The following is a 114021-nucleotide window of genomic DNA, read 5'->3' on the forward strand; positions in this document are numbered from 1 at the left end:
GGGTCCTGGAAGGCTCCACGCGCACCGCGATGGAATGCATCGGCAATAGTGACGCGCTCTATCACAACATCGAACATACGATGCTGGTGACGCTGGCCGCCCAGGCAATCCTCATGGGGCGCAATCTCCACGCGCATCTTGCGGCGGAGGACTACCTCCATGTCCTGATCGCCTGTCTCGCCCACGACATCGGCTATGTCCGGGGTCTGTTTCCGGAGGATGACGAAGACGGTTTCGTGATTGACGAGGCCGGCACCAAGGTGTCGCTGCCGCGGGGCGCTTCGGATGCCAGCCTGATGATGTATCACGTCGACCGCTCGAAGCTCTTCGTCCGCCGGCGGCTGCCGCCGATCCGCGGTCTTGACAGCGAGCGCATTGCGCGCGCCATCGAAGGCACCCGTTTCCCGGCCCAGGAAGGGCAGGAATATGACGACGAAGCCTCGATCCTGCGCGCGGCCGACTTCATCGGCCAGCTCGGCGATCCCAACTATCTGCGCAAGGCCAACGCGCTCTATTACGAGTTCGAGGAGGTCGGCATCAACCGCCAGCTCGGCTACGATTCGCCGGCCGACATCGTGAACCGCTACCCGCAATTCTATTGGAACAGCGTCGCACCGCACATCCAGACCGAGATCGGTTATCTCAACAAGACCGAGATCGGCCGGCAATGGATCGCCAACCTCTACAGCAACGTGTTTCGCGCCGAACGCGACATCTCGCTGTCCGGTCCGCAGAAATAGGCCGCGCACTGGTAGCCCGGATGAGCGCAGCGACATCCGGGGCCGGTGGCGCAAAGTCCCGGATGTCGCTGCGCTCATCCGGGCTACGATTGCGCAAAACTCCGTGAGCAAATCATGCAACAAAGAACCATCAGCACGGACGTCCTCGACATCGCTTATCGCGAATACGGCGCGCCGGACGGCTGGCCCTGCATCCTCGGCCACGGCTTTCCCTATGACGTGAACGCCTATGCCGAGACTGCGCCCTTGATCGCACAAGCCGGCGCCCGCGTGCTGGTGCCCTGGCTGCGCGGCTATGGACCGACGCGGTTTCGCTTCCCCGAGACGCTGCGCTCCGGCGAGCAGGCGGCGCTCGGCGCCGATCTGCTGGCCTTCATGGATGCGCTCGGGATCGCGCGCGCAATCGTCGGCGGCTATGATTGGGGCGGGCGTGCGGCTTGCGTGGTCTCGGCGCTGTATCCGGAGCGCGTGATCGCCCTCGTCTCCGGCAATTCCTACAACATCCAGAACATCGCCCGCGCCATGGAGCCGGCTTCGCCGCCGGAGGAGGCGGCGCTCTGGTATCAATATCTCTTCCACAACGAGCGCGGCCGCCGTGCGCTGGAGCGTAACCGCCGCGGCTTTGCCCGCCAGCTCTGGGCGATGTGGTCGCCGAAATGGACATTCGACGACGCGACGTTCGAGGCGAGCGCCGTGTCCTTCGACAATCCTGATTTCGTCGATGTCGTGATCCACTCCTACCGCCACCGCTATGCGCTGGTGGCGGGCGATCCCGCCTATGCCGCGATCGAGGCAAAGCTCGCCGCGCAGCCGCCGATCAACGTCCCGACCATCGCAATCGACGGCGACAGCGACGGCGTCAATCCCGGCACCGCCCACCACGCGCGCAAGTTCGAGGGATTTTTCGAGCGGCGCGTCTTCACCGATGCCGGTCACAATCTGCCGCAGGAGCGGCCGGCCGAATGGGCGCAGGCCGTGATCGATGTCCGCACGGCGGCGCAGCGATAGGTCTTTCGCGTGCCGGATCTCACGTATAGATTGCATGAGATGCAGAAAAGAGAGAAAAATTGCGAACCTTGATTCGCATCGTTGTTTTCTCTGAAACGATGTTTCCCGCGGGGCGATATGGGTTCGGCGACAAGGATCGTGAATTCGTCGTTCAGCGTCGTTGGCGTGCTGATCGCCTTTGGCGCCGGGAGCGCGGCGCTTCTTGCGGCCGGTCGCCAGGATTATCCGGAGCTCCACACCATTCTGGACACCAGCATAGCTCTCGTCACGGGCCTGCTGGCGTTGCTGTTCTGGGAAATGGGCGCGGGCATCCAGCAGCCCTTGTCCAAGCGGCTCGCGATCGCCTTCGGCGCCACCTTCGTTCTGGAGTTCCTTCATGTCCTGGTGATCGTCGAATGGTCCGGGTCGCTCGCGTTCGTCATGCAGTTGCGGGAATTCCTCCGGCCGGCGACGTGGCCGCCGGCGGCCCACATCCTTGCGATCGGCATCCTTGCCGCGATCTGGTCGTCGCGGCGGCAAGGGGGCGGGACGGCGCCGTTTGCGCTGTTCATGGCGGTCGTGGCCGTGCTGCTGGTGGTGATCTTCCAGCACCTTCCACCATATCGTCCTCCGGGTCTGTTCGAGATCACCCGTCCGGTGCTGATCCTGGCGCCGCCGTTGTGGGCGATCACCTGCGTCCTGTGCTGGCGGCTGCGAACGGAGGACCGGATTTTCGGGCCGCTCGCCCTGATGGGGGCCGTCGTTCTGCTCGGCCATGTCTCGATGTTGTATTCGCAGGCACCGCACGACACCGAGGCGATGGTCGCTCACCTCGGCAAGATCGGCGGCCGCCTCGTCCTGCTGCTCTCGGTGATGCAGATGGCCTCATCCGACATGCTGGAGCGGCTGCGCGCGGAAGCACAGCTCGCACACCTGAACGAGGAACTGGAAGTGCGTGTGGAGGAACGAACCGCACAGCTTGCGGCGTCCAACCATGCCCTGGAATCCGAGATTCTCGTGCGCCTGCATGCGGAGCAGAAGGCCCAGGCCCAGCTCGCACGGTTGAGCCTGTTGCACCAGATCACGCGTGCGATCGGCGAACGGCAGGATCTCAACAGCATATTCCAGGTGGTGGTCCGCAGTCTCGAAGACCAGTTGCCGGTGGATTTCGCCGCCCTGTGCTTTCACGACACGGTCGATCATGTGTTGACGGTGGAATGCGTCGGGCTCAAGAGCGGCGCTCTTGCGCTCGAACTCGCGATGCCGGAACGCTCGCGGATCGCCATCGACGAGAACGGTCTCTCCCGCTGCGTGCTGGGCCAGCTCGTCTACGAGCCGGAGATCGCGCAGTCGCCGTTTCCGTTCCCGATGCGGCTCGCCCGCGGCGGCTTGCATGCGATGGTGCTGGCCCCGCTCCAGGTCGAGAGCCGGGTGTTCGGCGTGCTCGTCGCCGTACGTAAGGAGAAGGAGAGCTTCAGCAGCGGCGAGTGCGAGTTTCTGCGGCAGCTCAGCGAGCATGTCGCGCTCGCCGCCCATCAAGCGCAACTCCATGGCGCCCTTCAGCAGGCCTACGAGGATCTGCGGCAGACGCAGCAGGCCGTGATGCAGCAGGAGCGGCTGCGCGCCCTCGGTCAGATGGCCAGCGGCATCGCGCACGACATCAACAACGCGCTGTCGCCGGTGTCGCTCTATACGCAATCGCTGCTGGAGGTGGAGCCGAATCTCAGCCCGCGCACCAGGGAGTATCTGGAGACGATCCAGCGGGCGGTCGAAGATGTCGCACACACGGTCACGCGCATGCGCGAATTCTACCGTCAGCGCGAGCCTCAGCTGACGCTGATGCCGGTCCGGCTCAACGAGCTGGTGCAGCAGGTCATCGACCTGACACGGGCGCGCTGGAGCGACATGCCGCAGCTGCGCGGCACCGTGATCTCGTTGCGCAGCGAGCTTGCGGAACGATTGCCGCCGGTCTCGGGCGTCGAGAGCGAGATCCGCGAAGCATTGATCAATCTCATCTTCAATGCGGTCGATGCGCTGCCCGCCGGCGGGACGCTGACGCTGCGCACGAGGCTCCTGCGCGGTGCCGGGGGCAATGGGCGCGACCAGGATCAGGTGCGGGTCGAGGTCGGCGACGACGGCGTCGGCATGAGCGAGGAAACCCGCCGGCGCTGCCTCGAACCGTTCTTCACGACGAAGGGAGAGCGCGGCACCGGATTGGGTCTCGCCATGGTCTACGGCGTCGCCAGGCGCCACAACGCCGACATCGACATCGACAGTGCGGTCGGCCGCGGCACGGTCGTCGTGCTGAGCTTTCCGGTGCCGGAAGCGCCGTCCGGCGCGCCGTTGCGCGAGGCGCCCGAACCCGCGAGGCCGGCGCGCCTGCGCCTCCTGCTAGTCGACGACGACCCGATGCTGCTCAGGTCATTGTGCAACACGCTGGAGGCGGAGGGGCACGTCATCGTGACGGCAAATGACGGCGCGGCCGGAATCGCGGCGTTCTGCGCCGCCGCCGAGCGTGGCGAGACCTTCGCTGCCGTCATCACCGATCTCGGCATGCCGAACGTCGACGGACGCAAGGTGGCGAGCGCGATCAAGGGCGTTTCGTCCACGACACCCGTGATCATGTTGACCGGCTGGGGCAAGCGCCTCACGTCCGAAGACGACATCCCGCCGCATGTCGACTACGTCCTCAGCAAGCCGCCGAAGCTTCGCGAATTGCGCGAGACGCTGGTACGATGCTGCGGGCCCGCCAGCGCGTGAGGTCCATGAGGGCAGGGTGGAGCAACATGCTGACGAAAGGCGCGAGGGCCCGCATTCTCGTGGTCGACGACGAAGTGGCGCAGATGAGGGCGCTGTGCGACACGCTGCCGGGTGCGGACTACGAGACGGTCGGCTACTCGGACGGGCCATCCGCTCTGGCGGAGTTGCGGCGCGCCAGGTGTGACCTGCTGCTCGCCGACCTGATGATGCCGGGGATGGGCGGCATCGAGCTGCTGCGGGCCGCGCAGGAGATCGATCCCGATCTCGTCGGCATCATCATGACCGGCGACGGAACCATCGCCACCGCGGTCGAGGCCATGAAGGCGGGCGCGCTCGACTACATTCTCAAGCCGTTCAAGCTCAGCGTCGTCATTCCCGTGCTCGAGCGTGCGCTGGCGGTCCGGCGCCTTCGCCTCGAGAACGCCGAATTGGGGCAGCGGGTGCGCGAGCGCACCCTGGAGCTCGAGGCCGCGAACCGGGAGCTCGAGGCATTCTCCTATTCCGTCGCGCACGATCTACGCGGACCGCTCTCGGTCGTGGTCGGATATGCGGAGACGCTGGTCGAGGATCATTCCGCGGAATGGCCGGACCAGCCGCGGGAGTTGGTCGGCGCCATCATGGCCAGCGGCGAGCACATGCAGCGCCTGATCGAGGGGCTGCTGCGGCTGTCGAAGCTCGGCCGCCAACCGCTGTCCAAGGGCCCGGTCGAGGTCGGGGCCCTGGTCCGCGAGGTCGTCGACGAAGTGCGCCGGCAGCACGCGGGTCGCGAGGTCGTCGTCCATGTCGGCGACATTCCCGATTGCGTCGGCGACCAGGCGATGCTGCGGCAGGTGCTCGTCAACCTGGTGTCCAACGCCTTCAAGTTCACGCGCGCGCGCGAGAAGCCGCTGGTCACCGTGATCGGCTGGACCGAAGCCGGCGAAAAAATCTATTGCGTGCGCGATAATGGAGCCGGCTTCGACCTGCAGCAGGCCGACAAGCTGTTCGCTGCGTTTCAGCGATTTCACGATCCCGATCAGTACGAGGGCACGGGGATCGGCCTTTCGATCGCATCGCGCATCGTGCAGCGCCACGGCGGTCGCATCTGGGCCAATGCCGAGGTCGGCAAGGGTGCGGCGTTCTATTTCGGCATTCCCGACTGAGCTGCGCTTGAACCGCCGCATTCGATCTTGATTTGCGTCAATGTTGGTGCGGCCGAGGGCTGCTCTGCTGGCTGTCGTCCCGACATGGTCCGTGCTGTCATGACGCGTGCCCCGGGCTTCGCATGCCCGCCGGCCTCCGATTTTTTCTCATCTCGGGAACCTTTTCCGGTTGGAGCCGTCCAAGCTGAAGGACCGCTGCTACGTGCTTACACCGGAAGGCGTGGGTGTCATCATCAAGGCGACGCATCACTGCATGACGACGCGCGGCGCGCACAAGCCCGGAACTGATCTCGTCACCAGTCGCATGCTGGGGGTGTTCCGCGACAATGCGTTGATACGCCAGGAGCTGTTGGGCCTCGCCAATTCAAACACGTGAGTCACGCGGCTAGCCAAGGAGACGCTGCCATGACCGAGGACAAGAAGCCGAGCGGGCCCGACCTGACCAGGGGCGTGTCGCTGACCGAATTCAAGGACGGCAAGCTGCTCGGCCATGTCGGCGAGGAAGACGTCCTGCTGGTGCAGTCCGGCAACGAGACTTTTGCGATCGAGCCGGCCTGCAGCCACTATCACGGCCCGCTCGCCGAGGGCCTCGTGGTCGGCGACACCATCCGCTGTCCCTGGCATCACGCCTGCTTTTCGCTAAGCACCGGCGAGGCCAGCCGTCCGCCGGCGCTGAACGCGTTGGCGGTGTGGGACGTCGCGCGCGACGGCGACAGGATCGTCGTTCAGCGCAGGCGCGAGGCACCAAAGCCGTCAACGGCTCATCGCAGCGCGCCGACGCCGGAAAAATTCGTGATCGTCGGCGGCGGCGCGGCCGGCTTTGCGGCGGCCGAGACGCTCCGGCGCGAGGGCTTTGCCGGCGCCATCACCATGCTGAGCAATGACGGTGCGATGCCGGTCGATCGGCCGAACCTCTCCAAGGATTATCTCGCCGGCAACGCGCCAGAGGACTGGCTGCCGTTGCGGCCCGAGGATTACTATCGGGACGCCGGCATCGATCTCAGGCTCAACACGCATGTTTCTGCGATCGATCCCAAATCCCGCAGCGTCACGCTGGGCAATGGTGACAAGCTCCCGTTCGACCGGCTGTTGCTCGCCCCCGGCGCCGAGCCGGCAAAGCTCCAGATTCCGGGCGCCGACCAGCCGCACGTTCGCACCTTGCGCTCCGTTGCCGACAGCCGCGCCATCATCGCGGCGGCAGGCAGCGCCAAACGCGCGCTCGTGATCGGCGCCAGCTTCATCGGCCTCGAGGTCGCGGCTTCCTTGCGCGCGCGCAAGCTGGAAGTCCATGTGGTCGCGCCGGAGGAGCGGCCGATGCAGAAGGTGCTCGGCGCCGAGATGGGCGACTTCGTCCGGTCACTGCATGAAGAGAACGGCGTTGTCTTCCACCTGAAGGATACGGTGGAGAAGCTCGAGGGCACCCGCGCCACGCTGAAGAGCGGGGCTGTCATTGAGGCCGACCTCGTCGTGGTCGGCATCGGCGTCAAGCCGCGCCTCGCGCTCGCCGAGCAGGCGGGCCTTGTCGCCGATCGCGGCGTGAGCGTGAGCGAATATCTGGAAACCAGCGTCGCCGGCATCTTCGCCGCCGGCGACATCGCGCGCTGGCCCGACCCGCATTCGCGGCAAACCATCCGCGTCGAGCATTGGGTGGTGGCGGAACGGCAGGGTCAGACTGCGGCGCGCAACATGCTCGGCAGGCGTGAACGCTTCGACGCGGTGCCGTTCTTCTGGTCCCAGCACTACGACGTTCCGATCAACTATGTCGGCCACGCCGAGAGCTTCGACGATATCGCGATCGACGGCAGCATTTCCGGCAAGGATTGTCTGCTGAAGTACCGCAGGGCCGGCCGGGTGCTGGCGGTCGCTTCAATTTATCGCGATCTCGATAATCTCAAGGCCGAGCTCGAGATGGAGCGCTCGCGCGGATGACGCACCGCATTCGAACTTGATTTGCGTCAATGTCGCTGCCGGTACGGGTGCTCTGCTGACTGTCGTCCCGCTACGGCGCGTGCTATTCTGGCGCGTGCCCCCGGGCTTCGCAAGCAGGAGTGGCCGTCATGACCAGTGCTTCGGACACGTCTCATCATTCCAGCCTCGGATCCGGCATCGCGGCGCTGCATGCCAAATGGGGCTGGATCGTCGCGCTCGGCGTCGTCTATCTCATCGCCGGCTTTGTCGCGCTCGGCAGCATGGTGATGGCGACGGTGGCGAGCGTGATCGTGGTCGGCGCGATGATGATCGTCGCGGGCGTGACCGAGATCATCGGTGCATTCCAGCTCAAGAGCTGGGGCAAGTCTCTGGTCTGGGCCTTGCTTGGTGTGCTCTACGTCATAGCCGGCTTCCTCACCTTCGAGAATCCGTTATTCGCCGCGGTTCTGCTGACGCTGTTCCTCGGCGCGTCGCTGCTGGCCTCCGGCGCCGTCAGGCTGTTTCTTGCCTTCAGCATGAAACGCAAAAGCCCGTGGGTCTGGGTGGCGCTGTCGGCCGTCATCACGCTGCTGCTCGGGCTGCTGATCCTGGCGCGCTGGCCGGTGAACAGCGTCTACATCCTCGGCCTGTTCCTCGGCATCGACCTGATCATGGCCGGTGCAGGCTGGATCAGCCTCGGCTTCAGCCTGAAGCGGCGCGGCTAAAGCATGATCCGGAAAAGTGCGCAGCGGTTTTCCGGAAAGATCATGCGTAAACAACAACCTGAAGCGCGATGACGATTCATCCCAGTCTCATCGCGCTTTAGCCGCGCAGCAGGCCATCAGCAACTCGACGCAAGACCATCTTGCGGAACTCCGCTGATCTGACGTGCTGACAAAAGCAGCGCTCCGCGTGGCCGCTTCGCCGCGCGGCGATGATCATCGGGGAGACACCATGAGAGCCGCCTTGGCCCTGGCCGCAGCTTTGGCTGCCGCCTGCCTGTCCACGCCTGCACATGCGCAAAAATCCTACGGTCCCGGCGTCAGCGACACCGAGATCAAGATCGGCAACACCATGCCCTATAGCGGGCCGGCTTCGCCGCTCAGCATCACCGGCAGGGTGATCGCCGCCTATTTCGACGAGGTCAACGAGAAGGGCGGCGTCAATGGCCGCAAGCTCAATCTGATCTCGCTGGATGATGCCTTCTCGCCGCCCAAGACCATGGAAGCCGCGCGTCGGCTGGTCGAAGGCGACGGCGTCGCCTTCATTTTCGCCACCATGGGCACCGCGCCGAGCTCGGCGATCGCAAAATATCTCAACAGCAACAAGGTGCCGCAGCTCTTCCTGATCAGCTCGGCCTCGAAGTGGAACGATCCCGCCAACATGCCCTGGTCGATGGCGCTGCCCTGGGCGCCGAACTACACCAGCGAAGCGGCGATCGACGTCGCCTATGCCCGCGCCAAGAACCCGAATGCGCGCTTTGCGGTGCTCTATCAGAACGACGACGCCGGCAAGGAATATCTGCGCGGCGTCAGGGAGGCGCTCGGCACTGAGGCCGACAAGGCGATCGCGATGGCATCGAGCTTCGAGGTCGCAGATCCCACCGTCGATTCCCAGGTGCTGACGCTCGCCAACACCAAGGCCGATGTGTTCATGATCTACTCGGTGACGCCGCGCGCCTGCGCGCAGGCGATCCGGAAGGCCCATGAGGTCGGCTGGCAGCCGACGCGCTTCCTCGCCTCCGGCTGTGCCAACAAGGCCACCGTGATGGTGCCGGCCGGGCTCGATGCCGGCAAGGGCGTGCTGTCGCTCGGCGCGCTCAAGCCGTTCGTCGAGGCGCCCAAGGACGATCCGGCGATGACAGCCTATATCGATTTCATGAAGCGCCGCCTGCCCAATGCCGACGTCAACAACGTCGCCGGGCTCTATGGCTACACCGTCGCCGAGGCGCTGGTGGTGCTGCTGAAGCAGTGCAAGGACAATCTGACGCGCGAGAACATCATGGCGCAGGCTGCCAATTTGAACAAGGTGCCGCTGTCGCTGCTGATGCCCGGCATCACCCTCAACACCACGCCGCAGGATTTCCGCCCGATCAAGGACGGCTACATGCTGCAGTTCGACGGCAACGACTGGGTCGTGGCCAGCGAGCTCTTGCGCGGGACGTGAGACCTGAAGTAGTGGCCACAAAGACGGTGCACCCTCTCCCCTTGTGGGCCCCTTGTGGGAGAGGGTGGATGCGCGCAGCGCAGCCGGGTGAGGGGTATCTCTCCTCACGAGCGGATTTGTGCGTGGATAGAGACCCCTCATCCGGCGCTTCGCGCCACCTTCTCCCACAAGGGGAGAAGGGAAGAGGCACCTTCACTGCCGCGGGCGTCTCAGTACGACTGGAGGACACCATGGACTTTCAACACTCTCCCCGTTCGCTGGAGCTGCAGGAGCGCGTCCGCCAGTTCATGCGGGCGCATGTCGAGCCGGTCGAGGATCTCTATTACGAGCAGGTGAAGCCGGAGGCCACGCGTTACAGGACCCCGCCTGTGCTGCAGGATCTGAAGCGGCTGGCGCGGGAGCAGGGGCTCTGGAACCTGTTTCTCTCCGGCGAGCACGGGCCTGGGCTCACCAATCTCGACTATGCGCCCGTGAAGGAGATCATGGGCCGCATCCTCTGGGCGCCCGAGGTCTTCAACTGTTCGGCGCCTGATGTCGGCAACATGGAGGTGTTGGCCAATTACGGCACGCCGGAACAGCAGGAGCGCTGGCTGACACCGCTCTTGGAGGGGCGCATCCGCTCCGGCTTCTCGATGACGGAGCCGCAGGTCGCCTCCAGCGATGCCACCAACATCCAGTGCGAGATCAAACGCGACGGCGACGACTACGTCATCAACGGCCGCAAATGGTTCACCTCAGGCGCGATGAACGAGGATTGCGAGATCCTGATCGTGATGGGGAAGACCGCGCCCGACCATCCCGACCGCCACCGCCAGCAATCCATGATCCTGGTGCCAAAGAATACGCCCGGCGTGCGCATCGTCCGCGACATGCTCACTTACGGCTATGACGACGCCCCGGTCGGCCACCCCGAGATCGTCTACGAGAACGTTCGCGTCCCCGCCGAGAACATCCTGCTAGGCGAGGGCCGTGGCTTCGAGATCGCACAAGGCCGGTTAGGGCCCGGCCGCATCCACCACTGCATGCGGCTGATCGGCTGCGCCCAGCGCGCGCTCGAATTGATGTGCCAGCGCGCGGTCTCGCGCGTTGCCTTCGGCAAGCCGCTGGCCGAGCAGGGCTCGGTGCGCGAGGATATCGCAAACTCCTTCTGCGAGATTGCGCAGGCGCGGCTCCTGACGCTGCAGGCCGCCGACAAGATGGACCGCGAAGGCAACAAGGCCGCGCGCGACCTGATCGCCGCGGCCAAGATCGTCGTGCCCAGCATGGCCGCCCGCGTCATCGACCGCGCCATCCAGATCCACGGCGCCGCCGGCGTCTCGCAGGACACGTTCCTCGCGCGTGCTTACGTCTACGCCCGCTTCATCCGCATCGGCGACGGGCCGGACCAGGTGCATCTCGCCGCGGTGGGCAAGGAGCTGATCAGGCGCGGCGGGGTGATGGGATAGGCTCAGGCCGCGCCGCGCCACGTGATCCGGTGATATGCAGCTTCATCTACCTGCAAGGGCGGCGCCTGCCGTCCAGACCGACATAGGTGCTCGTTGCCGGATCGTAGGACCGATAGCGCTCCGCGCAAGAACGTGAAGCGGTGCCGTCCATCCGGGCCAGCGCCCTGTCCACTCCTTGCGCAGGAGCCCAAGTCCGTGCGTGTGGGCGTGAAGCAATATTACCTTGGATTGTCGTAGCGAAATAGTAACTACTCCTGATCGAGAGTGGCGTCGAGCATGGCAGGTTCACCAGGCGAAAGAGAATAGACCGCTTCCATTGGAGGAGAGGGTCACAAGAAGCGGTCGCGTCCCGATATGCCGGCAAGCAATTTGAGCATGGGTCTGCGTTGGTTGATCGTCGCGGCGCTCCTCCTGGTCGCGTTGCTCGTCCAGATACCCATCGTTCTGAACGCTGATTTGGGTTGCCTGCTGGTGGAGGGCGAGAAAGTTCTGGATGGCCGGAAGCTTGGGGTCGACCTCTTCGAACTGAATCCGCCTCTGTCGGTCTACCTGTACATGCCGGCGTTGATGCTCGCGCGGATGACCGGCATTGCGCCTGAGGTCGTCGTGATCACCCTGGTCATCACCGAGATCGTGGTCGCGCTTTTGATGATCGATTGCGCCGCTGCGGCGGCAAAGTTGGAAGCTCGAGAGAGGATCATTTCAACGTGCCTGCTCGCGTTCCTGCTCGCGATTCTTCCGACCCACGTATTCGGGCAACGTGAACACATAGCCGTCATTGCATTGACCCCTTTTGTCGCTGTCGCTGCGATCCGATGGCGCGGTCTGGCAGCAGGACCCGTTGCGTTCTTGGCGGGACTGGGGGCCGGGCTGGCCATGAGCATCAAGCCCCACCTTGCCCTCGTGGTAGGACTTCCGATTGTCCTTGCGGTCTTTCGCCGACGTTCTCTCAAGCCGTTGTTCTCCCCGGAGGTGTTGGCCGCGGCTGCTGTGGTCATCGGCTACGGGGCGATACTCGTGATCGCCTTTCCCGGCTATCTGTTGACCTATGCCCCGATGGTCACTGCGGCTTATCTGCCGCTGCGGATGAGTCTCGGCGACCTGCTGCCCTTCCCGATCATGGTGATCACTGGGTCGATCGTATTTCTGGGCCTGTTGGCCCCGCAGGACTTCAGGATGGGAGGCAACGCGACCCCGTGGCTCGCCGCGGCCCTTGGCGGAGCCGCGAGTTTCGTTCTCCAGGGCAAGCACTGGACCTACACGGCATTTGCGCTTTGCATGTTTGCGATTGCTGCGCCGCTGCTACATGCGCGTGCAAAGACGTTGCGGATGCCGGTCATGATCGCCGGCCTTGCTGCCATTGCGTTCATCGCCTACTGCCTGTCCTTGCAGGTCCAGCCATTTCCGCCGTTGAAGGAGCGTATCCAGGCGCTTGCAAAGCATCCGCGGCTGATCACGATTGGCGATCAGGTCGCGCTGGGGCATCCGCTCGTCCTCGAGGTCAACGGGACCTGGGTGGGCAGCTCCTGCGTGCAGCTGTTGGCGGGCGGCGCGATGCTGCTCCAGAAGAATACGCAGCCAACTCTGGGCGATCGCGCAAAACTGGACGGCATCATCGATTTCGAGCGGCGGCAACTGTTGGCGGACCTGCGCGCCGGTCGCCCGGATGTCATTCTCGTCGACACCTATCTGCTGGGTGCGGTCCCGTTCGACTGGCTGGCCTGGGCCAAGTCGGATCCCGAGCTCCAGGCGGAGCTGAGTCAATACCGTGAAGTCGAGGATCCCGGCGGCCGTGTCCGAATACTGGTCGCTCATTCGGGTTCGGAGCGGTAACCCCGTTTCGTTTGAACGCCGGCAGGGGCACGGGCGGCGCGCCATCGGCATGATGACATCATGCCAGTGTTTTGCCCGACGAGTCAAAATTGATTTCGTAAAAACAGCAGGACCGCGCGCTCGCAGCCAAGCCATTGAAAAATCTAGCCTCGTCTACTGTGCATGGGGTTGTTTTTCAGTTTTTGTTGGGGCGACCGCCTTTGCGGCCAGGCGAGCCGCTACGCCGCCCTGGCGATGCGGCCGTCCGCCGATCCCGCCCGCAGGTTCTGGAAGAACTTCTCCACCTCCCGCGACAGCGTCTGCGCCGTCCCGGTCAGGCTGCTCGCCGCCGTCAGCACCGAGGCTGCCGCCGTATCGGTCTCGCCGATGGCATCGCGCAGCGAGGTGATGTTCGCCACCAGCGTCTCGTTGCCCTGCGCGGCGCTTTGCGCGTTCGAGGAGATCTCGCGCGTGGCGGCGTCCTGCTGACTGACGGCGCCGGCGATCGCCGAAGTGACCTCGTTGATCTCGCGCACCGCGCCGCCGATCTCGCGGACGGCGTCGACCGCGTTGCGCGTCGAGGCCTGGATCATCGCGACGTTCTCGCTGATTTCGGCCGTGGCCTTGGCGGTCTGTCCTGCCAGCGCCTTCACCTCATGCGCGACGACGGCAAAGCCGCGGCCGGCATCGCCGGCGCGCGCGGCTTCGATGGTGGCGTTCAGCGCCAGCAGATTGGTCTGCTCGGCGATCGCCTGGATCAGGCTGAGCACGCCGTCGATGCGCTGCGTGGCCGCGGCGAGGCTCTCGATCTCGGAGATCGACCTCTCGGTGCGCTGGCCGGTTTGCTCGACCGCGCCGGCGCTCTGCCGCACCTGGCGGCCGATCTCCTCGACGGAGGCCGACAGCTCCTCGGCCGCGCCCGCGACAGCGGTGACGTTGTGCGAGGCCTGCTCGGTGGCGTTGGCGGCCGTGCCGGCGCGGCTGCTCGCATCCGCAGTGACGCGCGTGATGGTCTGCGCGGTCTCGCGCATGACCTGTGCGTTATCGCTGAGGCCGCGCATGATGGCGCCGATCGCCTCGCGAAATTGCTCGACGGATCGTTCGACGTGGCGGGCGCGCTCCTCGCGCGCGGCGGCGTCTTGCGACACCTGCGAGGCGAGGTTGCGGTTGCGGTCCATGGCTTCCTGGAAGACCTGAATCGCGCAGGCCAGTGCGCCGATCTCGTCGGCGCGGTCCGAGTGCGGCACCACGACGTTGTCGGCGCCGTCGGCGACCTGCTTGATGGTGGCGGTGATCGAGGCGAGCGGCCGGGCGATCGAGCGGGCGATGATGACGATGCCGATCACGACGAGGGCGAGCGCCACGCCGCCGAGGCAGGTCAGCACGAAGGACAATTCGCGATTGGTCTCGGTCTGCTGCGCGATCTGCCTGGCGCGCTCGGCATAGACCTTGGAGAGCGCCTCGAGGTCCTTGTTCAGGGCCGAGCGCACGCTGCGATTGGCGTCGTTGTCGCCCCATTCGCGGCCCGCGGCTGCATTGATCTCGACGCCGCGGCGCACCAGCTCCTTGCGGAACTCGACGAACTGCTCGATGCGCTTCTTGAAGGTGGCAAACTGCTCGGCATCGTCGGCCTTGACGATGGTCTCCCAGCGCTTCACGACGTCGAGGATCCGGGCGTTGAACTTGAGCAGGCCATCGCCGTATTTCTTCACCACCGCCGGCTCGGTCGACATGTAGACGCCGCGCGATTCCATCACGACCGCATAGACCAGCGAGTTGACCCGCTCGACGTTCAGCGCGGCGGCATTCGCCGTCTCGATCGCGCTGGTCAGGTCGGCGCTGCGGCGGCTGTTGTAGTCGGACAGCATCGCGATCGCCGCCGTGAGCAGCGCGAACAGCGCGAAGATCGCGTAGAGCTTGGTGGCAAGCGTGAAACGGCCTGCCAGCTTGGCGGCATTCCCAGATCGGTCGGATGTCATGGTGTTCAGGGGCCCGGAATGGCCTGAAGCGGCCGGTGAGCGGGGTTGTGTAGAATTGATGCAAAACTTTGCAGGAGGAAGGTGGATGCGGCGTTAACGCGCTCGTTGGCTCCCTCCGCCCTGGGTCCAACGAAAGGTAAGATATTTCAGCGTCTTGATCCGAAGGTATAGTTCCAGGATAGTCTTGCAGTCGGCCGTTGGCCGACGCACCCCGGAGATACCCTTGGTCTACCGCCATACCATCGATGCCACGAGCTACACGTTTCCGGACCTGCGTGACCTGCTCGCCAAGGCGACACCGCCGCGCTCCGGCGACCGGCTGGCCGGAATTGTCGCTGCCAGCTCCGAGCAGATGATCGCGGCGAGGATGGCGCTCGCGGATGTGCCGCTCGGGCAGTTCCTGCAGGAAGCCGTCATTCCCTACGAGACCGACGAGGTCACCCGCCTCGTCATCGACAGCCATGACGCCAAGGCCTTCGCGCCGGTGGCCTCGCTGACGGTCGGAGCTTTCCGCGACTGGCTGCTGTCGGACGCCGCAACGCCCGAGGTGTTGCGCAAGCTGGCAGGCGGCATCACGCCGGAAATGGCGGCCGCCGTGTCAAAGCTGATGCGCAACCAGGACCTGATCCTGGCGGCGCGCAAATGCGAGGTCACCACCGCCTTCCGCAACACCATCGGCCTGAAGGGGCGGATGAGCACGCGGCTGCAGCCCAACCATCCGTTCGACGATGCCAGGGGCATCACCGCCTCGATCTTGGACGGCATCCTGCTCGGCGCCGGCGATGCCTGCATCGGCATCAATCCCGCGAGCGACGATCCGGCCATGATCGCGCAATTGCTGCGGCTGCTCGACGAGATCATCGCACGGCTGAAGATCCCGACGCAGGGCTGCGTGCTGACCCATGTCACGACGACGCTGTCGCTGATCGGGCAGGGCGTTCCGGTAGACCTCGTCTTCCAGTCGGTCGCCGGCACGGAGGCGGCCAACCGCAGTTTCGGCATCGACCTCGCGCTTCTGACAGAGGCGCAGCAGGCCGGGCTGTCGCTGGGGCGCGGCACGGTCGGGCAGAACGTGATGTATTTCGAGACCGGCCAGGGCTCGGCGCTCTCGGCGGGCGCCCATCACGGCGTCGACCAGCAGACCTGCGAGGCGCGCGCCTATGCGGTCGCCCGCGCCTTTGCTCCACTTCTGGTCAACAGCGTGGTCGGCTTCATCGGTCCGGAATATCTCTATGACGGCAAGGAAATCATCCGGGCGGGGCTGGAGGATCATTTCTGCGGCAAGCTGCTCGGCCTGCCGCTCGGGGTCGACATCTGCTACACCAACCATGCCGAGGCGGACCAGGACGACATGGACAATCTCCTGACGCTGCTCGCCGCCGCCGGCGTCACCTTCATCATGGGGGTCCCCGGCGCGGACGACGTCATGCTGAACTACCAGTCGACGTCATTTCACGACGCGCTCTATGTCCGCGACGTCTTCGGTTTGCGCCGCGCGCCAGAATTCGACGACTGGCTGGCGGGCTCGGGCATTACGGGCGCCGATTTCCGTCTTGCCGGCGATGCAGGCCTGCTGCCGGATTTTGCCTCGCGGCTGATCGCATGAGGCGGCGGCAGGTGCCAACTCTCCCTCCTTAGGAAACCATCGGCGCCTCCCGGAATTATGCTTGTGCCACAATATTGAGAAATTCCGGCGACGGCATTACCCTATGCGTCTGGCTGGCAATTTCCGCACCATTCGGTCGAGCGTGGCGGGGGAGCTTTGATGCGAGCTGAAAGTAACGGAACGTCCCGGCGGATTCTCTGCGTGTTTCCGCGCTACACCTCGTCCTTCGGTACGTTCGAGCATTCATATCCCCTGACCGACGGCGTGCGCGCCTTCATGCCGCCGCAGGGGCTATTGCTGATCTCCGCTTATCTTCCGAAGGAGTGGCAGGTCAAATTCGTCGACGAGAACCTCCGCCGCACGACCAAGGATGAGTTCGAATGGGCGGAGGCCGTCTTCGTCAGCGGCATGCACATCCAGCGCCAGCAGATGAACGACATCTGCCGCCGCGCCCATGAATTCGATCTGCCGGTCGCGCTCGGCGGTCCTTCCGTCAGCGCCTGCCCGGATTACTATCCGTCGTTCGATTATCTGCATGTCGGCGAGCTCGGCGACGCCACCAACCGGCTGATCGAGATTCTTTCGCGCGATACCTCGCGCCCTGAGGCTCAGGTGGTGCTGACCACCAAGGATCGCGTGCCGATGACGGAGTTTCCGATCCCGGCCTACGAGCTCGCCGACGTGAAGAAATACTTCCTCGGCAGCATCCAGTATTCCAGCGGCTGCCCCTATCAGTGCGAGTTCTGCGACATCCCCGGCCTCTACGGCCGCAATCCACGCATCAAGACGCCGCAGCAGATCATCGCCGAGCTCGACCGCCTGCGCGAATGCGGCATGACCGACACCATCTATTTCGTCGACGACAATTTCATCGGCAACCGCAAGGCTGCGATGGACCTGCTGCCACATCTGATCGAATGGCAGAAGAAAACCGGCTACGTGGCGCGGCTCGCCTGCGAGGCGACGCTCAACATCGCCAAGCGGCCCGAGATCCTCGAGAAGATGCGCGAGGCCTATTTCGTCACCATCTTCTGCGGCATCGAGACGCCCGATCCGGATGCATTGCATGCGATGCACAAGGACCACAACATGATGGTCCCGATCCTGGAGGGCGTGCGCACCATCAACTCCTACGGCATGGAGGTGGTCTCGGGCATCATCATGGGGCTCGACACCGACAAGCCGAACACCTCGGAGGCGCTGCTCGCTTTCGTCGAGGAGTCCCAGATCCCGCTGCTCACCATCAACCTGCTCCAGGCGCTGCCCAAGACGCCCCTGTGGGATCGTCTGGAGCGCGAGGGGCGCCTGGTCCACGACGACGGCCGCGATTCCAACGTCGACTTCCTGCTGCCTTACGACGAGGTCGTCGCGTCATGGAAGCATGCGATGGCGGTCGCTTACGCGCCCGAGAAGGTCTACGCGCGCTATCAGTATCAATGCGACCACGTCTATGTGAACCGGCTCAAGATGCCGGTGCCGGACGAGATGAAGACCTGGCCCAATATCAGGCGCGCGCTCGTCATGCTGCGCAACCTTTTCTGGAAGGTCGGCGTGCTCGGCGACTACAAGCGCGTGTTCTGGAAGTTCGCGCTGGGACGCATCAAGCGCGGTGATCTCGAAGGCTTGATCGGCAGCGCCACGATCGCGCATCACCTCATCACCTTTGCGCGTGCGGCTTCGAGCGGCCAGCAGAACGCCTCGAACTATTCGATCCGGCTGCGCGAGGCCGCCGTGCCGGCCGAATGACGCGACATGTCTGATCCGGCCCCGCCGCGCCGTCTGACGCTCGATTTGCGGGCGTTCACGCCCGCGCGCGTTGCACTGGGCCGCAGCGGCGCGAGCATGCCGACGAAGGCGCTGCTTGATTTCACGCTGGACCATGCCCGCGCGCGCGATGCCGTGCATGCCGCTTTCGATACGCCGCGTCTGCTCGCCGATCTCGGCGCGCTCGGACTTGCCGTGACCGAAGTGAGGAGCCGGGCGGTCGATCGCAGCGATTATCTGCGGCGGCCGGATCTGGGACGACAGCTTGACCCCGGCTCGGCGCAACTTCTCGCACGAAGCGCCTCGTCGCCGTGCCAGCTCGCGGTTGTGATCGGAGACGGCCTTTCCGCGGCGGCGGTCCACGCCCATGCGGCGATCGTGGTGGGGCGCCTGCTGCCATTGCTTGCGGAGGGCGATGACGTCGCGATCGGCCATGTCGTCGTCGCCTCGGGCGCGCGCGTCGCGCTCGGCGACGAGATCGGCGCCATTCTCGCTGCGCGCATGGTCGTGATGCTGATCGGCGAACGGCCCGGCCTGTCCGCGCCCGACAGTCTCGGCGCCTACCTGACCTTCGCACCGAAGCCCGGCCGCACCGATGCCGAGCGCAATTGCGTCTCCAACATCCACCACGCCGGGTTGAGCCATGACGAGGCCGCCTTCAAGATCGCCTGGCTGGTCCGCGAGGGGCTGGCCCGGGAGACCACGGGCGTGGCGCTGAAGGACGAGAGCGCCGACCGCGCGCCGCGTCGAATTGGCACAACGTCGGCGGGATGATAGACAGCCGGCACCGAAAATCGCTGCATCTTGATGGATTCGGCCACATTTCGCCGGCTTGCGAGAAGGGTGATGGACCTGCTAAACCCCCCGCGGCGATTTTCCGCGCATTTTCAAGGGTCAAGCCTCCCATTGGTATGGCGTTTTCAAGCCGTTCGCGGGGCGCAATAAGCTCTCAAGACTGAGCCGATTTAGGAACTGGACAAGGCATGCTCGAAAAGCACCGCGAGAATGAGGTTCATGTCGACAAGGTCGAGCAGGGACCTGCGTCCTCCATCGCCTTCGGGCTGGAGCGTCTCGGGCTGATCGCCGTCCGGGCCCCGATCGTCTCCTGCATCGTCCTGATCGCGCTGATCGTCGGTGCCGTGTTCGGCATCTACCGCATCAAGATCGACGATTCGCTGTCGCAGCTGTTCCGCTCCGACACCCGCGAATTCAAGCAATATGAAGAGGTGACCAAGAAGTTCCCCGCCGAGGAGTTCGACGTCCTCGTCGTGGTCGAGGGCAAGACCTTGCTGGCGCGGAACAACCTCGAGAAGCTGCGCGATTTCGTCACCGACCTGCAGCTGGTCGAGGGCACGCGCGGCCTCGTCTCGCTGTTCTCGGCGCGCCAGGCGCCGGCCCCGGGCAAGTTGCCGGCGGCGCTGTTCCCGCCCGAGCTGCCCGAGGGCGCGGCCTATGACAAGTTCATCGAGACCGTCAAGAACAACGAGATCATCCGCGGCAAGCTGTTGTCGGAGGATGGCACGCTGGCGCTGATCGTGCTGTCGCTCGATCCCGAAGTCGTCGCCTCCAGCAAGCTGACCAAGACCGTCGGCGACATCCGCGCGCTGATGAAGGAGGATCTCGGCGACACCGGGCTGAACGTGCAGCTCTCGGGTGTGCCGGTGATGCAGCTCGAGATCCGCAATGCAGTCGAACGTGACGGGCTGACCTACAACATCCTCGGCATCCTCGCCGGCTGCGTCATCGCGATCATCTTCTTCCGCAAGATCTCGTTCATGATCGCGGCGGCGTTTCCGCCGATGATCGCGATCCTGCTGGCGCTCGGCGCGCTCGGCTGGGCCAATTTCAACCTCAACATGTTCCTGAACGTGATGACGCCGCTCATCATGGTCATCAGCTTCTCGGACTCGATGCAGCTCACCTTCGCCGCGCGCGACCGGCTGATCGCAGGCCAGGACAAGTTGACCGCATTCAAGAACGCGGTGCTGGTGGTCGGACCGGCCTGCGTTCTGACGCACGGCACTGCCGGCATTTCCTTCATCGCGCTGCAATTCTCCGACTCCGATTTGATCCGCAAGTTCGGCGAGGCCGGGCTCGCCGCCACCATCATCGCCCTGGTCGCGGTGCTGTCGCTGGTGCCGGTGTTCGGCGTGCTGTTCGTGCGCAACGAGAAGGTCTTCGCGGTCAAGTTCCAGGGCGCGGATGCCGGCGTCCAGGCGCTACGCAATTTCTGCTACTGGATCGCGGTGCGCATGGTCGGTCGTCCCGGCTTGTTCAGTCTGATTGCCGTGCTGTTCGTCGGCGGCCTCGGCATCATTTACGCCAATCTCGAGCCGCGCTACCGGCTCGCCGACCAGGTGCCGGACAAGCGCCAGGCGGTTGCCGCCAGCGACCGGTTAGATGCCAAGCTCACCGGCGCCAATCCGGTCAACGTGCTGATCGCGTTCCCCAAAGGGGAATCGCTCTATTCGCCGGAGACGCTCCAGACCATCGCCGACGTGCATGCGACCGTGGAGAAGGCGGCCGGTGTGGGCAACGTCTGGTCGCTCGAGACGCTGCGCCGCTGGCTTGCGGAGAAGGCCGGCAGCGCCGACGTCGCGACGCTGAAGGAATATGTCAGCGTCATCCCCGAGCATCTGGTGCGGCGCTTCATCGACGCCGAGCAGGACGCGGTGGTGGTGGCCGGCCGCGTGCCGGACAAGGATTCCAGCCAGCTGCTGCCGATCGTGGACAAGCTCGACACCGAGCTCGACGCCGTCCGCAAGAAGCATCCCGGCTACGAGATCGCGGTGACGGGTCTTGCCGCCATCGCCGCACGCAACTCGGCCAACATGATCGAGAAGCTGAACCGCGGCCTCACCATCGAATTCGCGCTGGTCGCGATCTTCATCGGCCTCGCCTTCCGCTCCTGGGTGGTGATGTTCGCCTGCATCCTGCCCGGCATCTTCCCGGTGGTGATGTCGGGAACGGTGCTGTGGGCGATGGGCGAGGGGCTGCAATTCGCCAGCGTCGTCGCGCTCACCGTCTCGTTCGGCCTGGGATTGAGCGCCACCATCCACTTCCTCAACCGCCTGAGATTGGAGAGCAAGCCGGGCGTCGGCTCGGCGCTCGCCGTGGAGCGGGCGACCGTGCTGGTTGGACCTGCGCTGATCCTGACCACGGTGGTCTTGGCCTGCGGCCTCGTCGTCACCGTGTTCTCCGACCTGCCGTCGCTGCGGCTGTTCGGCTGGCTCAGTGCCTTCTCGATGGTCATGGCGCTCGTCGCCGACCTCTTCATCCTCAGGCCGACGGCGATGTGGCTGATCAACCTGCACGGCAAGCTGCAGGGCCCGGACAAGCCGGCGATCTGACCGGCGGAGCGGCAAGGCCGTCTCGCATGCGGCGTCGCGCAGATCAGTTGCGGACAACGCCAATCAGCAAAAAGCCCCCGACTCGCGAGAGCCGGGGGCTTGTTCCTTCAACGCAGTAAGGCCAATCAGCCCTTCGTCATCGTGATGTTGACGCCGCGGATCTCGCCCTTGGAGGAGATCTGCACGGTCTGCTTGGTGCCGTTGGTGCGCAGCGACAGATTGGCGGCAAAGCCGTTGGCCTCGACGAACACGTCGATCTGGCCGCCGCCGGCGGTGCCCTGGAGGTTGCCGAAGATGTTGCGGCTCGCCTCGCTCCAGTTGCCGGAGATGCGGTCGCCCTGGCTCGTCACGTCGCTGGTGAGGTCGAACTTGTAGCTGTCGGACGCGCAGTGCAGGGCCTGCTTGAGGCTGAGACCGCTGCCCGCGACCTTGTAGTCTGCCTTGCAGCGGATGCGCTCGGTGGATCCGTCGGACAGCGAGACCGTGCCGGTGCCGGTCCACGCGCCGTCGAAGCCGGCAAACGGTCCGGACGACTGAGCGTGGCTCGCCGAAACTGAGAAGAGCAGTGCAGCGCCAACGCCGGCCGCGGTGATTGCCAGTCCAGATCGCCCAAAGAATTTCATCGCAAATATCCCGTTTTGGAACGACGTCCGCTGAGGATTAAGGACGTCTCGCCACATCGAAGGTTTAGTGTTCCGAGCCTGTGTCAGGTTCAACGCGCCAGGACCAGGGATCGCGGTTCACCGGGCCCCGGCGGGGGCGATTTGCCGTGTTTCGGCGTGTTTCTGGCTGGTATGGCGAGGCCGAGAGATGCAGCTCTGCAACAGCCGTGCAGTAAAATGCGAACGTTCTGAATTATGACGTAGTATCAATCTCTTACATCTGCCAATGAAGGCGCAGGGAAGACCTGATTTGGTGGGGGCGGCGCCAATTTGGCCGCATTTGCCAGTGCTTGTGCCTTCTCTGAGCCGCTACCCCGCGGCGACTTGCCATCAGAGCAATCCGTTCCGGTCGTCCGCCCTGTGCAGCCCGGGATCGGTGCGATTCTGCCGTCAGAATGAAGGAATACAATGCGTAAGCTTCTCGTCGCTCTCACCCTGCTGTCGGCATCCCTTTCGACGGCGGCGTTCGCCCAGCAGGGGCGTGGCACCGACGCCGAGCAGAAGGCCTGCACCCGCGATGTGCAGAAGTTCTGCCGTCCGGTCATCGACCAGGGCGATTTCACCATCCTGGCCTGCCTGAAGGAGAATCGGGCCAAGATCTCGCAGGCCTGCGACCAGGTCCTGAAGAACCACAACCAGTAAGCTCGGCCATTGGCCCCCAAAGGCGGATCCGGAGCCGCTTTTGGGGCCAGATCCGCCAAGGGCAGCCATCGACAGACAGGATTGGTTTTGCGGCCGTATTCCCCTATATGGGGGCCGCGGCGGCATCGCCGGCATGAGCCCGCGCGAGCGAAAAAGCCCTTCCTGTCCAAACGATTGTAAACCAGCCCTCGATGACCTCTGCGAGCGAATTGCGATCCGGCAAGGGTGACCGCGACGAGAATTTTCCCGTCGCGTCCTGGATCATTCATCCGCGTCATCGCGCCCTGATCCTGGCCTATTACAACTTCGTCCGTACCGCCGACGACATCGCCGACCATGCGACGCTGCCGGCCGACCAGAAGCTCGCCTATCTCGACCTGCTCGAGGCGGAACTGCTCGGCAAGGGCGACACTCAGGCCGAGGCCGTCACCCTGCGCCGTGCGCTGGCCGAGCGCGGCATGGCGCCGCGCCACGCGCTCGACGTGCTCATCGCCTTCCGCATGGACGTGACCAAGCTGCGCTACGAGACCTGGGACGAGGTCATCCACTATTGCCGCTATTCGGCGATGCCGGTCGGCCGCTTCATGCTCGACGTTCACGGTGAGAGCACCTCGACCTGGGCCGCGTCTGACGCGCTCTGCGCCGGCCTGCAGATCAACAATCATCTGCAGGATTGCGGCAAGGATTTCCGCGAGCTCAACCGTGTCTATCTGCCGCGCGATGCGCTGGCGGCGAGCGGCGCCTCGGTCGAGCAGCTTGGCCTCGCCCAGTCGCCGCCGGCGATGTTGGCCTGCCTGCAGTCGCTCGCCGCGCGCAACGAGGCGCTGCTCGACGAGGGCCGGTCGCTAGCTGCGGAGATCCGGGATTTCCGCCTCGGCGTCGACGTCTCCGTCATCCAGGCCTATGCCGATCGTATCGTGCGCCTCTTGAAGGTGCGCGATCCGCTGCGCGAGCGCGTGCACCTCAACAAGTTCGAGCTGCTCACTTTCAGCCTCGCCGGCATGATCGGCGAAGTCGGCCGCCGCGCGATCGGACGCAGGGCCATTTCCAGACCGGGGACTGCACATGACGCTTGAGGCGACCACGCCCGGCGCCAATTACGGCTCGACCGCATCCGGCAGCTCGTTCTATGCCGCGATGCGCATCCTGCCGCACGACCAGCGCGAGGCGATGTTCCAGATCTACAGCTTCTGCCGCCAGGTCGACGACATTGCCGATTCCGACGGCCCGCGCGAAGAGCGGCTCGCGGCGCTTCAGCAATGGCGCAACGACATCGACGCGCTCTACCAGGGTAGTCCGCCGCCGCGGCTGAAGGACTATGTCGCCTCGGTGAAGACCTTCGACCTCAAGCGCGAGGATTTCCTCGCGATCGTCGACGGCATGGAGATGGACGTGCCGCAGGACATCCGCGCGCCCGACATGGCGACGCTGGATCTGTATTGCGATCGCGTCGCCAGCGCCGTGGGACGGCTCTCGGTGCGGGTGTTCGGCATGCCCGAGGAAGACGGCATCCTGCTCGCGCACCATCTCGGCCGCGCGCTTCAGCTCACCAACATCCTGCGCGACATCGACGAGGACGCCGGCCTTGGCCGGCTCTATCTGCCGCGCGAGGCGCTGCTGCATGCCGGCATCACCTCCAATGATCCGAACCGCGTGATCGCCGAGCGCGCGCTGCCGAAGGTCTGCCTGCCGCTGGCGCAGCGCGCCAAGTCGCATTTCGAGAAGTCGGACGAGATCATGAACCGCAACAAGCGCCGCGCCGTGCGCGCGCCGCGGATCATGTCGAAATACTATCATTCCATTCTGGACCTCCTGATCGCGCGCGGCTTCACCGCGCCGCGCGAGCCGGTGCGTGTGTCGAAGATCACACGCATCCTGATCCTGCTTCGTTACGCTTTCATCTGATGCAAAACACAGCTCACATCATCGGCGCTGGAATTTCCGGCCTCTCTGCCGCCGTGCGGCTTGCCAATGCCGGCTTCAAGGTCGCCGTGCACGAGGCGACGCACCAGGCGGGCGGGCGCTGCCGGTCCTATTTCGACGGCGCCACCAATCTCACCATCGACAACGGCAATCATCTGCTGCTGTCGGGCAACAGCCATGCGCGCGCCTATGCGCGCGCGATCGGCACCGAGGCGGGCCTCGTCGGGCCGGAACGTGCACAATTTCCGTTCGTCGATATCAAGACCGGGCAGCGCTGGCAGATCGATCTCGGCGATGGGCGGTGGCCGACCTGGGTTCTCGACGAAAGCCGCCGCGTGCCCGACACCGGCCTCACCGATTATCTCAAGCTGGCGCCGCTGGTCTGGGCGTCGGAGGAGACGCTGGTCGGCAAGTCTATTCCGACCGAAGGCGTGCTCTATCAGCGCCTGGTGCAGCCGCTGTTGCTGGCCGCGCTCAACGTCGATCCACCCGAGGGCTCGGCCGGGCTTGCCGGCGCGATCGTGCGCGAGACGCTGCTCGCGGGCGGGCAGGCCTGCCGCCCCCTGATCGCGCGCGACGGCCTCAGCGCCGTGCTGATCGAGCCTGCCGTGAAATTTCTGCAGGAGCGTGGCCACACCGTTCAGCTCGGCCATGAGCTGCGTTCGTTCGTCAGCACCGACGGCAAGGTGACCGCGCTGAATTTCGGTGGCGAGGATGTGATCCAGCTCGGTGCGGGTGACGTCATCGTGATGGCGGTGCCGCCGCGCGCAGCCACCAGCTTGCTGCCGGGCCTGAAGACGCCGACCGAATTCCGCGCCATCGTCAACGCCCATTTCCGCTTTGAGCCGCCGCCGGGTTCGGCGCCGATCCTCGGCGTGATCGGCGGCGTGGTGGAATGGCTGTTCGCGTTTCCGAACCGGCTCTCGGTGACCATCAGCAACGGCGACCGCCTCGTCGACATGCCGCGCGAGGAGCTCGCGCAGGCGATCTGGAACGACGTCTGCAAGGCCGGGGGTGTCTCCGGCGAATTGCCCGCTTGGCAGATCGTGCGCGAGCGCCGCGCCACATTTGCGGCCACGCCTGCCCAGAATGCCCTGCGTCCAGGGCCGGTCACCGCGCTGAAAAACCTGTACCTCGCCGGCGACTGGACTGCTACGGGATTGCCAGCAACCATCGAAGGATCGGTACGGTCCGGTGATCGCGCCGCCGATCTGGTTCTCGCCGCCAAACATCCTGAAAAGCGGCCCTGACGGGCAAATGTCCCGGTCAACCTTCAATCGACTATCGGAGCAATCGAGCGACATGGATTCCGTGAACGCGACCAGCCGCGAGACCTTGGAATCGAGCATTGAGTCGGCCACCCAAGGCGTTCTCGGCTTCCAACAGTCCGACGGCCATTGGGTGTTCGAGCTCGAGGCCGACTGCACGATTCCGGCCGAGTACATCCTGCTGCGCCATTATCTCGCCGAGCCGGTCGACACCGTGCTCGAGGCCAAGATCGGCAATTATCTGCGACGCGTGCAGGGCGCCCATGGCGGCTGGCCCCTCGTGCATGACGGTGAGTTCGACATGAGCGCGAGCGTGAAGGCTTACTTCGCGCTGAAGATGATAGGCGATTCCACAGACAGCCCGCACATGGTGCGGGCGCGCGAGGCGATCCACGCGCGCGGCGGTGCGATTAACAGCAACGTCTTCACCCGCTTCCTGCTGGCGACGTTCGGCGTGGTGACCTGGCGCGCGGTGCCGGTGCTGCCGATCGAGATCGTGCTGCTGCCGTTCTGGTCGCCGTTCCATCTCAACAAGATCTCCTACTGGGCGCGCACCACCATGGTGCCGCTGATGGTGATCGCCGCGCTGAAGCCGCGCGCGAAGAATCCGCTGGGAATCGGCATCGACGAATTGTTCCTGCAGGATCCGCGCTCGATCGGCATGACCGCGAAGGCGCCGCACCAGAGCATGGCCTGGTTCCTGCTTTTCCGTTCGCTCGATGCGATCTTGCGGGTGATCGAGCCGCTGTTTCCGAAGAGCTTGCGCAAGCGCGCGATCGACGCCGCGCTCGCTTTCATCGAGGAGCGGCTCAACGGCGAGGACGGCATGGGCGCGATCTACCCGCCCATGGCCAACATCGTCATGATGTACGACGCCCTCGGCAAGGACGAGAGCTATCCGCCGCGCGCGACGACGCGCCGGGGCATCGACAAGCTGCTCGTGATCGGTGACGACGAGGCCTATTGCCAGCCCTGCGTCTCGCCGGTGTGGGACACGACGCTCACTGCCCACGCGCTGCTGGAAGCCGGCGGCGACAAGGCCGTGCCGGCGGCCAGGCAGGGCCTCGACTGGCTGATCCCGAAGCAGGAGCTTCAGGTGAAGGGCGACTGGGCGGCGAAGCGGCCCGACGTCCGCCCCGGCGGCTGGGCCTTCCAGTACAACAACGCGCATTACCCTGATCTCGACGACACCGCGGTCGTGGTGATGTCGATGGATCGCATGCGTCGGGAGCACGGCGTCGCCGGCTATGATGCCGCGATCGCCCGCGGCCGCGAGTGGATCGAGGGCATGCAGAGCGACGACGGCGGCTGGGCCGCCTTCGACGTCAACAACCTCGAATATTACCTGAACAACATCCCGTTCTCGGACCACGGCGCGCTGCTCGATCCGCCGACCGAGGACGTCACGGCGCGCTGCATCTCGATGCTGGCCCAGCTCGGCGAGACCGAGAAGACCAGCAAGCACGTTGCCGACGGGGTTGCGTATTTGCGGAAGACCCAGCACCCGGAGGGCTCCTGGTACGGCCGCTGGGGCATGAACTTCATCTATGGAACCTGGTCGGTGCTCTGTGCCCTCAATATGGCCGGCGTCGACCACAAAGACCCGATGATTCGGAAGGCAGCCGACTGGCTGGCCTCGATCCAGAACGATGACGGCGGCTGGGGCGAGGACGCCGTCAGCTACCGGCTCGACTACAAGGGCTGGGAAGCCGCCCCCTCCACCGCCTCGCAAACGGCATGGGCCTTGCTTGCCCTGATGGCGGCAGGCGAGGTTGATCACCCGGCCGTCGCCCGCGGGGTGGAGTACCTGATTGCAACACAAAACAAAAAAGGACTGTGGGACGAGCAGCGGTACACCGCCACAGGCTTCCCCCGCGTGTTCTATCTACGGTATCATGGTTACCCAAAGTTCTTTCCGCTGTGGGCATTGGCGCGGTATCGGAACTTGCGGGACACCAACAGCAGGGTGGTAGGGGTCGGAATGTGACTTTGGGGACGGGGGACTATTTTACCGCGGGTCAGGCCATCGACCCGCGGCCGATACTGATCGTGACTGGACTGGTTCAGGAGGCCCGCATCGCAGCCGGGCCCGGAATGGCGGTCATCTGTTCATCCAGCAGCCCGACTCAGTTGCGGGCGCTGTTGACGGTGGTGGATCCTGAGACGATTCGCGGTGTGATCTCGTTCGGCGTGGCCGGCGGGCTCGATCCGACGCTGCGGTCCGGCGACGTCGTGCTGGCGACCGAGGTGCTGTCCGGCGATACCCGCTGGGCCGCCGGCCTGTCGCTCGGCGACGACCTGATCGAGCGCCTGACCTCGGGCCGCCGCCGCGTGGTGCGCGGCAGCCTCGCCGGCGCCGAGGAAGTGGTCACGGGACGCTCCTGCAAGGCGGCGCTGCACTCCGAGACCGGAGCCTCCGCCGTCGACATGGAAAGCCACATCGCGGCCGCCTACGCCGCCGAGGTCGGGCTGCCCTTCGCCGCGGTCCGCGTCATCAGCGACCCCGCCCATCGCGCGCTGCCGGCGCTCGCCCGCGCCGCCATCAAGCCGAACGGCCAGATCGACCTCGCCGCCGTGCTGCGCGGCATCGTCCGTAATCCGGCGACGCTGCATGCGCTGGTCTCGACCGGCCTCGACTTCAACCGCGCGCTGCGGAGCTTGCGCGGCTGCCGGGATTATCTGATCGGGACGGAGCTCGTGGGCAGCGAGGCGCTGGTGTCCGAGGCGGCCTGAGGTTCTCGTTTTGACAAAAGAAAAGGCCCGGTCGCGCGACCGGGCCTTTTTTCATTTGGCTCCGTAGGATGGGTTGAGCCCTTGCGAAACCCATCTCTTCCCGATCACCGCAATCGCGGACGGTGAGGAAGAAGCATCCACCCGGAACGAAGTTGCGGCGGTACGCGGTCATGGCGCGACGTCAGCACGAAACAAGTGCGATGGGTTTCGCGAAAAGCTCAACTCATCCTACGGGCTGTCACTGTAACCCTGCGAGCATCAATCCCTGGTCCAGTCCTCTAGCCGCAATCCGGCAATGCGCTGGAATTCAGCGGTGTTGTTGCTGACAAGCGGCAGGCCGCGCGCCATCGCTTGTCCCGCGATCAAGATGTCATAGGGACCGATGGGTGTGCCGCGCCGCGCAAGCTCTGCCCGGATCTCGCCTGCGGCTCGCGCGTCTTGTTGGTCGAGGTCTAGGATGTCGAGATCGGAAAAGAGAAGGCGAAGCGTTTCCAGGTTGAATTCGACTTTTTGGCTGCGATAGGCGCCGAAGTAGAGTTCGTGGGCAACGATGGACGAGATCGCGAGCGCGCCGGGCTCGGTGGATTCAACCCGGCGCAAGAGAGGCTCTGAGCGACGTGTGACCAGCGCGATGACGGCGTTTGTGTCGAGAAGCCATTTCCTCATCGCAACGCCTGATCGAGATCGGGGCGCGCCTGCTCTTCAGGCTGCTCCCGGCCCTCGGCCATGAAGTCCGGGCTGAAGCCGCGTGCGATGGCCGCGCGAAGCGACGCCCAGGGGCCGGAGGCGTTCCGCCTCGGGCGCAGGATCACCGCGTCGCCTTCGCGCGAAACCTCCACTTCATCAACCGAGAAACGAAAATCCTTCGGCAGCCGGACGGCCTGGGAGTTGCCCGACCGGAACACCTTGGCGATGTGGGGCATGACGGCCTCGTGTAGATACATTCTCGTATATACATCTTCAGGCCGGTCCATACAAGGTCTCGTTCGTTCCGCGCCCCTTGATCCGCGCCAGCGCTCAAGTGGTGCCCGCTATCCTAACGTCGTCTGCGCGGCAAATTGCGGTTAGGCGGTGATGAGCCGAAAGCGCGCGACTTTCTTGCGGGGAGGGCTCCCGGCCCGGCCACGCGAGGAGAGGAAGCAGCGTCGCTCGCGTACCCCCGCGGTTAGAGCGTGTGGTTGAGCCGAACACGGAAAAGGCCCGGTCGTTAGGACCGGGCCTTTCTTGGAGCTACAGGGCGTGTCCGCTTTACGCCGCAGTCGAAGCCTTCCGCGCAGCCTTCTCCTGCGCCGCCTCGGCCTCGTCCTTGCGAATCTCCGACAGCTTCTTCTGGACCTGCTCCGAGAAGATGTACTGCGCCGGGCGCTGCTTGGACATGTCGATCTCGGGCGCCATCGGGCCCGAGGTCTTGATGCCGCGCAGCGACACCCACATCGCCTTCAGCGGGTTGTTGAGCGCTGCGGTCGCCGCCGTCGGCTCGTAGCCGCAATGGGCCATACAGTCGGCGCACTTCTCGTACTTGCCGGTGCCGTAGGTCTCCCAGTCGGTGGTGTCCATCAGCTCCTTGAAGGTTTTTGCGTAGCCTTCACCGAGCAAATAGCAAGGCTTCTGCCAGCCGAAGATGTTGCGCGCGGGCATGCCCCAGGGCGTGCACTCGTATTCCTGGTTGCCGGCGAGGAAGTCGAGGAACAGGCCGGAGTGCATGAAATTCCACTTCTTGCCCTTTCCAAGCGCGAAGATGTCGCGGAACAGCTTCTTGGTCTTGGTGCGGTTGAGGAAGTGCTCCTGGTCCGGCGCGCGCTCATAGGCATAGCCCGGCGACATCGAGACGCCGACGCCGAGCTCGACGGTGAGGTCGAGGAATTTCGCGATCTCCTCGGCCGGATGGCCGTCGAAGATGGTGGCATTGACGTTGACGGTGAAGCCGCGCGCCTTGGCCGCCTTGATCGCGGACACCGCGCGGTCGAACACGCCCTTCTGCGACACCGCCTTGTCGTGGTGGTCACGCAGGCCGTCGAGATGCACCGAGAAGAACAGGTAGGGCGAGGGCTCGAACAGGTCGAGCTTCTTCTCGAGCAGCAACGCGTTGGTGCAGAGCGAGACGAACTTCTTGCGCGCGACCAGGCCGCGCACGATCTCGCCGATCTCCTTGTGGATCAGCGGCTCGCCGCCGGGAATGGCGACCATCGGCGCGCCGCACTCGTCGGCGGCGTCCCAGCACTCCTGCGCCGTCATGCGGCGGTTGAGGATCGCGTCGGGATAATCGATCTTGCCGCAGCCGACGCAGGCGAGGTTGCAGCGGAACAGCGGCTCCAGCATCAGCACGAGCGGATAGCGCTTGCGGCCAAGCAGTTTCTGCTTGAGCAAATAGCCGCCGATACGCATTTCCTTGAAGAAGGGGATGGCCATTACAAGTTTCTTTCTGGGCTTTTCAATTCGGGTGGGTCAGCTCGCAGCCAGTTGGGCCGGAAGCCGGAATTCGATGTTTTCCTCGCGGCCCGGCAACACCTGGACCTTGACTGGTCCGATCCGCCGCATCGCTTCGATCACGTCATCCACGAGTACCTCGGGCGCCGAAGCGCCGGCCGTGACGCCGACGGTCCTGGCATCCTTCAACCACGCCGGATTGAGCTCGCTGCCGTCGGCAATCAGATAACTCGCGACGCCGGCCTCAGTGCCGATTTCGCGGAGCCGGTTCGAGTTCGAGCTGTTGGTAGCGCCCACCACCAAGATCACGTCGACCAGCTTGCTCAGGTTCCTTACCGCAGATTGGCGGTTCTGTGTCGCATAGCAGATATCCCGGATATCCGGGCCTTGAATATCTGTAAAGCGGGCCTGGAGAGCCGCAATGATGTCCCGGGTGTCATCGACCGACAGGGTGGTCTGGGTGATGTAGGCCACTGGCGTATCCGCCGGCAGGGTCAGGGCCTTAACCTCTTCAACGCTTTGAACAAGCAGCACCGGCCCCGGGACCTGGCCCATCGTGCCCTCGACCTCGGGGTGGCCGGCATGCCCGATCAGGATCAGGGTGCGGCCCTTGCTGATGTAGCGCTTCCCCTGATTGTGAACTTTCGTGACCAGCGGGCAGGTGGCATTGAGCACCGGAAGGTCGCGCGCGGCGGCCTCTTCCTCGACGCTGCGGGCGACGCCATGGGCGCTGAACACCGTGACCGCCTTCGGCGGAACCTCGGAGAGCTCCTCGACGAAGATGGCGCCCTTGTTCTTCAGGCTCTCGACCACGTATTTGTTGTGCACGATCTCATGGCGCACGTAGACGGGCGGGCCGTACGTCTCCAGCGCCCGTTCCACGATCTCGATCGCACGCACCACGCCTGCGCAGAAGCCGCGCGGCTGCGCCAGATAAACTTCCATTGGACGCCCATCACGCAAGTTGCACCACTCCGCTTCAAAGTCCCGGCGGCACCCCGATACTGATCAATGAGTGCAATATCCGCACCATTGGCTCGCGCATGCGGTAGCCGCCCACCCCCGTGGGGCTCCGGCGCATGGAGGCGCAATACTTTGTGTCAAAAAATCGGCAATAAGGAAAGATCGGAACTCTGACAGGTCATTTCTGAGGTATTTTGGTAGGGCTCGAGGCGTGCGCAAGTGCGCGGCATTCGTGCATCGCCCTTCGTCACTTTCCCGCCTCAACTCCCCGGCTATACCGGCCGCCCGCATGATTTTGCCACGGTCTCCCGCCGTTTACCTCGAACCTTCTCGCGGCGAGAACCATCAAAACAGCAATAGGTTTCGCCTGGGAACTCCGATAAACAGCGGGCGTTTCCGGCAAGCTGTTAACCGCAGAAAGAAAAGAAGTGCTGCAAAGCGTCGTCGTTGCCATCGTCAGGGCCTGCACCCGGTTTGCCTCCCTCGTCGTCATTCTCGGGCTCCTGCTGTCGGTCGGAGCGGGCTACTACGCTGCGCGCCACTTCGCCATCAACACCGACATCAACTCGCTGATTGCCCAAAATCTGGACTGGCGCCAGCGCGACCAGCAGTTCGATCGCGCCTTCGACCGCGATGCGACGATCACGGCGGTCGTCGAGGCCAAAACCCCCGAAATGGCGAGCGCGGCGGCGGACGCGCTCTATGCCAAGCTGAAGGACGACAAGACCAACTTCCAGTCGATGCAGCAGCTCGGCAGCGGCGAGTTCTTCGAGAAGAACGGCCTGTTGTTCCTGCCGACCGAGGAGGTCGCCAAGATCACCGGCCAGTTCGAATCCGCCGCGCCCCTGATCGAGATCATGGCCGGCGATCCCTCGATCCGCGGCCTGACCGGTGCGCTGGAGACCGGACTTGCCGGCGTCAAGCGCGGCCAGGTCAAGCTCGACAACACCGAGCGGCCCTTCAACCTGATCGCGCAGACGGTCGAGACCGTGCTCAACAAGGGCAACGCCAGCTTCTCCTGGCGCGAGCTCGTCAGCGACGAACCGTTGAAGGATTCGGACAAGCGCGCCTTCATCGAGTTCAAGCCGATTCTCGATTACAACGCGCTGGAGCCGGGCAAGGGCGCGACCGACGCGATCCGGAAAGCGGCGGCCGATCTGGATTTCCCGACCAAATACCAGGCGCGGGTGCGGCTGACCGGCCCGGTCCCGATCGCCAACGAGGAATACGCCACCGTCCAGGAAGGCGCCGTCGTCAACGGCATCGGCACGGTCCTCGTCGTGCTGCTGATCCTGTGGCTGGCGCTGCATTCGGCGAAGATCATCTTCGCCGTGTTCGTCAATCTCTTCGTGGGACTTGCGATCACGACCGCGGCCGGTCTGATGATGGTCGGCTCGCTCAATCTGCTGTCGATCGCCTTCGCGGTGCTGTTCGTCGGCCTCGGCGTCGATTTCGGCATCCAGTACAGCGTCCGCTACCGCTCGGAGCGCTACAAGGTCAACGATCTCTCGAGCGCGCTGGTGCTGGCGGCCAAGCGCTCGGCGGTGCCGCTGTCGCTGGCGGCAATGGCCACCGCGGCGGGCTTCCTCTGCTTCATGCCGACCGACTACAAGGGCATCTCGGAGCTCGGCCAGATCGCCGGTGTCGGCATGCTGGTGGCGTTCGTGTCCAGCATCACCGTGCTGCCGGCGCTGCTCAAGCTTCTGAACCCGCCCGGCGAGCCGGAGCCCGTCGGCTATGCTTTCCTGGCGCCGCTGGATCATTTCCTGGAGAAGCATCGCGTGCTGATCGTCGGCGGCACGCTGCTGCTCGCGCTTGGCGGCCTGCCGCTGCTCTACTTCATGAAGTTCGACTTCAACCCGATGAACCTGCGCAATCCGAAGGCCGAATCGATCGCGACCTTCCTCGACCTGCGCAAGGATCCCAACACCGGCGCCAATGCCATCAACGTGATGACGACGTCGGAAGAGCAGGCGAAGCAGGTCGAGGCGAAGCTGGAGAAGGTGCCCGAGGTGCTCAGGGTGATGTCGCTCGACAGCTTCGTGCCGCAGGACCAGCCGCCGAAGCTGAAACTGCTCGCGCAGGGGGCCAAGGTGCTGAACCCCGCGCTGAGCCCTGATCAGATCGATGCGGCGCCGTCGGACCAGGAAAATGTCGAAGCGCTGAAGTCTTCAGTCGACAATCTGCGCCGGACCGCGGGCGATGCAAAGGGACCGGGGGCGGTCGCCTCGCGCCGTCTTGCAGACGCGCTCGAAAAGCTCGCCAATGGCGACGAGGCCACGCGCAACAAGGCGCAGGACGTGTTCGTCACGCCAATGAAGATCGTGTTCGACCAGCTCAGGAACGCCCTGCAGGCCGAGCCGGTCACCCTGAAGTCATTGCCGCCGGATCTCGTCAGCGCCTGGAAGAGCAAGGACGGCATCATCCGCGTCGAAGCGCTGCCCAAGGGCGATCCCAACGACAACGACACGCTGCGCAAGTTCGCCGCGGCGGTGCTCGCAGCCGAGCCGACCGCGATCGGCGGACCGGTCTCGATCCTGAAGTCCGGTGACACCGTGGTGAAGGCGTTCATCCACGCCGGCATCTACGCGCTGCTGGTGATCGGGCTGTTGCTGTGGATCACGCTCCGCCGGTTCGTCGACGTGCTGATGACGCTGGTGCCGCTTCTGGTTGCCGGCGCGGTGACGCTCGAGATCTGCGTGTTGATCGGCCTGCCGCTGAACTTCGCCAACATCGTCGCGTTTCCGCTGCTGCTCGGCGTCGGCGTCGCCTTCAAGATCTATTATGTCGTGGCCTGGCGCTCGGGCAGGACAAACCTGCTCCAGACCAGCCTGACGCGCGCGATCTTCTTCAGCGCGTTGACGACGGCGACCGCGTTCGGCAGCCTTTGGCTGTCGAGCCATCCCGGCACGTCCAGCATGGGCAAGCTGCTGGCCCTCTCGCTGGTGACGACGCTCGCGGCCGTGCTGCTGTTCCAGCCGGCCCTAATGGGCAAACCCCGCAATCTCAGGGAGTAGGCAGATGTCGCCGACGGCGTCGGCGACGCCCTTCTGACCGGGCTTGGCCGCGCCGGCGGCCTTCGGAGCTGCGGGCGCAGGCGCGGTGGCGCCTGTCGTGGCTTGGGCTGCTTGGGCCCCTTGTTGGGTCCCTTGGGGCTTTGGTGCGGCGCCGCCGGATTTCGGTGCGCCCTTGGCCATGGCGTTGACAGGACTCGAGGGGATCGGCGGGCCGACCCGGGGCCAGGGTTCGCCGCCGCCGAGGAAGCCCATCACGCATCCCTTGATTTCGAGCTGATCGGGACCGGCGGGCGTGATGGTTGCGCTGTAGAGCTGGCCATCCTTGGCGTTGTAGACCTGCCCTTCCCACTGATCGACGCCCGGCTTCTTCTTCATGTCGATCAGGGTTGCCATGCCCAGCGTCGGCCTGTTCTTTTTCGAGACATCCGGATTGTTCTCGTCGCGCCCACCGGGCTGCTTTTCCCAGGAAACCGCGCCCCACATGCTGCCATAGCACTGGGCGACACGGATGTTGGCGACGCCGTCGGCGACCCGCCAGTCGCCGGTGGGGTCGGCGGCGAGGGCTGGGGTCAGGCAGGCGTAACCGCCAGCCAGTATTAGTCCGGTGTAAAGGGCCAAACGCATGAGTGTTCCTTGGCAGTGCAACATGATCTAAAAGCTGTGCTTGCGAAGATGGTCCGAAAAAGGGCAAAAGGCCGCACAGACCGTTTACAGTAATGGTCCGGTTTTCAGTTGACGAGACGGCCCTCAACCGAAGTATGTAGCGGATGCACAGTCCAAATCCAGACATGTCTCAGCTGTTCGCGGACCGGCAGGCCCAGCGCAGCGCCCTGCATAACCGGTATCTGAACGAGCAATTCGTTCGGGTCCTCAAGACGATCGGCTACGATGTCGGTTTCCAGAAGGGCCAGGGGCAGTACCTCTACGACCGCGAGGGCGCGCGCTACCTCGACCTGTTGTCCGGCTTTGGCGTGTTTGCGATCGGGCGCAATCATCCGGTCATGCGCGAGGCGCTCAAGAGCGTGCTCGATGCCGACCTGCCCAACCTCGTCCAGTTCGACGTCTCGACGCTCGCCGGCGTGCTGGCCGAGCGCCTCCTGAAATACGTTCCCTATCTCGACAAGGCGTTCTTTGCCAATTCCGGCGCCGAATGCGTCGAGGCCGCGATCAAGTTCGCGCGGGGGGCGACGGGGCGTCCCGGCATCGTCTATTGTGCCCACGGCTATCACGGGCTGACCTATGGCGCGCTGTCGCTGACGGGTGATTCGAACTTCCGCACCGGTTTCGAGCCGCTGCTGCCGGGCTGCACTCCGATCCCGTTCAACGATCTGGCCGCGCTCGAAAAGGCACTGGCCTCGCGCGAGGTCGCGGCCTTCGTCGTCGAGCCGATCCAGGGCAAGGGCGTCAACATGCCCACCGACGAGTTTTTGCCGGGCGCGGCTGCGCTCTGCAAGAAATACGGCACGCTGTTCGTCGCCGATGAGATCCAGACCGGCATGGGCCGCACCGGCCGCTTCCTTGCGGTCGAGCACTGGAACGTCGAGCCCGACATGGTGCTGCTGTCGAAGTCGCTGTCCGGCGGCCACGTGCCGGTCGGCGCCGTGCTGACGCGCAAGGCCATCTTCGACAAGATCTTCAATCAGATGGACCGCGCGGTGGTGCACGGCTCCACCTTCTCCAAGAACGACCTCGCCATGGCCGCGGGCATCGCCACGCTCGACGTGATGGAATCGGAGAAGCTGATCGAATCCGCCGCCAAGCGCGGCGCCGAGCTGCGCCTCGCGCTGACGCGCATGGTGCCCGGCTACGAGCTGTTGAAGGAAGTCCGCGGCAAGGGCCTGATGATCGGCATCGAGTTCGGCCCGCCGAAGTCGCTGCGGCTCCGTGCGTCCTGGAACGTGCTGGAGACCGCCAACAAGGGCCTGTTCTGCCAGCTCATCACCGTGCCGCTGTTCAAGGATCACAAGATCCTCACGCAAGTGGCCGGCCACGGCAGCCACACCATCAAGCTGCTGCCGCCGCTCACCATCACGGAAGAAGACTGCGGCTGGATCGAACGCGCCTTCGACGACGTCATCGCCGGCAGCCACAAGGTCCCCGGTGCGATCTGGTCGCTCGGCAAGACGCTGGTGGACAACGCGGTGCGAAGGTCGGCGTAGACGGAGACCGATCGTGCCAGTGCGCGATGCGGCTTGTTGCAAGCATCGCCAGAGCGTCAAATTCTGTCTTCTATTTTTCCAACTCGCGTTGGCGCTGATGGTCCTGGTTGAGAACCAGTCCGCGCAGGCCCAGAGCGACCTGTCTGGTACTTGGAAGAGGAATTGCTCCGATCGATTTGGTCTCCAGATCGATCGGGCGGCTGAAAGCTACTCGATCAGGTTCTGCGGTCTCCGGCGATGCTCGGGTGACGAAGAGTGGGCCCCGAAATCCTCAATTGTCGGCGACCCCCGATACAAATTGGTCTCTCCGTCAGAGCTTGGAGTGCGCAGGACTGACGACCAAACCCAGTTTTTCTTCTATCGCAGGTGCCAGCTCGAACTCGAATGGCAGAACAAGTCTGGAACTCGCTAGCGGAGGCGGGCGGTCTAGTCAGGCCGCCTTCGGCTTGTTCACTGTCTCGATGCGGTCGAGTGCCTTGCCGAGATCGCGTTTTGCGATCTGGATATCGTAGTCGTTCTGAAGATTGAGCCAAAGCTCGGCCGTCGTTCCGAGTGCCTTCGAAAATCGAAGCGCGGTATCGGCGGTGATGCCGCCCTGCTCATTCATAATTCGTTCGATACGCGCGCGCGGCACGCCGCAGGTCTTTGCGAGTGCGCCAGCGGATATGTCTAGCCGGATCAAAAATTCTTCCCGTAAAACCTCACCGGGATGCATAGGCTTGAGTTTCTTTGCCATCGGCCAAATATAGCGCTCGTTCCTCGAATATTTCCACCGCTATGCAGCCTGGATTGCTTCGCTTTTGCTCGCAATGACGGCGGAGCCAGCTACCCCTCCACATTCGCTTTCATCGCCGCTTCGAACTTGTCGACGAACTCGGCGAGCTCGTCGGCGCCGAGATCGCTGACGGCCCAGAAATTCAGCCCGCGATTGCCCCAGCGGCGGCAATTGAAGCCTTGCATGGTCTCGGTCCTCGGCGCGCGATATTCCGCGCTCGAGGTCTGCGAGACGAACAGGTTGATGACGTGCTGCCGGCGCCGGTAGACCACCGCGCCGATGGCGCGGGCGTCGATATAGTCGAGCCGGCCGCCGACCAGCGTGAAACCTTGCGCGGTGAGGTCGATCACCGGCGGGGCGACGTCGAGCTTGCCGTTGAACCAGGGCTTGACCGTATGCTGATCGGTGGAGACCACGTCGGTGAGATGACCGGCCTGAAGCGAGCGCAGATGCGCGGAGACGACCTCCGACAGGATGCGCTGCTGGTCGTCCTGGCGCAGCACCACCGCGACGACGCCGGAGGCGGCGAGCGCGGAGACCGCCGAGCCCATCGCAAAGCCGCGCAGCACGGCGCGGCGGGTCGGCTGCTCGCGCGGTGCTTGTGGCAGCGAGGCTTCGATGCGGACGCGCAGGCTTGCCGGGGCGGTGTAGCGCAAATTGGTATCTGCGAGCACGCGCTGCATCTCGCCCTGCGCGGCAAGCTCAGCCGCGCAGTCCGGGCAGCTCGCGATGTGGCCTTCGACCTCGCGCGCATGGCCGGCGTCGAGCTCGTTGTCGAGCAGGGCGTGAAGCAGGATCCTTGCTTCGTCGCAGGTCATCTCGAGTGCTCCTCTTCCGCCGTCCAGGCCGCGCGCAGCATGGCGCGGGCGCGGGCGAGGCGGGACATCACGGTGCCGACGGGCGCGCCGACGACTTCGGCGATTTCACGATAGGACAGGTTGTTGATCTCCCGCAGCACGAATGTTTCCTTGAACGGTTCGGCGAGCGCGTCGATCAGCTTGCGGATCGCGCCGGCATCGCGGTTGCGCAGCACTTCGGTCTCCGGGCTCGCCTCGGTCTCCTGCCAGAGCGGCGTCTGCTCGACGGCGCCGGGCGTATCCTCGGTCGCGCTCGGCCGGTGCGCGCGCCGCGCGTATTCGGCGTTGCAGACGTTGCGCAGGATCGCAAACAGCCAGGGCTTCATCGCCGGTCCGCGATAGCTGTCAAAGTGCTTCAGCGCCCGCAGATAGCACTCCTGCACCGCATCCTCGGCGTCGGAGGGATCGCGCAAGAGATAGCGCGCGAGCGTGTAGACGTCGTCGAGATAGGGCAGTGCCGCTTCGCGGAAGCGCTGCGCCTTCTGCACATCGTCGGTGGCGGGCATCGCTCCTCGCTTTGCCTCTTGTTCTCTTGCCGTGGTCGAAGACGCCCGAGCCCGGCCGGCGTGGGACCACCGGCCGGGCAGGACGTTGATGCCTTGGTTGGAGGCGTTACTCAACCTTGATCATCCCCGTCATGTGCGGGTGCAGCGAACAAAAATATTTGTAGTCGCCCGCATTGGTGAAGGTGAAGGAGAACTTGTCGTCGGTGTCCAGCGTCTTGGACCTGAACTTGCCGGCCGAGACGATGGTGTTCGGAATGTCGTCCCGGTTGGTCCAGGTCACGGTGGTGCCGACCTTGATCTTGAGCTCGGCCGGCTGGAAAACGAAATTGTCGATATGGATCTCGATGTCGTCGGCACGGGCTTTTGTCGCGGGCAACAGGATAGCCGCGGCCAGAGCGAGACCGAATTCGACGCCGAAGTCGCGGCGGTTGAGAGTCTTCATTGTCAGCTTCCACCTCAGCCCTGGAGCGGTGTGTCGATGATCGCGAGCCGCTGCTCGTTCTGCTTGAAGTTGATGCTGGCGACGCCGAGCATGGCGCGGAGCTTGGCGTCCTCCACCTTTATCGGCCCTGGCGAGGGAGCGGCGCCCGGCGCCGGCTGCGGAAAGGCGGTCGAGCGCGCGGTGTGGAAGGTGACGTTGCCCTCGACCTTCTGCATCACCTGGTGGATATGCCCGTTCAGCACGGTGACCGAGCCAAAGCCCTTGACGTATTCCAGCGCGTGGGCGCCGTCCTCGGTGCCCCAGCCCCATTGCGGATAGACGGTCCAGAGCGGGATGTGGGCGAACAGCACGATCGGTGTCGATTTCGACTTGCCGCGCAGATCGTCCTCCAGCCAGGTGAGCTGCTCGGCGCCGAGATTGCCGAGCCCGCCGGCCTTGAGGTCGACGACGTTGACGAGGCCGACGAAGTGCACGCCGCCGGCGTCGAACGAATACCAGCCGTGGCCCTTGGTGTCGCGGCCGTAACGTTCGCGATAGAGCTTCACCTCCTCATCGATGAAGTCGTGCTCGCCGGGGACATAGTGCACATCGAGTTTGGTTTGCGAGATGATACGTTCGGCATTGTCGAATTCGGCGGCCTTGGACAGATGCGTGATGTCGCCGGTGTGGATCATGAAGGACGGCTTGGCCGGCATTGCGTTGATCTTGCCCACCGCTTCCTCCAGCGTGCCGAGCGCGTTGGGATTGGCCGGCTTGTCGAAGCCGACATGGCTGTCGCTGATCTGGAGGAAGGTCATGCCCGGCGCGGCTGCGGTCGCAGCTTGCGCGGGATCGATGATGCCGAGCGAGCGCGGCACGCCGCCCGTGATGGTCCAGAGCACCCCGGTGCCGGCCCAGGTCATGCATTCCAGCACCTTGCGGCGGCTGACGCCGTCGTCCCCGTGATCGTGTCCGCTCATCGCGCCTCTCCACGTCGCCCGGAATTGGGCTTCGGGGAGGTGATTGGAGAAGCGGTGGAGTTATTCCCGGATGCGATGACGATTTCGTGAGGGAATTCGCGTGCCCCGGACAAAGCGCAGCGCCCAAAAGCGCGTTCACGCGCGTCTTTGACGCGCTATGGCGATGCGCTGCAGAGCCGGGCCCAGTCGTGGTGCCGCGATGGGTCCCGGCTCTGCGACGCACCGCTAAGAGGCGCTGCGCCGCGTCCGGGACAGGACTTTTACTTCGCATCCTCCAAAATCATCGTCGCGCCTTTCTCTGCGATCATCGCCGTCGGCGTGTTGGTGTTGCCCGAGGTGATGGTCGGCATGATCGAGGCGTCGACGATGCGCAAGCCTTCGAGGCCGTAGAAGCGCAGGCGCTCGTCCACCACCGCCATCGGATCGTTCGCCGTGCCCATCTTCGCCGTGCCGACGGGATGGAAGATGGTGGTGCCGATATCGCCGGCGGCCTTCGCGAGCGAGGCGTCGTCGTCGCCGACGGAGGGGCCGGGCAGATATTCGCTGGGGCGATATTTGGCCAGCGCCTTCTGCTGCATCAGGCGTCGCGTGGTACGGATGGCGTCGGCGGCGACCTGGCGGTCATCGTCGGTCGACAGGTAGTTCGGCGCGATGATCGGCTTCTCATCGGGTGTCGCCGCGCGCAAGCGAACGTTGCCGCGCGAGGTCGGCTGGAGATTGCAGGCGCTGACCGTGATGGCGGGGAAACGGTGCAAGGGATCGCCGAACTTGTCGAGCGACAGCGGCTGCACGTGGAACTGGATGTTGGCGCGGGCGCGCGTCGCATCGGAGCGCGTGAAGATGCCGAGCTGCGATGGCGCCATGGTCAGCGGGCCGCGGCGCCGGAAGGCGTAGTCCAGTCCCATCAGGCCGCGACGGAACAGATTGTAATAGGTCTCGTTCAGCGTGCGCACGCCCTCGACCTTGTAGATCGCGCGTTGCTGGAGATGGTCCTGGAGATTGCGCCCGACGCCGGGCTTGTCCATCACGATGTCGATGCCGAGCGGGGACAGCCAGTCGGCAGGTCCAATGCCGGAGCGATGCAGCACCTGCACGGAGCCGATTGCGCCGGCCGAGAGGATCACCTCGCGTTTGGCGCGCGCTTCGATGATCTCGCCGTTCTGGATGAAGCGCACGCCGACGGCGCGGCCCTGCTCGATGATCAGGCGGTCGACCAGCACGTGCGTCTCGAGCCGCAGGTTCGGGCGGTTCAGCGCCGGCTTGAGGAAGCCGCGCGCCGAGGACCAGCGCCGGCCGCGTTTCTGGTTGACGTGGAAATAGCTGGTGCCCTCGTTGTCGCCTGTGTTGAAATCCGGGATGCGCTTGATGCCCATCTCCTCGGCGGCGTCACCGACGGCGTCGAGAATGGCCCATGACAGTCGCGGTGCCTCGATGCGCCAGCCGCCGCCGGCGCCGTGATGCTCGCTGGCGCCGAGGAAGTGATCCTCCAGCCGCTTGAACAGCGGCAGCACGTCGTCATAGCCCCAGCCGGTCAGCCCAAGCTGGCGCCAGTGATCGTAGTCGGCGGCCTGTCCGCGCATCGAGATCATGGCGTTGATCGCCGAGCAGCCGCCGATCACCTTGCCGCGGGGATAGGCCAGCGAACGGCCGTTCAGGCCGGGCTCGGCCTCGGTCTTGAACATCCAGTCGGAACGGGGATTGCCGATGGCGAAGAGATAGCCGACCGGGATGTGGAACCAGATCCAATTGTCGTCGCCGCCCGCCTCGAGAATCAGGACGCGGTTCTTGGGCTCGGCCGACAGCCGGTTGGCAAGGATGCAGCCGGCCGTGCCGGCGCCCACGACAATGTAGTCAAACTCACCTTCGAGCCGCCTTGGCATTCTGCTCCCACCCGGATGGTCACTTTGCGTTTCGTCTAATAGGCAGACGCAGCGGATCGGGACAAGCCCGGCCATGCCGGCTGGGCAGGGCTAGACCACGATCCCCGGCAGTTGGGTGGACTGACGCTTGCATGGTAGACAGTCCTGTATTTCCAACAAGGCTTGAGACCCTCCATGCCCATCGTGAACCGTGTCGCCGACCTCCAACCCGATATTCAGGCCTGGCGCCGGGACATCCACCAGCACCCCGAGTTGCTGTATGACGTCCACCGCACTGCAGCATTCGTCGCGGACCGCCTGCGCGAATTCGGCTGCGATGAGGTCGTGACCGGCCTCGGCCAGACCGGCGTGGTCGGTGTCATCAAGGGCAGCAAGCCGGCCGGCGAGGGGCTCAAGGTGATCGGCATGCGTGCCGACATGGACGCGCTGCCGGTGGAGGAGCAGACCAATCTGCCTTACGCCTCCAAGAACCCTGGCAAGATGCACGCCTGTGGCCATGACGGTCACACGGCGATGCTGCTGGGGGCCGCGCGCTATCTCGCCGAGACCCGCGATTTTGCCGGCAAGGCGATCGTGATCTTCCAGCCGGCCGAGGAGGGCGGCGCCGGCGGCGCGGCCATGGTCAAGGACGGCCTGATGGAGCGCTTCGGCATCGAGCAGGTCTACGGCATGCACAACGGGCCGGGCATCCCGATCGGCTCGTTCGCGATCCGGCCGGGTCCGATCATGGCGGCGACCGACGAGGTCGACATCATGATCGAGGGCCTCGGCGGCCATGCGGCCCGTCCGCACAAATGCGTCGATTCCGTGCTGGTCGGCGCGCAGGTGATCACCGCCTTGCAGTCGATCGTCGCGCGCAGCGTCGATCCCCTGGAATCGGCGGTGATCTCGATCTGCGAATTCCACGCCGGCAACGCCCGCAACGTCATTCCGCAGACCGCAACGCTGAGAGGCACCATCCGCACGCTGTCGCCGGAGGTACGCAAGCTGGTCGAAAAGCGCGTGCATGAAGTCGTGGCAGGCGTGGCGCAGATCACCGGCGCCAAGATCGATCTGCGCTACAAGCGCAATTATCCCGTCGTGAACAATCATGCGGCGGAGACCGAGGTGGCGCAGCGCATCGCCAAGCAGGTCGCGGGCGAGGCCAATGTGCACGAGATGGCGCCGCTGATGGGTGGCGAGGATTTCGCCTACATGCTGGAAGCGCGGCCCGGCGCCTTCATCTTCTGCGGCAACGGCGACAGCGCCGGCCTGCATCACCCCGCCTATAATTTCAACGACGAGGCGATCGTCTACGGCACGTCCTATTGGGTGAAGCTGGTCGAGGAGCAGCTCGCGGCGTCTTGAGGGCCTCCGTCGTCATTCCGGGTTCGGCTCTTCGAACCGCCCCGGAATGACAACCTGGAATGCAAATGGCCGGGACAAGCCGGCCATTCGCGTTGATGGGGTGTCGTTCTTCTCAGAACATCCGCGAGAAGATCACGTAGAGCGTGGCCGACAGCATGATCGCGCAGGGCAGCGTCAGCACCCAGGCCATCAGCAGGTTGCGGATGGTCGACCATTGCAGGCCCGAACCGTTCGCCGCCATGGTGCCGGCGACGCCCGACGACAGCACATGCGTGGTGGAGACCGGCAGGCCGAACACGTCGGCGGCGCCGATCGTGGCCGCGGCAACGAGCTCGGCCGAGGCGCCCTGCGCGTAGGTGAGGTGGGACTTGCCGATCTTCTCACCGACCGTGATCACGATGCGCTTCCAGCCGATCATGGTGCCGAGGCCGAGCGCGATGGCGACCGCGATCTTCACCCAGTTCGGGATGAACTTCGTGGCGGCGTCGAGCGAGCCCTTGTAGGCGTTCAGGGTCGCGATCTCCTCCTTGTTGAGATTGTTCTCCTTATCCTTCATCAGGAAGCGGATCGCTTCCGAGGTCATGTACATGTCGTTGCGGGTGTTGCCGACGGCTTCCGCCGGCACCTTGTTCAGCGTGCCGTATTTGGCGACCTGATCGCCGACGTCCTTCACGAGCACGGCGAGCGAGGGATAGGTGCCCTCGCTGATGTGGCGCAGCGTGATGTACTGCGTCACGGCCGGACGGGGATCACCGATGATGCTGTGGCCGGCGCCCTTCGCGGAGATCACCTTGGATGCGGCGTCGGAGGTTTTCTGGAACTGGGCGACCTGGGATTCCGGCAGTGCGCGGTTGAGCGCATAGGCCGTCGGCACGGTGCCGATCAGGATCAGCATGATCAGGCCCATGCCCTTCTGGCCGTCGTTCGAGCCGTGAGCGAAGCTGACGCCGGTGCAGGTTGCGATCAGCAGGCCGCGGATCCAGAGCGGCGGCGCCTTGTTGCCTTCGGGCGCGGAATAGAGCGCCGGGTTGCGCACGATGAACTTGAGCAGCAGCAACAGCACGGCGGCGCAGATGAAGCCGAACAGGGGCGACAGCAGCAGCGCGTAGCCGATCTCGGTCGCCTTGCTCCAGTCCACGCCCGAGGTGCCGTCGCGGCCGCGCATGACGGCGTTGGCGACGCCGACGCCGATGATCGAGCCGATCAGCGTGTGCGAGGAGGAGGCGGGCAGGCCGAAGAACCAGGTGCCGAGGTTCCACAGGATCGCGGCGATCAGCAGCGCGAACACCATGGCGAAGCCGGCGCTGGAGCCGACCTGCAGGATCAGCTCGACCGGCAGCAGCGAGACGATGCCGAAGGCGACCGCGCCGGAGGACAGCAGCACGCCGAGGAAGTTGAAGAAGCCCGACCACATCACCGCGACTTCGGCCGGCAGCGAATGGGTGTAGATCACGGTCGCCACCGCATTGGCGGTGTCGTGGAAGCCGTTGACGAACTCGAAGCCGAGCGCGATCAGGAGCGCGACGAACAGGAGGATGTAGGGCAGGTAGGTCGTCACCCGCGTGCCGGTGGCGCTGACGTCGACATAGATGCTGTAGGCGACGAACAGCAGGCCTGCGGCGAGGACGCCGAAGAACAGGATCATCGTCAGCGGATTGAAGCCCTTGTCGAGATTTGGCCGCGAGGCCGGCTGGACGGGCGCGGGATCTGCTACCGCGCGGTCGAATGCAACATCGGTCATGTCTGGACGCCCCTTACCTTTCAGGTAAGGGTATTGTCCGCGATGGATTTGAAGGCTGGATGACAACCAAGGCGTGAAAGCCGTTTTCCTGCCAGTATGCCGTTTTCCTGCCAGTACTTAGGCAGCCCGTGCGGCCTTCTTCTGCAAGCCGGCGGCGATCTTCAAATCCTCGACAAAGCGCTGATACTCCAGCACCTTGGATTCCGGATCGGGCAGCCGCAGCAGATAGGACGGATGCACCGTTACGAGCGCCTTGCGGCCGTCGGGAAGCTCTAAGAGCCGGCCACGGTTCTTGCCGATCGGGGTGATCTTGCCAAACACGCTCTGCGCGGCGGTGGCGCCCATCGCCACGATGAGATCCGGCTGGATTGCCGAAACTTCCCGCTCGTACCATTGCCGGCACGCCCGGATCTCCGGCGTCGTCGGTTTCTGGTGCAGGCGGATTTTTCCACGCGGCACGAATTTGAAGTGTTTGACCGCGTTGGTGACATACACCTTCTTGCGGTCGACGCCGGCCTCGTCCAGCGCGCGGTCGAGCATCTGCCCGGCCGGACCGACAAAGGGGTGACCGGCGAGGTCTTCCTTGTCGCCGGGCTGCTCGCCGACCAGCATGATGTTGGCGTTCTTCGGGCCCTCGCCGAACACGGTCTGCGTCGCGTCCTTGTAGAGATGGCAGGCGCGGCAATGGGCGGCTTCCTCGCGGAGCGTTTCGAGATCGTCGGCAGCAAGCTTGCGTTTCATCGGAGCCTCCGGCTGCTTCTGAGGCTTGTGCGGATCGGTTGCGGCATTGGCGATCATGGCGCCGGTCATGCGTTCGGCGTCCTCGATCAAAGGCTTAATGATCGAAGCCTCGGGCAGGTTCCTCCAGTATTTCTTCGGCATCTCGGCCTGCATCGCCTTCACCTTGAGCCGGGCCGGATTGAAGATGCTGGCGTAATAGCGCCGCCAGGTTTCCTCCAGCCGGTCTTCGCCCGGTGCTTCGCTCTTGCTGACGCCAGATGTGAACGAAAGGGCGTGGCCATCCCAATGCGCGCAGAGGTCGGGCGTCAGGATCGACCAGGGCATGTCGGCAAAGCGCTTGGCGAAGAACGGCGCTGCGAGCTCGACGATGTGATGCTCCGGCTCGAACCAGGCGACGTAATGCGCCTGGCGTTCCCGGCCGATCTCGCGGAAGCGGACGAAGGCGTGCATCTTGTGCTCGTCGCGATGGACCGCTCTTGCCATGGCCGTGACCTGCGCGACATCAGGATCGGTCGCGACCTCGATGAGGTCGTGATTGTCCTTCAGCCGGAACAGCAGGCGATAGAGGATCGCAAATCGCTGAGGATCGCGATGCAGGATCGCGGCCTTGGCGAGCTCGACGAATTTTGCTGATACGTTGAAGGTGCCGTCGTTCACCTCGAGGATCGGAGACGGCGCGGGCGGTGCGAACAACTCCGCTTCGCCGCCTTTCACGATCCAGGTGACATCGCCGGGCTGCACATGATGAAGCACGAGGCTGCGCGCGGCTTTGCGCCAGCCGTCGAAATCGGTTTCGGTGTCGAGGGTGATGTACTGCATCAGAAGCCAAATCCCAGTTGCGTTGCTTTCGGCTTGAACCGCTCGATCAGCCCGGCAGCATCGAGACGATGCGGGGCGGGGCGGTGATCGCTGAGGACGATGAACGGCAGCACCTTGTTGCGGGGTACGTGCAGCCGCGCGAGATCGGCAAGACGGATCGTGGTGGTGCGCCGCGTTGCGATGATGCGTTCGACCGCCTTGGTGCCGAAGCCCGGCACGCGCAGCAGCTCCTCGCGGCTGGCGCGGTTGACGTCGAGCGGGAAGCGGTCGCGATGGCGCAGCGCCCAGGCGAGCTTTGGATCGATGTCGAGCGGCAGCATCGCGCTGTCGTCGACGATCTCGCCGACGTCGAAGCCGTAGAACCGCATCAGCCAGTCGGCCTGGTAGAGCCGGTGCTCGCGCAGCAGCGGAGGCTGTATCAGAGGCAAGGCGCGGCTGGCATCGGGGATCGGGCTGAAGGCGGAGTAATAAACGCGCCGCAGCCTGTAGGCGCCGTAGAGATTGGCGCTGGTGTGGAGAATGGTGTGATCGGAGGCGCTATCTGCGCCGACGATCATCTGCGTGCTCTGGCCGGCCGGCGCGAAGCGCTGCGGCTTTGCCTTGGTCTTCGCGCTGCGGCCTTCCTCGGCCTCGTCCAGCTTCAGCCGCAGCCGGCCCATGGTGCGGCGGATCGCGCGGACGTCCTTCTCCGGCGCGAATTGCTGCAGGCTCGTTTCCTCAGGCATCTCGATGTTGATGGAGAGGCGATCGGCATATTTGCCGGCTTCCGCAATCAGCGCGTCGTCGGCTTCGGGAATGGTCTTCAGGTGAATGTAGCCGCGGAAGTGATGCTCCTCGCGCAGCTTGCGCGCGACGCTGACCACCTGCTCCATGGTGTAGTCGGGGCTGCGGATGATGCCGGAGGAGAGGAACAGGCCCTCGATGTAATTGCGCCGGTAGAAGTCGAGCGTCAGCTTCACCACCTCCTCGATGGTGAAGCGGGCCCGCGGCACGTTCGAGGAGGCACGGTTGACGCAATAGAGGCAATCGTAATTGCAGGCGTTGGTCAGCAGCACCTTGAGCAGCGAAATGCAGCGTCCATCCGGCGCATAGGAATGGCAGATGCCCATGCCCGGCGCGGTTGAGCCCATGCCCTTGCGATCGCTGGAATCCCGCTTCTCGGTGCCGCTGGAGGCGCAGGATGCGTCGTATTTGGCGGCGTCCGCCAGGATTTCCAGCTTGCGTTGTACGTCCATCCTGGAATCCCCTTGATTCAGCTCATGAATCCATTTGCGCGCCAATTCGATTGACTCTCCGCGCGCCGTTAGCTTTATATTAGAACATATCATGAACAAATGAGCCAGCCGTTGGTTCTCTTTTCGAGAGCTATCGGCAATCACCTCTGAAGGAGCGGCGTATATGAGCGGCGCACGTGGAAGCGCGCTTGCGATCTTGCGCGGCCAGATCGAGCGCATCGAGACGGCAGAGGTCGTGCATCAGCAGGGTCGTGTTGCGCTCGGCCATAGCGAGGCCGACAGCGCGCTGAAGGGTGGGCTCGCGCGCGCGGCGATCCACGAGGTATTTTGCGAAGGGCGTCAGGGCGCTGCCGCGACGGGCTTCGTCATGGGGCTTGCGGGGCGCGTGAGCGCGCGCCGGCCGCTGCTGTGGGTACGGCAGGATTTCTCGGAAGTCGAGACGGGCGCACTGTCGATGAGTGGGCTCGCCGAGCTTGGCCTCGATCCGCGCCGCGTGGTGATGGTGCGCGCCGCCGATGTCGAGAGCGCGCTACGCACCTCGGCCGACGCGCTCGCCTGCGATGCGCTGGGCGCCGTCGTGCTCGAGCTGTGGGGCGAGACCAGACAGTTCGATCTCGTGGCGAGCCGCAAGCTGACGCTGGCTTCGCAATCGTCCGGCGTCACCGGCCTCTTGCTGCGCATGGCTGCGCAACCGTTGCCGTCGACGGCGGAGACGCGATGGATGCTGCGCGCGGCGCATTCTCCGCCGGGGGCGATGTGGAGCGCCTGGGGCGCGCCGCGCTTCGATGCCGAACTCTTGCGCAATCGTCATGGCCCCTGTGGCCGGTGGATCATGGAATGGAATTGTGATGAGTGCCAGTTCAGTGAACCGTCGACGTATCCTCAGCCTGTGGCTGCCACGTCTGCCCATCGACCGGATCCAGCGGTTCCTTGGCAGCGCCGGACGGCATAAGAGCAACGAGCCAAGCGTCGTCGTCATCAAGGACAACAATGCGCTGGTGATCCATGCGCTGGACGATGCGGCGTCTCGTCTGGGCTTGCATATCGGTCAGCCGCTCGCGAATGCGCGGGCGATGTGCCCGGACTTGAAAGTGTTCGACGCCGATGTCGTGGCCGATGCCAAGACGCTCAGCGACATCGCCGACTGGTGCGACCGCTTCACGCCGCTGGTGGCGCTCGATCCGCCGCACGGGCTGTTCCTCGATATCACCGGTTGCGCGCATCTGTTCGGCGGCGAAGCCGCGCTGTTGCAGACACTGGTCCGCGCGCTCGCACGTCAGGGCTTTGCCGTCAGCGCGGCGATCGCCGGCACGTCGGTCTGCGCGCGCACGCTGACGCGGCAGGCGACAGGCACCATCGTAGCCGATGGCGGAGAGGCGGAGGCGATCAGTCCATTTCCGGTCTCCGCGCTTGGTGCGGGCGAGGCCATCACCACCGGCCTGCGCCGCGCCGGCCTGAAGACCATCGGCGATGTCGCCTCGCGCGCGCCGCACGAGATCACGGCGCGGTTCGGCGCGCGCTTCTCCACGCTGCTCGCGCATGCGCTGGGACAGGGCGATGCGCCGATCAACCCGCGCAAGCCGCTGCCCGATTACATCGTGGAGAAGCGCTTTGCCGAGCCGATCGCGACCGACACCATGATCGCGATGACGCTGTCGCGGCTGGCCGACACGTTGATCGCGTCCATGGAGAAGCAGGGCAAGGGCGCGCGGCGCCTGGAAGCGGCGTTCTTCCGCACCGACGGCGTGGTGCGCGCGATCACGGTCGAGACCGGGCGACCGGTGACGCGAAGCGCCGTGATCGACCGGCTGTTCCGCGAGCGCCTCGATGCGCTCGCCGATCCGCTCGATCCCGGCTTCGGCTTCGACATGGTGCGGCTGTCGGCGAGCCGCACCGAAATCGTGGTGCAGGAGCAGCGCGATCTCGATGCCCATGTCCATGACAATGACGAGCTTGCCGCGTTGATCGACCGCATCGCCGCGCGCATCGGCGGCAAGCGCGTCGTCGTGCACCTGCCGCAGGACACCCATATCCCCGAATGTGCAGTTCTGGTTGCATCGGCGCAGCACCATCTCGCCGCCGCCATGCAGGCCGAATGGCCGGCGCGCGCCGCGAGCGAGCCGCCACTGCGCCCCTTGCGGCTGTTCGACAAGCCGGAGCCGATCAAGGTGCCGTTCGCGACCGTGCCCGACGGTCCGCCGCATCAGTTCACCTGGCGCCGTGCGCTGCATGCGGTGGTGCGTGTGGAAGGGCCCGAGCGCATCGCCATGGAATGGTGGCGGCAGGACGGCAAGCAGCTGACGCGGGATTATTTCCGCATCGAGGATGCCGAGGGCCTGCGCTTCTGGATCTTTCGCGACGGTCTCTACGAGGGGGAGACGTTCGACGGCGAAGGCAAGCCCGTTTCTCCCAACTGGTATGTGCATGGTCTCTTCGCATGAATACGCCCGCTTATGCCGAGATCGGCATCACCACCAATTTCTCCTTCCTGCGCGGCGGCTCGGATCCGCGCGCCTATGTGCATCAGGCGAGTATCCTCGGCATTCCCGCGATCGGCATCGCCGACCACAACACGCTCGCCGGCGTGGTGCGCGCCTACAAGGAGCTCGACAATGCCGAGGTGCTGCACAAGCCGAAACTGCTGATCGGCGCGCGCGTCGTCTTCATCGACGGCACACCCGACATCCTGGTGTATCCGCGCGATCGCGCGGCCTATGGCCGGCTCTGTCAGCTCCTCACCCGGGGCAAGCGCGGCAACGACATCACGCGGATCGAGAAGGGCGAGTGCCATCTCACCTTCGCCGATCTCCTGGAGTTTTCGGAAGACCAGCTCCTGGTCCTGACATTGCCGCATCGCTTCGAGTCCGCTCAGGCGCTGGATGTTCTGGCAAAGCTCAACGCAAGCCGCGCCGAGGGCGTGTGGCTGGCGGCGAGCCTGATCTATCGCGGTGACGACCGGCGGCGCCTGGCGCGGCTCGATGATCTCGCGGCAAAAGCAATGGTGCCGCTGCTTGCGACCAACGAGGTGCTCTATCACCATCCCGCGCGCCGTCCCCTCCAGGACGTGCTGACCTGCATCCGGGAAAAGACCACGATCGAGGCGGTCGGACGGAAGCTGGAAGCCAATGCCGAGCGGTTCCTGAAGACGCCACGCGAAATGTCGCGGCTGTTCCGCGATTTCCCCGAGGCGATCGCGGAGACCATGCGTTTTGCGGACCGCATCGACTTCTCGCTCGACCAGCTCAAATACCAGTACCCGGACGAGCCGGTGCCGCCGGGCAAGACCGCACAAGGACATCTGGAGGATCTGACCTGGGCCGGTGTCGATAAATATTTCGGCGGCAAGATCGACGACAAGCTGCGCGCGACGTTGAACAAGGAGCTCGCGCTAATCGCCGAGCTGAAATACGCGCACTACTTCCTCACCGTGCACGACATCGTGCACTACGCGCGCAGCCAGAACATTTTGTGCCAGGGGCGGGGATCGGCGGCGAACTCGGCCGTCTGCTACGTGCTCGGCATCACCTCGGTCGACCCGACCAAGGTCGATCTGTTGTTCGAGCGTTTCATCTCCAAGGAGCGGCTGGAGCCGCCCGACATCGACGTCGATTTCGAGCATTCGCGTCGCGAGGAGGTGATGCAATATGTCTATCGCCGCTATGGCCGCCATCGCGCCGCGATCATCGCCACCGTCATCCATTACCGTCCGCGCAGCGCCATCCGCGACGTCGGCAAGGCGCTCGGCCTGACCGAGGACGTCACCGCCGCGCTCGCCGACACCGTTTGGGGCAGCTGGGGCAAGGGCCTCAACGACATGCAGGTCAGGCAGGCCGGGCTCGATCCCGGCAATCCCATGATCAATCTCGCGGTCGAGCTTGCGACCGAGCTGATCGAATTTCCGCGTCATCTCTCCCAGCATGTCGGTGGCTACGTGCTGACCCAGGATCGGCTCGACACCTATGTGCCGATCGGCAACGCCGCGATGGACGACCGCACCTTCATCGAATGGGACAAGGACGACGTCGACGCGCTTCATATGATGAAGGTCGACGTGCTGGCGCTGGGCATGCTGACCTGCATCAGGAAATGTTTTGATCTGATCGATCAGCACAAGGGCGAGCGGCTTGTGCTGGCGAGCGTCCCGCAGGACGACCCCAGGGTTTACGACATGCTGTGCCGCGGGGAATCGCTCGGCGTGTTCCAGGTCGAGAGCCGCGCCCAGATGAACATGCTGCCGCGTCTGAAGCCGCGGACGTTCTACGATCTCGTCATCGAGGTCGCGATCGTGCGTCCGGGGCCGATCCAGGGCGACATGGTGCATCCCTATTTGCGTCGGCGGAACGGACTTGAGAAGGTGAGTTATCCGTCTCCGTCACCGGAGCATGGCGACAAGGACGAACTCTACAAGGTGCTGCACAAGACGCTCGGCGTTCCCCTGTTCCAGGAGCAGGCGATGCGCATTGCGATCGAGGCCGCACATTTTACGTCCGAGGAAGCCAACGGCCTGCGTCGCTCGATGGCGACCTTCCGCAATGTCGGCACCATCGGCCAATACGAGGAGAAGCTGATCGGCAACATGGTGGCGCGCGGCTACGACCCCAATTTCGCCAGAAGCTGCTTTGACCAGATCAAGGGATTTGGCTCCTACGGTTTTCCGGAGAGCCATGCCGCGAGCTTTGCCCAGCTGGTCTACATCTCGTCATGGCTGAAGCATTATCACCCAGATGCGTTTTGCTGCGGTCTGTTGAACGCGCAGCCGATGGGGTTTTATGCCCCGGCGCAGATCGTCGGCGATGCCCGCAAGAACGGTGTCGAAGTGCGCGACATCGACGTGTCCTACAGCTTTGCGCAGAACACGCTGGAGGAGGGCAGCGGCAAATACTGCGCCGTGCGCCTGGGCTTCCGCCAGATTGATGGATTCCACTGGCTGGACGAGGACGAGGAACGCCTGAAGTGCTCTCAGTCGTCATTCCGGGGCGCGCCACTTGGCGCGAGCCCGGAATCCATCGGGCCGCATGCGCCTGGAGGCATGGATTCCGGGCTCGACGCTGACGCGTCGCCCCGGAATGACGATGTCGAGAAGACCCAAGACTGGGCCGACCGCATCGTCGCCGCCCGCAACCGCCGTCCCTTCACCTCGCTGGAAGACTTTGCCCGCGACACCGGCCTGCCCAAGCGCGCGCTGATCCTCTTGGCGGATGCCGATGCGTTCCGCTCGCTCGGGCTCGACCGCCGCGAGGCGCTGTGGCAGGTGCGGCGGCTGCCCGACGACGTGCCGCTGCCGCTGTTCGAGGCGGCGACCGCGCGCGAGCAGCCGGACGAGCACGCCAAGCCGCTGCCGGTGATGCCGCGTTCCGAGCAGGTGGTCGCGGACTACCAGACCATTCGGCTGTCTCTGAAGGGCCATCCGATGGAATTCTTGCGCGAGATGTTTTCGCGCGAGCGCGTCGTCGCCTGCAAGGATGTCAACCATGAGAACGAACGGCGCCGCGTCCGCTGCGCCGGCGTGGTCCTGGTGCGGCAGCGGCCGGGCAGCGCCAGCGGCGTCGTGTTCATGACGCTGGAGGACGAAACCGGCATCGCCAATGTCGTGGTCTGGCCCAAGATCATGGAGCAATACCGCAAGGAGGTGATGGGCGCGCGCCTCATCCTGGTCGAGGGCTACATCCAGAGCAGCCCCGAGAAGGTGACGCATCTCATCGCCCAGCGCATGATCGACCGCTCGCACGATCTGGTCGGATTGGCCAACGATGCGCTAAGCGGCAAGCATCCGGTGCCGGCAGGAGCCACCGTCGTCGAACCGCTCAACGAAGACCCCCGCGCCCTCGCGGACATGCCAGCCCAAAAAATCCGCCACCCCCGCAACGTCCGCATCCTGCCCCCGTCGCGGGATTTTCATTGAGGTTGCGAAGCGGGATGCCGCCACACCGTCATTGCGGCGATCGTGTACCTACACTCTCGACTGTCATACGCCGCGAAGGCGGGGTATCCAGTACGCCGCGGCCTCTCGGTTCAATCGCAACCGTTTCTGGAATACTGGATCGCCCGGTCAAGCCGGGCGATCCAGTGTGCTCCTAGAAATTCACCCGGTTCGAGATCGCGCCATCCACGACGAGATTGGAGCCCGTCGTGAACCCCGACACCGGGCTCGCCAGGAACACCGCCGCGCTCGCTATCTCCTGTGGCGTTGCCATGCGTCCGGTTGGATTGCGGCTCATCGCATCCTTGTAGCGCTCCGGCATGTTCTGCTCGACCATCTCCCAGACGCCGCCCTTGAAATAGACAGTGCCGGGCGAGACCACGTTGACCCGGATCTTCTTCTTCGCGTATTGCCGCGCCAATCCCTTGGCCATGTGGATCAGCGCGGCCTTGATCGGGCCGTAGGAGCTGGCGGTGTCCGCCTGCGCTGCGGCGATCGACGAGATGATCACGAAGGCCGCATCGCCGCTGCTGGCGCCGCTTGTCTCGAGGAACGGCCGCGCAGCATCGAAGGCGTGCACGGCGCCGAGCACGTCGAGCCGGAAATTCTGCTCCCAGGACGCGGGATCGCCGCCCTGCGCCATCGCGCCAGCATTGGAGAACAGCATGTCGATGCCGCCGAGCTCTTTTGCTGCGGCGTCGATCCAGGATTTCAGCGCCGCGCCGTCTGTGACGTCGACCGGGCCGCCGGTGGCGTTGATGCCGCTTGCCTTCAATTCCGCGACAGTGGCTGCAACCTGATCCGCGTTGCGCGCGCATACTGCGACATTGACGCCTTCACCGGCCAGCGTCGCCGCAATCGCCCGCCCGATGCCGCGCGTGCCGCCGAGCACGATGGCGTTCTTTCCTTTGAGACCGAGATCCATTTTGGTTTTCCTTTTTGTTGGTCGTGCGCAGTGTAGTCGCGTACGCGGCGTTGCCGCAAATCCCATGTATGACCGTCACCCTGAGGCGCCGGAGCGTAGCGGAGGCCTCGAAGGGCGACGGCCCAGCTGCTACCTCGGCCGTGCATCCTTCGAGGCTCAACTTGCAATGCGTTGGATCGCAAGCCTCGCACCTCAGGATGACGGGATTAGCATGAGAACATGCCGCCGCTCTGCGTTCTCACTCCGGCGCCGCTCCCACTGGCGGGCCGCCGGGCGGGCGATGCAGGAAGGTCAGCGAGGCATAGGCGCCGACCCAGGAGCCGATCGCGGCGAAGGCAACATAGAAGGCGTTCTCGGTGTAGCTGATCACGGCATAGGAGGAGAGCAGGTACCAGATCGCGCTCCAGGTCGCCGCCGGCACGCGCTTGCGCGCGACCACGGCCGAGGTGAACATCACATAGACCGCGTCGGTGGCGGCCGTTGCGACGAAGACGGCGCCTGCGGTGAGAGGATCGATGGCAGCCATTGCAATCCTTTCTGCGATCATGACATGGTCGCGAAAAGTACAGCAAACGACGAGGGAGAGAAGCGGCCATGCAAAGCTCCGCCGATATTCTTCGAAGTATTTGGACTTCCGCAGGCGGCGACGCAGCCGCACTGGCACGCGTGCGGCTGACCGGCGAGGAGCCGCAGATCCCATCCTCGTTTCGCGTCGCCGTCGCCGGCCAGACGACGATAGCCGCGGCCGGGCTCGCCGCCGCCGAGATTTGGCGACTGCGCAGCGGTGAGACCCAGGACGTCCATGTCGACATGCGCCACGCCGTCGCCGAATGCCGCTCCGAGCGCTATCTGCGCGTCGACGACAAGCCGCCCCCGCCGGCCTGGGACGCGATCGCCGGCGTCTACAGGACCGGCGATGGCCGCTTCGTCCGCTGCCACACCAATTTCCCGCATCATCGCGACGCCGTCTGCAAGGTGCTCGGCTGCGATGTGGAGCGTGAGAAGGTGCAGGCGGCGCTGATGCAGTGGAAGGCAGAGGATTTCGAAACTGCGGCCTACGCCGCAGGCGGCGTTGTCGCCTTGATGCGCTCTTACGACGAATGGTCTGCGCTGCCGCAGGCACGCGCGCTCGCGCAATTGCCGCTGATCTCGATCGAGAAGATCGGCGAAGCCCCGCCAAAGCCGTGGCCAAGAGGCGATCGCCCGCTCTCGGGTCTTCGTGTGCTCGATCTCTCCCGCGTCATCGCGGGGCCCGTCGCCGGCCGCACGCTCGCTGCGCACGGCGCGGACGTGCTGCTGGTGTCAGGGCCGCAGCTGCCCGCCATTCCCTGGCTCACCATCGACACCGGCCGCGGCAAGCTCACCACCTTCATCGAGCTGAAGAGCGAAGCCGGGCGGGCGCAGCTGCGCGAGCTGTTGAAGGACGCCGACATCTTTTCGCAAGGCTATCGCCCGCGCGCGCTCGCCGCTCTCGGCTTTTCGCCGGAGGACGCAGCGCAAATCAATCCCGGCATCGTCTATGTCACGCTGTCGGCTTATGGCCATGCCGGGCCGTGGGCCGAGCGGCGCGGCTTTGACTCGCTGGTGCAGACCACGACCGGCTTCAATCATGCCGAAGGCGAGGCCGCCGGCATCGATGCTCCCAAGGAATTGCCGGCACAGATCTTCGATCACGCCACCGGCTATCTGATGGCGTTCGGCGCGATGATGGCAAAAGCGCGCCAGGCGCGCGAAGGCGGCAGCTGGCACGTGCGCGTGTCGCTGGCGCAGACCGGACGTTGGCTGTGGAATCTCGGCCGGCTCGACGGCGGACTGAACGCCCCGGATCTTACGGGCGAAGCCGTACATGCTGCGTTCATCGAGAGCATGCCATCTGGCTTCGGTGCGTTGATGGCGATGCAGCATTCGGCGCTGCTGTCGAAAACGCCGGCGCAATGGAGCCGTCCGGCGATGCCGCTCGGCAGTCATCCGGCGCAGTGGCCGGTGCGAAGCTGACAAGAAGCTGACACGTCGCAAAATTTTAACGCCAACCGCAAGGGGCCCAGCGTTTTTTAGGTTGTTTGAACTCCCAATTCGGCACTATTAGCGCGACCGATGAGGCAGACATTTGCCGAGATCGTCGCAGACACGACCGGGCCCCATGGTGGTTGAAAATACCAAGAGATTGCAGGTGCTTACGAAACAGCGGGTGATTACATCCGTAGTTTTACTGGCTCTTGCCGGCGCCGGTGCCTACGGCTTTCTCTCTTTCGGGGCTAAGGAAAAGAAACACTCCGAGATCTCGAGCCAGTCGCGCAGGAATGCGCAGACCTTCACGCCGACGCCGTCCGAATGGGCGACGCTGACGATCGAGCCGGTCAAGGCCAAGAGCTTCCGGGCCGAGTATGTCACCGAGGGCAAGGTCGCGGTCGACGAGGACCGCTCGACGCCGGTGTTCTCGCCCTATGCAGGCCGGGTCACCAAGCTGCTGGCCAAGCCGGGCGAGATGCTCAAGCAAGGTCAACCGCTGTTCACGATTGAAGCGGCCGACACCGTGCAGGCCCAGAACGATTTCATCGCGGCGATGACCTCGCAGAACAAGGCGAGGTCGGCGCTCGAGCTCTCCGATATCCAGTTCAAGCGCGCCAAGGACCTTTATGAGGGCCATGCCATTCCGCTGAAGGATTACCAGCAGGCGGAAGCGGCCCAGGTCCAGGCGCAAAACGACATGCGCTCTTCAGTGACGGCGCTGGAAGCTGCGCGCAACAAGCTGCGTATCCTCGGCTTCACCGACGAGGCCATCAAGACGTTCCAGGAAAAGGGCGTCATCGATCGGGAGATCACGATCTATTCGCCGATCTCCGGCACCGTCGTGCAGCGCAAGATCGGCCCCGGCCAGTTCGTCAATTCCGGCGCCAGTGATCCGGTCTTCGTGGTCGGCGACCTCTCCACGGTCTGGCTCACCGCGTTCGTGCGCGAGAGCGATGCGGCCGCGGTGTGCATCGGGCAGGATATCACCGTCAACGTGATGGCGCTGCCGGGCCGTCCGTTCAGCGCCAAGATCAACTACGTTGCCGCCGCGATCGACCCCACCACCCGCCGCCTGCTGGTCCGCGCCACCATCGACAACAAGGACGGGCTGCTGAAGCCGGAAATGTTCGCGAACGTCACGATCTATTCGGCCGGCGACCGCGCCGCGCCGGCGGTGCCGAAGCAGGCGCTGATCTATGAAGCCGACAAGGTTCGCCTCTGGGTCGCGCGCGACGACAAGTCGGTCGAGCTGCGCCAGATCAAGATCGGTCTCATCAACGGCAACCTCGTCGAGGTCACGAGCAACCTGAAACCCGGCGAGCAGATCGTCGTCAAGGGCAGCCTGTTCATCGACCGCGCGGCGTCCGGCAGCTGATCGACGACCCAAGAAATTGAAAACCTGAATGGATCGTCTCGTCGCCCTTGCCGTCAACCGGCGCTTCCTGATGGTCGGCATGTTCGTCGCCGTGCTGATCGGCGGCCTGATCGCGTTCAACCAGCTCAACATCGAGGCCTATCCGGATCCGACCCCGCCGATGGTCGACATCGTGACGCAGAGCCCGGGCCTGTCGGCGGAGGAGATCGAGCGCTACATCACGATCCCGATCGAGACGCAGGTCGCGGGTCTGAAGAACCTCACGACCATCCGCACCATCTCACTCTACGGCCTCTCCGACATCAAGCTGCAGTTCTCCTTTGCCTACACCTATGACGAGGCGTTGCAGCAGGTCTTGAACCGTCTGGCGCAGCTTGCGCCGCTGCCAGGCAACGTGCAGCCGCAGATCTCGCCGCTCAGCCCGATCGGTGAAATCTTCCGCTATCGCCTGGTCGGTCCGCCGAACTACAGCGTGCTCGACCTCAAGACCATCCAGGACTGGATTCTCCAGCGCCGCTTCCGCGCCGTGCCCGGCGTCATCGACGTCACCGGCTGGGGCGGCAAGAGCAAGACCTACGAGCTCCAGGTCGATTTCAACAAATTGGTCGCCAACGGCCTGACGCTGCCGCAATTGCTCCAGGCGGTCGGCAATTCCAACGTCAATGTCGGCGGCAACACCGTCAATATCGGCCAGCAATCGGCCGTGGTGCGCGGTGTCGGCCTGATCCGCTCGATCGACGATCTCGCCAACACCATGGTGGCGCAGACCGGCGGCAATCCGGTGCTGGTCAAGGATGTTGCAACCGTTACCGTCGGTCAGAAGCCACGTCTCGGCATTGCCGGCCTCGACGAGGCCGACGACATCGTGCAGGGCATCGTGCTGATGCGCCGTGGCGAGCAGAGCTCGCCGACCATCAAGCGCGTCCACCAGCTCGTCCAGCAGATCAACAACTCCAGCATCCTGCCGCCCGGCGTGCGCATCGAGCGCATCTACGACCGCGGGGACCTGATCGAGCTCACCACCCACACCGTGCTGCACAACATGGTGATCGGCATTTTGCTGATCGTGCTGTTGCAGTGGATATTCCTCGGTGATCTCCGCAGCGCGCTGATCGTCGGCGCCACCATTCCGTTCGCGCTGTTCTTCGCCGTCATCATCCTGGTGCTGCGCGGGGAATCGGCAAACCTCTTGTCGGTCGGCGCGATCGATTTCGGCCTGATCGTCGATGCCACGGTCATCATGGTGGAGGCGATCTTCCGGCGCCTGACGCAAACGACGCCGATGTCGGAATCCGAGCACATGTCGAATGAGACGCTGTTCGGCATGAAGAGCCACGCGATCCTCAGCGCCGCGGCCGACGTCTCTCGTTCGATCTTCTTCGCCGCGGCGATCATCATCGCGGCCTTCCTGCCGCTGTTCACGCTGTCCGGGGTCGAGGGCAACATCTTCGGGCCGATGGCGCGCACCTATGCCTATGCGCTCGCCGGCGGGCTGCTTGCGACGTTCACCGTCACGCCGGCGCTGTCCGCGATCATCCTGCCCGCGCATGTCGAGGAGACCGAGACGAAGGTGATGCTGATCCTGCACCGGTTGTACTCGCCGTTGCTGCATTGGGCGGTCGCCAATCGCAACATCGTCCTCGGCGGCGCCGTCGGCCTCGTGCTGATGACGGTGGCGCTCAGCCGGCTGCTCGGCCTCGAATTCCTGCCGAAGCTGGAGGAGGGCAATCTCTGGATCCGTGCCACGCTGCCGCCGACCATCTCGCTCCAGGAAGGCAACAGCTACGTGAACGAGATGCGCAAGGTGATCCGCGCCCGGCCCGAGGTCGAGTCCGTCGTGTCGCAACACGGCCGTCCCGACGACGGCACCGACGCCGCCGGCTTCTTCAACGCCGAGTTCTTCGCGCCGTTGAAACCCGTGAGCCAGTGGCCCGGCACCCGCGACAAGGAAGAGCTGACCGCGGAGCTGCTGAAGCAGCTCGACGATCGCTTCCCCGGCGTCGAGTTCAACTTCTCGCAATATCTCCAGGACAACGTCTCCGAAGCCGTCTCCGGCGTGAAGGGCGAGAACTCGATCAAGCTGTTCGGCAGCGACCTCCAGGCGCTCACCGACACCGCCAACAAGATCAAGTCGGTGCTGGCCACCGTGCAGGGCGTCACCGACCTTGCGGTGTTCACCTCGCTCGGGCAGCCGACCGTTCAGATCGACATCGACCGCGCCAAGGCCGCGCGCTATGGCCTTGCGCCGGGCGACATCAACGCCACCATCAAGGTCGCGATCGGCGGCGACACCGCCGGCGACCTTTATGAGCCCGGAAGCGACCGCCACTTCCCGATCATCGTTCGCCTCGCGCCGGAATACCGCCGGAGTGCCGAGGCGATCCAGAATTTGCGGATCGGCGCGCCCGGGCCGAACGGCACCGTCACGCAGATCCCCTTGAGCGAAGTCGCCACCATCAGCCTCGTCTCGGGCGCGGCCTACATCTATCGCGAGCAGCAGGAGCGTTATCTGCCGATCAAGTTCTCGGTGCGCGAGCGCGATCTCGGCAGCGCCATCCGCGAGGCGCAGCAGAAGATCGCCGAGCAGGTGCAGCTGCCGCCGGGCTCGCACATGGACTGGGTCGGCGAGTTCGGCAATCTCCAGGACGCGATCCGGCGGCTGTCGATCGTGGTGCCGATCTCGCTGGCGCTGATCGGCGTGCTGCTCTGGTTCAATTTCGGCTCGATGGCGGACACGCTGCTCGCGATGAGCGTGATTCCGATGGCGATCTTCGGCGGCGTGCTGGGCCTGTTGATATCAGGCACGGCGTTCAGTGTCTCCGCGGCGATCGGCTTCATCGCGCTGTTCGGCATCGCCGTGATGGACGGCATCATCATCCTGTCGCAGTTCAACCAGCTCATCGAAGAGGGCATGGACCGCATGAGCGCGGTGGTGCGCACCGGCGAGCTGCAGCTCCGTCCCGTGCTGATGACCTGCGTGGTCGCAGGCGTCGGCCTGCTGCCGGCGGCGCTGTCGGAGGGCATCGGCTCGCAGGTGCAGAAGCCGCTCGCGGTCGTCGTCGTCACCGGCATGATGCTGGCGCCGGTCGTGATCCTGGTGACCTTGCCGGGGCTGATCTCCTTCTTCTCCCGCCGCGCGCGCTGACCGTCAGAACCCGTAGAGCCGAGCCGGATTGTCGACCAGGATCTTCTTGCGCACCTCCGCATCCGGCGCCCACACCGGAAGCTGGTTGAGCAGCCGGCCGTCGTCGATCTGATAGAGCGGCGCGATGTCGGTGGGCTTGCGTCCCTCGACGCGACTGGAATCCGGATGCGGCCAGTCGGTACCCCAGACGATGCGGTCCGCATTGGCCGCGATCAGCGCGCGGGCATAGGGCACCATGTCCTGATAATCGGGCGCGAGCTTCGACGAGCGATAGGCGCCGGAGATCTTCACATAGGCCTTGCCGGATTTGACCAGCGCGACCAGGTCGGCAAATCCGGGTTGCTCCAGGCCGAGCGAGGCCTCGAGGCCGCCGAAATGGTCGAACACGACGGGTACCGGCGCCGTCTCGACGAGGTCCTTGATCGCCGAGATCATGGCAAGCGTGGTGTAAAGCTGCACGTGCCAGCCGCGCGCCTTCATGCGCTCGACTGCGGCGATGAAGCGCGGCCGGCCGATATTGGGGTCATTGACGCCGCCGGTCGCGAGATTGAGGCGGATGCCGCGGAAGCCGTCCTGATGCATCGTGTCGAGCACGCTCTCCGGCGTCTTGTCGTCGATCACGGCGACGCCGCGCGCGGTCGCGCCGCGCGCCTTCATGCCGAACAGAGTGGAGGAATTGTCGGTGCCGTAGACGCTCGGCGTCACGATCACCACGCGCTCGATATGCAGCGCCTTGTGCAGCGCGGCCATCTCCTCCGGCGAGGCTGGCTCGGGCGTGTAGACGCGCCCGGCAAAGAACGGAAATTTTTCGACATCGCCATGGATATGAGTGTGGCAGTCGCAGGCATGCGCCGGGACGTCGAAATTGATCGGCGTCGCGGGCTGCGCCGCGCGGGCGTGGGCTCTGTTGGTCATGGCTACTCCGGCGGCGAGGGAGGCAAGCAGGACGCTGCGTCGATTGAGCACGGTTTCTCTCCCTGTTTTTTTATTTGGTAGTGCGTCGGGACAATATCACATCAGCCGGACAGCTGCTGCGCCTCGTTGCATAGCTGCTCGACAAGCTCCGCAAGCGCGCGTGAGCCGTCAACGCGCACGACCGGGCATGGCAGACCCGCGAGCCAAGCCTCGTCTTTTGCGAGACTGCGGCCATCGCGATCGCCGACTTCGTAGCGTGAGGCCCATTCGACGAACGACTCCGTCTCCTCATGACGCCAGCCGCCCTGTGCGACAGCATCAGCTCCGAAATGCGCAGCCTCGCGGCCACGTAGGCGCTGCAAGCGAAGTTCGCGCGGCGTCGTCACAAAGACGACGAGATCGAAGAAGGGGACGAGTTCCTCACCCCAGCCGGTAACGGATCCGCTTAGGACCCAATCGCGATGCGGCAGAAACATCTCGTGCATCAGGCGCAGACGCTCGGCGGCAGGCCGCGTCGTGCGATAGGGCGGCGCGGTCGGCAGCCAGAAGTAATCGTCGCTGTCGTGATGCGGTAGCGCCAGCTGGCCCGCGAGCGCGCGACCGAGCGTCGTCACGCCGGAGCCTGAAACTCCCATCAGATGGATGCGGCGGCTTTTCATATTCACATCCTGAGACCGGCTGAACCGGCTGTGACCGGTAGCCGCGATTGCGACGTTTTCGCGCGACGTGCGGCGCGCTTCCTCAGGCAGCGCGGCGGCGCTTTGACGTCCGTCCGCTTGTCGCGGGTTGGGCCGACAAGGTCAGCCCCAACGCTCCGACAATGCGCATGACCGTGCCGAACTCCGGATTTCCGGTCTCGCCGAGAGCCTTGTACAGGCTCTCGCGGTTCAAGCCGGCTTTCTTCGCGATTGCGCTCATGCCGCGCGCACGCGCGACGAGCCCAAGCGCGTCACGCACGAAATCGGCATCTCCGGTCTCCAATGCAGCCGCAATATAGGCGGCTTGCCGCTCCTCGGTGTTGAGATAGTCAGCAGCGTCGAAGCGCGTCGTCCCGGACGCCGTTTTCATCGTCGTTCTTGCCGCCTTTGGCATCACAATGTCTCCGCCAGTTGCTGCGCTAGCTTGATGTCTTGTCGCTGCGTGCGCTTGTCGCCGCCACATAGCAGGATCACGATCTGCGCTCCCCGCTGCACGTAGTAAATCCGGTAGCCGGGACCGTAATCGATGCGCATTTCCCGGACGTTGCCGCCGACGCTCTTGCTGTCGCCGGGATTTCCCATCTGCATGCGACGAATTCGGACGGTGATCCGGGCTGCCGCATTGGCGTCCTTGAGGCGATTCAGCCACTCCGAAAAATGCTCGGTCTACCTCACCTCGGTCATGAAGTGCGATTGTAGTCTATGGGCTACAAAATGTCAAAGCGATCGCAGTAGCGTCCCGGGATGGCTTTGTGCTGGCTGGAGCTTGAAGGCGGTGCGACGCGGGTGCCTACTGTCCCGACGGCGTGCGCAGGCCGTGCCAGGCGTCGCGGACCTGGTGGTAATGTACCTCGGGCAGATAGTCCGGTGTGTTCAGGTTCAAGGTCTTGACGTCGAGATGGCCGATCGCGCTGAGCAGCGTGTAGGAGGCGATCACCCGGTCGCGTTGCGCGCCGATCAGGCGGGCCTTGGCCTGGATCAGATCGGCTTGCGAGTTCAAGACGTCCACGGTCGTGCGCTGGCCGCCGGCGGCCTCGCGCTGCACGCCCTGCAGCGCGACGGTCGCCGCCTTCACCTCGGACTCCGAGGCCGAGACCGTGATCTTCGCGCCTTCATTGGCGACCCAGGCGCTGACCGCCGCCGTGCGCGCCTGGTTGCGCACCTGGTCGAGCACGAGCCGGCTCTGCGCCGTGATCTCCTTGGCCTGCCGGGTCTGCGCCGCGGCCTGGCCGCCGTCGTAGATCGGCGCGGTGACATTGGCGACGATCGAAGCCTGGTCCTCGGCGAAGGTGCCGAGCGTCGGATCGTTGTTGCGGCTCTTGCTGGCGCTGCCCTGGATGCTGGCGCTCGGCAGCAGCGTGCCTTCGGCGATGCGGATGTTGGTGGAGGCGACGTCGACGTCGAAGCTTGCGGCCATCACCGCCGGATGCTGGCGGATCGCCATCGTCATGGCGTCCTCGCGGCTCTTCGGCAGATAGCGGTCGACGGACTCGGCAGGCTTGAGCTGCGACGGCGCATTGCCGATCACCTGCGCATAGGTGGCCTGGCTGACGGCGAGCGCGACCTCGGCGGCGTTGAGATCGGCAAGGCCGCGGTTGAGGCGGGCTTCGGCCTGCGCGGTGTCGGTCGGCGTGACATCGCCGGCATTGAGGCGGCGCTGGGTCACGGCGAGCGTCTCGCGCAGGAAGGCGACGTTGGAGCGCTGCGCCTCCACCAGCGACTGGTTGGCGAGCACGTTGGTGTAGGCGGTGACCGCATCGAGCAGCACGCCCTGGCCGACATTGCGCAGCGCTTCGCGGCCCGACTGCACCTGGAGTTCGGCGGCCCGCACGCCGTTGGCGGTGCGGAAGCCGTTGAACAGGGTCTGCGTCACTGTGACGCCGATGATCCAGGGCTTCAGATTGGCAGTCTGGATGGTGTTGTCGGGCAGCAGATTGCGCACCGATTGCAGGCCGGCGCTGAGGCTCGCCACGATCTGCGGCCGGTAGCCGGCGAGTGCTTGCGGCACGTTTTCGTCGGTCGCGCGCTGGCGCGCGCGCTCGGCATTGAGCTGCGGATTGGTCTGGTAGGCTTTTGCCAATGCCTCCGGCAGGGCTTCGGCCGACGCGGCCAAGGGCAGGGCGCAACAGAACGCCAGCGTGGTCCATGTTGCAAGCACAGGACCCACGCCTGATCGACGCCGCATCATCACGCGACCAGCTCTGGCGGCACGCCCAATCATGTAATCCCGCTAACCCCGGCTGTCCGCCCCCGCCGACGGTGGCCTCTTAACTGTTTAACCAGCCGGGGTCGCGCAGGCAAACTGCCGCGGGGAAAACTCCCATGTATTCCGTGCTTGTTGCAGGGGCGTCACAGCATTTTTGCGGAGAGAGGCCAGAGCCTTACACCAGCCTGACCGCTCGCTCTCCTTACCGGTTCTTGTTCACCGGCTTGCGCTTCTCGATGAACGCCGCCATGCCCTCGGAGCGGTCCTCCAGCGCGAAGGTCGAGTGGAACAGGTTGCGCTCGACGCTCATGCCCTCGGCGAGCGTGGTCTCGAAGGCGCGGTTCACCGCTTCCTTGGCCATCGCGGCCGCAGGGCGCGACATCGCGGCGATCTTCTCGGCTGCCGCCATCACTTCGTCCATCAGCTTGTCGGCGGGTACGATGCGGCTGACGAGGCCCGAGCGCTCGGCTTCCGCCGCATCCATCATCCGGCCGGTGAGGCAGAGGTCCATGGCCTTGGACTTGCCGATCGCGCGCGTCAGGCGCTGGGTCCCGCCGATGCCGGGAATGGTGCCGAGCGGGATCTCGGGCTGGCCGAACTTTGCGGTGTCGGCGGCGATGATGAAATCGCACATCATGGCGAGCTCGCAGCCGCCGCCGAGCGCGTAGCCCGCGACCGCGGCGATCGTCGGCTTGCGGCAACGCGCGACGCGGTCGCCGCCGATCGCGGCAAAATCCTCGGAGAACATGTCGATGAAGCCCTTGGGCTGCATCTCCTTGATGTCGGCGCCGGCGGCAAAGGCCTTCTCGTTGCCGGTCACGACGATGCAGCCGATGGCGTCATCGGCCTCGAGATCGTCGACCGCCGCGGCGATCTCGCGGAAGACGCCGAACGAGAGTGCATTGAGCATTTTCGGCCGGTTCAGCTTGACGATGCCGACCGCGCCGATGCTTTCGACGATGATGTGTTCGAACGTGCTCATGCTCCACCCACGCTTTTGATTGAGCGGGCAATGTGCCCGCTGGCGCGGTGGGCTTCAAGGGGTACAGGCCGCCGGAACGCGACGAAAGGCGCGTTCCGGACAAGGTCCGCCAGGCCAGTTCTCAGGCCGCCAATCGGCCAGCAATCACGCCATGAACATCCGCGCGGCGGACGCCAGCGTCAGCAGCGTGCCGACGCCGATGAAGATCTTGCCGATCAGAGAGCTCTGGTCCCAGGCCGAGCTCTGCTGGCTGCTTGCCATCACCGGCGCCGGCCGTGGCTGCGCCTCGGTTGCGGCAATCACCGCCTTCTGCGCCAGCGGGTTCTCCTGCACGGCGCGATCGATGTCGTTGAGCTGATCGGGCGCGACGACCTGGCTCTCGGGGTTCGCTGCGCTGGTATTATCGGCTGCTGCCTGCACATTGTCGTTGGCGCGGTTCGTCATTGCGGAGGCGGCAGCGGCAGTCGGCGTATCGGCGGCGAGCTGCGCATTGGCGTTGGCGACCTCCGGCGGCATCTGGCTCGACGCCGGTACCTGACTGTCGGTCTTGTCGTTCATGGCCTCGTCGGCCTTGGCGCTGTCGGTCTTGGCGCCGTCGGTCTTGGCCGCGGCGTCCTTCTTGTCGGCCTTGTCGTCGGATTTCTGCGTCGTCTTGCTGCTGCTGGTGCGGCGCGCGTCGTGGCGCCGGTGCTTGGCCGTGTCGGCCTGCTTGTCTGCGCTGTCCGCTTTACTGCTCGCGGCCGAACTCGGGGCCGCCTGTGCAACACCCCCGAACAGCAAGAAAAGCCCGGCCAAGACAATCAGGGCCGCGCGCGCGCTGGTTTTCATCATGTTGACGATCTCCCCAATTCCGCCCGTCCCGGCAGCGAACAGAGACCCTGGGGCGTGACGACAGCGGGGCAGAAAATGGGAATCTTCGGGCTACACCCGGCAAAAACGGGGCAAACCGTCCCCCGCGGCTGGCCGCCCGATGCGGGACGCGCCGATCGGTGTTATGAGCCGTCGCCGATGTTTGCGGCCGCGCCGGTCGCGAGGTCCGGGTCCAGATCACGAATTCGTGATATGGCCGGCCCCCGCGTAACAAATTGAAAGAGCGGCCGAATTGCATGGTGAGGGGCGCGGGTGCGCGGACGTGAGGACGAATGGACCGGCCTGATGCGGTCGGCCATGGCCGGCGATGATGCGGCATATCATCGCTTGTTGAAGGCAGTCACGCCGGTGCTGCGCGCCGCCGCGAGGCGCGGCCTGGCGCGGGCAGGTCAGCCTCCCGACCAGGCCGAGGATATCGTGCAGGAGATTCTGTTGGCGGTGCATCTGAAGCGGCACACTTGGGACAGCGAAGCCCCCTTCGCGCCCTGGCTGTTTGCGATCGGCCGCAACAAGCTGATCGACGCGCTCCGCCGGCGCGGCAAGCGCGTGTTCGTCAACATCGACGATTTCGCCGAGACGCTGCCAGGTGAGGCGCCGCAGGAGACCGCTTCGGCTGGCGAGGTCGCCGCCCAACTGGGCACCCTGCCGCAGCGTCAGCGCGACGTGCTGCAATCGATCGCGGTCGAGGCTGCCTCGATCAAGGATACGGCGGCAAAGTTCTCGATGAGCGAGGGTGCGGTGCGGGTCGCGCTGCACCGCGGACTTGCGGCGCTGACGGCCAAACTGCGGGACCACTAGTCATGGACACCGATCAACTCATTCGCTCGCTCGCCGCCGACAACGCCCGCCGCGCGCCACGCGTCGGCGCCGTGCTGACCATGGCGCTGCTGGTCGCCGCGCCGCTGTCGATCCTGATCTTTGCGACGTTCCTCGGCGTGCGCGCCGACGTGATGAGCGCGATGCGCAATCCGTTCTTCGACATGAAGTTCGCGGTGACGCTGTCGCTCGCAATCCCCGCCATCATCGTCAGCCTGCATTTGTCGCGTCCCGAAGCCCTGCTGCGCGGCTGGGGCTGGCTGCTGCTGCTCCCCGTCGGCCTGCTTGCGGTTGCGATCGGCAGCGAGGCGATGCTGGCCCCGGCCATGCCGATGACGATGCGGCTGATGGGCAAGAACTCCAGGACTTGCCTGATGGCGATCCCCGCGATGTCGCTGCCGCTGCTCGCAGGGGCACTGTTCGGCCTTCGCCATGGCGCGCCGTCCAACCCTGCGCTTGCCGGAGCGCTCGCGGGCCTGGTGTCGGCCGGGCTCGCTGCGACGCTCTACGCCTCGCACTGCACCGACGATTCCCCGCTGTTCGTCGCGACCTGGTACACGCTCGCGACCGCGGTGGTGACGGCGATCGGCGCGGCGGTTGGATCGAGGGTGTTGCGGTATTAAGCCGCCGGCGTCGCGTTCTGCATGCGGTGGAAGCGCAGCACCTGCTGCGCGGTGGAGCTGCGCAGGGCCTCGTAGGTGTCGCGCAGCGCCAGCATGTCGGTCTGCGACCCGCCGGATAGCTTCTCGCGCATGGCGATGATCGCGCGCACGCTCGACCATTGCATGCCCGCGACCTTGGCAAGGATCATCACGCCTTCGGTGCGGCTTTCGATCATCATGGTCTCGGCGGTCTCGACCGCGACGCCGGCGAGCGCCGCAAGGCCCGCATTGGTCTCATCGAACTTGCCCTGCTCGGCAAAGGCGGTGACCTGGAATTCGTTGAGGCGGCCGTCCTCGTGCAGCGACTTCACCAGTGCGCGCGCCATCTCGGTCTGCCTGGTCATGGCGGCGGTGCGGACCCGCTGGGCCGCCTGCTGCACCACGCTTGACACTTCGTCCGCGAGCTCCGGATGCGCGGCCTCCAGCTTCCGGCGCACGGTCAAGGACGCCTTCGCAACCAGCTTCAGGTAATGATGGCGCGGCAGGTCGGGCCGCAAGCCGATGCAGGTGGCGAGGTGGTCGTCGCGTTCGGCGCGCGTGACGAGATCGGTGAGACATTGCTCGGAGAGCCGAGCGCCGGGATTGCCGACGGTCGATTGCACGACGTCCTCGTTGCCGCGTGTCACCAGTACGTCGGTCAGGGCTTCCGACAGAACCCGCCGCAGCGAGATCGCCTTCAGATGCGCCTGGCCCCGCGTGCGCGCGATCTCGATCAGGGTGGCCTCGTCCAGCCGTTCCGATTTCGACAGCGCGGGTCCTGCGACCTCGATGACCTCGTCGAGCGCGAGCGTGCGGATGATCTTCGGCGGCGCAGCCGCGATCGGCGCCAGGCGTTCGGCGAGCAGCGCCCTGGCCGACGTCTCGATCTGCTCGATCAGGCACTGGAACACGTCGTCGAACACGCGGATGTGGTCGTCGGAATAGTCGACTGCGTTGCCTACGAAAAGATCGGTGACGCGGCGCAACGTCTCGACCCGGCGCGCAACGGTGCCGTGCGAGAGGGCAGCCTGCAGTTCCTCGAGCAGATTTTCGGATGGTCTTGCGGATTTGGAACTCATTGCCCTGTCCTGGAGCGTTCGGCCCGGTGGCGGCTTCTGTCGCACCGGAGGAGAATGGATTGGTCAGCTCGTTGCGATGCAGTTGCGCCCTTGCGCCTTGGCGGAATAGAGCGCGCTGTCGGCGCGCGCGAGAAACGTGTCGGCAGTATCGGCGTCGCGCAGCGTCACGACGCCCGCGGAAATGGTCACCCGCATGCCCGGAGAGAACGCGCTCCAGTCGAGATCGGCGACGATGCCGCGCAAGCGCTCGAGCATGTGGCGCGCGGCGTCGCCCGACGTGTCCGGCAGCAGCAGCAGGAATTCCTCGCCGCCGTAGCGGCCGAAACTGTCGGCGGTGCGGATGTTGGCGAAAATGGTGATCGCGAAGGTGCGCAGCACCTCGTCGCCGACGGGATGGCCGTGGGCGTCGTTGATGCGCTTGAACCAGTCGAGATCGATCAGCGCGATCGCACAAGGCGTGGATGCCTGCCGCGACTTGTCGATCTCGGCGTCGAGAAGCCGCATGATGCAGCGGCGGTTATAGGAGCCGGTGAGCTCGTCGAGCTCGGCCAGTTCCTCGATGCGCCGATAGGCGGCCTTCAGTTCGATGCTACGCCGGTACAGGATCTTGCGCAGCGTGGCGCCGAACAGGCCGAGGAACGCGCACTGGCCGATCACCAGCACGAAGCAGAGCATCGAGGCGGTTCGCTGCAGCCGGGTCGCGACCGGCAGTCCGATCGGCAGGTCCGATCCGAGGAAAACCAAGACGAGCCCGCAGGTGGCAAGGCCCCAGGTGAGCATTGCCTGGCTCGACGTCATGCGCAGCGTGCCGAACGCGAAGATCAGAAACAACACGGCGAGGAACGCCACCCCGACCGTCGGGACCGCGAGCAGGAACACCAGTTGCAGCGCCATATGCGCCGAGATCTGATAGACGGTGAGGTAATGATCCTCGAACCGGTCGCCGAAACCGGCTTCGGACAGCACCGTGAACGTCCCGATGATCAGGAGGCCGCCGAGCCAGAACAGCGACGGAACGCCCATGGAGATCGTGCCGTCATAGGCGTAGAGCAGCAGGACCGAGGCGCCCAGCGAGTAGCTCGCGACCTGGCCGATATACATCTGGCGGCGCTGCCGGGCCCGTCGTGCCCTGACTTCGGGAGCCGTCGTCTCGGGCGCGAGGACGAGATCCGCGACCTTTGCGGCATTCCTCTCGGGAAAGGACGTCGCGGCCGTGCTCATGGTCCTGCCAATGGTGGATGATCAGCGCAAAAATCTACGTGGCAAGCCTTTAGGTTTGGTATCCTTTGAAATCGAATCCGAACCGTGCAGCACGGAACAAGGTGATCAGCCAGCGCGAGAATTTAACCGGCGATCACGTATCGTGTGCGATGTGGTCGAGCCAAAGCAGGGCTTGGCGCGACAAACGTGGTGCAGGGCTGCTATGGAACCGGACTTGGCCGGGCCGCCTGTGCCGGATAGGCACTCCGCAGGGAAATATCTTAGTATTATGTTACCGATCTGGACTGACGCCGCAGACCGCCGCGGGTGGGACAAGAAAAATGCCTGTATGTGGGGTAGCTCACACAGCTTCCCGTATGACTGCGGTAGCTTGAACAATTTTGCGCCCCCCGTCGAACCGTCCGCCGCATCGACCCGACCAACTTTGCGAGACGGCCATTGAGTGTGACACAGGCGGCTTCGGACGAGATCCTGATCGCCAGGATCGCTCAAGGTGACCGGCTCGCCATGCAGGTGCTGTACGGGCGGCACCATGTCAGGGTTTACAGGTTCGGACTGAGGCTCGTGCGGGACGAGCAGGCGGCGGAAGACCTCATCAGCGAGGTGTTCCTCGACGTCTGGCGTCAAGCCGGCAAGTTCGAGGGCCGATCCGCCGTTTCCACCTGGCTGCTGGCAATCACCCGATTCAAGGCCCTGTCTGCGCTCCGGCGCAGGAAGGATTTCGAACTGGACGAAGAAGCTGCCAACGCGATCGAGGATACGTCCGACGATCCGGAAACGGTGGTGCAGAAGAAGGATACCAGTGAGGCGTTGCGGGAGTGTCTGACGGGCCTCTCGCCGGAACACCGGGAGATCGTCGATCTCGTCTACTACCACGAGAAGTCCGTGGAAGAGGTGGCCGAAATCGTCGGAATCCCGGAGAACACTGTGAAGACGCGCTTGTTCTATGCGCGCAAGAAACTGGCCGAACTGCTGAAGGCAGCCGGCGTTGAGCGAGGCTGGCCATGATGGCGTTGAGCAAGAAGATGCTGGAGCAAGAGCCCAGTGAAATTGAACTGCTGCTGCCGTGGCACGCCGCCGGCACGCTGAACGCGCGCGATGCGCGCCGTGTCGAGGAAGCGCTGGCGCGCGATCCCGAGCTTGCCAGGCAATATGCCGCGATCCGCGGCGAGTACGAAGAGACCATCCATCTGAACGAGAGCCTGGGCGCGCCGTCGGCGCGCGCGATGCAGAAGCTGTTCGCCGCGATCGACGCCGAGCCGGCGCGGGCGAGCGGCTCGCTGCCGCTGTCGGCGCGCATCTCGACCTTCTTCGCGAGCTTGTCGCCGCGCACGTTGGCGTGGTCCGCAAGCCTCGGCGCCGTCGCGCTCGTGCTGCAAGCCGGAATCATCGGCGCCGTGCTGATGAAGAACCAGCCGGCGACCTTCCAGACGGCTTCGCTCTCGACCAGCGCGCCGATCACACGCGAACTCGGTAGCACCGCCGCGCCGGCGCGCGCGCTGGTGCGCTTCACGCCCGAGGCACGCGTCGCCGACATCACCGCGCTGCTCGACAGCTACCAGGCTTCGATCATCGGTGACGCCAAGGGCGGCATGTTCCGCCTCCAATTCGAGCGGGCGATGAGCCAGGACGAGCTCGCCTCGCTGCTCGCCAGGATGCAGCGCGAGAAGTTCGTCAACCTCGCCGTCGCGGCGCCCTAGGCGCGCCGTTGAGCCGATGATGGGCAAGTCCGAGAGCAGGGTGCGTGCCGGGGCCTACGCTTCATCGGTCGGGGCCGCGCTTCTGGTTGCCTCCTGTTTCGGCGCCGAGGTTGCAGAGGCGCAGGCGATCATGCGTACGCCTACGATCAGTGTTCCCTCGCGCACGCCGACCATCACTCCGAGCATTGCCCGCGTCAGCCCCAGTGTCGCTGCGCGTGCGGTCAGCGTCGACCGCGGCCCGCGGACGATGGCGACCATTCCCCACACCACGTCGTCGCGCGTACGATCGACGCCGGTGCTGCCCTATGCGCGTTACTCGCCGAACCTCTATCCGGCCTGCACCGCGCCCTATCGCAGCGCCGACGGCGAATGCCTGGCGCAGCCGAATGCAGGCGGCGATGGCACCGGAAAATCGGGCAAGAAGAGCGCCGGCAAGGGGCGTGGCAACAACACACAGGTCGCGGTGACCTCGCGCAGCCTCGCAGGCGAATTCGTCGCCGAGATCGACGGTGCGCTGTCGTCGGCCGAGGCCGACGAGCTGGCGCGTCGCCACGGCCTGACCCGCGTCGCTTCCGAGAACTTCCCGCTGATCGGAGCCACGTTCGGCCTGTTCCGCATCACCGACGGCCGGCCATACGAGACGGTGCGGCGCGAATTCGCGGCCGACGGCAGCGTGCGCTCGCTGCAGCCGAACTTCCGCTACCTGCTGCAGGACCAGAAATCGTCGGGGACGACCGAGGGCGATCCCGCGCAATATGCGCTGACAAAGCTCCGCCTGCCGCAGGCACATGCGCTGGCGCACGGAGCCAACGTCACGGTTGCCGTGATCGATTCCGGCATCGACGCCAAGCATCCCGAACTCGCCAATTCCGTCGCCGACAATTTCGATGCGCTCGGCAGTGCCGAGGGGCCGCACGTCCATGGCACCGGCATCGCCGGTGCCATCGTGGCGCATGCCCGTCTGATGGGCAGCGCGCCCGAGGCGCGCATCATCGCCATCCGGGCCTTCGGCGGCGCCAATGGCGGCGCCGAGAGCTCGTCCTACATCATCCTGCGCTCCCTGAATTACGCCGCCGAGCACGGTGCGCAGATCGTGAATATGAGCTTTGCCGGTCCAAAGGACGCGGTGATCGAGCGCGCGATCGCGGCGACGGCCGCGCGCGGCCTCGTGCTGATCGCGGCCGCCGGCAATGCCGGCGCGAAATCGCCGCCGCTCTATCCGGCAGCCAATCCCAATGTGATTGCGGTCAGCGCGACGGATCAGCAGGACAGGCTGTTCTCCGCCTCCAACCGCGGCAACTACATCGCGATCGCAGCCCCCGGCGTCGACATCTTCCTGCCGGCACCCGACGGCAAATATCAGATGACGTCGGGAACCTCGTTCTCCGCCGCCTATGTCTCCGGCGTCGCGGCGCTGCTGCTCGAGCGCAACTACGCTCTGAAGCCGGAGGCGCTGCGCATGACGCTGGCAAAGACCGCGCGCGACCTCGGCTCACCCGGGCGTGACGACCTTTTCGGCGACGGTCAGGCCGACGCGTTTGCCGCGGTCACGGCTGTTCCCGCTGACAGTGCGACGCCGGTTGCCGCTGCCTCCGGTACAACAAAACGTGAAGACGCAGGCAAGCGTCGCGACGAGCCTGGCGTTCGCGCGATCGAGCAACCCTCGCTCTCGAGCGCGGACGATAAATCCGCGGTTTCTCAGGCAGATAGGCCGGCGAGCCGATAGCGGCTGCGACAAGGATGCGCGAGCGGCCGAAGGTCAAAAAAGCGAACCCCGCATTGAACGTTCAGCCAGCTGCCACGACCAACTGATGTGGGAGCGGTCATCCCTCCCCATCAGTCATATCAGGCGCGAGCGCCCATCCACCCCAAGCGCCCATATGGCTCGACCCGTCCGGTTGTCCCCCCGGACGGGTCTTTTCTTTTCAGAGCGTTTTTGAGCGAAGTGGATACCGGTTCGCGTGAAGAAAACGCGTCAAAACAAGAATCTAGAGCTTCGGTTCTGATTCAATCAGAACCGAAGCTCGGGGCGTCCGATTTTTTGAAGCGTCGCATTCGCTCAGCTTGCGGTTGAAGACTGCCTCGGCGGTGGTCGCCGTCGCTCGCGCAACGCGCCGCAAGTCCGTTATGCTTGTGCGAAGCTTGACTCGAAAACACGGAAAATCACCGCGCGACTACGGTGTTTGATGACGAATGCCGTGTCGTTGCTGGACAAGTCAAAACTTTTCCACAAAATATTCATGTCGCGTCTAAATTGATTCGTGTGCGTTGCGTCCCCGCGTCCGTATTCTCTCCTGACGGGCTGGTTCATGACACATCGCCAAGAGTTTGTTCGCGACGCGGCTGGCAACCGCCACATCGCGGCGCGCTGGTGCGCTCTCGCCGAGCAGCGCCTGCAACATCTCTCCGAGATGTTCGAGACCGGCCGCTGGCGCCGCTATCATTCCGAGATCGCATTCCTCGAAAACATTCAGGAAGCCAAGCGTGCCGTCCAGACGTGGCGCGCGCTTGCAACCGGCGGGGATGTCGCCGAGGCGGCCGCGAGCGTGACGCCCGCATTCGGATGGTCGCCGGCGACGATGCCTCGCATGGCGCCGCGCGAGCAGCACGCGCAGACCGTGCAGCCCAAGGCCGTTCACATCGCTCCCGAGACCGCCATGCCGGTGAGGCTCGATCCGAAGCCGGACGTGCTCGCTGAGATCACCGCAGCCCCGATCGCGCCGCTTGCTCCAATCGCACCGCCCGCCGCGCCCGCCGCGGTGGCACCGCTTACCTTGCCTGTTGCCACGGCGCCGAGCGCCGCGCCCGCGGCGCTGGCAACGCTTCTGCCGCAGTTCTCCCCGCCCGCCACTGAAATCGTTGCTGCTCCCGAGCGCGTCGTCGAATTCACCTTCAGCCTTGACGGCCTGGAAGCGAAGTACCCGCTGCTGCGCAACGCGTTCTAACGCCGCACCGCATTCCCGCCGACCACCACCTGTGCGAAACGTTGCGCCCCTTCGGCCGACAGATCCGACGTCACCGCCCGCGCATGGTCGAGCCCGACCACGGCGCCTCGTGGCGTTTCCGAGATCATGTTGTTGTTGACGAGCGCGGTGCCGGCGCCCGGCATCACGGAGACGCCGACGCCGGCCAGCGCCTTGCGGATCACGTTCCCCGTGATCGCAACATCGCGCAGATATTTGCCCCAGCCGGCGACGATGCCGTAGGACGGCGCGTTCTCGATCACGTTGCCGGTGACCGATGAATCCGCCTCGATGTAGATGCCGACCCCGGCATCGTCGTCCGGCGCGGTGCCGATCGGCCGCTTCGGGATCAGGTTGCGGATGATGTTGCCCTGGACCACCGCGATGCGGCCGCCTTCGTTGAAATTGCAGACGGAGACGCCGACGGCAGCGCCGTCCACCGTGTTGTTGGCGATCACGGCGGCCTCGAACGCGAACTCCGAATAGAGCGCGACCTCGCGCACGTCGCTGACGCTGTTGCCTGATATGTGGATGTTGGAGGCGGAGTTGCCGCGCACGGCCGAGTAATCGCAATTCTTGATGCGATTGCCGCGCACAATCACGTTGCTGGCGCGGAAGGCGTTGATGGCATTGCCGTACTGGCCGGAGCCGCCGGGGCCGGCCTTGATGTCTTCGATGCGGTTGTCGGCGACGAGCGTGCCGTCATCGCCGATCGCGGTGCGCAGGATCTCGATGCCGTTGTCATTGGTGCCGAGAATCGTGTTGCGGGAAACGCTGAGGCTCTTGGCGTCGAACGAGACGACGGCGGTCACCGCGATGTCAGTGAAGATGTTCCCGGAGATCTCGCCGGCGACCTGCTCGAGCCAGATGCCGCTGCCGCCCGAGTTCGTGATCTCGCAATCGGAGATGCGGACGTCGCGCCCGCCGAGGACATGGATCAGTCCGCGCCGTGTCGGCAAAGGAATCTTGCCGCCGTCGAAGGTGATACCGGTGAGGCCGATCGCATCGGAGCCGTCGCACTGGATCGCCGAGGCCCCGCCGGTGAAGACGAGCTTGGTCGCACCGCGCACGCCGATCAGTTGCGTGCCGTGCGGCAGGCGCAGCAATCCGCTGCGGTAGACGCCGGGTGGCAGCGCCAGCGGCATTTTCGCCCGCGCGGCCTCGTCGATGGCACGCTGCAGCGCGCGGGTCTGATCCTCGCTGCTGCCGGGCCGCACGCCGTATTGCGTGGCATCGCGGCCGAGCAGGGACGTTAGCGGCGCCGCGCGCGCGGCGTCAACAGGCATGGCCAGTGCACCGGCAATGCCTGCAGTCGAAGCCCCGATGAGATGACGGCGATTGAGGTCCATGACGCGTCCTTCGGCGGACGCGGGAGGTCCGCGGGAGTTAGGTAGCGCAGGGCGACGGCGGCCGTGAGGATTGTTCGCGGTAGGGTTAAATGTTTACGCAAAGACGGTGCCGTAGGAGGTCCTACGAAACCGGTGTGTTCCTTGCCTTCCTTGCCAAGCCCACCATCTCCATCAGCATGGCTTCCCCCGCATCCACCAGTTCCTCCAGCGTAATCCGCGGCGCTCCCTTGCGGCGCACCGCGCCGCTGCGTGCCAGCAGGGGAATATGGATGAACGCGGCGAGCCTCGGCCCGCCCGCCCTCACGTTCTCGATCGCGCGCCAGCTCAGGTAGTTGCAGAGATAGGCGCCGGCGTCGCGCGAGGCGCGCGCGTCGATGCCGGTGAGGCGCGCGGCGCGCAGCAGCCTTGCGGTGTGCGGGCCGAACGTCATCGCGTCCGCATGGCCGGCGATGCCGCGCTTGCTGGAGCGGGTGTTGGCGGCATCGGGCCAGAGCATGGTGACGGCGTTGCGCGCCCGGGTCTCGATGCGCAGGTAAGGCGTGCGGGCGGCGAGGCCGAACATCAGGAGCGCGTCGGGCTTTTGCGCAGCGAGCACGTCAGGCAATTGGCGGTCGACCGCGGCATAGGTGACCGGGAAGATGTGGCTCGATAGCTCGACATCGTCAAGCGCGGGCCGACGCAATTGCGCCAGCCGCGCCACCAGCGGCTGGGTCGGATTATAGGGTGCGCCGGGAAATGGTCCGAAGCCGGTGAGGAGAAGGCGGAGCTTGTCGCTCATTGCAGCAACTCCAGGATCTGCTCGGCGGCGAGCGCCGGGGTGAGATGGCCATCGGCAACCTCGGCCTCGATCTTGCGAACCTTGGTCCGCACCGAAGCCTCGCTGCGCAGCCGCGCCAGCATGCGTTGCTCCAGCATCGACCACATCCACTTCACCTGCTGCTCACGCCGCCGCGCGGCGAAATCGCCTGATACGTTCATCGCCTTCCGGTGATCCAGAACCTTCTGCCAGATCTTTGCGATGCCGTCGCCGGTCAGCGCCGAATAGGTCTCGACCGGCGGATGCCAATGCTCGGACCGGGGGCTGAGAATATGCAGCGCGCCGCGATAGTCGGCCGCGGTGATCTTGGCGCGCTTGAGATTGTCGCCGTCGGCCTTGTTGATCGCGATCATGTCGGCGAGCTCGACCAAGCCCTTCTTGATGCCCTGCAGCTCGTCGCCGCCGCCAGGCAGCATCAGGGCGAGAAAGAAATCGGTCATGTCGCAGACCGCGGTCTCGGACTGGCCGATGCCGACGGTCTCGACCAGCACGACGCCGAAGCCGGCGGCTTCACAGAGCAGCATCGCCTCGCGCGTCTTAGCCGCGACGCCGCCGAGCGTGCCTGAGGACGGCGAGGGACGAATGAAGGCATCAGCGGAGGCCGCGAGGCGCGCCATTCGCGTCTTGTCGCCGAGGATCGAACCGCCGCTGCGCGCCGAGGACGGATCGACCGCGAGCACCGCGACCTTGTGGCCCTGCTCGATCAGGTAAGTCCCGAGCGCATCGATCGTGGTCGACTTGCCGACGCCCGGCGATCCCGTGATGCCGACGCGAAACGCCTTGCCGGTGTCGGGCAGCAGCATCTGCACCAGCTCTCGCGCCAGCGCCTGATGGTCGCCACGCCGGCTCTCCACCAGCGTGATGGCCCGGGCGAGGGCCGCGCGACTGCCGGCGCGCAGGTCGCGGGCGAGCGATTTGATGTCGAGCGAGGCCTTCTTCTCAGTCATGCCCTGCTTTACAACGCCGAGGCGAGGCAGGCGAGAGGCGCCCGCTCAATATCACCGGCCCGTTGCCGCCGCCGTCTGCACCGGTTTCAGCTTCCGCCACACCCACACCATCACCGGCCACAGCAGGGCGCCGATCGCCATGGCGGCGAGGATCGCCGCGACCGGGCGCTCGAAGAACGGCAAAATGCTGCCGTCGGACTTGATCAGCGAGGTGACGAAGGCCTGCTCCACCATGGTGCCCATGACGATGCCGAGCACCATGGCGGCGACCGGATAGCCGTTCGCCTCCATGACGTAGCCGATCACGCCGAAGGCGGCGACGGTGACGACGCCGAACATGTTGTTGCCGATCGCGAACGAGCCGACCGCGCAGCACAGCATGATGATCGGCATGATGGCCGAGCGCGGCGCCAGCAGGATGTAGGCGGCGACCCGGATCATGGCGATGCCGAGCGGGATCATCAGGATGTTCGCGATGATGAACATCAGATAGATCGCGTACATGCTCGACGCCTTCTCGGTGAACAGCGTCGGGCCCGGATTGAGGCCCTTCATATAGAGCACGCCGATCGCGATCGCGGCGATGGTGTCGCCGGGGATGCCGAACAGCAGCGAGGGCACCCAGCCCGAGGCGATGCTGGCATTGTTGCTGGCGCCGGCCTCGACCAGGCCCTCGACATGGCCGGTGCCGAACTTTTCCGGCTCTTTGGAGAAGCGCTTCGACATCGCGTAGGACACCCAGGCGGCCATGTCGGCGCCGGCGCCGGGAAGCACGCCGATGATGATGCCGACGATGTTCCCGCGCGTCATCTGCCAGTGATACAGCTTGGTCAGCCTCCACTGGCCGGCCATGATGCTTCCGAATTTTCGCCGCGGCAGCGGCGGCGGTTCCGGCGTCAGCATCGCCCGCATCACCTGCGCTACCGCGAACACGCCGACCAGCGCCGGGATCGGCTCGATGCCGCCGAACAGGTCGGTGATCCCGAAGGTGAAGCGCGGCACGCCGCCGGGATTCTCGATACCGATGCAGGAGACGAGCAGGCCGATGAACATGCCCGCGATCGCCTTCACCGGCGAGGAGCGCGCCACCAGGGTGGCGCACATCAGGCCGAGCAGCGCCAGCCAGAAATATTCGAAGGTCGAGAACGACAGCGCGATCTCGGCGAGCGGCGGTGCCAGGATCATCAGCGACAGCACGCCGGCGATGCCGCCGACCGCGGAGAACCAGACCCCGGCACCCAGCGCGAGCTCGGCCTGCCCCTTGCGGGTCATGGCATAGGCCTCGTCGGCATAGGCCGCGGAGGCGGGCGTGCCGGGAATGCGCAGCAGCGCGCCCGGAATGTCGCCGGAGAAGATCGCCATCGAGGACGCCGCGACGATGGTCGCAATCGCTGCGATCGGCGAGAGATAGAAGGTGACGGGGACGAGCAGGGCGGTCGCCATCGTCGCCGACAAGCCCGGTAGCGAGCCGATCACGAGGCCGTACACGGAGGCCGCGATCATCGCGATGATGACCTCCCAGGTGGAGATCAGTGCGAACGCATCAATCAGGGTCTTCAGCATGGGATTACCAGGGCGTCGGCAACAGGCCGGCGGGCAGCGGCACGCGGAGCAGCTTGCCGAAAATGAGGTGGATGGCGAAGGGCGAGAGCGCCGCGAGCGGCAGCGCCAGCTTCAACTTGGCCCCTAACGCGGTCGAGGTGACGTAAACCATGATCGCAGCGGTGATGATGAAGCCGAGCCGGTCGGCGGCTACGACGTAGAACAGCAGCAGCGCCGGCGGCAGCAGGGCGCGCAGGCCGTAGAGCTTGCCTTCGAGCTTTCCTTGCGGCGGCGGGCTGGCTGCCTGGCCGTTCTCGAACGGCACCAGCTCTTCCTCCTCCTCGAAGGAGTGGCCGATCCCGAACACGATCGCGAGCCCGCACAGCGCTAGCCCCGTGCCGATCACCAGCGGAAACACGTTGGGGCCGACCGGCTGCCCCGGCACCGGCGGCAGGATGTAGCCGCCATAGGCGGCAGCCGCGCCAAGCACGACGAGAAACGATCCCGTGACGGAGTCGGGAAGACGCATGGGGAGAAGTCCTGTCAGAATTCCGGGAGAAGCGCTCCCTCTCCCCGCGTGGGTTGGGCGAGCGCATGCGCCGAAAGTGCTTGGCCTGCATGGTTCGAGACGCCCGCTTTCGCGGGCTTCTCACCATCAGGGTCTGATAGCTCGCCGCAAAACGCGACCTCATCCTGAGGGCCCGCCGTAGGCGGGCGTCTCGAAGGATGGGCTGCAGGCGAGCTACTCGCCACCTTCTTCATATGCGATAGCCTGCCGCAGGCGGGGAGAGGTGAACAATCACGCCTTGCTCAGGCCTGCCGCCTTCATCGCCTCGCCCATCTGGGCGTCGCCCTTGTCCATGAAGCTGGCAAACTGGCCGGCGTCGCCCCATACGGTGCCGAAGCCGCGATTGGTCATGAAGTCCTTGAACTCGGCGGAGTCGTAGACCTTCTTCAGCGCCGCGGTGAGCTTGGTTGCGATCTCCGGCGGCAGGTTCTTGGGCGCGCCGATGCCGCGCCAGGCGCCCGTCGCGTAGTCGATGCCCATCGCCTCCTTCAGCGTCGGTACGTCCTTGAAGACCGGGTTGCGCGCGGGGGCCATGATGGCGAGGCTCCTGGCCTTGCCGGCCTCGATGATGGCGCGCGCCTCCGGCACCGAGCAGGTGGTGAGGTCGAGACCGCCGGCGGCGAGATCCTGCATCGCCGGTGCCGCGCCGTTCGACGGCACCCAGGCCACCTGGTTGGCGGGCAGGCCCATGGCCTGCATCCAGCCGACCAGCGCCAGATGCCAGATGCCGCCCTGGCCGGTGCCGGAAGCCTTGAACTTGCCCGGAGGCGCCGCCTTGATCGCATCGGCGAGCTCCTTGACCGTCTTGTAGGGCGAGGAGGAGGAGACCTGGATGCCGGGCGGGTCCTCGTTCATCAGCGCCAGCGGGGTGTAGCTCTTCGGGGTGAGGTCGGTCAGGCCCTGCCAGTGCATCATCGAGATTTCGACGGTGAGCATGCCGATGGTGTAGCCGTCGGGCTGCGCGCTCGCGATCGCGCTATGGCCGACCACGCCGGAGCCGCCGGTGCGGTTGACCACGTTGAAGGGTTGGCCGAGGTCCTTCTCCAGCAGCGCCGCGACGATGCGCGCGGTGGCATCGGTGCCGCCGCCGGCGCCCCAGGGCACGATCACGGTGACCGGTCGCGCCGGATAGGCTTGCGCGAGCGCGGGCTTGAAGCCGAATGCGGCGGATGCCGCGACGGCGGCGGTCGAAGCCGCAAAGGTGCGGCGCGAAATCTTGGACATCGAATGCCTCCCAGCGGCGCCCGTGACGTCGGGCGCTCTTGTCAACGGCGGCATTCTAGTCGGCTTTGCGGCGCCGCTGCAAGGTAGCGCTACCAACGAGATCGCCCTTGTTGTGCGAAAGCGGACGCCCATCGGCTAGGCGGTCGGAAATCGGGTGGGTTTTGTCAGTGCGAACAGCCAACCTCAGCGCGTAACAAGAAACCAAAGGCAAGCGATCGATGACCCAAGCCTATTACAGCGCCGTGCTGGATCACCCGCTGGACCAAGTCTGGTCGCTGATCCGCGATTTCAACAACTATCCCGCCTATATCGACGGGGTGAGCGAGAGCGTGATCGAAGACGACAAGCGCGGCGACGAAGTCGGCGCCATCAGGCGCTTCTGCTATCTCGGAAGCTGGATCCGCCAGCGCCTGATCGACCACTCGGACCGGGAGCACAGCTTGACCTATGCCGGTCTCGAAGCGCTGCCATATCCGCAAGATGACGGCGGCCAGAGTCCGGCGCCGACGCGCTACCAAGGCACCATGCGTCTGCGCCCGATCATCGCGGGCGATCGCACCCTCATCGAATGGTCGGTCGCCCTCGAGACCGAACCTGCGGACGCCGATTGCTGGCAAGCCCTGTTTGCCTCCTGGATTCCGAATTGGACGGACTCACTTGCGCGGACACTGGCTCGGGGCCGTCCGCGATCCAGTTAGCGGTTGCTCACGGCTCCTCCGCATCGCCCTTCGGGCGCGCGCCGCCGAAGATGCGGGTGCCTTCCGCTGTGAGATAGGGCTTCAGCGCGTCCCACGGCACGAACGCAGCATATTCGCCCTCGGCGTAGGGCCCGACGGCGTAGGGCGGATAGTGGAACGTGAGGCCGGAGCTCTTGCCGGCTTCGGTGGAGGGCGCGAGCGTCACCGCACCGATCCTGAGCAGGCGCGGCTCCACCGACTTGAACCACTCGTCGGTCGCGGTCTCGCTGGCGTCGCGCTTCTTCTTTTCGATCTTGAGCGAGGCGATCACGGCCTTCACCATCGCCTTCATGGTCGCCGCGTTATCCGCCGTCTCGGTGAAGAACGGGCGGATCGAGATGCGCTTGTTTTCGGCCTTGTCCCAGAGGATCGTGTTCACGTCCGAATTGGGATGGGCGCCGTGCGTGTCCATGTAGTCGTTGCGCAAGATGCTGACATAGCGGTCCGCCACTACGGAACGGATGCTGTATTTACGCTCGAAATTCCAGCCACCCTCCTTGAAGAACTGTGGATCCTGCTTGCGCGAGGTGGCGGCCTCAGTCGCGTTCTTGTCGAGCCATTTCTTGCCTTCCGTGAGACAGTCCGCAGCCAGCGCCGCATCCGCCTTGATCCTGTCATCGAGCAAGAGTCGCGCCTCGATGCTCTTGGTCTTGACGACGGCGTCGGGCTTGGGGTCGGCGGCGAGGGCGGAAAACACGCACGTTGCGCCAAGCGCCAGGGCGACGCTCAAACCGGTCATGAACTTCAAGGATTGTGCTCCTGCGTGAGCGTCAGAATATTTCGACAATGTCGTCTGCGCTGTGCGGCGCAAAGCGGGGGTCCATCGAGCGGCGAACGGTTGCCTGTGTCTGCAGGCCGGTCGCGTCCTCGATGATGTGTTCGACATCGATCAGGTTGAGCAGCGAGAAGGTGGTGTCCGGTTCGACCTCGACCAGGATGTCGATATCGCTGGCGGCGCGGTAGTCTTCGCCGGCCCGCGAGCCGAGGATGGCAAGCTTCGACACGCCCTTGCCCTTGATGGCATCTGCGTTCTCGCGGATCGCCGCGATGATTTGGTCACGTGTCATGGACAATCTGGCCGGTTACACGGCCAGTCTATCATCTACTCCGCCGCCTCGCTATGGCCGAGCCGGGCATTCAGCTTGCGGATCAGCTCCTCCGCCGCATCCGCGATCACGGTGCCGGGCGGGAAGATGGCCTCCGCGCCGGCCGCGTAGAGCGCGTCATAATCCTGCGGCGGCACCACGCCGCCGACGATGATCATGATGTCGTCGCGGCCCTGCTTCTTCAGCGCGGCCTTCAGCTCCGGCACGGCGGTGAGGTGGGCGGCGGCCAGCGAGGAGACACCGAGGATGTGGACGTCGTTCTCGACCGCCTGCCGTGCGGCTTCGTCGGCGGTGGCAAACAGCGGCCCGATGTCGACGTCGAAGCCGATATCGGCAAATGCCGAGGCGATCACCTTCTGGCCCCGATCATGGCCGTCCTGGCCGATCTTGGCGACCAGGATGCGCGGGCGGCGGCCTTCCGCCTCCTCGAAGGCATCGATCAGCGCTTGCACTTTCTCGACCTGGTTGCCCATGCTGGACGCCTCCCGCTTGTAGACGCCGGTGATGGATTTGATCTCGGCGCGATGCCGACCGAACACTTTCTCCATTGCGTCAGAGATCTCGCCGACGGTCGCCTTGGCGCGCGCCGCGTCGATGGCGAGCGCAAGGAGGTTGCCGTTGCCTTCGCCGGCCGAGCGCGTCAGCGCGGCGAGCGCGGCATCGACGTCCTTCTGGTTGCGCTCGGTCTTCAGCCGCTTGAGCTTGTCGATCTGCAGGCGGCGGACGTTGGTGTTGTCGACCTTCAGGATCTCGATCCTGTCCTCGTCGGTCGGCCTGTACTTGTTGACGCCGATCACCGCCTGCTTGCCGGCATCGATGCGCGCCTGCGTCTTGGCCGAGGCCTCCTCGATGCGCAGCTTCGGCACGCCGGCTTCGATGGCTTTCGCCATGCCGCCGAGCTCCTCGACCTCCTGGATATGGCTCCAGGCCTTCGCCGCGAGGTCGCGCGTGAGACGCTCGACATAGTACGAGCCGCCCCAGGGATCGATGATGCGGGTGGTGCCGCTCTCCTGCTGCAGGAAGAGCTGGGTGTTGCGGGCGATGCGGGCCGAGAAATCCGTCGGCAAGGCGAGCGCCTCGTCGAGCGCATTGGTGTGCAGCGACTGGGTGTGGCCTTGCGTCGCCGCCATCGCTTCCACGGTGGTGCGCATCACATTGTTGAAGACGTCCTGTGCGGTCAGCGACCAGCCGGACGTTTGGCTGTGCGTGCGCAGCGACAGCGAGCGCGGGTCTTTCGGATTGAACGGCTTGAGCAGCTTGGCCCAGAGCAGGCGCGCGGCGCGCAGCTTGGCGACCTCCATGAAGAAGTTCATGCCGATCGCCCAGAAGAACGACAGCCGCGGCGCGAAGCGGTCGACGTCGAGACCGGCGGCAAGGCCGGCGCGAAGATATTCGACGCCGTCGGCGAGCGTATAGGCGAGCTCGAGGTCCTGCGTCGCGCCGGCCTCCTGCATGTGATAGCCGGAGATTGAGATCGAATTGTATTTCGGCATCCTCGTGGAGGTGTAGGCGAAGATGTCCGAGATGATCCGCATCGAGGGCGCGGGCGGATAGATATAGGTGTTGCGCACCATGAACTCTTTCAGAATGTCGTTCTGAATGGTGCCCGAGAGTTTTTCCGGCGGCACGCCCTGTTCCTCGGCGGCGGCGACATAGAGCGCGAGGATCGGCAGCACCGCGCCGTTCATGGTCATCGACACGCTCATCTGGTCGAGCGGAATGCCGGCGAACAGCGTGCGCATGTCGTAGATGGAATCGATGGCGACGCCGGCCATGCCGACATCGCCGCCGACGCGCGGATGATCTGAGTCATAGCCGCGGTGCGTGGCGAGATCGAAGGCGACCGAAAGCCCCTTCTGTCCGGCTGCGAGATTGCGGCGGTAGAACGCGTTGGAATCCTCCGCCGTGGAGAAGCCGGCATATTGCCTGATCGTCCAGGGCTGGTTGACATACATGGTCGGGTAGGGGCCGCGCAGATAGGGCGCGATGCCCGGATAGGTCTCGAGGAAATCGAGCCCGGCAAGATCCGCCTCGCCATAGGCTGATTTCACCAGAATGCCCTCGGGCGTCAGCCACGGCTCGGCGCTGCCGGCGGGCGCTGCTGTGGTTGCGCGCTCGAAGGCAACATCGGCGAAATTGGGAATGCGGGTCATCGCGTCAGGCTCTTTTTGCTGTCAAGCGGCTTTGAATTTCGTCTTGCAGATCGCGTATTTCGCACATGATCAAATGTAGCCGCTCATAGGAGAACAGCCCAAGCCAAATATTCCCGAGATAGGCGGACAATCCAGGTCCGGTCACGCAACCAAGAGACAGCAGCCGATACGCCCAGGGGTGCCGGATCGGACCGCGCATCGATAGGCGCAACGTGCTCTTTGATTTCGCGCGGGTCGCCTCGAACTCGTTCCATCGGCCTTGCAGAGCTTCTGCAATCTGCGGATCGGTGAGCCGAGCAAGATCGGAACGAAGATTTATGAAGAATGCTCGTCCCATCTAGCCCTCAATCATGATCCGGATGCTGATAGCTGACGATGGTCGCCATCTTCTCCGGTCCGTAATTCTGCTGCGTGGTCTGGCTCGGCAGGTTGGCGATGCCGACCACCCAGCCGAGGCGGGACTCGCTGCCATACTGCCGCGTCGGGATGACGCGGTCGGGGTGGTCGAAGGTACCGGTCATGATCTCGATGCGGTCGCCGTCGATGCGGCCAAAACTCAGTGGCGTGCCGCAGCCGGCGCAAAAGCCACGCTCGGCGATGGTGGACGAGCGGAAGAACGAGGGCTGTCCCTTGGTCCAGGCAAAGTCCGTCTTGTTGACGTCGGCAAAGGAGGCGAACGGCGCGCCGCTCGCCTTCTGGCACATCCGGCAATGGCAGATCGAAATCCTGGTCGGTGCCATCATGACTGCAAAGCGCACCGCCCCGCATTGGCAGCCGCCGGTGAGAACGGGTTTGCCGGTTTCGGTCATGGCTGCTCCATCCGTCGATAGGCGTCTTGCAGCGTCGCAAGCGCATCGCCTCCGGCGAAGACAAAGCCCGTGACGCCGGCCGCACGCAGCGCCGCCTCGGCATCGGTCGGGCGGCCTGCCAGATAGATATGTCTGCAGCCTGCCGTTTGCAGGGCTCGGGCGGCGGGTTCCGCCTGACCGGCATAGACCTTGTCGCTGGAACAGAGGCAGGCAAGCTCCGCGCCTGAGGCCTTGAAGGCGGCTGCGAGCTTGGTCGGATCGGCAAAACCCTCGCTGTCCACGGCCTCGATGCCGCCGGCTTCGAAGAAGCTCTTGGCAAAGGTCGCGCGCGCCGTGAAATCGGCGGGCGTGCCGAGATTGGCCAGGAACACCTTTGGCCGCGCGCCACGCGCCTTCAAGGCGGCATCCGACTTGTCACGCAACGCCTCGAATGGTTCCGCCAGCCGGATCGGCGGCAGCGCCTCGAACCTGTATTTCTGTTCCCCGTAAGGTGGAAGCGCGGTCGGCGTTGCCTTCAGTACGGCAGCTTCGCTCTCATGCAGGTTCGGAAACTCGCTGGCGCCGGTCAGCACGTCGCGGCGCTTTGCGATGTTGGCCCCGCGCGCCTTGCGCGTGGCCGCGACCTTGCTCTGGAACACGCCCTGCTGAAGCGCCGCGAAGGCACCGCCGGCTGTCTCGCTGTCCTGGAACAGCGTCCAGGCGGCGTCGCAAAGCTGCGCCGTCAGCGTCTCGATGCCGCCGCTGCCTGCCGCGGGATCACTGACCTTGGCGAGATTGCTTTCTTCCAGCAGCAAAAGCTGCGTGTTGCGCGCCACGCGGCGTGCGAACGGATCGGGCAGGCCGAGCGCCAGCGTATGCGGCAGCACGGTGATCGCGTTGGCGCCGGCCAGTCCTGCCGCGAATGTTGCGATGGTCGCCCGCAGCATGTTCACGTAAGGGTCGCGCTGCGTCAGCATGCGCCAGGCGGTATCGGCCGCGATGAACAGCGGTTTTGGCGTCAGGCCACAGGCCGCCTCGATACGCGCCCATAAGAGCCGCAGCGCGCGGAATTTGGCCATGGTCAGGAACTGGTCGGCGTCCGCGGCAAGCCGCGCATAGACCATGCCCTGCGCGGCCTCCAGCGGAATGCCCGCGCCTTCGATCGCGCGCAGATAGGCAACGCCGCAGGCAAGCACGAAGGCGAGCTCCTGCACCTCGGAGCCACCGGCATCGTGGATCACGCGTCCGTCGGCGGACGCAAACGGTCCCTTGAAGCCGAGCGCGGCGAGACCCTTGATGGCACCGGTGACGGCCGGAGCGATTTCGTCCCAGCTATAGGGGCTGTGGCCCCACACTGCGGCGGCCGCGAGCGGATCGAGCCCGAAGCGGATGTTGCAGGCCGCGGGATCGAGCCCTCTGCTCTTGACGTAATCCGCGACGTGGATCGCCGCCATCCGCGATTGCGGGCCGATCTGAAGCTCGAGGCCGATGCCGGCATCGAGATGGATGTCCTTCAACACCTTTGCGACCGCGTCGGCCGAAGGTTCCAGGCCGAAACCATGGGCGCCGCTGCCGCCGGCGAACACCAGCGCAAGCCCGGTCGCGCCGTTCTCGAGGTCGGTCAGGGCCTGTGCATTCGCGAGCGCCGCATCGGGATGGTCGATCCGCTGCACGATCTGCCACGGCGCCGCCGCCGGCCGGCCCACCACGGGTGCAACGCCCTTGGCGCGCGGATAGAGCGGATCGATCTTGAGGCCGTCATAGGTCTTGCCGACCAGCTTCTCGAACGGCGCGCCCTTCAGCACGCCGTCGACCAGCTTGCGCCAGTCTTCGACGGTTGCTTGGGGAAAATCCGCCGCCAGCGGCAGGTCGTCAGTCACGGAGGTCATGCGGCGAGGGGCTCCCGAACATCTTGTTATTCGCAGGCGAAATTGCCACGGCCGACCGTCCCTGCAAACGGTTGTTTTTGGTTAACCGGTATCCGGAAGCCGCTCAATGCCTTGCGTCGAGACGCTGGCGAGCCCGTCACGCACACGAATGCCTGAGATCACGCGGTCGGGCGCGATTTCGGCCAGGGGCACCAGCACGAAGGCGCGCTCGAACAGGCGCGGATGCGGCAGCGTCAGGTCGGGCTTCTGCAGGCTGACGTCGTCATAGGCGATCATGTCGAGATCGAGCGTGCGCGGACCCCAGCGCCGCGCCTTGTCCCGCGTGCGGCCGAATTTCTGCTCGACCTTCTGCAGCACGAACAAGAGCGCGTGCGGATCGAGGCTGGTCTCGATCTCGATGCAGGCGTTGATGAAGGGATCCTGGTCCTCGTCGCCCCAGGGCGGGGTCGCATAGTCGGACGAGCGCGCGATCAGCGCCGCCTGTGCCATGCCGCAGATGTGCGCGATCGCCTTTTTGAACGTCGCGCGGACATCGCCGACATTGCCGCCCAGTGCGATCAGCACGCTTGCCATCAGGGATGCCGCGAGCGCGTCAGCATGATGCCGACATCGTCGAAGATCGCGGCGATCGGCGCGTGCGGCTTGTGCACGGTGACCTTGACCGCACGGATGCGCGGGAAGTGCGACAGGATGGCATCGGCCACCGCGCCGGCCGCGCGCTCCAGGAGCTTGTAATTGGTGTTCTTGAACGCCGCCGTCGTCGTCGCCACGACATCGGCGTAGGACACCGTATCCGCGAGCCGGTCGCTGCGCGACGGCTCCGACAGGTCGGTATAGAGTTCGAGATCGATGACGAAACGCTGGCCGACTTCGGTTTCGTGATCCATCACGCCGTGGCGGGCATGGATCGACAGGCCGGTGACGAAGATCGTATCGGTCATTGCTTGCTCTCGATGGCATGCGCCACCCGCAGGGCCTGCAGGGTTTCGGCGACGTCGTGGGTCCGGATGATCCTGGCGCCGCGCTGCGCGGCAATCAGATGTGCGGCGATCGAGCCGGCGAGTCGCTCCGATGGCTCCGACGGCGACACCGAGGCGATGAAGCGTTTTCGCGAGGCACCCACGAGGATCGGCAGGCCGAACATGTCGAGCTCGCGTAAGCGCGCCAGCGCGATCATGCTCTGCTCGGCAGTCTTGCCGAAGCCGATGCCGGGATCGAGCACGATCTTGTCGCGCACGATGCCGGCCTGCGCGGCGATATCGAGCGAGCGCTGAAAGAACGCTTTCATGTCCACGACGATGTCGATGGCGGGATCGACGCTGTCGCGGTTGTGCATGACGATGACGGGGACGCCTCTTGCGGCGATCAGCGGCGCCATGTCGGCGTCGCGTTGCAGGCCCCAGACGTCGTTGGCGATCGCCGCGCCCTGGTCGAGCGCGAAGGCCACCACCTCCGCCTTCATGCTGTCGATCGAGACGGGCACACCAAGCGCCACCACGCCAGCCAGCACCGGCTTCAACCGCGCGAGCTCTTCCGCGGCCGTGACCGGCCGGGCGCCCTTGTAGGGCCGGGTGGACTCGGCGCCGATATCGATGATGTCGACGCCATCGGCGATCATCGCCCGCGCCCGCTCAAGCGCCCGCGCGGGCGCGATGAACTCGCCGCCGTCGGAGAACGAATCCGGGGTGATGTTGAGCACGCCCATCACCGCCGGGATCGGCCGCTCCAGCAGCGTCCGCAGCGCATCAGGCCCGGCCGAGCCGGCCGGCGGGACGGATGGGGAGGGCGAGGCATTCATGCGGGTGGCTTTAGCGGTCGGGGAGGGGGAGTTCAAGACCAACCCCTCCCTGTCGTTGCCCGCGAAGGCGGGCAAACCAGTATTCCGAGGCAGTGCGGTGATACGGAGGGGCCACGGCGTACTGGATACCCCGCCTTCGCGGGGTATGACACCGACAGCTAATGCTGCAGGTCGTGCGCCGAGACGTCCGCCCTAATACGTAATCTTCGGCGGCAGCCTCTTGGCCTTGGCGATGATGTCGCCGACCGACTTCTCGGAAGGCAGGATGCGGAGGAGCTTCTTCTTCTCGTTGGCTTCGCGCATGCTCTGCGCCAGCCTTGCCGGATTCCGATAGGCGAGCTCGCGCACGGTGGTGACGCCGGCGGCGCGGACCAGGCCGACCTTGGCCCTGCCCATGCCGGGAATGCGCATGTAGTCGGAGACGTTAGCCCATTCCAGCAGCGACTGCTCGCTGATGCCCGTCTTGGCGGAAAGCGACTTGCGGCCCTTCACGGTCGAGGCCGCCTCGAGCAGCGCGTCGGTCGTGCGGATTCCTTGCGCCTTCAACTTGTTGGCTGCAAAGGTCGACAGGCCCTCAATCTCGGAGATCGGATATGTCATGATGCTCGATGTGAAATGCGTGGCTTCAGGCGAATTGGCTGAGGCCCGGCGTCCCCGCGATGATCTTGCCCATCTGATCCGCTCCGATTTTGTCGCGCCCGTAGCGGAAAAGTTCACGCGCGATGTTTTGAATCTCGGACATGCCAAGCCCAAGGCCCATCAGGCGGGTACCGACGGCCATCAAGCCGCCGCCCATCAGCCGCGACAGCCCGCCGCCGCTCCTGGACGCCTCGATCGCAGCTTCCGCTCCCGGGATTTGGTCGATCAGGGCCTGCACGCTATCGGAAGGACCCTCGCTGCGGAGGAAGCCCAGGATAATGCCGACGGTCTTTTCAGCGACAGCACCATCTATGCTGGCGTTTGCCGCCAGCCGTCCGATCAGCTCGTCCATAAGGCCCGCCCCTCAGCCGGTTTGCATGCCGGAGTATTGCTTTCGAAAATGATCTTGAGCCGGTGTGATGTGAAATTCAAGCGATGAACGCACGCGCCGTCGCGATTCACCTTCGAACGCACGAAAGGTGTTGCAGCCGTGCAAGAGCCGAGAACGAATCGGCGAAAAATTGCCGCGTTGCGAACGGCTCGTTCCTACTTTCGGCTGATGATGTCGCATGCTGGGCGCGTTGAACGGTTTCAATCGGCGTGCGACATGCGTTAAACTACGGAACTGGTGCATTTGAGTTTCAATACGCGAAACTCGGCAGAGAGATCAGAGAGAATAATGACCGCACAGGACAGCAAGCTCGGCGACACCGACGACAAGATCTTCGTCGGCAAGGGAGACGAGCAGGCTTGGCTGACGTTGGCGCTCGCCAATCGCCACGGCCTCGTCACGGGTGCAACCGGAACCGGCAAGACGGTGTCGCTGCAAGTGATGGCGGAAGGATTTGCGCGCGCCGGTGTTCCGGTCTTCGCAGCCGACATCAAGGGCGACCTCTCCGGCATCTCGGAGGCCGGCGAGGCCAAGGATTTCATCGTCAAGCGCGCCACCGAAATGGGGCTGTCATTCCAGCCCGATCAGTTCTCGACGGTGTTCTGGGACGTGTTCGGCGAGCAGGGCCACCCGGTGCGCGCCACCGTCACGGAAATGGGGCCGCTTCTGCTGGCGCGCATGCTCGACCTGAACGATGTGCAGGAAGGCGTGCTCAACGTCGCCTTCCGCGTCGCCGACGACAACGGCCTGACTTTGATCGACATGAAGGACTTGCGGGCGTTGCTCGACGCCATCGTGCCCGACAGCGGGAAGAAGGGAGCGGACGCGGAGGAGGATCCGCTCGCCGCCATCCGCAAGGCCGCTCAAGGGTTCGGCAACGTCACCAAGGCGACCGTCGGCACCATCCAGCGCCAGCTCCTGGTGCTGGAGAACCAGGGCGGCACCAAATTCTTCGGCGAGCCGGCGCTGACGCTGAAAGATTTCATGAAGACCGATCGCGATGGCCGCGGCATGGTCAACATCCTGGTCGCCGACAAGCTGCTCCAGAACCCCAGGCTCTACGCGACATTCCTGCTCTGGATGTTGTCGGAGCTGTTCGAAGAGCTGCCCGAAGCCGGCGATCTGCCCAAGCCGAAGCTCGTGTTCTTCTTCGACGAAGCGCATCTGTTGTTCAATGACGCGCCCAAGGCGCTGATGGACAAGATCGAGCAGGTGGTCCGCCTGATCCGCTCCAAGGGCGTCGGCGTCTACTTCGTGACGCAAAACCCGATCGACGTGCCGGACCGCGTGCTCGGACAATTGGGCAACCGGGTGCAGCACGCGCTGCGTGCCTTCACTCCGCGCGACCAGAAGGCGGTCGCCGCTGCGGCGCAGACCTTCCGGCCCAACCCGAAGCTCGACACCGCAAAGGTGATCATGGAGCTCGGCAAGGGCGAGGCGCTGGTGTCCTTCCTCGAGGGCAATGGCACGCCTTCGATGGTGGAGCGGGTGATGATCCGGCCGCCGTCGGCCCGCATCGGACCGATCACGCCGGACGAGCGCAAGGCGATCATGGCCGCAAGCCCGGTGAAGGGCAAATATGACACCGCCGTCGATTCCGAGTCCGCCTACGAGATGATTCAGAAGCGCGTCGCTGCCACGGCAGCCACGGCGGACGCTCCAGCTGGCGGAAGCGGCGGCGGCATCCTGGGCCAGATCGGCTCGATGGTCGGCACCATCTTCGGCACCAACGTCAAGCGAGGCCGTCTGTCGACCGGTCAGGTCATTGCGCGGGACGTGACGCGATCGGTCACCAATCAGGTGATCGGCGGGCTGGCCGCCAACGTCGGCAAGTCGATCGGCGGCCAGCTCGGCGGCTCGATCGGCCGCACCCTGGTCCGCGGCGCGCTCGGCGGATTGCTGCGGCGGTAGGCAGAACGGCCTGTGTTGGGCAATTCCGCTTGACCACAAAAGGTCGTCATGCCCGGGCATGACGCGGCGGACGCTCGAGCACTCTGCGAGCCACCCGATATGCGGTTGCCCGAGGCCAGCGCCGGTACAATTTCAGGTGAGGGACTCTCCAAGCCTTCGCCGGTCTGCTACGTCCTGTTTTGTCGCCGCACAGGACCGCATCGTGACCCCGCCCGCCCCGTTAGCCAAGCCTGACGTGCCCAGACGCCTGGCGCTGCGTGCGCCGCTGGATCTGCTTTTTCTGTTCTGCTGCGTCCTCCTGACGGCCGACGTGCTCGTCCCCGAGATTTTCGGCCGCGGCAAGACCAAGGACTACTCGCTCTGGTACTGGGCCGGACAGCAGGTCCTGCAAGGTGGGCCGCTGTATCCTGCCACGGCCCTCGAGTATTTCGACTTCATCTATCCACCGCTCCCGGCGATCCTGCTGGCGATTCCGAGCTGGTTCGGCAAAATCGCGCTCTATGTCGTCCTCTCGATCTTGAACGCTGTGGCGTGGTGGTACACCGGGACGCTCTCTCAGGTCATGGCCGGCTCGGATCGCACGCCCGGTCCCTGGCTGGAAGCACTGCCGGTCGTCGTCACCGTGGCCTTCGTGTTCGACATGTTCGACCTCGGCCAGCCGAACCTCGTCCTGCTGGCGATGATGCTCTATGGTTTCTGGAGCTTGCGGCATCAGCGGTCGTGGCTCGCTGGCTTCATGTTCGCGCTCGCCGCCGCGATCAAGGTGTTTCCGATCGCCGTGCTGCCTTATCTGCTCTGGCGGCGCAAATGGGCCGCCCTTGTCAGCACGATCGTCTTCACCGGCATTCTTCTCTATGTCGTGCCGGCACCGATCCGTGGCTTCGAGCGCAACGCGGCCGAGCTTGCGACCTGGTACCAGGGCATGGTCGGGACGAGCTCGGAAAAGGGCTTTGGCCAACGTGGCGAGCAGAACTGGTCGTGGGTCAACCAGTCCCTCATTGCCGTCACGCATCGCCTGGTCCGGCCGATCAACTACAATCAGGATGATCCCAAAAAGCCGCCGCGCACGATGAACGTCATCGACGTCGACTACGGGACGGCGAACTGGATCGTGCTCGCGCTGTCGGCATTGCTCGGGCTCGGCTTCGTCGCAATCATGCCGCGGCAAGCGCGGCGAACGGCGCGTTCCGATGCCGAGGAGCTCGGCATCTTGTTGTGCCTGATGACGGTGGCCTCGCCTCTGGCGCGGCAATACTACTTCATGTGGCTGTTCTTCCCGATCACGGTGCTGATGCATCGCGCCGCCTTCGACGAGCGAGCGCATGTGCGCCTGGGAACCTGGCTCGCCTTGGGCGCCGCCGGCCTCCTCATGCTGCTGTCGCTGCCGTGGTTTCCGACTGTCATCCAGGCTTGGGGCAACACCCTCGCTGCGACCGCCGTGCTCGCAGGTTGCCTCGCCTGGCACATCCGGCATCCGCCGCTTGCGGCTAGCCCCGAGGCCGCGGCGGCGCTAAAACCCCGGACCTCTTGAGACCCAACAATCAGGATCACAATCATGGCCAATGCGCAGCTCCAATCCGTGCTCGACCACATCGACAAGGATTTCGATAACAGCCTGGAGCGCCTGTTCTCGTTGTTGCGGATCAAGTCGATCTCGGCCGATCCGGCCTTCGCGGATGATTGCAAGGCTGCGGCCGAGCATCTCGCCAACGACATCGCCAGCCTTGGTGTTGCCGCCGAGGTGAGGCCGACCGCGGGCCATCCCGCCGTCGTCGGCAAGACCGGCGCGGGCGGGCGGCCGCACGTGCTGTTCTACGGCCATTACGACGTGCAGCCGGTCGATCCGCTCGATCTCTGGCACCGTCCGCCGTTCGAGCCCGTCGTCACCGATCATGCCGACGGCCGCAAGATCATCGTCGCGCGCGGCGCCGAGGACGACAAGGGCCAGGTGATGACCTTCGTCGAAGCTTGCCGCGCCTGGAAGAAGGTGACGGGCTCGCTGCCGATCGACATCACCTTCCTGATCGAAGGCGAGGAGGAGGTCGGCTCGAAGAACTTCGTGCCCTTCATCGAGGCCAACAAGGGCGAGTTCAAGGCCGACTACGTGCTGGTCTGCGACACCGGCATGTGGGATCCCAGCACGCCGGCGATCACGACCTCGCTGCGCGGCCTGCTCTATGAGGAGCTGAAGATCACTGCCGCCAATCGCGACCTGCATTCCGGCGTGTTCGGCGGCACCGCGATGAACCCGATCCGCCTGCTCACGAAAATTCTCGGCGGCCTGTTCGACGACGACAACCGCATCACCATCCCCGGCTTCTATGACGGCGTGAAGGATACGCCGCCCGACATCCTGGAGCAGTGGAAGAAGCTCGATTTCACGCCCGAGACCTTCCTCAAGCCGGTCGGGCTGTCGCTCCCTGCTGGCGAGAAGGGCAGGCTTCTGGTCGAGCAGGCCTCGACGCGTCCGACCTGCGACGTCAATGGCATCTGGGGCGGCTATATCGGGGAGGGCTCCAAGACCGTGATCCCGTCACATGCTTCGGCCAAGGTGTCGTTCCGCCTCGTGCAGGGTCAGGATCCCGCGAGAATCCGCAAGGCCTTCCGCGATTACGTATCGGCGCGCATTCCCGGCGACTGCAAGGTCGAGTTCGGGGACCATTCCGCCGCGCCCGCGGTTGCGCTCGACTGGACCATGAAGCCGCTCGCCGCCGCCAGCAAGGCGCTGGCCGACGAGTGGGGCAAGGAGACGGTGCTGATGGGGTCGGGCGCCTCGATCCCGATCGTCTCCGACTTCAAGCGCACGCTCGGCCTCGACTCGCTGCTGGTCGGCTTCGGCCTCGACGACGACAACATCCACTCACCGAACGAGAAATACGACCTGCGGAGCTTCCAGAAAGGCATCCGCTCCTGGGCCCGCATCCTCGCGGCGCTGGCGGAGGTGAAGTGACCGCGTAGCGGTCATTCCGGGGCGCCTTGAAGAGGCGAACCCGGAATCTGGAGGTTGTTGCGCGAGATTCCGGGTTCGCGCTTCGCGCGCCCCGGAATGATGGGCAGTGATGAACAAATAAAAACGCCGCCCGGAATTGGGCGGCGTTTCATTCCAAGACGTGCAGAGGTCGTTCGAGAGCTACCTTGCACGAAATCGCGAAAATCTCAAGACCGGTAGCCCGGAAGCTCGCGGTCGAGCTTGCGCAGCAAGGGCGGCCACACGAGGGTGGTCGCGCGCAGCTCGGCGCGGTCGCGGTTGGCGAGCAGCTCGGTGTTCTTCTCGATCGCGATATCGTCGACCGGATAGACCGGCGTGCCCAGCGCGCGCGTGCGCACCTGCATCGAGCAGGCGCGCTCGAGATGATACATGCGCTCGAAGGCGGAGGCGACCGAGCGGCCGACGGTGAGCGTGCCGTGGTTGCGCAGGAGCATGTGGTTGTGGTCGCCGAGGTCCTTCTGCAGCCGCGGCCGCTCGTCATGGTCGAGCGCAATGCCTTCATAGTCGTGATAGGCAAGGTCGTGGGTGACGAGCTGGGCGGTCTGGTTCAGCGGCAACAGGCCTTCCGCGCTGCTTGATACCGCGGTGCCGTCGAGCGTGTGGAGATGCAGCACGCAGATCGCGTCCTCGCGCACCTCGTGGATCGCCGAATGGATGGTGAAGCCGGCTGGGTTGATGCTGTACTCGCTCTCGGACAGCTGGTTGCCGTGCAGGTCGACCTTGACGAGGCTGGAGGCCGTGATTTCCTCGAACATCAGCCCGTAGGGATTGATGAGGAAGTGATGGTCGGGACCGGGCACGCGCGCGGAGATGTGGGTGTCGACCAGATCGTCCCAGCCGTACAGCGCGACCAGGCGATAGCAGGCGGCGAGATTGACCCGTTGCTGCCACTCCGCCTCCGTCATGTTGGAGGGCACTTCCCTCAGGCGGGCTTCTGCTGGCGACATGGCAATTCTCTCCGAACCTCGTTGTTGCGGAGCAGGAGCCTAGTCCTGCAAATGGCTGGCAGCAAGGCGCGTCAAGCGCGGCAGTTCAGCGTAGCCCGCATGAGCGCAGCGATATGCGGGGCAGCTCCAAAGAGGTCCCGGATGTCGCTTCGCTCATCCGGGCTACGGGTCGGCAGGAAATTATTACGGCGCCGGGATCGAGAGCAGGCTGGAAATGCTGCGGCCGCGGATGTCGTAGACGCGGGCGAACACCACGTCGTCGCGCTTGATCTCGACCATGACGGGCGCGGTGAGGCCTTTGCAGTAGAATTCGCCGAGCGTCATGGCGAAATCGGCGGCGTTGGAATCCCAGCCGATGGTGAAGTCGGGGCCGAGTGCGACCTGAGCCGGACGCTGCGGCCCGCACACGGCGACCTTCCATTTGCGGTTTGCAGGCGGCACCTCCTGGCGCTCGACCAGCTGCTCGCGCAGCTCGTCGGAAGCCTGCTTCAGCGCGAGGCCCCAATAGTCCAGCATGAAGCGGTCGTCGGCGCCGCGCACGGTGCCCGCGATGTGATTGAAGTGCGTGTACTGATAGGGGTGCAGCCGGATCATCTCGGCGAGCGACAGCGCAAGGCCAAAGCAGAAGGTGGCGAGCACGACCGGCTGCCAGGTCCGGTGATTGGCGCGCAGGCGCTCCATGGCCCAGGCGAAAGCGACGCCGCCGAGCACCGCCATCGGCGGGATCACGAAGACGAAATGGCGGATGCCGTTGTACAGGGCCGGACGCTTCACCATCGCGATCGCGAGCGGCAGGGTCGCAGCCAGCGTCAGCATCAAGAGGATGGTCTTGCGGCGCGCCGGAACCTCGCGCCGCGGCAGCATGGCGAACGTGCTGAACACGGCGCCGGCCATCAGCACCAGCATCACCTCGGGCAGCTGGAGTGCGAACAGCGTCGGCAGATAGGACCAGGGCATGTCGGGCACCGACACGATCGCGCCGTCGAACATCTCCTTCCACGGCTTCTCGAAGAAATGCGAGAAGTAGGTCAGCGCTTCGAAGGGATTGCCGGGCTCCATGATCGACCACGGCCAGATCAGGCCCATCACGAGGTAGCCGAGCACGAGGCCGGGCAGCAGCACATAGACGACATGGGCGAAGCGGCGGACCGACTCGCGCAAACCTTCGGTGCGCAATTCCTCCAGGAACAGCGGCATGAAACCGAGCATGGCGTAGACCAATGCGAGCCCGCCGAGAACGCGGCAGCCCAGCGAAAGGCCGGCACCCAGGCCGACGATGAGGACCGTGCGCGGCGACGGCTGCGGATATTCCTCGGCGAGCCGGACGAGGCCGAGCATCAGGATGATCATGGCGACCGCGAAGGGCGCATCCTTCGGGTTCATGAACATGTGGCCGTAGAAGATCGGGCAGAGCGCGAGCAGGAGCAGCGCCGCGAGGCCTGCGAGCGGTCCGCCGACGCGGCGGCCGAGCCGCCAGGTCACGGCGAGCCCGATCACGCCGACGATGGCGCCGACCAGACGGCGCGTCTCGAACAGCTCGAGCGGAATGACCTTGTGGAGCAGAGCCGCGACCATGTCGAAGCCGCCGCCATACATGTAGAGATTGGCGAAGGAGAGCGCCGCGGTGTCCTTGAATCCGGAACCGAACATGCGCAGCAGCAGGTCGGCGTACTCGGCGTGGGTGTAGTCGTCCCAGCCGAGCCCGTAGTCGCGGAACGTCAAGCCTGCAATGACGGCGACCGCGGCCAGCACCAGCATGGCGAGATCGTCGCAAGTCCGTTCGACCGAGCGCCGTAAGGGCGTGTCGATCGCCGAAGTCGTGATGGATGTCATGGCTATCGGTGCCCCGGAATCCCCTCTTGGCCCTGCTGGTGCGCGCGGGCCTGCTCCCCGGACTCCGTATAGCGCAGTTCCCTTACCAAGTAATTGGGCATTATGGCTAAATTCCTGATGCGACGCAGCAATTCCGGTTACTTGAGAGCAGCCTAGCAGTAGCGAGCCGGAGCTGAAGGGAATGTGAATAAGTCCCTGATTTCCTTCCCTTTAGGAACACTGCCTAGAATTGGCCGTTGGCGTGGAACATCGTATGACGGTATCGTGGCGTAGCGGTTGTCGCGTGTGGATGCGCGGCCGGGGGTGGTTCGATGAATTTGGCATTCGTGATCGTGGGGATTTGCGCCGTCCTGGCGGGTCTCCTTGCGATCATTTTCGGCCTGACGATCAGGGAATTCAGCCTCGGTGGGACTCTCATAATCTCCGGCACCATCGGCGTCTGCTCCGGAATGTTACTGGTCGGCCTGCATCTGGTGCTGCTTGAGCTCAAGGGCATCGCTCGCCGGCTGGCCGGTGTGGTCGCGCCGTCCGAGGTTCGGGTCAGGCCCGTGCTGCCGGGCCTCGCCGTGCCTGGTGCGCTCGCGCCCGAGCCGGTGCCGCCGCCACCACCGATCGCTAGTCCGCCGCCGTGGCAGGGCGAAGCCATCGCGCGCGAGCGTCCGCGCGCCGAGGGAGCACAGGAGCCGGAAGCTCCGACGCCGCCCGCCGCTCCGGAAGCGCCGCGCCGGCGCAACCTGCTGTTCGCCTCGACCTCGCGCAAGGAGCGCGAGCGCGCGGAGGGGAGGACCACCGAAGGTGCGCCGCCGCAGCCGTCCGCGGGGCCCAGTGAGGCCCCCGAGCTTCCGCCCGCGAGCTTTGACGTGGCCTGGCCGAAGCCGGACCGTACGCGCCCGCCGGAGCCGCCGGCCACGCCGCGCCGTCCGCCGCCGCGCTCCTCATCGACCTTTACGGAGGCCGCCCCACCGCCTGCACCCGAACCGGCGCCACAGGTCGAGCCTGCACCCGTGACCGTGCTCAAATCCGGCGTCGTCGACGGCATGGCCTATTCGCTCTATTCCGACGGCTCGATCGAGGCGCAGATGCCGGAAGGCATGATGCGCTTTGCCTCGATCGACGAGCTTCGCGCCCATCTCGACCAGCGCGGTTGAGGCCGCCGCGTATAAGTAAAGCGGCGCCCTTCACCAGTAATCAGTGCGCCGTCGTTAGTCGTCGTATTTCCGCCGAATGTATTCTTGACACGGTATACTTTGGCGTCGTCAATCCCGTGACGCGCAAGCTGGAGAAGGTACGGGCGCATGTCGGATGCGGGGGCGAAGAATTTCATCGAGCTGACGGCGAGCATCGTGTCGGCCTATCTCAGCAACAATCCGACGCCGGCGACCGAGATTCCGAACCTGATCAGCCAGGTGCATGGCGCCTTGGTGCGGGTCTCGTCAGGCCGCACCGAGACCGCACCGCTGGAGCCGGCCAAGCCTGCCGTCTCGCTGAAGAAGTCGATCGCGCCCGATTATCTGGTCTGTCTGGAAGACGGCAAGCGCTTCAAGTCGCTGAAGCGCCATCTGCGCACGCAGTACAACATGACGCCGGAGCAATACCGGGAGAAGTGGGGCTTGCCGGCCGACTATCCCATGGTCGCCCCGAACTATGCGGTGGCGCGCTCGCAGCTCGCCAAGCAGATGGGCTTGGGGCAGCAGCAGCGGAAGCGGAAGTAAGTCCGGGGCTACTGCGTCACGTCGCCTCCGCGAGCGCTTCTTTCGCGTCGGTCTTGATGCGCTCGACCATCGAGCGCAGGCCGTTGGAGCGCTGCGGCGTCAGATGATCGCGAAAGCCGAACTCGTTGAACACCGCGATCGCGTCGGTAGCGAGGATCTCCTGCGGCGTGCGGCCCGAATAGAGCGCAAACACGATCGCGACCAGCCCGCGCACGATATGGGCGTCGCTATCGCCGCGATATTTCAGGGTCAGTTCGCCATTGCTGCGGTCGACCAGCTTCTGGAGCCAGACCTGGCTGACGCAGCCCTGCACCTTGTTGGTGGCGGAGTGTTCCGCCTCCGGCATCGGTTCCAGGGTACGGCCGAGCTCGATGACATACCGGTAGCGGTCATCCCACTCGTCCAGAAGCTCGAAATTGTCCCTGATTTCGTCGATCTTCGTCATATCGGCCCACAGTTCCCGCTTCCTGCCAATATAGGGACGCGAAGCCGTGAAATCGATAGGGTTTGGGCGCTAATTCGCTGGCCCTGGTCCGCGCCATTCCAGCGCGAGGTCGTCCTGGGTCAGGGTGTCGCGCGGCGCCTCGCTCGCGGCAGCATCGCCTTCGCCGGCCATCGCAATCGAGCCGGTATGGTCGGGCGCCTTCTTGTTGTCGTTCTTGCTGCCGTCGTTCTTGTCGTTGGTGATCTGCTCTTTCTTGTCGTTGATGATCTGGTACAGCTTCTTCGCGCCGTCCTGGGCGCGCTGGCCGATGATGGTCGCGGCCTGGCCGCCGACCTCGCAGGCCGCCGGCTGGCGCTTGCAGAACTGGGTCATGTCGGAGACGGCCGCGGTCGCAGCCTGCACCGCGTCGGCGGCGCCGATCTGCGGCAGCTTCTCCGATTCGGGCGTCTTGTCCCGCGGCAGGAGCACCAGCACCAGCCCGAGCCAGAATGTGATGCGAAGCAGAAAGCGCATCTTATCGACCTGTCCGTTAGAATCCGCCCGCGGCGATCTCCGCGGATGTCGGACCTAGCAATCCTCGATAAATCGCAAGTGATTGCCTTGAGCTTAATTCGCGGAAAATTGACACAAGATTCTTTGGAAGCGACGTTCCAGTAAATTTTCGATTGACGCCCGCGCCCGTGATTTTGCTGGCCGTCCCGCATCCACCAATTCGAAACCATGCGGAGCAAGTGAAACCCTGTGTTCACCATCCGCGGCGAAGACGTCGTCAAATCGTCTAAAAAGCTCCGCGATAACGCGGTGTCCGGCCGCACGCGGCGCCGCCTTAGCACTCGTTTAAGGTCGCTCTGACACGGTGGCTCAACGACAAGGAGGCGTTCCGGCGCGTCTTCTCAGACGATTGAGCCGAAGCGCGAGACCCGTGACAGTTTTGAGTATCATCCGCGATTGTCTCGATGCGCTGCTGCATCCCTCCGCGCGCTACGATGCGCTGATGCGAGCGCGCCATCGTGCCTTCATGGCGCCGCGGCTGCTGGGCAGCCTGGCAGCTTTTGCCGCATTCCCGGTCTATCTCGCCATGCGTGGCGCGCCGAGCGCGATCGAGGTCGCGGCCTTTGCCTGGCTGATCGCGCCGATCATGTTGTCCTGGTTCCTGTCGCGCACCGGCCGCTACGAGGGCGCGCACGTGCTGTCGTCGCTGGCGCTCGCCGGCCTGATCATGGCGGTCGCGGTCACGACGGGCGGCATCGAATCATTCGCCGCGGTCTGGCTGGTCGTGGTTCCCCTCGAAGCGGCGCTGTCGGCCTCGCGCCGCGTCGCGGCCTTCGCCTCGCTGCTCGCACTGTCCTGCGCCGGGATACTGATACTGATCAGTCAGCTCGGTTGGCTGCCGGTGGAGGAGCCGAGCGCGGCCGAGCGCGGCGTGCTGATGGCCTTCGGCGTGGCGTCCGCGACCCTCTATGCCGCGGGCCTCGCCTTCGGCGCGGAGTCGCTCGCGCGCACCGGCGTCGCGCTCTTGTCGCGCGAGGAGGAACGTTACCGCCTGCTGGCGCGCAACATGAGCGATGTGATCTCGCGGCACCAGCGCAACGGCGCGGTGCAGTTCATCTCGCCGGCGGCGGAGGCCATGCTCGGCATGCAAGTGGCGCAACTGCTCGGCCACGGCCTGTTCGACCGCGTCCACGTCGCCGATCGGCCGGCCTATCTCACGGCGCTGTCGGACGCGGCGCGCGGCGAGGTGCGCAGCGTCGAGTTCCGGCTGCGGCGGGAGCCTGTCGGTTCCGAGCGCGGTCAGGTCGATTTCATCTGGGTCGAGATGCGCTGCCGTCCGCTCGACCAGGATCTGGGTCGCCGGGATCCTGATCGTGATTCCATGCGCGAGGCCGAAGTCGTCGCAGTGATGCGCGACGTTACCGACCGCAAGCTTTCCGAGCAGGCGCTGGATCAGGCGCGCAGCGCCGCGGAAGCCGCCGATGCCGCCAAGACGCGCTTCCTCGCCACCATGAGCCACGAGCTGCGCACGCCGCTCAACGCCATCATCGGCTTTTCCGAGATGATCGCGCAGGAGCAGACCCTGATGCTGGGTTCGGCCCAGCGCAAGGAATACGCCCAGCTCATCAACGATTCCGGCCAGCATCTGCTCTCGGTCGTCAACGGCATCCTGGACATGTCGAAGATGGAGTCGGGCAATTTCGAGATTGCCTCCGAGCCGTTCGCGCCGCGCGCCTCGCTGCTCCATTGCTGCAATCTGCTAGCGCTGAAGGCGCGGGAGAACGGCATCGACCTCGTCACCGACGCGCCACAGGACCTGCCCGTCATGACCGGCGATCCCCGGGCCTTCAAGCAGATCGTGCTCAATCTCGTCGCCAATGCCATCAAGTTCACCGAGCGCGGCGGCCAGGTCTGCGTATCAGCGGGGGTGTCGGGTTCGCAGCTCACGCTGCGCATCAGCGATACCGGCGTCGGCATCGCGCCCGACGACCTCAAGCGCATCGGCGCGCCGTTCTTCCAGGCCGGCAAGACCTATCAGCGCCGTCACGAAGGCACTGGCCTTGGACTTTCGATCGTCAAGAGTCTCGTGGCGTTGCATCTCGGTGAATTGACGGTACAAAGCAGGCTGGGAGAGGGCACCGCCGTCACCGTCAAGCTGCCGCTCGTCTACACGCCGCCGCAAGTCAAGCCGGCCAATGACAAGGCGAGTGAGCGCAAGATCGCGACGCTGACGCCGGCGTTGCGCCAGGACCTTCAAGACCAAGCTCACGACCAGTCTCAGGATCAACCCGCTCTGGTGAAGAAAAGTGCCTAAAAAGTCTGCCAAGGACCAAGCGGCTCCGCGCCGCCGTGGCGTCAAGGCTGCGGTCATCGATGTCGAGACCGAGCGCAACATCGTGATGCGCGTGCTGCTGCACAGCCCCAAGGATACGCTGGCCGGCCTCGTTGCCGTCGCCGCGATCGCTGCGATCGTTGCCAATGCGCTGTTCCTCCAGACCGGCCGGCACCCCGCGCCGATGTTCGGCACGGTGATCAATCTTCCCGCGCCGTCCTCAGTGCCGCTGTCGAACCCGATGCCGCGTCCGCGCCCCGTCGGCGCCGATACCTCGCCGCTCGAGCCGCGAGCGACGGAGTTCCGCGTCGAGCCCAAACCTGCCGAGCGTGCCGCCGAGAAGGCCCCTGAAAAGCCCGTCGAGGCGACGGCCTCGACGCGCTCGAACGATCCGATGACCAATCTGGTCAAGGCGACGACCTCGACGCCGCCCTCGGCCCTGCGTCCGCCGGCGCCGATTCCGGCGCAGAGCCCGGCCGCGCGACGTATCGCCGGCGTGCAGCGCGCGCTGTCCGAATATGGCTACGGCAATTTGAAGATCACGGGCGCCATGAGCGGCGAGACCCAGTCCGCGATCCAGAAATTCGAGCGCGAGCACAAGATGCAGGTCACCGGGCAGGTCTCCGATCGGCTGCTGCGCGAGCTTGCCGCTGCGATCGGCCATCCCGTCGAATAGCCGTACGTCTAGCCGTCATTGACGCAAATCAATTCCCGGCCTCAGGTTCTGGCAGAGCAGGCCAGATCCGCAAGAAGTGCGATTTGCGTGGGATCAATGACCGCCGGCGGCTTCGGAGAACATGATCGCTCATCCTCATCAAGGAAGAGAGGTCGTCATGTTCAAGGTCTCGATTCTCGTCTGGATCATGCTCGGCACGACGCTGGCGGGCGTCAGCCTGATCGTCGTGCTGATGGTGCCGAGCTTCGCCGCCGACGCCATCAGGAACATCCCTTATGCCGTGGCCGTGGGATTTGCGCTCGCGATGCCGCTGTCATACTTCGTCGCGACCCAGATTCGCGGTGGTCAGGACGGCGCGCGCAAGGCGTGAGACGCACGAGCCGAGGCTGGCGTGAGACCTCGTGCTGGCCTATCGTCGGATTCATGCGTTTGAAATCCAACATTTGGGTGGCGGCTTACTTGCGCCGCTGCCAGACCGAGGGCGTGTTCGGCGCCGTGCGGCGTCGCGGTGCCGAGGAGGCGGGCGCGGTGTTCGTCAAGGTGTCGCTGCTCGACGGCAATGCGATGCTGTATGCGCCGGCGCCGCAGACCGTCTATGAGGACGGCCGGCCCATCGATCGCTTCTTCGTGCCGGTCGCGCCGCAGCCTCTGCCGGAGCACACGATCGAGGAGCGGCTGACCAAGGAGATCCGCTTCGATCCCGACGCCTGGATCGTCGAGACCGAGGATCGCGCGGGGCGGCATTTTCTGGAATTGGCGAAGACGTAACTGCTGCACAGGCGTGTCCCGGACAAGCGGCAACGCGTCAGCGTTGCCGCGCAGAGCCGGGGACCCATATGTGTGAATCGATGCGGTAAGATGGGCCCCGGCTCTGCAGCGCACCGCTCGCTGGACGATGCTTCGCATCGCCAGGGAGGCGCTGCGCTGCGTCCGGGGCACGAGAGCAGTCAGCGCTCCGACGATCCGCCCGTACCCTTCCGCACCGCGGGCGCGGAGCCCGGCTGCACGCCCGGCCGCGTCTGGCCTGCGCCGGCCCGCGCGCGCTGGCGTTCGCCATCGTGCAGCGACGGTTGATACTTTGCCCGCGTCACCGCGAGCGTCGAGCCGCGCCAGGCTGCCAGCATCACCAGCGCCGAGCGGTCGACGAGGCGGTCATAGAGCCGCGACAGCCGGTACACGGCGTTCACGGAGGTGCCGATCTCCGGCTTGAAGAACAGCAGGATGCGCTGGAACACCGGGCTCGGCATGTCGAGCGCGCGCGCGGCGACCGCGAGCGCCTCGCCGCCGGCATCGTCGACGATCTGGGCCGCGACGCGCGAGGGCAGGATCAGGCTGTCGCCGAGCTCGAAGGCGAAGTTCTCGGTGTCGCCCGCGATCGCCGCCATCTCCAGGATCTGGATCGCGCGTTTGGCGCGCGCGGTCGGAATGCGAGGGGCGGCCTTCAGCGGCGTCTGCGCCAGATTGTGCAGGATCAGCGCGCGCTCGGAGGCGCCGGCGCGGAAGAACATGTCGTGGATCTCGGCCGCTTCCTTCGGCTGCATCGCCATGTTGGCGGCCATGCGCTGCTCGGCCTCGGTCGGCTCGCGCGCCGGAGAGGGCGCGCGCGGCGGCGTGGGGATCTCCCGGGCCAATGGAATCCTGCGGCCTTCCTGGGTCGCGACCAGCCCGAGCTTCTGCAGGATCGGGACGGGCGTATGCGGATAGACCGCGAGCCGCGCCTTGACGGCCGCGCGCGTCGCGTCGTCGACCTGGTCGATCAGTCGCGTGGCGAGCTCGACGAACTGCCGCTGCTCGTCGTCGCTGTGGGTGCTCGTCTGGACATAAAGGTCGGTCAGCACGCGCAGCAGCGTCGGGCGGACATCGACACCTTCGCGACGGGACAGGGTCATCAGCCCGTCGAATCCGGGAAACAGCGACTTGGTCATGGAGGCGTACGCAACTCGGGAAAGATACTTGTGAGCGAGCCTAGCGCAGGTTCTTTTAAAGCCTCGTTAAGGAAAACGAGGCGTGAAGCCGGCCCCACAATTTAAGGCGTTGTCGTGCCGCAACGGGACGGCGCGGCCCCGTCCGTGTGGTTACGGTCCAAGGGGGCGTCCAAGGGGCGCGTTTACACCCCGTTAACCATGAGCTGATCTTAATGAATGCATGTTGCAGGGGCGCGTTCGGTCGCGCGGCAATTGAAGAGAGCTGACATGGGGACCATCATCGAATTTCCGGCCGGTCGCCGGGTGGGCTCGTCGGGGGATGTCGCTCCGCGCGCGGACATGGGGACGGTCCTGATCCTTCCCGTGATCCGCATCGAGCGTGAGGCGGACGAAACCAGCGGCGATCGCGGGCCGGAGCAGGGCACAGCGCCGGGGCGCCGTCGTCGACGTCGCTGACATCCGGCTTCATGCGATGCCGGACTCCATCCGCCAGATTCGGCCTGTCCTGTCGGCCGTCTTGCTTGCGCTGCTTGGCGCGGCGCTCTGCGCCTGCAGCGGCGGCGATTTCGGCCGCACCCGCGAGAGCATGCGCAGCGACGACATGCATCGCTGGCTGGGCGCGGAGGTCACCTCCAGCGTCGGCTTGACGCCCTCGCAATTCCAGCTCACCGACGAAGAGCGCCAACTGCGCGATCTCGCCTATCCCATGATCGAGCCGCCGCTGTCGCGCCCCGCCTGGAAGAGCGTGTTCGGCGACTACAAGCCGCTGCCCTCGCCCTGGCGGCAGAAGATCGTGTTCGACCGCACCATGTACGGACGCACTTTGATCGACGAGCCGCACCGCTCGCATTCCTCGCGCTATGCGCAGCTGATCGAGGACGTCCGCAACGACATCACCCGCTTCGAGCCGTTCTTCGCCTCGGCGATCCGCGTCATCGATCTCGACAGGAAACGCAATGCCAGCATGGCGCGCGTCTCCGCGCTCTCGCCGAGGGAGAGGGGCGACGCGGTCGCGCGCATGCAGGAGAACTCGCTGATCATCCAGTGGGTGCAGCAGTGCCTGGAGCAGCGCATCTCGTCCTATCGCTGGGCGCTGGAACGCCTGGTGATCCAGGCCCCCGACGGCATGGCCGCCGACGCCGACCGCCTGATCGGCGAGCTCGCCGCCCAGACCGCCAATCCGCCGGTCGCGGCACAGCCGCCTTACGGCCGCGCGGTCATCTCGAAGGGCTGACCGGTCGGTTTTTGCCTGCGCGTGTGCCACCGATGCGCAGTATCCGGCAGCCCATGATACGGCTTGCTGTCAATATGGCCGTGCCGGGTCAAATGAAGCCGCCGGCTCCAAGCTCCCGCGTGATCCACTCGGCGAACACGCGGATCGGCCGGCGCTGCCGGCTTGCACGTGGAAAGACGAGATGATGGCCGACATAGCGGATGTCGACGGAGCGTCCGGCAAGCGGCGCGACCAGCCGCCTTGTCGCGATTTCCCGCTCGGCGAGCCGGGTTGATTCCAGCGTCACGCCGAGGCCGCTCGACGCCATCGCGATCGCCAGGAAGCTGCGATCGAAGCGCATGCCGTGGATGGCGGGGGCTTCGAGGCCATTGGCGGTGAACCATTGATGCCACTGCACCTGCTTCACTTCCGAGCGGATCAGCACCTGGTCGAGCAGGTCCTTCGGCTTGCGGATTTTCTTCGCCAGTCCGGGCGTGCAGAGCGGCGTCACGGTCTCTTCGCCGAGCGGAATGACCTCGACCCCCTCGGCTCTCGGCTGCCCATACACGATGTCGATATCGAAATCGTCGTTGCTGAACCGGGCATATTCGGTGTTGGCGGCGAGGCGGACCTCGAGCTTGGGCTCGGCGGCCATGAAGCGGGCGAGGCGCGGAGCAAGCCACTGGGCGGCAAAGCTCGGCGCGCAGTGCACCCTCAGCAATTGCGGGCCACGGCCGGCGACCTCTTCGATGCCGCGGCGCAGATTGTCGAAAGCGGCGCCGGCATGGCGCATCAGGTTCTCGCCTGCTGGCGTCAGGCGGACCGCGCGGGCACTGCGCTCGAACAATATCGTGCCCATCGCGCTTTCGAGCTTGCGAATGGCGTGGCTGACCGCGCTCGGGGTCAGATGAAGCTCGTTCGCCGCATCCCGGAACGAGCCGGTGCGCGCGGCCGCCTCGAAGGCGCGGATGGAGGATATCGGGATACTGGACAGCAACATCGCGCAAGTGAACCAAATTCACCTATGCAAGACAACAGCGCGTTTGTCGGAACGCAGGCCGTGGCATAGCCAACTGGTCCAGAACAGCGGCGCCCCTCGGGAGCCTCGGCACAGCCATTCAGGGAGGATCAGATGCTGCTTCGCGGCAAAACTGCAATCATCACCGGCGCGGCTTCGCCGCGGGGGATCGGGCTTGCGACGGCCCGGCGATTTGCCGCCGAAGGCGCCCGGGTCGCCATTCTCGACATCGATGGTCCGGCGGCGGAAGACGCAGCGCGCAACCTCGAACCGGTCAATGGCCAGCCGCATCTCGGCCTCGCCTGCAACGTCGCGGACAAGCAAGCCTGCGTCAAGGCCGTTGAAGCGGTCATCGCGAAACTCGGCCAGATCGATATTCTCATCAACAATGCCGGCGTGACCCAGCCGGTGAAACTTCTGGACATCACGCCGGGAGATTGGGACCGCATCCAGGACGTCAACCTCAAGGGCATCCTGTTCCTCTCCCAGGCCGTGATCCCGCACATGCAGAAGCGCAAGAGCGGATCGATCGCCTGCATGTCGTCGGTCTCCGCCCAGCGCGGCGGCGGCATCTTCGGCGGGCCGCACTATTCGGCGGCCAAGGCCGGCGTGCTCGGGCTCGCCAAGGCGATGGCCCGCGAGTTCGGCCCCGACGGTATCCGCGTCAACTGCGTGACGCCGGGCCTGATCGGCACTGACATCACCGCCGGCAAGCTCACCGACGAGATGCGGGCGAAGATCCTCGAGGGCATTCCGCTCGGGCGGCTGGGCGAGGCCGCCGACGTCGCCGGCATCTACACCTTCCTCGCCTCCGACTTGTCGGCCTACGTCACCGGCGCGGTCATCGACGTCAACGGCGGCATGCTGATCCACTGAGCGAGGAGGGGAGACACATGGCAACACCGACACTCGCGAACGCACCGACGCTGGCACAGCGCGCCCGCAACATCCGCCGCAACGCCCTGCTGATGGGCGAGGTCCAGGGCCAAGGCTATATTGCGCAGGCGCTCGACATCGCCGACGTGCTGGCGGTGGCCTATTTTCACGCGATGCGGTTTCGCGCCGAAGATCCCGCCTGGGAAGGCCGCGACCGCTTCCTGCTGTCGAACGGACACTATGCGATCGCGCTCTATGCGGCCCTGATCGAGGCCGGGATCATTCCCGAGGCCGAACTTGCGACTTACGGTTTCGACGAGAGCCGCCTGCCGATGTCGGGCATGGCCTCCTACACCCCCGGCATGGAGATGTCCGGCGGCTCGCTCGGCCTTGGCCTTGGCATCGCCGTCGGCATGGCGCTCGGGCTGAAGCGCAAGCGTTCAACGGCGCGCATCTTCACCCTGTTCTCGGACGGTGAGCTGGACGAAGGCTCCAAATGGGAAGCGATCATGTCGGCGGCCCATCACAAGCTCGACAATCTGATCGCAATCGTCGACGTCAACAATCAGCAGGCCGATGGCCCCTCCAAGCAGATGCTCGGTTTCGAGCCGCTGGTCGACAAGCTCGAAGCGTTTGGCTGGTTCGTGCAGCGCGTGGACGGCAATGACATCGACGCGGTGGTCGGCGCTTTCGATGCCGCGATGGTACATGCCGAGCCGAAGCCCCGCATGATCGTCGCCGACACCTTGATGGGCAAGGGTGTTCCCTTCCTGGAGCAGCGCGAGAAGAACCATTTCATCCGCGTCGAGCCGCACGAATGGCAGCTCGCGCTCTCGGCCCTGAACGCGGGAGACCAGCCATGAAGTCCGCAGGATTGCCCCCTTCGGCAAAGCCGCGGCTGACCACTTCTGCCATGATCGCCTCGATCGCGGCGGAAGGGCAGCGCACCAAGCCGGCTCCGTTCGGCCACGCGCTGGTCGAGCTTGCCCGCAGCCGCGAGGACGTCGTCGGCATGACCGCCGATCTCGGCAAATACACCGATCTGCACATCTTTGCGCGGGCCTTTCCCGATCGCTACTACCAGATGGGCATGGCCGAGCAGCTGCTGTTCGGCGCAGCCTCGGGGCTCGCCGCCGAAGGCTTCATGCCGTTCGCGACGACCTATGCGGTGTTCGCCTCGCGCCGGGCCTACGACTTCATCCACCAGACCATCGCGGAAGAAGACCGCAACGTGAAGATCGCCTGCGCGCTGCCCGGCCTGACCTCAGGCTACGGACCTAGCCATCAGGCCGCCGAGGATCTCGCGTTGTTCCGTGCGATGCCCAACATGATGGTGATCGATCCCTGCGATGCGCACGAGATCGAGCAGATCGTGCCGGCGATCGCCGCGCATCGCGGCCCGGTCTACATGCGCCTGCTGCGCGGACAGGTGCCGCTGGTGCTCGACGAGTACAATTATCGTTTCGAGCTCGGCAAGGCCGCGCTGCTGCGTGACGGCGGCGACGTCCTGATCATCTCCTCGGGCATCATGACCATGCGCGCGCTGGAGGCGGCCCAGGCCTTGTCGGATGACCGCGTCAGCGCGGCGGTCCTGCACGTTCCGACGATCAAGCCGCTCGATACCGAGGCGATCCGGCGCGAAGCAGGCAAGCCCGGCCGCCTCGTCGTCGTCGCCGAGAACCACACCGTGATCGGCGGTCTCGGCGAAGCCGTGGCGGCATTGCTGATGCGCTCGGGCGTTCATCCCACGTTCCGGCAGATCGGGCTGCCCGATGAATTTCTCGCCGCCGGCGCGCTGCCGACGCTGCACGACCGCTACGGCATCTCGACCGTCGAAGTGACGCGCCGGATCAAGGAGTGGCTGCGCTAGCCCGCAGCCACCGTTCACCACCGATCAGGCCAACATGCTTCGCAGCGCTGCTGCGGAGAAGGAGAGCTGCTGTCCAATGCCGGCGCACCGAGGGCCGGCCGGCAGCAACGGCGCTGGCGAAAGCCATCGCTGCAGAACAACCCAAGCTCAACAGGAGGAATAGATGATCCCGCGGAAGCCAATCACCCTCAGCCGTCGCAAGCTGCTCCTCGCCGGCGCCGCCGTGCCGCTCTGCGGCATTCTCACGCGTCCAGCTTCGGCCGCCGAGTTCACCTATAAGCTCGCGACGGGGCAGGACCCGACGCACCCGGTCAATATCCGCGCCAGGGAAGCAGCCGACCGCATTCGCGAGGCGACAGGCGGCCGGCTCGAGATCAACCTGTTTCCGGCCAACCAGCTCGGCTCCGATACCGACCTGCTGACCCAGGTCCGCAACGGCGGCGTCGAGCTCTTCAACCTGTCTTCGCTGATCCTGGCGACGCTGGTGCCGGCGGCTGGCATCGTCAATCTCGGCTTTCTCTTCACCAGCTATGACGCGGTCTGGAAGGCGATGGATGGCGAGCTCGGTGCCTATATTCGCGCGCAGATCGCCAGGACGCCGATCATGGCGGTGTCGAGCGCCTGGGACAACGGCTTCCGCCACGTCACCTCATCGGGCCGCGAGATCAGGACGCCCGAGGACCTCAAGAATTTCAAGCTGCGCGTGCCGGCCGCTCCGAATCTGACATCGCTGTTCCAGGCGCTCGGCGCGGGACCTGCGCCGATCAATTTCAACGAGGTCTACTCCGCACTGCAGACCAAAGTGGTTGACGGGCAGGAGAACCCGCTGCCGATCATCGCGACCGCCCGGCTCTACGAGGTGCAGAAAACCTGTTCCCTGACCGGACACGTCTGGGACAATTACTGGATCCTCGGCAACAAGCGTGCTTTCGAGAAGCTGCCAAAGGACGTGCAGGCGATCGTGACGCGCGAGTTCGATCGCTCGGCCAAGGACGAGCGCGCCGACATCGCCAAGCTCAGTGACTCCCTGCGCGCGGATCTGACCGCCAAGGGCATGCAGTTCATCGAGGTCGATCGTGGCGCGTTCCGGCAGGCGCTCGCCAAGACGAGCTTCTATGCCGACTGGAAGGGCAAGTTCGGTGAGGAGGCATGGGCGCAGCTCGAGAAAGCAGCGGGCAAGCTGTCATGACCGCGATCAACCATATGCCGAATATCGATGCAGGTGCCGCGCCAGCGGCACCTCAATCGGGTGTGCGCCTCTGGGCCGTCACGGCCAACAAGGTGCTTGGTCATGTGGTTGCGATCCCGGCCGCACTGCTGGTGCTCGCCGAGATCGTCGTGCTGTCGTCCGGCATCGTCGGACGATACGTGTTTCATGCCCCGATCATCTGGGCGGACGAGCTCGCCGGCATCCTGTTCCTGTGGCTCGCCATGCTGGGATCGGTGATCGCGTTCCAGCGCGGCGAGCACATGCGGATGACGGCCATCATCGGCATGCTCCGTGCCGATGCACGCGCATTCCTGGACGTCGTGGCCGCCGCAGCGTCATTGGCGTTCCTGGTGCTGGTGATCCATCCCGCTTACGAATTCGCGGCCGATGAGGTGTTCGTCAC

The 114021-nt window shown here is 65.1% G+C and carries 101 protein-coding genes and 2 pseudogenes (2 of these 103 only partly in view); 52 read left to right on the forward strand and 51 right to left on the reverse strand.

The window, feature by feature from the left end; translation table 11 throughout:
• The 9 genes and pseudogenes from CVM73_RS01020 to CVM73_RS01060 all read left to right on the forward strand — a co-directional run.
• Positions 1–740 carry the 3' portion of an HD domain-containing protein gene (locus tag CVM73_RS01020; RefSeq protein WP_100230160.1) on the forward strand. Its footprint begins 88 nt before the window's first position, so 740 of the gene's 828 nt are visible here — the last part of the coding sequence; its start codon lies beyond the left edge, outside the window; its stop codon occupies positions 738–740.
• Positions 741–854: 114 nt separating this feature from the next.
• The gene (locus CVM73_RS01025) at positions 855–1748 is read left to right on the forward strand and encodes an alpha/beta fold hydrolase (protein WP_167406540.1); all 894 of its coding nucleotides are present in this window, start codon (positions 855–857) and stop codon (positions 1746–1748) included.
• Positions 1749–1886: 138 nt separating this feature from the next.
• On the forward strand, positions 1887–4487 hold the full coding sequence (locus tag CVM73_RS01030; protein WP_208639156.1) for an ATP-binding protein: 2601 nt from the start codon (positions 1887–1889) through the stop codon (positions 4485–4487).
• Positions 4488–4513: 26 nt separating this feature from the next.
• Positions 4514–5629 carry a sensor histidine kinase gene (locus CVM73_RS01035; RefSeq protein ID WP_100230386.1) on the forward strand — a complete coding sequence of 372 codons (1116 nt, stop codon included), beginning with the start codon at positions 4514–4516 and terminating at the stop codon, positions 5627–5629.
• 202 nt (positions 5630–5831) lie between these two features.
• Positions 5832–6005, forward strand: a pseudogene (locus CVM73_RS01040) (GTP cyclohydrolase I); the annotation flags it as partial.
• A 29-nt stretch (positions 6006–6034) separates the two neighbouring features.
• A complete protein-coding gene (locus CVM73_RS01045) occupies positions 6035–7558 on the forward strand; it encodes an FAD-dependent oxidoreductase (RefSeq protein WP_100230163.1) in 1524 nt (507 codons plus the stop codon).
• Between the two features lie 128 nt (positions 7559–7686).
• Positions 7687–8262: an HdeD family acid-resistance protein gene (locus tag CVM73_RS01050; protein ID WP_100230164.1), complete on the forward strand. Its 576-nt coding sequence runs from the start codon at positions 7687–7689 to the stop codon at positions 8260–8262.
• A gap of 229 nt (positions 8263–8491) precedes the next feature.
• Positions 8492–9703 (forward strand): ABC transporter substrate-binding protein, encoded by a 1212-nt coding sequence (locus tag CVM73_RS01055; protein WP_100230387.1) that lies wholly within the window; start codon positions 8492–8494, stop codon positions 9701–9703.
• A gap of 230 nt (positions 9704–9933) precedes the next feature.
• Positions 9934–11148, forward strand: a complete 1215-nt coding sequence (locus tag CVM73_RS01060; protein WP_100230165.1) for an acyl-CoA dehydrogenase family protein — start codon at positions 9934–9936, stop codon at positions 11146–11148.
• A 46-nt stretch (positions 11149–11194) separates the two neighbouring features.
• Here CVM73_RS01060 and CVM73_RS01065 read toward each other — a convergent pair whose 3' ends face one another.
• Positions 11195–11299 (reverse strand): BA14K family protein, encoded by a 105-nt coding sequence (locus tag CVM73_RS01065; protein WP_100230388.1) that lies wholly within the window; start codon positions 11297–11299, stop codon positions 11195–11197.
• Between the two features lie 224 nt (positions 11300–11523).
• Here CVM73_RS01065 and CVM73_RS01070 point away from each other — a divergent pair, with 224 nt between their 5' ends.
• Entirely contained in the window at positions 11524–12981 is a 1458-nt protein-coding gene (locus tag CVM73_RS01070; protein ID WP_100230389.1) for a hypothetical protein, read from the forward strand.
• 218 nt (positions 12982–13199) lie between these two features.
• Here the strand turns inward: CVM73_RS01070 and CVM73_RS01075 are convergent, their stop codons facing one another.
• A complete protein-coding gene (locus CVM73_RS01075; protein ID WP_100230166.1) occupies positions 13200–14939 on the reverse strand; it encodes a methyl-accepting chemotaxis protein in 1740 nt (579 codons plus the stop codon).
• A gap of 223 nt (positions 14940–15162) precedes the next feature.
• Here CVM73_RS01075 and CVM73_RS01080 point away from each other — a divergent pair, with 223 nt between their 5' ends.
• The 4 genes from CVM73_RS01080 to CVM73_RS01095 all read left to right on the forward strand — a co-directional run bounded on the left by CVM73_RS01080 (position 15163) and on the right by CVM73_RS01095 (position 21659).
• Positions 15163–16545, forward strand: a complete 1383-nt coding sequence (locus CVM73_RS01080) for an ethanolamine ammonia-lyase subunit EutB (protein ID WP_100230167.1) — start codon at positions 15163–15165, stop codon at positions 16543–16545.
• 159 nt (positions 16546–16704) lie between these two features.
• The gene (locus CVM73_RS01085; RefSeq protein WP_100230390.1) at positions 16705–18291 is read left to right on the forward strand and encodes a B12-binding domain-containing radical SAM protein; all 1587 of its coding nucleotides are present in this window, start codon (positions 16705–16707) and stop codon (positions 18289–18291) included.
• A gap of 6 nt (positions 18292–18297) precedes the next feature.
• Complete coding sequence (gene eutC, locus CVM73_RS01090; RefSeq protein ID WP_100230168.1) at positions 18298–19083, forward strand: ethanolamine ammonia-lyase subunit EutC; 786 nt, start codon at positions 18298–18300, stop codon at positions 19081–19083.
• Positions 19084–19292: 209 nt separating this feature from the next.
• A complete protein-coding gene (locus CVM73_RS01095) occupies positions 19293–21659 on the forward strand; it encodes an efflux RND transporter permease subunit (protein ID WP_100230169.1) in 2367 nt (788 codons plus the stop codon).
• Positions 21660–21784: 125 nt separating this feature from the next.
• On the opposite strand, the gene CVM73_RS01100 is transcribed toward CVM73_RS01095, so the two are convergent.
• Positions 21785–22282: a hypothetical protein gene (locus CVM73_RS01100; protein WP_100230170.1), complete on the reverse strand. Its 498-nt coding sequence runs from the start codon at positions 22280–22282 to the stop codon at positions 21785–21787.
• A 447-nt stretch (positions 22283–22729) separates the two neighbouring features.
• Between CVM73_RS01100 and CVM73_RS39045 the strand changes: the two genes are divergently transcribed.
• The 6 genes from CVM73_RS39045 (at position 22730) to CVM73_RS01135 (ending at position 28887) form a co-directional block, all read left to right on the forward strand.
• A complete protein-coding gene (locus tag CVM73_RS39045) occupies positions 22730–22963 on the forward strand; it encodes a hypothetical protein (protein WP_008553259.1) in 234 nt (77 codons plus the stop codon).
• A gap of 191 nt (positions 22964–23154) precedes the next feature.
• Positions 23155–24039 carry a squalene synthase HpnC gene (gene hpnC, locus CVM73_RS01115; protein ID WP_100230172.1) on the forward strand — a complete coding sequence of 295 codons (885 nt, stop codon included), beginning with the start codon at positions 23155–23157 and terminating at the stop codon, positions 24037–24039.
• Positions 24029–24868 (forward strand): presqualene diphosphate synthase HpnD, encoded by an 840-nt coding sequence (gene hpnD / locus CVM73_RS01120; RefSeq protein ID WP_100230173.1) that lies wholly within the window; start codon positions 24029–24031, stop codon positions 24866–24868. Before hpnC ends, hpnD begins: the two co-directional genes overlap by 11 nt.
• Positions 24868–26136, forward strand: a complete 1269-nt coding sequence (gene hpnE / locus CVM73_RS01125) for a hydroxysqualene dehydroxylase HpnE (protein WP_100230174.1) — start codon at positions 24868–24870, stop codon at positions 26134–26136. Before hpnD ends, hpnE begins: the two co-directional genes overlap by 1 nt.
• A gap of 52 nt (positions 26137–26188) precedes the next feature.
• Entirely contained in the window at positions 26189–28141 is a 1953-nt protein-coding gene (shc, locus tag CVM73_RS01130) for a squalene--hopene cyclase (RefSeq protein ID WP_100230175.1), read from the forward strand.
• Positions 28138–28887 (forward strand): phosphorylase, encoded by a 750-nt coding sequence (locus CVM73_RS01135; protein ID WP_167406541.1) that lies wholly within the window; start codon positions 28138–28140, stop codon positions 28885–28887. The genes shc and CVM73_RS01135 overlap by 4 nt, the downstream gene beginning before the upstream one ends.
• A gap of 258 nt (positions 28888–29145) precedes the next feature.
• Here CVM73_RS01135 and CVM73_RS01140 read toward each other — a convergent pair whose 3' ends face one another.
• The 4 genes from CVM73_RS01140 to ispH all read right to left on the reverse strand — a co-directional run bounded on the left by CVM73_RS01140 (position 29146) and on the right by ispH (position 32259).
• Positions 29146–29553, reverse strand: a complete 408-nt coding sequence (locus CVM73_RS01140; protein WP_100230176.1) for a type II toxin-antitoxin system VapC family toxin — start codon at positions 29551–29553, stop codon at positions 29146–29148.
• Positions 29550–29810 (reverse strand): antitoxin, encoded by a 261-nt coding sequence (locus CVM73_RS01145; protein ID WP_100230392.1) that lies wholly within the window; start codon positions 29808–29810, stop codon positions 29550–29552. The genes CVM73_RS01140 and CVM73_RS01145 overlap by 4 nt, the downstream gene beginning before the upstream one ends.
• A gap of 325 nt (positions 29811–30135) precedes the next feature.
• The gene (gene hpnH, locus CVM73_RS01150) at positions 30136–31296 is read right to left on the reverse strand and encodes an adenosyl-hopene transferase HpnH (RefSeq protein ID WP_100230177.1); all 1161 of its coding nucleotides are present in this window, start codon (positions 31294–31296) and stop codon (positions 30136–30138) included.
• Positions 31297–31332: 36 nt separating this feature from the next.
• Positions 31333–32259 (reverse strand): 4-hydroxy-3-methylbut-2-enyl diphosphate reductase, encoded by a 927-nt coding sequence (gene ispH, locus CVM73_RS01155; protein ID WP_100230178.1) that lies wholly within the window; start codon positions 32257–32259, stop codon positions 31333–31335.
• A 446-nt stretch (positions 32260–32705) separates the two neighbouring features.
• On the opposite strand from ispH, the gene hpnN reads away from it, so the two are divergent.
• Positions 32706–35294, forward strand: a complete 2589-nt coding sequence (hpnN, locus tag CVM73_RS01160; protein ID WP_100230179.1) for a hopanoid transporter HpnN — start codon at positions 32706–32708, stop codon at positions 35292–35294.
• Here the strand turns inward: hpnN and CVM73_RS01165 are convergent.
• The gene (locus CVM73_RS01165; protein ID WP_167406542.1) at positions 35262–35918 is read right to left on the reverse strand and encodes a DUF2147 domain-containing protein; all 657 of its coding nucleotides are present in this window, start codon (positions 35916–35918) and stop codon (positions 35262–35264) included. The genes hpnN and CVM73_RS01165 overlap by 33 nt on opposite strands.
• Positions 35919–36061: 143 nt before the next feature.
• Between CVM73_RS01165 and hpnO the strand changes: the two genes are divergently transcribed.
• Complete coding sequence (hpnO, locus tag CVM73_RS01170) at positions 36062–37453, forward strand: aminobacteriohopanetriol synthase HpnO (protein ID WP_100230181.1); 1392 nt, start codon at positions 36062–36064, stop codon at positions 37451–37453.
• 430 nt (positions 37454–37883) lie between these two features.
• Here hpnO and CVM73_RS01180 read toward each other — a convergent pair whose 3' ends face one another.
• From CVM73_RS01180 to CVM73_RS01205, 6 genes are all read right to left on the reverse strand, one after another.
• Complete coding sequence (locus tag CVM73_RS01180; RefSeq protein ID WP_100230183.1) at positions 37884–38189, reverse strand: HigA family addiction module antitoxin; 306 nt, start codon at positions 38187–38189, stop codon at positions 37884–37886.
• Positions 38190–38278: 89 nt separating this feature from the next.
• Entirely contained in the window at positions 38279–39046 is a 768-nt protein-coding gene (locus tag CVM73_RS01185) for an anti-sigma factor family protein (RefSeq protein ID WP_100230184.1), read from the reverse strand.
• Positions 39043–39591: a sigma-70 family RNA polymerase sigma factor gene (locus CVM73_RS01190; RefSeq protein ID WP_167406543.1), complete on the reverse strand. Its 549-nt coding sequence runs from the start codon at positions 39589–39591 to the stop codon at positions 39043–39045. Before CVM73_RS01190 ends, CVM73_RS01185 begins: the two co-directional genes overlap by 4 nt.
• Positions 39592–39697: 106 nt before the next feature.
• On the reverse strand, positions 39698–40033 hold the full coding sequence (locus CVM73_RS01195) for a cupredoxin domain-containing protein (protein WP_100230185.1): 336 nt from the start codon (positions 40031–40033) through the stop codon (positions 39698–39700).
• 14 nt (positions 40034–40047) lie between these two features.
• Positions 40048–40992 carry a metallophosphoesterase family protein gene (locus CVM73_RS01200; protein WP_100230186.1) on the reverse strand — a complete coding sequence of 315 codons (945 nt, stop codon included), beginning with the start codon at positions 40990–40992 and terminating at the stop codon, positions 40048–40050.
• Between the two features lie 260 nt (positions 40993–41252).
• Positions 41253–42872 carry a GMC family oxidoreductase gene (locus CVM73_RS01205; protein ID WP_100230187.1) on the reverse strand — a complete coding sequence of 540 codons (1620 nt, stop codon included), beginning with the start codon at positions 42870–42872 and terminating at the stop codon, positions 41253–41255.
• Between the two features lie 174 nt (positions 42873–43046).
• On the opposite strand from CVM73_RS01205, the gene CVM73_RS01210 reads away from it, so the two are divergent.
• Positions 43047–44219, forward strand: coding sequence for a M20 aminoacylase family protein (locus CVM73_RS01210; RefSeq protein ID WP_100230188.1), 1173 nt, complete (start codon positions 43047–43049; stop codon positions 44217–44219).
• A gap of 112 nt (positions 44220–44331) precedes the next feature.
• On the opposite strand, the gene CVM73_RS01215 is transcribed toward CVM73_RS01210, so the two are convergent.
• The 3 genes from CVM73_RS01215 to CVM73_RS01225 form a co-directional block, all read right to left on the reverse strand.
• Positions 44332–45960 (reverse strand): inorganic phosphate transporter, encoded by a 1629-nt coding sequence (locus CVM73_RS01215; protein WP_100230189.1) that lies wholly within the window; start codon positions 45958–45960, stop codon positions 44332–44334.
• 117 nt (positions 45961–46077) lie between these two features.
• A complete protein-coding gene (locus CVM73_RS01220) occupies positions 46078–47520 on the reverse strand; it encodes a UdgX family uracil-DNA binding protein (RefSeq protein WP_100230190.1) in 1443 nt (480 codons plus the stop codon).
• Positions 47520–48755: a putative DNA modification/repair radical SAM protein gene (locus tag CVM73_RS01225; RefSeq protein WP_100230191.1), complete on the reverse strand. Its 1236-nt coding sequence runs from the start codon at positions 48753–48755 to the stop codon at positions 47520–47522. The genes CVM73_RS01220 and CVM73_RS01225 overlap by 1 nt, the downstream gene beginning before the upstream one ends.
• A 163-nt stretch (positions 48756–48918) precedes the next feature.
• Here CVM73_RS01225 and CVM73_RS01230 point away from each other — a divergent pair, with 163 nt between their 5' ends.
• The 3 genes from CVM73_RS01230 to CVM73_RS01240 are packed head-to-tail and all read left to right on the forward strand — an operon-like array spanning position 48919 to position 54657.
• Positions 48919–49707 carry an ImuA family protein gene (locus CVM73_RS01230; protein ID WP_100230192.1) on the forward strand — a complete coding sequence of 263 codons (789 nt, stop codon included), beginning with the start codon at positions 48919–48921 and terminating at the stop codon, positions 49705–49707.
• On the forward strand, positions 49604–51196 hold the full coding sequence (locus tag CVM73_RS01235) for a Y-family DNA polymerase (protein WP_167406544.1): 1593 nt from the start codon (positions 49604–49606) through the stop codon (positions 51194–51196). The genes CVM73_RS01230 and CVM73_RS01235 overlap by 104 nt, the downstream gene beginning before the upstream one ends.
• On the forward strand, positions 51193–54657 hold the full coding sequence (locus CVM73_RS01240) for an error-prone DNA polymerase (RefSeq protein ID WP_100230193.1): 3465 nt from the start codon (positions 51193–51195) through the stop codon (positions 54655–54657). The genes CVM73_RS01235 and CVM73_RS01240 overlap by 4 nt, the downstream gene beginning before the upstream one ends.
• A 172-nt stretch (positions 54658–54829) precedes the next feature.
• Here CVM73_RS01240 and CVM73_RS01245 read toward each other — a convergent pair whose 3' ends face one another.
• Together CVM73_RS01245 and CVM73_RS01250 are read right to left on the reverse strand one after the other, a co-directional pair.
• Entirely contained in the window at positions 54830–55600 is a 771-nt protein-coding gene (locus CVM73_RS01245; RefSeq protein ID WP_100230194.1) for an SDR family NAD(P)-dependent oxidoreductase, read from the reverse strand.
• Between the two features lie 238 nt (positions 55601–55838).
• On the reverse strand, positions 55839–56126 hold the full coding sequence (locus tag CVM73_RS01250) for a hypothetical protein (protein ID WP_100230195.1): 288 nt from the start codon (positions 56124–56126) through the stop codon (positions 55839–55841).
• Between the two features lie 68 nt (positions 56127–56194).
• Between CVM73_RS01250 and CVM73_RS01255 the strand changes: the two genes are divergently transcribed.
• From CVM73_RS01255 to CVM73_RS01265, 3 genes are all read left to right on the forward strand, one after another.
• Entirely contained in the window at positions 56195–57595 is a 1401-nt protein-coding gene (locus tag CVM73_RS01255) for a CoA transferase (RefSeq protein ID WP_100230196.1), read from the forward strand.
• Positions 57596–57740: 145 nt separating this feature from the next.
• Positions 57741–58985 carry an efflux RND transporter periplasmic adaptor subunit gene (locus CVM73_RS01260; protein ID WP_100230197.1) on the forward strand — a complete coding sequence of 415 codons (1245 nt, stop codon included), beginning with the start codon at positions 57741–57743 and terminating at the stop codon, positions 58983–58985.
• A gap of 28 nt (positions 58986–59013) precedes the next feature.
• Positions 59014–62130, forward strand: coding sequence for an efflux RND transporter permease subunit (locus tag CVM73_RS01265; protein WP_100230198.1), 3117 nt, complete (start codon positions 59014–59016; stop codon positions 62128–62130).
• A gap of 3 nt (positions 62131–62133) precedes the next feature.
• On the opposite strand, the gene CVM73_RS01270 is transcribed toward CVM73_RS01265, so the two are convergent.
• From CVM73_RS01270 to CVM73_RS01300, 7 genes and pseudogenes are all read right to left on the reverse strand, one after another.
• Positions 62134–63096 carry an amidohydrolase family protein gene (locus tag CVM73_RS01270; protein ID WP_100230199.1) on the reverse strand — a complete coding sequence of 321 codons (963 nt, stop codon included), beginning with the start codon at positions 63094–63096 and terminating at the stop codon, positions 62134–62136.
• A 50-nt stretch (positions 63097–63146) separates the two neighbouring features.
• Positions 63147–63704, reverse strand: a complete 558-nt coding sequence (locus CVM73_RS01275) for a P-loop NTPase family protein (protein WP_100230200.1) — start codon at positions 63702–63704, stop codon at positions 63147–63149.
• A gap of 82 nt (positions 63705–63786) precedes the next feature.
• Positions 63787–64137: an addiction module antidote protein gene (locus CVM73_RS01280; RefSeq protein ID WP_100230201.1), complete on the reverse strand. Its 351-nt coding sequence runs from the start codon at positions 64135–64137 to the stop codon at positions 63787–63789.
• Positions 64137–64397, reverse strand: a pseudogene (locus CVM73_RS01285) (type II toxin-antitoxin system RelE/ParE family toxin); the annotation flags it as partial. The pseudogene CVM73_RS01285 and the gene CVM73_RS01280, both read right to left, overlap by 1 nt.
• A gap of 136 nt (positions 64398–64533) precedes the next feature.
• Positions 64534–65964: a TolC family outer membrane protein gene (locus CVM73_RS01290; RefSeq protein WP_100230202.1), complete on the reverse strand. Its 1431-nt coding sequence runs from the start codon at positions 65962–65964 to the stop codon at positions 64534–64536.
• Positions 65965–66151: 187 nt separating this feature from the next.
• Positions 66152–66931 (reverse strand): enoyl-CoA hydratase, encoded by a 780-nt coding sequence (locus CVM73_RS01295; protein WP_100230203.1) that lies wholly within the window; start codon positions 66929–66931, stop codon positions 66152–66154.
• Positions 66932–67075: 144 nt separating this feature from the next.
• On the reverse strand, positions 67076–67762 hold the full coding sequence (locus CVM73_RS01300) for a hypothetical protein (RefSeq protein WP_100230204.1): 687 nt from the start codon (positions 67760–67762) through the stop codon (positions 67076–67078).
• A 291-nt stretch (positions 67763–68053) separates the two neighbouring features.
• Between CVM73_RS01300 and CVM73_RS01305 the strand changes: the two genes are divergently transcribed.
• Both CVM73_RS01305 and CVM73_RS01310 read left to right on the forward strand, forming a co-directional pair.
• The gene (locus CVM73_RS01305; RefSeq protein WP_100230205.1) at positions 68054–68599 is read left to right on the forward strand and encodes a sigma-70 family RNA polymerase sigma factor; all 546 of its coding nucleotides are present in this window, start codon (positions 68054–68056) and stop codon (positions 68597–68599) included.
• A 2-nt stretch (positions 68600–68601) separates the two neighbouring features.
• Positions 68602–69240, forward strand: a complete 639-nt coding sequence (locus CVM73_RS01310; protein ID WP_100230206.1) for an NrsF family protein — start codon at positions 68602–68604, stop codon at positions 69238–69240.
• On the opposite strand, the gene CVM73_RS01315 is transcribed toward CVM73_RS01310, so the two are convergent.
• The gene (locus CVM73_RS01315) at positions 69237–70337 is read right to left on the reverse strand and encodes a DUF2336 domain-containing protein (protein ID WP_100230207.1); all 1101 of its coding nucleotides are present in this window, start codon (positions 70335–70337) and stop codon (positions 69237–69239) included. The two genes, CVM73_RS01310 and CVM73_RS01315, sit on opposite strands and share 4 nt — an antisense overlap.
• Before the next feature lie 63 nt (positions 70338–70400).
• Positions 70401–71558 carry a GGDEF domain-containing protein gene (locus CVM73_RS01320; protein WP_100230208.1) on the reverse strand — a complete coding sequence of 386 codons (1158 nt, stop codon included), beginning with the start codon at positions 71556–71558 and terminating at the stop codon, positions 70401–70403.
• Between the two features lie 438 nt (positions 71559–71996).
• Between CVM73_RS01320 and CVM73_RS01325 the strand changes: the two genes are divergently transcribed.
• From CVM73_RS01325 to CVM73_RS01345, 4 genes are all read left to right on the forward strand, one after another.
• The gene (locus CVM73_RS01325; protein WP_024339775.1) at positions 71997–72566 is read left to right on the forward strand and encodes a sigma-70 family RNA polymerase sigma factor; all 570 of its coding nucleotides are present in this window, start codon (positions 71997–71999) and stop codon (positions 72564–72566) included.
• Positions 72563–73258: a hypothetical protein gene (locus tag CVM73_RS01330; protein WP_100230210.1), complete on the forward strand. Its 696-nt coding sequence runs from the start codon at positions 72563–72565 to the stop codon at positions 73256–73258. The genes CVM73_RS01325 and CVM73_RS01330 overlap by 4 nt, the downstream gene beginning before the upstream one ends.
• 16 nt (positions 73259–73274) lie before the next feature.
• Complete coding sequence (locus CVM73_RS01335; RefSeq protein WP_100230211.1) at positions 73275–74984, forward strand: S8 family serine peptidase; 1710 nt, start codon at positions 73275–73277, stop codon at positions 74982–74984.
• Between the two features lie 583 nt (positions 74985–75567).
• On the forward strand, positions 75568–76203 hold the full coding sequence (locus CVM73_RS01345; protein WP_100230213.1) for a TIGR03809 family protein: 636 nt from the start codon (positions 75568–75570) through the stop codon (positions 76201–76203).
• Here CVM73_RS01345 and CVM73_RS01350 read toward each other — a convergent pair.
• The 6 genes from CVM73_RS01350 to CVM73_RS01375 form a co-directional block, all read right to left on the reverse strand.
• The gene (locus CVM73_RS01350) at positions 76200–77570 is read right to left on the reverse strand and encodes a TIGR03808 family TAT-translocated repetitive protein (RefSeq protein WP_100230214.1); all 1371 of its coding nucleotides are present in this window, start codon (positions 77568–77570) and stop codon (positions 76200–76202) included. The two genes, CVM73_RS01345 and CVM73_RS01350, sit on opposite strands and share 4 nt — an antisense overlap.
• 121 nt (positions 77571–77691) lie before the next feature.
• The gene (locus CVM73_RS01355) at positions 77692–78348 is read right to left on the reverse strand and encodes a pyroglutamyl-peptidase I (RefSeq protein WP_100230215.1); all 657 of its coding nucleotides are present in this window, start codon (positions 78346–78348) and stop codon (positions 77692–77694) included.
• On the reverse strand, positions 78345–79334 hold the full coding sequence (meaB, locus tag CVM73_RS01360; RefSeq protein ID WP_100230216.1) for a methylmalonyl Co-A mutase-associated GTPase MeaB: 990 nt from the start codon (positions 79332–79334) through the stop codon (positions 78345–78347). Before meaB ends, CVM73_RS01355 begins: the two co-directional genes overlap by 4 nt.
• A 51-nt stretch (positions 79335–79385) precedes the next feature.
• The gene (locus CVM73_RS01365) at positions 79386–80897 is read right to left on the reverse strand and encodes a tripartite tricarboxylate transporter permease (RefSeq protein WP_100230217.1); all 1512 of its coding nucleotides are present in this window, start codon (positions 80895–80897) and stop codon (positions 79386–79388) included.
• A 4-nt stretch (positions 80898–80901) separates the two neighbouring features.
• Positions 80902–81405, reverse strand: coding sequence for a tripartite tricarboxylate transporter TctB family protein (locus CVM73_RS01370; RefSeq protein WP_100230218.1), 504 nt, complete (start codon positions 81403–81405; stop codon positions 80902–80904).
• 270 nt (positions 81406–81675) lie between these two features.
• Positions 81676–82668, reverse strand: a complete 993-nt coding sequence (locus CVM73_RS01375; protein ID WP_100230219.1) for a tripartite tricarboxylate transporter substrate binding protein — start codon at positions 82666–82668, stop codon at positions 81676–81678.
• A 218-nt stretch (positions 82669–82886) separates the two neighbouring features.
• Between CVM73_RS01375 and CVM73_RS01380 the strand changes: the two genes are divergently transcribed.
• Entirely contained in the window at positions 82887–83366 is a 480-nt protein-coding gene (locus tag CVM73_RS01380) for an SRPBCC family protein (RefSeq protein WP_100230220.1), read from the forward strand.
• Positions 83367–83373: 7 nt separating this feature from the next.
• On the opposite strand, the gene CVM73_RS01385 is transcribed toward CVM73_RS01380, so the two are convergent.
• The 11 genes from CVM73_RS01385 to CVM73_RS01430 all read right to left on the reverse strand — a co-directional run bounded on the left by CVM73_RS01385 (position 83374) and on the right by CVM73_RS01430 (position 92130).
• Positions 83374–84144, reverse strand: coding sequence for an RsiV family protein (locus tag CVM73_RS01385; protein ID WP_100230395.1), 771 nt, complete (start codon positions 84142–84144; stop codon positions 83374–83376).
• A gap of 31 nt (positions 84145–84175) precedes the next feature.
• Positions 84176–84472, reverse strand: a complete 297-nt coding sequence (locus CVM73_RS01390) for a nucleotidyltransferase family protein (protein ID WP_100230221.1) — start codon at positions 84470–84472, stop codon at positions 84176–84178.
• A gap of 35 nt (positions 84473–84507) precedes the next feature.
• A complete protein-coding gene (gene scpA, locus CVM73_RS01395; protein WP_100230222.1) occupies positions 84508–86664 on the reverse strand; it encodes a methylmalonyl-CoA mutase in 2157 nt (718 codons plus the stop codon).
• 4 nt (positions 86665–86668) lie between these two features.
• On the reverse strand, positions 86669–87001 hold the full coding sequence (locus CVM73_RS39050; RefSeq protein WP_146006555.1) for a hypothetical protein: 333 nt from the start codon (positions 86999–87001) through the stop codon (positions 86669–86671).
• 7 nt (positions 87002–87008) lie between these two features.
• A complete protein-coding gene (locus tag CVM73_RS01400; RefSeq protein WP_100230223.1) occupies positions 87009–87473 on the reverse strand; it encodes a GFA family protein in 465 nt (154 codons plus the stop codon).
• Positions 87470–89341, reverse strand: coding sequence for a methylmalonyl-CoA mutase family protein (locus tag CVM73_RS01405; RefSeq protein WP_100230224.1), 1872 nt, complete (start codon positions 89339–89341; stop codon positions 87470–87472). The genes CVM73_RS01400 and CVM73_RS01405 overlap by 4 nt, the downstream gene beginning before the upstream one ends.
• 81 nt (positions 89342–89422) lie before the next feature.
• Complete coding sequence (gene folK / locus CVM73_RS01410) at positions 89423–89914, reverse strand: 2-amino-4-hydroxy-6-hydroxymethyldihydropteridine diphosphokinase (protein ID WP_100230225.1); 492 nt, start codon at positions 89912–89914, stop codon at positions 89423–89425.
• Positions 89914–90282, reverse strand: coding sequence for a dihydroneopterin aldolase (gene folB, locus CVM73_RS01415; RefSeq protein ID WP_018315750.1), 369 nt, complete (start codon positions 90280–90282; stop codon positions 89914–89916). Before folB ends, folK begins: the two co-directional genes overlap by 1 nt.
• A complete protein-coding gene (gene folP / locus CVM73_RS01420; RefSeq protein WP_100230226.1) occupies positions 90279–91139 on the reverse strand; it encodes a dihydropteroate synthase in 861 nt (286 codons plus the stop codon). The genes folB and folP overlap by 4 nt, the downstream gene beginning before the upstream one ends.
• Before the next feature lie 192 nt (positions 91140–91331).
• Positions 91332–91739 carry a DUF4332 domain-containing protein gene (locus tag CVM73_RS01425; protein ID WP_100230227.1) on the reverse strand — a complete coding sequence of 136 codons (408 nt, stop codon included), beginning with the start codon at positions 91737–91739 and terminating at the stop codon, positions 91332–91334.
• A 25-nt stretch (positions 91740–91764) separates the two neighbouring features.
• The gene (locus tag CVM73_RS01430; protein ID WP_100230228.1) at positions 91765–92130 is read right to left on the reverse strand and encodes a hypothetical protein; all 366 of its coding nucleotides are present in this window, start codon (positions 92128–92130) and stop codon (positions 91765–91767) included.
• Positions 92131–92457: 327 nt separating this feature from the next.
• Between CVM73_RS01430 and CVM73_RS01435 the strand changes: the two genes are divergently transcribed.
• The 3 genes from CVM73_RS01435 (at position 92458) to CVM73_RS01445 (ending at position 97030) form a co-directional block, all read left to right on the forward strand.
• Positions 92458–94080, forward strand: a complete 1623-nt coding sequence (locus CVM73_RS01435) for a helicase HerA-like domain-containing protein (protein ID WP_100230229.1) — start codon at positions 92458–92460, stop codon at positions 94078–94080.
• A 202-nt stretch (positions 94081–94282) separates the two neighbouring features.
• Positions 94283–95611: a glycosyltransferase family 87 protein gene (locus CVM73_RS01440; protein WP_167406546.1), complete on the forward strand. Its 1329-nt coding sequence runs from the start codon at positions 94283–94285 to the stop codon at positions 95609–95611.
• A gap of 24 nt (positions 95612–95635) precedes the next feature.
• A complete protein-coding gene (locus CVM73_RS01445) occupies positions 95636–97030 on the forward strand; it encodes a M20/M25/M40 family metallo-hydrolase (RefSeq protein WP_100230231.1) in 1395 nt (464 codons plus the stop codon).
• A gap of 206 nt (positions 97031–97236) precedes the next feature.
• Here the strand turns inward: CVM73_RS01445 and CVM73_RS01450 are convergent, their stop codons facing one another.
• Entirely contained in the window at positions 97237–98016 is a 780-nt protein-coding gene (locus CVM73_RS01450) for a class II aldolase/adducin family protein (RefSeq protein WP_100230232.1), read from the reverse strand.
• Between the two features lie 183 nt (positions 98017–98199).
• Positions 98200–99849, reverse strand: a complete 1650-nt coding sequence (locus CVM73_RS01455; protein ID WP_100230233.1) for a glycosyltransferase family 39 protein — start codon at positions 99847–99849, stop codon at positions 98200–98202.
• A 311-nt stretch (positions 99850–100160) separates the two neighbouring features.
• Here CVM73_RS01455 and CVM73_RS01460 point away from each other — a divergent pair, with 311 nt between their 5' ends.
• Positions 100161–100997, forward strand: coding sequence for a hypothetical protein (locus CVM73_RS01460; protein ID WP_100230234.1), 837 nt, complete (start codon positions 100161–100163; stop codon positions 100995–100997).
• Between the two features lie 147 nt (positions 100998–101144).
• On the forward strand, positions 101145–101561 hold the full coding sequence (locus CVM73_RS01465) for a Ros/MucR family transcriptional regulator (protein WP_007608200.1): 417 nt from the start codon (positions 101145–101147) through the stop codon (positions 101559–101561).
• Between the two features lie 16 nt (positions 101562–101577).
• Here the strand turns inward: CVM73_RS01465 and CVM73_RS01470 are convergent, their stop codons facing one another.
• Both CVM73_RS01470 and CVM73_RS01475 read right to left on the reverse strand, forming a co-directional pair.
• The gene (locus CVM73_RS01470; RefSeq protein WP_100230235.1) at positions 101578–102006 is read right to left on the reverse strand and encodes a SufE family protein; all 429 of its coding nucleotides are present in this window, start codon (positions 102004–102006) and stop codon (positions 101578–101580) included.
• A 69-nt stretch (positions 102007–102075) separates the two neighbouring features.
• Positions 102076–102519: a DUF5330 domain-containing protein gene (locus CVM73_RS01475; protein ID WP_100230236.1), complete on the reverse strand. Its 444-nt coding sequence runs from the start codon at positions 102517–102519 to the stop codon at positions 102076–102078.
• 409 nt (positions 102520–102928) lie between these two features.
• Between CVM73_RS01475 and CVM73_RS01480 the strand changes: the two genes are divergently transcribed.
• From CVM73_RS01480 to CVM73_RS01495, 4 genes are all read left to right on the forward strand, one after another.
• Positions 102929–104812, forward strand: coding sequence for a PAS domain-containing sensor histidine kinase (locus tag CVM73_RS01480; RefSeq protein WP_167406547.1), 1884 nt, complete (start codon positions 102929–102931; stop codon positions 104810–104812).
• The gene (locus tag CVM73_RS01485; protein WP_100230238.1) at positions 104805–105506 is read left to right on the forward strand and encodes a peptidoglycan-binding domain-containing protein; all 702 of its coding nucleotides are present in this window, start codon (positions 104805–104807) and stop codon (positions 105504–105506) included. The genes CVM73_RS01480 and CVM73_RS01485 overlap by 8 nt, the downstream gene beginning before the upstream one ends.
• 157 nt (positions 105507–105663) lie before the next feature.
• A complete protein-coding gene (locus CVM73_RS01490) occupies positions 105664–105876 on the forward strand; it encodes a hypothetical protein (RefSeq protein ID WP_167406548.1) in 213 nt (70 codons plus the stop codon).
• Positions 105877–105929: 53 nt separating this feature from the next.
• Complete coding sequence (locus CVM73_RS01495; RefSeq protein WP_100230240.1) at positions 105930–106274, forward strand: DUF1491 family protein; 345 nt, start codon at positions 105930–105932, stop codon at positions 106272–106274.
• A gap of 179 nt (positions 106275–106453) precedes the next feature.
• Here the strand turns inward: CVM73_RS01495 and CVM73_RS01500 are convergent, their stop codons facing one another.
• On the reverse strand, positions 106454–107431 hold the full coding sequence (locus CVM73_RS01500; RefSeq protein WP_100230241.1) for a DUF2336 domain-containing protein: 978 nt from the start codon (positions 107429–107431) through the stop codon (positions 106454–106456).
• Between the two features lie 267 nt (positions 107432–107698).
• Here CVM73_RS01500 and CVM73_RS01505 point away from each other — a divergent pair, with 267 nt between their 5' ends.
• Positions 107699–107887, forward strand: a complete 189-nt coding sequence (locus tag CVM73_RS01505; RefSeq protein WP_036005903.1) for a hypothetical protein — start codon at positions 107699–107701, stop codon at positions 107885–107887.
• A gap of 16 nt (positions 107888–107903) precedes the next feature.
• Positions 107904–108665: a hypothetical protein gene (locus CVM73_RS01510; protein WP_100230242.1), complete on the forward strand. Its 762-nt coding sequence runs from the start codon at positions 107904–107906 to the stop codon at positions 108663–108665.
• 88 nt (positions 108666–108753) lie between these two features.
• Here CVM73_RS01510 and CVM73_RS01515 read toward each other — a convergent pair whose 3' ends face one another.
• Positions 108754–109641, reverse strand: a complete 888-nt coding sequence (locus CVM73_RS01515; protein WP_100230396.1) for a LysR substrate-binding domain-containing protein — start codon at positions 109639–109641, stop codon at positions 108754–108756.
• 135 nt (positions 109642–109776) lie between these two features.
• On the opposite strand from CVM73_RS01515, the gene CVM73_RS01520 reads away from it, so the two are divergent.
• From CVM73_RS01520 to CVM73_RS01540, 5 genes are all read left to right on the forward strand, one after another.
• A complete protein-coding gene (locus tag CVM73_RS01520) occupies positions 109777–110538 on the forward strand; it encodes an SDR family NAD(P)-dependent oxidoreductase (protein WP_100230243.1) in 762 nt (253 codons plus the stop codon).
• A gap of 17 nt (positions 110539–110555) precedes the next feature.
• Positions 110556–111401, forward strand: a complete 846-nt coding sequence (locus CVM73_RS01525; protein ID WP_100230397.1) for a transketolase — start codon at positions 110556–110558, stop codon at positions 111399–111401.
• The gene (locus tag CVM73_RS01530; protein ID WP_167406549.1) at positions 111398–112408 is read left to right on the forward strand and encodes a transketolase family protein; all 1011 of its coding nucleotides are present in this window, start codon (positions 111398–111400) and stop codon (positions 112406–112408) included. The genes CVM73_RS01525 and CVM73_RS01530 overlap by 4 nt, the downstream gene beginning before the upstream one ends.
• 163 nt (positions 112409–112571) lie before the next feature.
• Entirely contained in the window at positions 112572–113597 is a 1026-nt protein-coding gene (locus tag CVM73_RS01535; protein ID WP_100230245.1) for a TRAP transporter substrate-binding protein, read from the forward strand.
• Positions 113594–114021, forward strand: the 5' portion of a protein-coding gene (locus CVM73_RS01540) for a TRAP transporter large permease (protein WP_100230246.1). The gene runs 1465 nt beyond the window's last position; only the first 428 of its 1893 coding nucleotides appear in the window; the start codon lies at positions 113594–113596; its stop codon lies off the right edge, out of view. The genes CVM73_RS01535 and CVM73_RS01540 overlap by 4 nt, the downstream gene beginning before the upstream one ends.

This window comes from Bradyrhizobium forestalis, assembly GCF_002795245.1.
GTDB classification, from domain to species: domain Bacteria; phylum Pseudomonadota; class Alphaproteobacteria; order Rhizobiales; family Xanthobacteraceae; genus Bradyrhizobium; species Bradyrhizobium forestalis.

Coding starts and splice junctions, on each gene's coding strand:
- CVM73_RS01445 (WP_100230231.1), top strand. CDS start 95,636: ATGGCCAATGCGCAGCTCCAATCCGTGCTCGACCACATCGACAAGGAT.
- CVM73_RS01210 (WP_100230188.1), top strand. CDS start 43,047: ATGCCCATCGTGAACCGTGTCGCCGACCTCCAACCCGATATTCAGGCC.
- CVM73_RS01355 (WP_100230215.1), bottom strand. CDS start 78,348: ATGAGCGACAAGCTCCGCCTTCTCCTCACCGGCTTCGGACCATTTCCC.
- CVM73_RS01215 (WP_100230189.1), bottom strand. CDS start 45,960: ATGACCGATGTTGCATTCGACCGCGCGGTAGCAGATCCCGCGCCCGTC.
- scpA (WP_100230222.1), bottom strand. CDS start 86,664: ATGACCCGCATTCCCAATTTCGCCGATGTTGCCTTCGAGCGCGCAACC.
- CVM73_RS01180 (WP_100230183.1), bottom strand. CDS start 38,189: ATGGCAAAGAAACTCAAGCCTATGCATCCCGGTGAGGTTTTACGGGAA.
- CVM73_RS01265 (WP_100230198.1), top strand. CDS start 59,014: ATGGATCGTCTCGTCGCCCTTGCCGTCAACCGGCGCTTCCTGATGGTC.
- CVM73_RS01255 (WP_100230196.1), top strand. CDS start 56,195: ATGCAAAGCTCCGCCGATATTCTTCGAAGTATTTGGACTTCCGCAGGC.
- CVM73_RS01205 (WP_100230187.1), bottom strand. CDS start 42,872: ATGCCAAGGCGGCTCGAAGGTGAGTTTGACTACATTGTCGTGGGCGCC.
- eutC (WP_100230168.1), top strand. CDS start 18,298: ATGTCTGATCCGGCCCCGCCGCGCCGTCTGACGCTCGATTTGCGGGCG.
- CVM73_RS01295 (WP_100230203.1), bottom strand. CDS start 66,931: ATGAGCACGTTCGAACACATCATCGTCGAAAGCATCGGCGCGGTCGGC.
- CVM73_RS01225 (WP_100230191.1), bottom strand. CDS start 48,755: ATGGACGTACAACGCAAGCTGGAAATCCTGGCGGACGCCGCCAAATAC.
- CVM73_RS01365 (WP_100230217.1), bottom strand. CDS start 80,897: ATGCTGAAGACCCTGATTGATGCGTTCGCACTGATCTCCACCTGGGAG.
- CVM73_RS01335 (WP_100230211.1), top strand. CDS start 73,275: ATGATGGGCAAGTCCGAGAGCAGGGTGCGTGCCGGGGCCTACGCTTCA.
- CVM73_RS01185 (WP_100230184.1), bottom strand. CDS start 39,046: ATGACCTGCGACGAAGCAAGGATCCTGCTTCACGCCCTGCTCGACAAC.
- CVM73_RS39050 (WP_146006555.1), bottom strand. CDS start 87,001: ATGGGACGAGCATTCTTCATAAATCTTCGTTCCGATCTTGCTCGGCTC.
- CVM73_RS01320 (WP_100230208.1), bottom strand. CDS start 71,558: ATGAGCACGGCCGCGACGTCCTTTCCCGAGAGGAATGCCGCAAAGGTC.
- CVM73_RS01535 (WP_100230245.1), top strand. CDS start 112,572: ATGATCCCGCGGAAGCCAATCACCCTCAGCCGTCGCAAGCTGCTCCTC.
- CVM73_RS01500 (WP_100230241.1), bottom strand. CDS start 107,431: ATGACCAAGTCGCTGTTTCCCGGATTCGACGGGCTGATGACCCTGTCC.
- CVM73_RS01475 (WP_100230236.1), bottom strand. CDS start 102,519: ATGCGCTTTCTGCTTCGCATCACATTCTGGCTCGGGCTGGTGCTGGTG.
- CVM73_RS01435 (WP_100230229.1), top strand. CDS start 92,458: ATGACCGCACAGGACAGCAAGCTCGGCGACACCGACGACAAGATCTTC.
- CVM73_RS01430 (WP_100230228.1), bottom strand. CDS start 92,130: ATGGACGAGCTGATCGGACGGCTGGCGGCAAACGCCAGCATAGATGGT.
- CVM73_RS01525 (WP_100230397.1), top strand. CDS start 110,556: ATGGCAACACCGACACTCGCGAACGCACCGACGCTGGCACAGCGCGCC.
- hpnE (WP_100230174.1), top strand. CDS start 24,868: ATGCAAAACACAGCTCACATCATCGGCGCTGGAATTTCCGGCCTCTCT.
- folB (WP_018315750.1), bottom strand. CDS start 90,282: ATGACCGATACGATCTTCGTCACCGGCCTGTCGATCCATGCCCGCCAC.
- CVM73_RS01310 (WP_100230206.1), top strand. CDS start 68,602: ATGGACACCGATCAACTCATTCGCTCGCTCGCCGCCGACAACGCCCGC.
- CVM73_RS01230 (WP_100230192.1), top strand. CDS start 48,919: ATGAGCGGCGCACGTGGAAGCGCGCTTGCGATCTTGCGCGGCCAGATC.
- CVM73_RS01400 (WP_100230223.1), bottom strand. CDS start 87,473: ATGACCGAAACCGGCAAACCCGTTCTCACCGGCGGCTGCCAATGCGGG.
- CVM73_RS01290 (WP_100230202.1), bottom strand. CDS start 65,964: ATGATTGGGCGTGCCGCCAGAGCTGGTCGCGTGATGATGCGGCGTCGA.
- CVM73_RS01280 (WP_100230201.1), bottom strand. CDS start 64,137: ATGCCAAAGGCGGCAAGAACGACGATGAAAACGGCGTCCGGGACGACG.
- hpnH (WP_100230177.1), bottom strand. CDS start 31,296: ATGGCCATCCCCTTCTTCAAGGAAATGCGTATCGGCGGCTATTTGCTC.
- CVM73_RS01095 (WP_100230169.1), top strand. CDS start 19,293: ATGCTCGAAAAGCACCGCGAGAATGAGGTTCATGTCGACAAGGTCGAG.
- CVM73_RS01455 (WP_100230233.1), bottom strand. CDS start 99,849: ATGACATCCATCACGACTTCGGCGATCGACACGCCCTTACGGCGCTCG.
- CVM73_RS01085 (WP_100230390.1), top strand. CDS start 16,705: ATGCGAGCTGAAAGTAACGGAACGTCCCGGCGGATTCTCTGCGTGTTT.
- CVM73_RS01245 (WP_100230194.1), bottom strand. CDS start 55,600: ATGGATCTCGGTCTCAAAGGAAAGAACGCCATCGTGCTCGGCGGCACG.
- folK (WP_100230225.1), bottom strand. CDS start 89,914: ATGGCAAGCGTGCTGATCGCACTGGGCGGCAATGTCGGCGATGTCCGC.
- CVM73_RS01385 (WP_100230395.1), bottom strand. CDS start 84,144: ATGACCGGTTTGAGCGTCGCCCTGGCGCTTGGCGCAACGTGCGTGTTT.
- CVM73_RS01330 (WP_100230210.1), top strand. CDS start 72,563: ATGATGGCGTTGAGCAAGAAGATGCTGGAGCAAGAGCCCAGTGAAATT.
- CVM73_RS01075 (WP_100230166.1), bottom strand. CDS start 14,939: ATGACATCCGACCGATCTGGGAATGCCGCCAAGCTGGCAGGCCGTTTC.
- CVM73_RS01260 (WP_100230197.1), top strand. CDS start 57,741: ATGGTGGTTGAAAATACCAAGAGATTGCAGGTGCTTACGAAACAGCGG.
- CVM73_RS01460 (WP_100230234.1), top strand. CDS start 100,161: ATGAATTTGGCATTCGTGATCGTGGGGATTTGCGCCGTCCTGGCGGGT.
- CVM73_RS01495 (WP_100230240.1), top strand. CDS start 105,930: ATGCGTTTGAAATCCAACATTTGGGTGGCGGCTTACTTGCGCCGCTGC.
- CVM73_RS01380 (WP_100230220.1), top strand. CDS start 82,887: ATGACCCAAGCCTATTACAGCGCCGTGCTGGATCACCCGCTGGACCAA.
- hpnO (WP_100230181.1), top strand. CDS start 36,062: ATGCACAGTCCAAATCCAGACATGTCTCAGCTGTTCGCGGACCGGCAG.
- hpnD (WP_100230173.1), top strand. CDS start 24,029: ATGACGCTTGAGGCGACCACGCCCGGCGCCAATTACGGCTCGACCGCA.
- CVM73_RS01235 (WP_167406544.1), top strand. CDS start 49,604: ATGAGTGCCAGTTCAGTGAACCGTCGACGTATCCTCAGCCTGTGGCTG.
- CVM73_RS01375 (WP_100230219.1), bottom strand. CDS start 82,668: ATGTCCAAGATTTCGCGCCGCACCTTTGCGGCTTCGACCGCCGCCGTC.
- CVM73_RS01165 (WP_167406542.1), bottom strand. CDS start 35,918: ATGCGTTTGGCCCTTTACACCGGACTAATACTGGCTGGCGGTTACGCC.
- CVM73_RS01045 (WP_100230163.1), top strand. CDS start 6,035: ATGACCGAGGACAAGAAGCCGAGCGGGCCCGACCTGACCAGGGGCGTG.
- CVM73_RS01250 (WP_100230195.1), bottom strand. CDS start 56,126: ATGGCTGCCATCGATCCTCTCACCGCAGGCGCCGTCTTCGTCGCAACG.
- CVM73_RS01510 (WP_100230242.1), top strand. CDS start 107,904: ATGCCGGACTCCATCCGCCAGATTCGGCCTGTCCTGTCGGCCGTCTTG.
- CVM73_RS01195 (WP_100230185.1), bottom strand. CDS start 40,033: ATGAAGACTCTCAACCGCCGCGACTTCGGCGTCGAATTCGGTCTCGCT.
- CVM73_RS01060 (WP_100230165.1), top strand. CDS start 9,934: ATGGACTTTCAACACTCTCCCCGTTCGCTGGAGCTGCAGGAGCGCGTC.
- CVM73_RS01405 (WP_100230224.1), bottom strand. CDS start 89,341: ATGACCTCCGTGACTGACGACCTGCCGCTGGCGGCGGATTTTCCCCAA.
- CVM73_RS01530 (WP_167406549.1), top strand. CDS start 111,398: ATGAAGTCCGCAGGATTGCCCCCTTCGGCAAAGCCGCGGCTGACCACT.
- CVM73_RS01035 (WP_100230386.1), top strand. CDS start 4,514: ATGCTGACGAAAGGCGCGAGGGCCCGCATTCTCGTGGTCGACGACGAA.
- hpnC (WP_100230172.1), top strand. CDS start 23,155: ATGACCTCTGCGAGCGAATTGCGATCCGGCAAGGGTGACCGCGACGAG.
- folP (WP_100230226.1), bottom strand. CDS start 91,139: ATGAATGCCTCGCCCTCCCCATCCGTCCCGCCGGCCGGCTCGGCCGGG.
- CVM73_RS01055 (WP_100230387.1), top strand. CDS start 8,492: ATGAGAGCCGCCTTGGCCCTGGCCGCAGCTTTGGCTGCCGCCTGCCTG.
- CVM73_RS01315 (WP_100230207.1), bottom strand. CDS start 70,337: ATGAGTTCCAAATCCGCAAGACCATCCGAAAATCTGCTCGAGGAACTG.
- CVM73_RS01450 (WP_100230232.1), bottom strand. CDS start 98,016: ATGTCGCCAGCAGAAGCCCGCCTGAGGGAAGTGCCCTCCAACATGACG.
- CVM73_RS01465 (WP_007608200.1), top strand. CDS start 101,145: ATGTCGGATGCGGGGGCGAAGAATTTCATCGAGCTGACGGCGAGCATC.
- CVM73_RS01220 (WP_100230190.1), bottom strand. CDS start 47,520: ATGCAGTACATCACCCTCGACACCGAAACCGATTTCGACGGCTGGCGC.
- CVM73_RS39045 (WP_008553259.1), top strand. CDS start 22,730: ATGCGTAAGCTTCTCGTCGCTCTCACCCTGCTGTCGGCATCCCTTTCG.
- CVM73_RS01240 (WP_100230193.1), top strand. CDS start 51,193: ATGAATACGCCCGCTTATGCCGAGATCGGCATCACCACCAATTTCTCC.
- CVM73_RS01505 (WP_036005903.1), top strand. CDS start 107,699: ATGGGGACCATCATCGAATTTCCGGCCGGTCGCCGGGTGGGCTCGTCG.
- CVM73_RS01190 (WP_167406543.1), bottom strand. CDS start 39,591: ATGCCCGCCACCGACGATGTGCAGAAGGCGCAGCGCTTCCGCGAAGCG.
- CVM73_RS01200 (WP_100230186.1), bottom strand. CDS start 40,992: ATGAGCGGACACGATCACGGGGACGACGGCGTCAGCCGCCGCAAGGTG.
- CVM73_RS01520 (WP_100230243.1), top strand. CDS start 109,777: ATGCTGCTTCGCGGCAAAACTGCAATCATCACCGGCGCGGCTTCGCCG.
- CVM73_RS01100 (WP_100230170.1), bottom strand. CDS start 22,282: ATGAAATTCTTTGGGCGATCTGGACTGGCAATCACCGCGGCCGGCGTT.
- CVM73_RS01390 (WP_100230221.1), bottom strand. CDS start 84,472: ATGACACGTGACCAAATCATCGCGGCGATCCGCGAGAACGCAGATGCC.
- meaB (WP_100230216.1), bottom strand. CDS start 79,334: ATGACTGAGAAGAAGGCCTCGCTCGACATCAAATCGCTCGCCCGCGAC.
- CVM73_RS01065 (WP_100230388.1), bottom strand. CDS start 11,299: ATGGACGGCACCGCTTCACGTTCTTGCGCGGAGCGCTATCGGTCCTAC.
- CVM73_RS01275 (WP_100230200.1), bottom strand. CDS start 63,704: ATGAAAAGCCGCCGCATCCATCTGATGGGAGTTTCAGGCTCCGGCGTG.
- CVM73_RS01145 (WP_100230392.1), bottom strand. CDS start 29,810: ATGCCCCACATCGCCAAGGTGTTCCGGTCGGGCAACTCCCAGGCCGTC.
- shc (WP_100230175.1), top strand. CDS start 26,189: ATGGATTCCGTGAACGCGACCAGCCGCGAGACCTTGGAATCGAGCATT.
- CVM73_RS01300 (WP_100230204.1), bottom strand. CDS start 67,762: ATGATGAAAACCAGCGCGCGCGCGGCCCTGATTGTCTTGGCCGGGCTT.
- CVM73_RS01370 (WP_100230218.1), bottom strand. CDS start 81,405: ATGCGTCTTCCCGACTCCGTCACGGGATCGTTTCTCGTCGTGCTTGGC.
- CVM73_RS01050 (WP_100230164.1), top strand. CDS start 7,687: ATGACCAGTGCTTCGGACACGTCTCATCATTCCAGCCTCGGATCCGGC.
- CVM73_RS01345 (WP_100230213.1), top strand. CDS start 75,568: ATGACACATCGCCAAGAGTTTGTTCGCGACGCGGCTGGCAACCGCCAC.
- CVM73_RS01025 (WP_167406540.1), top strand. CDS start 855: ATGCAACAAAGAACCATCAGCACGGACGTCCTCGACATCGCTTATCGC.
- CVM73_RS01070 (WP_100230389.1), top strand. CDS start 11,524: ATGGGTCTGCGTTGGTTGATCGTCGCGGCGCTCCTCCTGGTCGCGTTG.
- CVM73_RS01490 (WP_167406548.1), top strand. CDS start 105,664: ATGTTCAAGGTCTCGATTCTCGTCTGGATCATGCTCGGCACGACGCTG.
- CVM73_RS01140 (WP_100230176.1), bottom strand. CDS start 29,553: ATGAGGAAATGGCTTCTCGACACAAACGCCGTCATCGCGCTGGTCACA.
- CVM73_RS01425 (WP_100230227.1), bottom strand. CDS start 91,739: ATGACATATCCGATCTCCGAGATTGAGGGCCTGTCGACCTTTGCAGCC.
- CVM73_RS01350 (WP_100230214.1), bottom strand. CDS start 77,570: ATGGACCTCAATCGCCGTCATCTCATCGGGGCTTCGACTGCAGGCATT.
- ispH (WP_100230178.1), bottom strand. CDS start 32,259: ATGGAAGTTTATCTGGCGCAGCCGCGCGGCTTCTGCGCAGGCGTGGTG.
- CVM73_RS01470 (WP_100230235.1), bottom strand. CDS start 102,006: ATGACGAAGATCGACGAAATCAGGGACAATTTCGAGCTTCTGGACGAG.